Raw genomic sequence first — 115,343 nt, 5'->3', positions numbered from 1 at the left:
CGGATCGATCGGGTAGGTGCCGTTGATGTGCGCATCGTCGTCGGCCCACAGGATGAGCGGCACATCCACCCCGTTCTGCACGTACGTGCGCGCGTCGGGCGGCACGGTGTACACCTCCAGCGAATCCTGCATCAGGTCGGCCGCGGGCACCGCCAGCGTGTCGCTGAACGCATCGCCGATGGTGTCGTAGATGGTGTAGGCCGGCCAGGCCGACTGCGTGATCGAGGTGGACGGGTAGACCCCGAGGTCGAACAGCTCGATGGTCGTGAAGGGGTTCGCCTCGCGCCAGGTGGTGTCCACCCCTACTGTATCGGTGTAGAAATGGAACGTGGTGTCGGCATAGAAGGCCATGTCCGGGGTGGACACCCCGCCCACGGCGATGCGGTACACCACATCGGTGAGCACCACGCCGGGGTCGTCCGGCGCCGCGTTGAGGTGCCGCGTGCGGTCGATGGAGAGATCATCCATCAACGGCAGCTGCTGGATGGCGTTCTCGTAGATGTAGAACGTGTTGTCCGCAGCCCGGAGCAGGGCGCGCTCGTTCTCCGGACGGGCCTGCCCGTTGAGCGGGAAGAGGGCGTCCTGCTGGGCTTCCACAGGGGCCAGGTGGACGAAGGCAGCGAGGAGCCAGACGCCCCGCAGGGCTCGATCACGGTTGCGCATCCGGGGCGTTCGGTTCGTGGGTGGAGGTGTCGGGCAGGTTGCGCCGTGCGCCCAGTCCGGTGGTATCGGCGGTGAGCCAGATGTCGACGAGCCCGCCCATGATGATGCTGCTGTTGGCGCTGGGTGCCGGGGTCTGCCTGAACACTTTCGCCAACGTGGAATCGGCCTTGGTATTGCAGCCTTCGCAGGCCACCACCGCACCCAGGTTCAACGAGGCCATGTTCAGGATCGCGGCCACCTCCGCGTGGGTCCAGCCGATCAGGTCCGGAACAGGGACGCGCCCACCGCCATCGCCGCTGCCCAGCACGAGCACGATGGTGGCGCCCCGCTCGATGCCCGTGCCGGCGATGATCGTGCGGCCTTCATGCAACTGGTCCACCACGCAGTCCACGCACGCGTCCGGCCGGTAGCGCAGCTCGGCCACCTTCAGGCCCACGATCTCGGCCACACTGATCGCCTGCCGCTTGCTGAGGTCCACCAGCGCCGGCATGTCGATCAGCTTGGGCCGGGTGGCGTTGACGATGAGGTAGACGGTGCGGTCGGGCTTCACCCCGGACCCGGCATCGGGGTCCTGGTCCACCACGGCCCCCTTGGGCGCCCCGTCGGTGTGCACCGAGTCCACCACCTCCACGTGCAGGCCCAACGGTCCAACGATGGCCTCGGCCTCGGCGATGGTGAGCCCGGACAGATCGGGCACGTCCACCACCATGCCGTGCCGCGTGTAGTGGCGCACCCAGGACCAGCCGCCCAGCAGGAGCAGTGCGCTGAACAGCACGGGCAGGAGGATCGGGAGGGCGCGGCGCATCACGGACGGCGCGGCCTGCCGGCCGCGCGGAGCGCGGCGAAGATAGACGTTCGCCACCGGGCGGAACGGGCAGCTACCTTCGTCCGCCATGGACCCTCGTCCCCCCATCGCCGTGGTGCGCGGCGGCTATTCCGGCGAATCCGTGATCAGCCATCAGAGCGCCCAGCGCATGCTGTCGGCCATCGACACCACGCGCTTCGACCCGGTCTTCGTCACCATCACCCACGCCGGGTGGAGCTGCGAACGCGCGGACGGTGCGTCCCTGCCCTTCGACCGGGCCGGCTTCCGACTGGACCGGGGGAACGGGCTGGAGCGCTTCGCCGTGGCCCTCATCGCCATCCATGGTCCGCCCGGCGAGGACGGCAAGCTCCAGGGTTACCTGGACATGCTGGGCGTGCCCTACCAGACCGGCGGCGTGCTGCCCATGGCGCTCAGCTTCAGCAAGTACGGCACCACCGCCCTGCTGCGCCAGCTGGGTTTCCGCGTCTCGCCCTCGGTGCTGTGGCACCGCGACCTCGTGGGCGACCGGCCCGAACTGCCCGCGGGCATCGGCTATCCCTGCTTCGTGAAGCCCGACGAGAGCGGCAGCAGCCTCGGCGTCACCAAGGTGAAAGGGCCCGAAGAGCTGCCCGCCGCGCTGTCGACGGCCTTCCGCGAATGCGCCCGGGTGATGGTGGAGGCTGCGGTGAAAGGCCGTGAGCTCACCTGCGGCGTCATCCGGCTCAATGGGCGCGTACAGGCCCTGCCTGTGTGCGAGATCCGCACCCCGCGCGAGTTCTTCGACTACGAGGCCAAGTACCACGCAGCCGACACGGAGGAGCTGGTGCCCGCCCCGCTGAGCCCAGCGGTGACCGCCCTGGTGCAACAGCGTTCCGCCGCCATCTATGCGGCACTCGACCTGCGTGGCATGGTGCGGGTTGACCACTTCTGGAGCGGCGGTGAGGAGGCCGTATCGGACGAGCTGGTGACCATCGAGGTGAACACCACCCCGGGCTTTAGTCAGGCGAGCATTTACCCCAAGATGCTGGAGGTGAGCGGCATGGGCGTGCCAGCGGTGGTGAACGGCCTGCTCGATGAGTGCCTCGCCCGGGGCTAGCGCTCGCGTAAGTGGGCAAGCAGCGCAGCGGTCGCCTGCGCCCTGTGGCTGATCCGGTTCTTCTCCTCTGTGGTCATTTCGGCGAAGCTGCGTTCCTCCCCTTCCGGTGCGAAGAGAGGATCGTAGCCAAATCCGCCGGTACCGCGCGGTGCGACGAGGATGCGGCCTTCGACCACGCCTTGGAACAGGTGCTCACGCCCGTCCTTCAGGAAGGCGATCACTGTACGGAAGCGTGCCGTCCGATCGTTGCGGCCCTCCAAGGAATCGAGCAGTTTGCGCATGTTGGCGCGGGCATCGCGGTCGTCGCCGGCATAGCGTGCACTGTGCACGCCCGGCGCTCCGCGCAAGGCATCCACCTCCAGCCCCGTGTCGTCCGCGATGCAGGGCAGGCCGCAGCGGTCGTGCACCCAGCGGGCCTTCTGCACGGCGTTCGCCTTTAGGGTGTCACCCGTCTCCGGAAGCTCCTCCTCCACGCCCACCTGGTCCGGGCCGACCACGTGGAAGGTCGGAGGAAGCAGGGCCGCCAGCTCGGCCATCTTGCCGGGGTTGCGTGTGCACAGAACAAGCTTCATCCTGCGAAGATGGGCATCACGGAAGCAGGCGCACGGGCCCGGTTACCTTTGGCCGCACCAGCTCACCGCAGTGCCCCTCCGTCGCGCCGTCCATCAGTTCCGTCAGGACCTGCGCCGCATCCGCACCGAGGGCAGCTTCGCCCGGCACTCGTTCCAGGTCTTCTCCGGCAACGCGCTGGCCATGGCCAGTCAGCTGGTGCTGACCCCGCTGCTGGGCCGTATCTACGGACCCGAGGCCTACGGCGTCTACGGCATCTTCATGGCGCTGATGATGAACCTGTCGTACGTGGCGGACATGGGCCTGTCCACGGCATACGTGCTCCCTCGGGATGAGGAGACGTTCCGCGACCTGTTCCGCATCAACCTCATCACGGCCCTGGGCATCTGCGCCCTGACCGCGGTGGCCGCGCTCTTCGCCGAGCAGTTCTACACGCTGGTGCCGAGCTGGAGCGCCCTGGGGGGCTGGGTGCACTTCGTGGGGCCGGCCGCCGTGCTGTACGCGCTCAGCGTCTACTTCACCCAGTGGCTCACGCGCGCCAAGCTCTTCAAGGTGAGCGCCTTCACCGGGGCCACGCTGGACCTGAGCACGCGCCTGTTCAACCTGCTCTACGGCGTGGTGAGCGGCACCCGGGCGCTGGGCCTCATCCTGGGCGATGCGGTGGTGCGCACGGCGATCATCCCGGTCTATGTGCGTCCATTGATGCGCCATGGCATGCGCGAGGTGTTCACGAACTGGTCGTGGCACCGCATGCGCAGCACCCTGCGCGAATACCGCCGCTACCCGCTGATGGTGTTCCCGGAGCGCTGGGTGGCCAGCCTCGGACTGCAGCTGCCGGTGTTCGCCCTCAGCAGCGACCTGGCAGCGGTGGGGCACTTTTCGCTCGGGGCGAACCTGCTGCTGATCCCCCTGCGCCTTTTCGGATTCTCGTTCAGTACGGTGTATATGCAGAAGGCCTCGGAGCTGAGCGACCGCACGGACGAGCTGCGCCGGATCACGCTGGGCCTGTACAAACGGCTCTACGGGGTGGGTATCCTGCCCTTCCTGCTGCTCACCTTCTTCGCCGATGCGGCCTTCGGTCTGCTCTTCGGTGGTCCTTGGCGTGATGCGGGGGCCTTCACCGCGTACATGGGCGGTTTCTTCTTCTTCCGCCTGCTGAGCGACCCCATGGTCTCGCTCTTCAATGTACAGCGCCGCGAGCATGTGAACCTCATGTTCCAGGTGGTGCTCACCGTGGCCCGTGTGGCCGCCATGGTGGCCGTCGGCTCGATGGGCCTGGGTTCGGGGGCCATCATGCTCAGCTACGCGCTGGTGAGCATGGTGGGCTACATGGTGCTGTCCACCCAGCTACTGTCCTCCGTGGGGCTCGCCGGTCTCCGGATCACGTTGAAATACGCCGCCCTGCTCGCCGTGGCGGCGGCGGCGATGGCCGCGTTGCGGTTCGCCGTGCTGGGTAGCTGGTTCCCCCTGTATGGCGGCTGAGGCCCGTGAAGGGCCGCGGCTATCTTTGGCCGCATGGGGCAGTTCGACCCGCGTGCGTATTGGGAGGAGCGTCTGCGCACGAGCACCGGGTTGACCGGCGTGGGCTACCTGGGCCTCGGTGAACCCTTCAACCGCTGGATGTACCGTGTGCGCCAGGCGGTCTTCGCCCGCGTGGCCCGGACCCATCTGCCCGTCACTACCGGCATTCATGTGCTGGACGTCGGCTCGGGCACCGGCCAATACCTGGAGGCCTGGAAGCGGCTCGGTGCCGCCCGCATCGTGGGCAGCGACCTCACCACCACCGCCGTGGAGCGGCTCAGGAACGGGATGCCGGGCGTGCACATGCTGCGAATGGACATCAGCGATGCGGCCGACCTGCCGACGGACCGGTTCGACGCCATCACCTGCATGGATGTCCTGTTCCATGTGGTGGACGACGCCAAGCTGGACCAGGCCCTGGCCAACCTGCGCAGGCTGCTGAGACCCGGTGGTGTGCTTTTCCTCTCGGACATCTTCGTGCATGGCCAGGACCACAAGCAGGAGCACTTCACCACCCGTTCGCTGGCCACCTACACCGCGGCCCTGGAACGCAATGGCCTGCGTGTGGTCCGGCGCCACCCGGTGTTCCATCTGCTGAACCGGCCGTTGGATTCCGATTCACCGCTCCTGCACCGCTGGTGGGGGCTGGTGATGCGCGCCTGCAAGCTGCACCCGCGGGTGGGCGGGGCCCTGGCGGCGGCGGTCTATCCCCTCGAACTGCTCCTCGTCCGCCTGCGCCGCGAAGGGGTCTCGGCGGAGATCATGGTGTGCGTTCCGCAACCCTGAGCCCGCATGCACGTCCTGCACATCGTGGGCTGGTATCCCAACCACCTCAAGCCCTTCGAGACCCCGTTCATCGAACGCCATGTGCGCGCACTGGCCCCCCATTGCACGAACACGGTGTGGCAGCTGGACGTGCGGCAGGGCGAGCGTTGGTCGCTCCACCGCCGCAGCCTGAAGGCCGACCGGACCCTTATCCTCACCACGCCCCTCCGCCGGTGGCTGCTGGTGGAATGGTCGGCCACGGGGCTCATCCTCTGGGCCTGGCTCACGCGCGATCGCCGGCATCGCTACGACGTGATCAACTTCCACATCGCCTATCCGAACTGCGCACGGCTCGGGCTGCTCCGCCGTGTGATGGGCCTTCCCCTGGTGATCACCGAGCACTGGAGCATCTACCGCCTGGGCTTCAAGTCCGGCGCCAAGGGGCTGGACCGCATCCGCCGCATCTTCCACCTCGGCGTGCCGCTGATCACCGTGTCGCGTGCGCTGGCCGACGACATCCTGAACTTCGCCGGACCGCCCCATCCACCGGTGTACGTGGTGGCCAATGCCGTGGACACGGAGCTCTTCGCCCCGGCCGCGGTGGAACGGGAAGCCGGACGCTTCTTCGCCATCGCCACCTGGCGCTACCCCAAGAGGCCCGTGCTGCTGGTGGAGGCCATCGCCCGCCTGAGGGCCCACGGCCGCGATGCCCGGTTGCGCATCGCCGGAGGAGGCGCCGAAATACCGGCCATCCAGGAGGCCATCGCCCGCACCGGGATGCACGAGCATGTGACCCTGATCGGCCAGGCCACACCCGAAGCCGCCGCCGAGGAAATGCGCCGGTCCCATGCCCTGTTGCATGCCAGCGATTATGAGACCTTCTCGGCCGTCTGCGCCGAAGCGCTCTGCTGCGGGACGCCCGTGGTGGCCTCGCATGTCGGCGGCATCCGTGAGTACCTCACCCCGGCGCTGGGGACCGCTGTGATGGAGAACACCGCCGAGGCCTGGTGCGACGCCATGGAGAAGGACTGGGACCGCCTGCTGATGCTGGACCGCGACAGGTTGGCCGCCGCCATCCGGCCCTTGGTGGATGCCCGGCTGGTGGCCGAGCGCTATGCCGCCGTGCTGCGCTCCGCAGCAGGTCCGTCGGACCGGAACGCGACCGAGCGATGAAGGTCCTGTTCATCACGCACCAGTTCCCACCGCTGAACATCGGCGGCTCGCACCGTCCGTTCAAGTTCGTCAAGCACCTGCACCGTTCCGGCATCACCCCGGTGGTGATCACCCCGGAGCCTGCCGCACATCGCGGAGCGTCGCTGGACAAGGAAGTGGCCGGCCTCGACGGGCATGCCGTGGTCATCCGCACGCCGGTGGACCCGCCCACCTGGGCGGACCGGGTCCGCGGCTCGTACTACCTGAACACGCTGGATCCCGAGGGACGGCGCTGGCGCAGGCACCTGCTGGCCGCCGCGGAACAGGCCGCGCGGGACCATGAGCTGAAGGCCGTCATCATCTCCATCCCCCCCTTCAGCACCGGCGCCCTGGGCGTGGAGGTGGCGCACGGCCTGAAACTGCCCTTGCTCGTGGACCTGCGCGATGCCTGGAGCCTCTGGCTGATCACCCCGTACGTAAGCCGCCTGCATTTCCTGTGGCGCCGGGCGCACGAACGGCGCTTGTTGCGCGCGGCGGACGCCATCACCGTCACCTCCCCGCAGACCATCGCCGACCTCCAGGCGCTGCACCCCATGGTCCCGGCCGATCGGTTCCACCTTGTTACGAACGGGTATGACCAGCCACCGCCCGTCGTACCGGACCGCATCCAGCTGCCACCGGCCACACCGCAGCGGCCGTTCACCATCGGCTACGTCGGCAGCTTCTACTACACGCCGTACCAGCGCGACCTGATGTTCAAGCCCTGCTGGCGCAAGAAGCCCTGGCAATGGCTGCAATACGCCCCGCGCCGTGAGGATTGGCGCTACCGGTCGCCATGGGCCTTCTTCGCTGCCCTGAAGGAGCTTCGCCTGCGTAGACCGGACCTCTTCGACCTGCTCCGCGTGGAGTTCATCGGCGATGTGCCACCCTGGCTCATCGACATGGTGAAGGAGCATGGGCTCCAGGACAAGGTGAAGCTGCACGGCCGCGTGGACCACGCCAGCTCCATCCGCTTCCAAGCGGACTGTGATGCCCTGCTGATCACCTCCTCCAAGGTGGTGGGCGGGCGCGACTACAGCATCGCGGGCAAGACCTTCGAGTATGTCGCCCAGGTGAAACCGATGCTGGCCTTCGTGTGCGAAGGTGCCCAACGCGACCTGCTGGAGCGCACCGGGCTCTCCATCGCCTGCCCACCGGACGACCCTGCGGCTGCGGCCGACCGCATCATCGACCTGCTCGAAGGCCGGTGCACGCTCCATCCCGACAAGGCGTTCATCCATGACCTGCACATCGAACGCATCACGGAACGCTTCGCCCAGGTGGTGAAGCGGCTCGCCCATCCATGACCGGCCGCATGACACCGCTCGTCAGCATCGTGATGCCCGCCTACAATACGGAGCGTTACATCGAAGCGGCCGTGCGTTCCGTGCTGGCGCAGACGCTGACGGACTGGGAGCTGATCATCGTGGACGACGGCAGCACGGATGGAACCGCATCCGTGATCGATGCCTTCGACGACCCCCGGATCATCGCCCTGCACAAGCCGAACGGCGGCATTGGCAGCGCGCGCAACAAGGCCCTGGAAGTGGCCAGTGGCACATACCTCTGTTTCCTGGACGCGGACGATGTGATGCCGCGGCGGAGCCTGGAAGCGCGTGTGGCCGAGTTCCTCAAGGATCCCGGACTCGGCATGGTGGACGGCCGGGTGCGGGTGATGGACGCCACGCTGGAGAGTGAGCGTCGCGTGTTCATGCCGCAACGCACGGACGATGCGTTCCATGAACTGATCACCTTCAGCGGCCGCTGCTTCATGGGCCCCAGCTGGATGCTGCGTTGGGACCTGGACAGGAACCTGCGGTTCGAGGAGGGGATCACCCATGCCGAGGACCTGTTCTTCTTCCTCCGCTTCTGCAAGGGCCGACGGTACGGGTTCACGAAGGAGGACATCCTGTTCTACCGCCGGACCGGTCACAGCTCGATGACCACCAACCTCGAAGGAATGGAACGCTCCTTGATCCACATCGGACATGAGCTCCGCCGCCGGGGCCTCGCCTCCTTCCTTGAGCTGACGGTATACACGTTGCGGCGCAAACGGATGATGTTCGGCTCCTTTCGGCAGCGTGGGCGCTATGGGATGGCCCTGAGGGCCCTGCTGCGCTGAACCGTCACTTCACGGCCTCCACATACAGCGACTCGCGGCTACGCACCTCCGAATCGTTGATCAACGCCGGATCCCGACCCTGCTTGTACGCCATCCGCTCCACCTGTCGGAACCCGCTGCGCTCCAGCAACAGCTTCATGGTCTCCAGGTCGTAGATGAAGAGGTGGCCGTGGTTCCGGAACACCCCGTTGATGCACTGCATCATGGTGTCGTAGCCGTCCTCATGCGGCATGCGACGCGCCCCGCCCCCCCTGCGGTCCTTGTAGATGTCGATGAGCATCTCGCCATCGGGCACCACGATCCGCACGCGGCCGCCGGGCTTCAACATCCGGTGGAACTCGCGCAGATTGCGCTCACAGGCCTCCAACGGGATGTGCTCCAGGCAGTGCTCGGTGTAGATGCCTTCGAAGCGTCCGTCGGGGAACGGATAGGTATGCCGCACGATGTCCCAGCACACATCGATGCCGGGGTTCCAGATGTAGTCCAGGTTGACGAACTCCGTGTGCGTATTGGTCCCGCAGCCCACATCGAGGAAACGTTTGCCGGAGGGGATGCGCCGCGCCTGCCATCCGGCGTTGCGGATCAACGCCGAGATGGTGAGCTGGACCTTGTACCGGTCGATGAGCCTGCGGCGGGCGTTGGCCATGCGGATCGGGATTCGTGCGCGGTGGTCGGCCACGGGCCGGTGCGGCGGCCAAAGATAGCCGCACATCGCAGCCGCTCACGGGCGCTGGCGCCCGTGCCGCACGGGGATGATCCGCGCCAGCAGGTCGACCATGTGCCCTGTGTCGCGAAGCCGCATGGCGACGTCCACGCACCGCGCGCGCAACTCGTCCAGCGGCGTGGTGCGAAGGTGGTCCAGGCCGGCCCTGAGCTCCTCGATGCTCACGGCCGGAAGGTCCTTCACCACGATCCCGACCTTTTCGTCCCGGGCGATCCACCAGTCGTCCGCCACCCCTTCAGGGATCAAGATCGGCACGCCCGCGGCCCAGTAAAGCGCGGTCTTCACCGGCGAACGGAAGCGTTGCGAAGGCGTGGGCGGAACGGCGATCACACCCAGGTCCGCGGCGGAGAGGTACGGGCGCAACTCCTCGGGCGCCATGGGGCCCAGTACGGTGGTGCGGGCCTTCACGTCCGACCAGCCCTGCGACCGGCGCAGCGGGGCCGTGTGCTCCTCATGCGTGATGATCAGGTGATGCACCGTGGGATCGGCGGCACAGGCCGTGCGCATGAAGGCCACGTACTCCGCCTCGCTGTAATAGATGCCCTGGAACTTGCCGATGTAGAGCACCACCGTCCGACCGTCGAGCCCCAGCCGCCTGCGCACCTCCGCCCCGGCCGCCTCGTCCCTTGCGTTGGCCGGTACGTCGATGGTGACGCCCTGCAGGTGCATCTCCACCCCGGGCCGAAGGGCCCGCACATGATCCATCACAGCCGTGGCCGGTGCCACCACCACGTCCGCACGGCGCACTTCGAGGTCTTCCGACCAGCGAACCACGCGGTACTTCATGGACCGTTCAGGCCACAGGCCCAGCTCCCGCATGTACTGGCTGTGCGGCTCGAAGTTGACCACCACGAGACGCTGGAAACCGAAGGGCCGCACCAGCGTGGCGTAGGCGCTGGCCATGGACAGGAAGCCCACCACAGTGCGCTCCGCATAGCCGCGCGTGAACCACCACGACCACCAGGCCAGCCGGGCGATGTTCCGGATGCGCTGCAGGAACTGGGCACCCTTCAGGTCATAGCGCAGCGGGCGCCAGGTGATGCGTGCCCGCCGCAACCGCTCGGCCAAGGCGGCATCCAACGAGGTGGGTACGGGCTCCTCGGTCACCAACAGGATGTCGAGGTCGGTGCCGCGTTCCTGCAAACGCAGCGCGTAGTCCAGCATCAGGGTGGACATCAGCGGATCGCGGATGCTCTGGATGCTGACCACCAGCGCGCAGGCCCGGCTCCTCTGCGTGCTCCTCATGCCTGTTGTGGGGTGCGCTTCCGCTTGGCCACTGCTTCCCTGCTGATCAGCCCCTCCGCACCCATTTCGCCCGTGCGGTACTTCTTGAGGTCGAACACCCGGTTGCGCACCTTGGCCCAGATCCGTTCGCGGTTCAGATAGCCGATGATGTACAGGGCGGAGACCATCAAGGGGATCAGCGGGATCTTGAAGCGGACCAGGGCGCCGAAGTTCGGGGTGGAGATGCCGATGGCGAAACCGAAGAGCAGGGTGAACACGAAGCACATCAGCACCACGGGGTTACCGCCGATGCAGCGCAGGAAGAACAGGACCCGTGTGCGCCAGAGCATCAACAGCGTCAGACCGAGCAACCAGAGGTTCTCCAAGGCACTGAGGGCCACCACCACCGAGCGGGCCTCCCACAGGTAAGGACGGAACAGAGCCGCGTTGGTGGCCACCGGGAACTTGGAGAGCAGGCTACCCAGGGTGCCGTCCATGGGGCCCACGTCGAAGTAATTGTTGCCGTACTGCTCGGCGCGCGACATGTCCTCCTGGAGCACCATCACCGTGTCCACCACCTTGTCCAAGGAGAATTTGTCCAGGTTGTCGCCCAACCAACTGAGCACGGTGACCGAGAGGAAGAGCATGGTGGTCAGGGCCAGCGGGAGGAGCACGAAGCGGATCAGGGCGTTCTTCATGCCGGCCACCCGGTTGAACATCAGCCAGATCATCGACACCGGGAAGATGGACATGAAGATGTACGGCTTCATCACCACCAGGATGATGGCGGCCAGCACCATGCCGAAGAAATTACCCACCAGGGACCTTCGCTTGAAGAAGAACTGCACGAAGCAGTGGATCCACCAGCATACCGCGCTCATGGTGAACGTGTCCTTCATGATCCCCGAGCCCCAGAACACCACCGAAGGCATGTACAGGAAAGCCACCGCGAACTTGTCCGTCAGCGAGGGGAACATCGAGGAGAACGTGCGGAAGCACTTCCAGATGCCCACGTACGACATGCTGGCAAGAACGACCGTGGTGATCATATAGCTATTGAACGTCATGATCACCATGGGACTGATCAATCGGATGACGAAATAGGCCCGAGGTTCGAAGAACATCGTGCCGATGGGATAGCCCGTCTCCATGCTGAACCGCGCCAGGTTCTCCGGACTGTTCGGGCCGGTCACGATGTCGAAGTAGGTCATCGGGTCCAGCCAGAACATGTTGCTCATGGCCACTGCGGAATAGAAATACATGATCGTATCCCCCCCGTTGTAGTAATAGAAGTAGATGAGGCTGAAACCCAGCCCGCCGATGATCTTGGCGAAAAACCCCCACAGCAAATGCTTGTACTCCGGGTGCTTCTTGATGGCCATCGTCTTCACCCGCGAGAAGTAGATATAGATCACCACCAGATAGATGGACCCCACCAGGTATTCCCAATAGGCGATGTCGACCTCCCCGTAGTAATAGGTCCAGACCAACGACATGGGCCAAAGGTCGTCAACCGCCAATAGTTGCACCCACCTCATCGTGCGCGACGGTGGGCGACACCGTACTCCCTCTCTCCGGGAGAACGACCTGCTCAGTGATGGTATCCGCTTCCGCGCAGGATCTCCGAGGCGCGGTACAGCTGCTCGGCCAGCACCAACCGCACCAATTGGTGCGTGAAGGTCATGGGGGAGAGTGCAATGACGTGCGTGGCGCGGGACCGCAGGCGATCGTCCACCCCGTACGCGCCGCCGATGACGAAGGCCACCTGGCGCAACCCCTGATCGCGCCATCGCCCCAGACGCGCGGCGAACGCCGTGGAGCTCAGGCCCTCGCCATGTTCGTCGAGCAGCACCACCAGCGTGTCCTTCTCCACGGCCTTCAACAACCGGTCGGTGCCCTCGCGCCGCTTTCGCTCGGGGTCGGTGCCGGGCGGATCGGCCACCACCACCTGGTCCACGGGGAACGAACGCTGAAGGCGGCCCAGCATCTCCTCGAAGGCCTCGGTGACCGGACCCGGCGCGTTGCGCCCCACCATGACCATTCGGATACGCATCCCCAGGGTGTTGACAAGTACGAGGCCCCGAAGATGCCACGCTGGCCCGATGTTTGCGAAATTGGCCCCGACATCCTGAACCGCCGGACATGTTAAAGCACCTTTCCCTGGCCCTCGCGATCGCCCTGCACGCCCTGCCCGGGCTGGCGCAGGACGCTGTGAAGGACCGCGTGGTGGCCGCCCTCGGCACGGGCAATTCCAAGGAGCTGGCCCAGCATTTCATCCCCAACATCGACCTCACCGTCGGAGGCTCGAGCGACGTGTACAGCAAGGCCCAGGCCGAGCAGATCCTGCGGCGCTTCTTCGATGAGAACCCGCCCGTGGGCATGGTGGTCGAGCACCAGGGCCAGAGCAAGCTCGGCGACCAGTACTACATCGGGATCCTGCGCTCGCGCACCGGCCACTTCCGGGTGACCTTCTTCCTGAAGCGCAGCGGCGACCAGCTGCAGGTCAAGCAATTGCGCATCGAGGCGGGCCGTAGCGACCACTGACCGTGCTGCCCCCCGGGACCGAGACCCTCATCACCGCCGCCCTTGCCGAGGACATCGGCGACGGCGACCACACCACCCGCAGCACCATTCCCCCCGGAGCCCGGGGCGGTATGCGCCTGCTGGTGAAGCAGGACGGCGTGCTCGCCGGGGTCGATCTGGCCCGTGCGATCTGCGCCCAGGCCCACCCCGACCTGCACATGCGCCCCCTGCTGGAGGATGGCGCCCACGTGAAGGCCGGCGATGTGGCCTTCACCCTCACCGGACCCGTCCAGGCCCTGCTCACCACCGAACGGGTGCTGCTGAACTTCATGCAGCGGCTCAGCGGCATCGCCACCCTCACCCGGCGCTTCGTGGACGCCCTCGACGGCACCGGCTGCCGCGTGCTGGACACCCGCAAGACCACGCCCACCCTGCGCGCCCTGGAGAAGTGGGCCGTGCGCATCGGGGGGGGCGAGAACCATCGCTTCGGCCTGTACGACATGATCCTGATCAAGGACAACCACGTGGACTTCGCCGGCGGTGTGGGCCGGGCCATCGAGGCCGCGCGTGACCATGTGAAGGCCCTGGCGCTGGACATCCCCATCGAGGTGGAGGCCCGCACCCTGCGCGAAGTGGAGGAGATCCTGGCGCATGGGGGCGCCGACCGCATCATGCTGGACAACTTCGGGCACGACGACCTGCGCCGGGCCGTGGCCCTCATCGGGCGGCGCCATCGCACCGAGGCCTCCGGCGGCATCACCCTGGCCAACGCCCGGGCCACCGCCGAATGCGGCGTCGACTTCATCTCCGTGGGGGCCCTCACCCACAGCGCCACCAGCCTCGACCTGAGCCTCAAAGCCCTCTGACGCGCCATGATGGAGCGCCTCAAGCGGAAGCTCCTGTTCTCCCGCTCCTTCCGGCAGGTGGTGCGCTGGGCCAAACGCGTGCGACTGCCCGGCTTCGACGGCTTCAGCCTGTACGCCATCTCACGCTTCTTCTTCCTGGCCCTGGCCACCGGTCGGCTGGAGACCCGCGCATCAGCCATCGCCTTCAAGCTCTTCGTCGCCTTCTTCCCTGCGGTCATCGTCCTGCTCACCCTCATCCCCTTCATCCCCATCGCCGACTTCCAGGTGAAGCTGCTCGCCACCTTCCAGGAGATGCTCCCGCTGGAGGTCTACCGCTTCATCGAAGGCACCCTGCACGACCTGGTGGTGAAGAAGCACGGCGCCCTGCTCTCGGTGAGCTTCGTGGTGGGGGTGTACCTGGCCAGCAACAGCATCGATGCCATCCTGCACGGCTTCAGCGGCAGCACCAACCTCACCCAATGGCACAGCGCCCTCAAGCAGCGTCTGCTCAGCCTCGGCCTTCTGCTGGCCCTCACCATCCTGGTGGTGATCGCCATCCCCGTGCTCACCTTCAGCAACACGGTGATCGCCTGGCTGGAAACGCACGGCCTGGTCACCGGATGGTTCGAGGTGGCCGGGCTCTTCGCCGCCAAATGGGGCATCAGCACCCTGCTGGTGCTCACCATGATCGCGCTGCTCTACAACGCCGGCGACCCCAGCAGCAAGCGCTTCCACCTGATCACCCCGGGCGCCATCGTGGCCCTGGTCCTCATCCTCGTCCTTTCGCAGGCCCTGGCCTTCATCTTCGGCAACATCACCGATTACAACGCGCTCTACGGCTCCATCGGCGCCATCCTCGCGGTCCAGTTCTGGATCTACCTCAACATGATCGCCCTGCTGGTGGGCTACGAGCTCAACATCAGCATCTCGCGCGCCCGCCACGCCCACACCAGCGAGCTGCGCCCCGTGCGCCGCGCCTGATCGCGATCCGGTACTTTCGGAGCGTGCAGCCCCGCACCCTTCCCCTCGCCCTCGTGCTGCTTCTTGCCGGCCCGGCGTCCGCGCAGCGGTTCGACGCCCTGCATCCGCCCAACACCTACCGCAACGCCGACAACCCGCACTACTGGCGAAACCGCCCACCGCACGAGGCCTACTGGCAGCAGGACGTGCACTACACCCTGCGCGCACGCCTCGACGAGGTGGGCGACCGCATCGAGGGCGAGGGCAGCCTGGTGTACTGGAACAACAGCCCGGACACGCTGCGCCACGTCTTCTTCCACCTCTACCAGAACGCGTACAACGCCGGTTCGCACGCCGACCTGATGGAGAACGGACGCGCGACCCCGGGCGACACCGCGGAGCACGGCACCACCCTGGCCCACCTGCGCGTGGGGGCCGATGACCTGCGCATCGAGATGGACAACACGGTGCTGAAGGCCTGGCTGCCCGAGCCGCTTCCCCCAGGGGGCCGTGTCACCTTCAGCATGGCCTTCACCACCCATTACGGCATGGACGTGCAGCGCCGCATGAAGCTCTTCAACGCCTGGGGCTTCAAGCACTACGACGGTGTGCACTGGTACCCGCGGATCGCCGTGTACGACGCGCACATGGGCTGGGACACGCAGCAGCACCTGGGCAACGAGCTCTACGGCGACTTCGGCACCTTCGACGTGACGCTGGACATGCCCAACGACATGGTGGTGGAGGCCACCGGCTGGCTGCAGAACCGGGACGAGGTGCTGCCCCGCGACCTGCGCGACCGGCTCGATCTGGCCCGCTTCGCCGACAAGCCGTGGAACGAGGCCCCGAGCGTGGTGACGCCCTACGCGCCGGGCCGCCGCAAGCGCTGGCGCTACCACGCGGAGAACGTGCACGACTTCGCCTTCACCGCCGACCCCACCTACCGCATCGGCGAAGCCTGGTGGAACGGCGTGCAATGCATCGCCCTCGCCCAGGAACCGCACGCCGCCGGATGGCAGAACGCCGCCGCCTACACCGCCCGCATCATCGAGACCTTCAGCCGTGACATCGGCCCCTACGTGTACCCCAAGATGGTGGTGGCCGATGCGCGCGATGGCATGGAATACCCCATGCTGACGCTCGACGGCGGGCGCGATCCGGAGTACCGCGGCCTGCTCGTGCACGAGGTGGGCCACAACTGGTTCTACGGCATGGTGGGCAACAACGAGACCTACCGCGCCCTGCTGGACGAGGGCTTCACCCAGTTCCTCACCAGCTGGGGCCTGGAGCACATCGATGGCGACACCCTGGTGGAGGAGGCTCCGAAGGGCCGCTATGTGTCCCGCTTCACCCGGCCGGAGCTCGTGCGCGAATCCGAAGTGTACCGCGGCTACATGCGCGATGCCGTGCGCAATGAGCTGCCGCCCATCGACACGCACAGCGACGGCTTCGCTCCGGTGGAAGGGCGTGGGGGCGGCTACGGCCATGTCTATTTCAAGACGGCCACCATGCTGTACAACCTGCAATACCTGCTCGGCGACAGCGTGTTCCTGGCCGCTCTTCAGCACTACGTCCGGCAGTGGACCCTCTGCCACCCCACCGTGGCCGACATGCGGCAGAGCTTCGTACGCAGCACCGGTGTGGACCTCAACCCCTTCTTCGACGCCTGGCTGACGACGGACAAGCTGGTGGACTATCGCGTGTGCGGGATCACCCGCCGGATGCGCAGCGAAGGGCAGACCATCCGCCTGCGGCGACGTGGCGGCATTTCGATGCCCATCGACCTGCAGGTGACGGCGCGCGATGGAACGGTGCACGACTTCCACATCCCCACCAGCTGGTCTGTGAAGCCGACCACGGCCACCGTGCTGCCGCGCTGGACCAGCTGGGACAAGCTGCGCCGCACTTACGTGGCCCGGGTGGACGTGCCCACCGGCATCGCCGCCGTGCGCATCGATACCAGCCTCCGCCTCGCCGACGCCTACCAGCCGGACAACAGCCTTCCCCGCGCGGTGAGCATCGCCTTCGACCACCATGTGCGCAACCCGCCCGACCGCCACCACTACGAAGCCTTCGGCCGTCCGGACCTGTGGTGGAACGGCTTCGACGGCCTGAAGGTGGGCGCCCACCTCCATGGCAGCTACTTCCGCCAGACGCACCAGCTATGGCTGTCCGCCTGGGTGAACACCGGCCTGGGCCAGTCCCTGCCCGGTGGCGGGGTGGACACGCGCCACGACGCCCTCTCCTATGTGCTGCGCTACAGCACCGGCACCACGCGCCTGCTGAAGGGATCGAGCATCCGCCTGCAGGCCCGCCATCTGGACGGCCTGGAACTGTATGGCGGCGGTGTCAGCTGGACCACGCCCGACGAGCGCACCACGGTGAGCGGCGACCTGCGCTACATGATCCGGCGGGACACCAGCGACCTCACCTACCTCCTCTATCCGGACGAGTGGACGCTGAACGCGCTCTCCGGCCTGCTGGACCTGGCCGTGGACCGCAGCTACCGGGCCGGGCCGCTGCGCGGACGCGCGGAACTTCGCCTGCGGCAGCCCATGGTGGGCTCGGTCGACCAGGGCGCCCATGTCCGCCTGTCCACCCGCAACACTCTGCGGATCGGCGACCTGGACCTGCACCTGCGCGGGATGGCCCAATACGGCAGCGGTTCCAACAACCTCGAGACGGGGCTCTACCTCTCCGGTGCGGCGCCCGAGGAGCTCGTGGAGAACAAGTTCACCCGCAGCATCGGTCCAGTGCCGAACGACTGGGCAGGGTCCTACGGTTCGGAGGTGAACCACTTCCACCACGGCGGCGGCCTCAACCTGCGCGGCTATGCGGGCTACCTGGCCCCCGAGACCACGGCCGACGGCACCCAGGTGCTCACCTATCGGGGCAACACCGGACTGGCCGTCAACGCCGAGCTCGACCTCGATGGGCTGGTCCGGTTCCGCCCCAAGGGCCTGCGTCGCTACCTGCACCTGGACGTCTACATTTTCGGCGATGTGGGCAGCATGGGCTACCGCCGCATCGACGGGGATGCACAGCGGCTGGAGCTCGCCACGCCCCGCGCCGATGCGGGCCTGGGCGCCGCCCTCACCATCAAACGTTGGGGGCCGTTGGTCGACCTGGAGCCGCTCACCCTCCGCTTCGACATGCCCCTGGTGCTTTCCTCCATCCCGGTCGGCGAGTCGGAGCATGTCGCCTTCCGCTACGTGGTGGGCATCGGCCGTACCTTTTGACCCATGCGTGCCCTGCTCCTTTCCGCCCTGCTGGCGGCCACCCTGCCGCTGGCCGCCCAACCACCGCGCCCCGGAACGGACATCACCGGACGCTGGTCGTCCGTCGATGACATCACCGGAAAGCCGCGCAGCGTAGTGGAGATCACTGTACGCCACGGCAAGGCCTATGGCCGCATCGTGGAGCTCTACGACAAGACCAAGATGGAGGCGGTGTGCGACCTCTGCCCGGGTGACCGCAAGGACCAGCGCATCCTGGGCCTGGAGGTGATCCGCGACATGGTGGCCGATGGCGATGAGTGGGACGATGGCACCATCCTGGACCCCGAGAACGGCAAGGAGTACAACTGCAAGCTGTGGGTGGAGGACGGCACCCTGAAGGTGCGCGGCTACATCGCGTTCCTCTATCGCACGCAGACCTGGGTGCGGTCAGCAGGACGTTGAGCGCGGACGTTCATTCGCGTACCAGCCGAGCCGAGCCGACCCGTCCGTCGCCGCTCACGCGCACCGTATAGAGCCCGGCCCGAAGGGCGGCCACGTCCAGTTCCACGCGATCCGCGAAGCGCCGCACATCGGCCTGCACCCGCGCGCCGCGGGCATCGATCAGCTCCACCATCGTGGGTGCCGATGGGCCCGGCCAAAGCAGCGTGGCCGTGGTGGAGGCGGGGTTGGGGCGGATGGAGAGAGCGATCTGCGAGGAGGAGAGGTCGGGGAGGTGGAGCACACATTCGCCATCGCGACGGAGCTTCCGGATCCTCATGTTGTCCCTGTCACCGATGTAGATGCTACACTCCCCGTCAAGGCAGATGTCTTGAGGCAGAGCGAACTCCGCAGACATCAGGGCTCCATCCTGAAACCCGGCATTCCCGCTGCCCGCCAAGGTGACCACATCGCCGGTGATGGCGACCATCCTCAAACGAGGGTTCACCGCATCGAGGACCAGCAACGTGCTGGTATCCAACCAGTCGATGGCCACCGGTGTATTGAACCGGGCGGCACTGCCGGAACCGTCCAGCCATCCCGGGATCCCGTTCCCCGCAACTGGTTCGACCATGCCTGAGGGAGTGAGCTTCTTCACCCGGTGGTTCATCAGGTCGACGAAGTAGATCGTTCCATCCGGGGCGATGCACAGGTCACGTGGGCGGTGCAGTTGCGAGGAGGTGCCCGGCCCGAACGTACTGCCCGGCGTACCGGTACCGGCCACGGTGGTGACCACACCGTTCTTGACCTTTCGGATCTTGTGGCTCTCATAATCGGCCACATAGACCGTCCCAGAGTCATCCACGGCAATGCTCTTCGGTTGGTAGAAGGTCGCCTGGCTCACCGGCCCATCAGCACCACCGGAGATCCCGGAGCCCGCCACGAGCGTGACCTGCCCCAACCCGTCCATCCGCTTGATCTTGTTGTTCAGGTTATCGCAGATGTAGAGGTATCCATCCTTGAAAAAAACCCCGGTGGGCGTATCGAACCTGGCGTTCAACGCCTGACCTAGAATGTCGCCGGACACACCAGGTGTCCCAGCGATGAGCGACACGGAACCATTGCTCAACTTCCGGATGACATGGTTGAAGGCATCCGCGATGTAGATATCCCCGGTCGCGGGGTCATGACAAACGCCATATGGATGATCGAACTGGGCCGTTTGTGCCAATCCATTGACGTATCCCGCGCTGCCGGTACCCGCGGCGGTCAGTACGGAACTGTATTGCGCCTGAAGAGCGGTGCAATCGATCAAGGCGAGCAGCTGGACGAAGCGAAGGAACCTGGTGCACATGACCTGGACATATCTTTGACCAAAGCTAGGAAAGGCGCCGCGCACGCTGTAATCGTCATTCCGGCCACACACCACACAACGGTGACTGGAACACCCAACGACCCGGAGTTCGAACGGAGCACCTGCCTGCTCTGCGGCGCCTCCAGCCCGATCGCGGTCGCGGAACATGGCCAGTTCCATCTGCCGACCCATGTGGTGGTCTGCGAACGCTGCGGATTCAGTTATCTGGACCCCCGCTGGAGCAAGGAACGCTACGCTGCATTCTACGTGCACGAGTATGACACGCTCTACAGGCCGGAGATCGCCGCACAGGATGACCTGCGGACCAGGTTCGTACCTGTCAAGCAGATCATCGAACGGTTGAAGGAACGCCAGCTCCTCAGGGAACCGGAGCGCGTGCTCGATCTCGGTTCCGGCATGGGCCATGCGCTCACTTACCTGCGCGAGAACCAGTGGCCGAACAGCCGGTATGAAGCCATCGAACCCTCCTCAGAATGCATCAAGCATTTGCGGACGAACGGCATCGAGCTGGTCGCATCGGACGTATACAGTAACTGGGAAGAGAGCCGAGAAGGTCGGTACGACCTCATCATCATGCGGCATGTCCTCGAGCATTTCCATGACCCGCTCTCAGTGCTGAGAAAGGTGCGGCAGGCGCTGGCCAAGGACGGTCTTCTGTACCTCGCAGTGCCGGATGCCCTGCATCCCACCAAACCTCTTCATGGACACTTCTTCAGGGTCGTCCACATCAGTTATTTCAGCAAGCATTCCCTGCGGAGCATGTGTGAAGCCGCGGGTCTTGCCATTGAGAGCATCCACGAAGGGGATCAACATGCCCGGAACGAGGTCTTCACCTTCTGTCGACCCGGCCTGGTGCGCGATCTTGTGCCGGACAGCTCGTTGGCCAAGATCCAAGTACAGGTCTACCGACGCATGGGCCGCCCTGATCCCCTGTTCGCGACCAGGCGTGCCTTGGCGCGGATGGCACGAAAGCTCGGCGTGATCCAGTAAACAACGTGGGAATCGTCAAGAGGCAAGGGCTCTCGAACACCCTCCTGGTCTACGCGGGCACGGCGATCGGCTTCCTGAGCCTGGTCGTTGTCCAGCCTCACTTCCTGAGCAAAGAGGAACTCGGGCTCACCCGGTTGATTCTCGCGTTCTCCAGTGTATTCTCGATCCTCTTCTCCCTTGGCATCAGCGCGGTCACCATCCGGTACCTTCCCAAGGCGTTCCATCCGGAAAGCCGTCACAGAGGATTCTTCGGTTTCTTGCTCTCCTACACGCTGGCCGGGATCATCGCCGGCACCTTGGTGCTTCACCTGGCGAAAGGGTTCATTCTCCGATCCTACGTCTCCGGTGCCGAAGTGTTCAATGAGCACTTCAACTATGTTCTCATCCTCACCATCATCCTTGCCTTCGTCCTCGGACTGAACGCGTACTGCATCGCGCTCATGCGCACGGTGATCACCACGGTACTGAACGACATCGTGGTCCGCCTGCTCCTGATCGCCATCATCTTCGTTCGGTACAGCGGGTTCTTCGATCGCGAGTCGTTCCTCCTGGCGTTCTGTGGGATCTATGCCATCCAGGCCCTGGTGTTGTTGCTCGCCATCCATCGTGGCGATAGACCCGGCCTGCAGCCGGACCTGAACTTCTTCCGCGGGTCGATCGGGCTTCGGCCGATCTTCAGGTACGGCCTCATCATCACGCTCACGGCATTGAACTCAGTGACCCTGAAGTATGTGGACACGATGTTCGTGGGCACCATCTCGCTGGAGCTGGTCGCCGTCTACAGCGTGTCGGCGTTCCTTGGGCTGGCGGTCGAGATCCCCCTGAACGCCTTGGAGCGGGTGGCCAATCCAAGCGTCGCCCATGCGCTTGCCCGCGGCGACCTTTCCACGGTCAGGACCATTTACCGGGACTCTGCAAGAGCGCTGCTGCTGATCGGTGGTTGGCTATTCCTCCTGGTGGCGGCGAACGCCGCGGATCTCTTTACCCTGTTGCCCGACGACTACGACCAGGGTGTGATCGTCACGCAGGTCATCGCGCTCGGGGCGCTCATCAACATGGGGACCGGTGTCAATTACCCGATCCTCGCCAATTCGCATCGGTACATCTGGGGGTCCGTATTCCTTGTGGTCCTGCTCGTACTCACCATCGTCGGCAACATCATACTCATCCCAAAGCTCGGGATGCTCGGGGCCGCCATAGCGGGATGCATTGCTTCCGTGGCCTATAATGGGTTGAAGTTCGAGTTCATCCGAAGAGTGTTCGGCATGCAGCCCTTCGATGGATCCACCGCAAAGCTGATCCTGGTCGTCTCCATGGTCTTCGCGATCGGCGTACTCCTTCCCATGCCCGGCGGTGCGGTCCTCTCGATCACCTTCCGCAGCCTGCTCATCACAACCGTCTATATCCTGCTCGTCCTGGGCTTGAGGACTTCCTCGGACCTTTACAGGTACATCCCGGATACCTGGCGCAAGCGCTTGCCATTCCTTCGGACGTCCTAGCGCATGGCCCGCCTCCGCATCTTCCTCACCACCTCGCACATCAGCAGCGTGTTCATGACGCTGCACGCGGCCGCCACGCATCGGTCGGAGGACGTGGACGTGCTGCTCGTGGACGGCGGTGCCCGCCGGCGTGCCGTGATCGAGGCGATCCGATGCACCGCGCGGCTCCATCCTTGGGCCCTGATGCACAGCTGTTCCACCGAACTGGTGGATGACCACGGCCCGGAACCCTCCCTGCTCAAGCGCCTGACGCGCCAATGGAAGGAGGCCCCGATCCTACGGTCCATCTATGGCGTGCTGCTGCGAAGGCACACGCATCGCCGGCACGAGCGCGACGAACGCATGCTTCGGAACCTGCTCGCTCCGCTCGGCACCGGCCACACCGCCGTGGAGCTCCATCTCCACACCCAGAACCACCTCGAGGCACCCCTGCGCTCCCTGTTCCCGGAGGCCCGGCCGGCCTTCTTCGAGCATGGCCTGGGCGATTACCATTATCTGCTGGAGCACGGACGCATGCGCGGCCCGTTCGTCGCCCTCTTCGCGGACCGCTTCGCCTCATTCCTCGAGCGACAGGGGCAGCTTGACCAGGAGGTTCGTCCGATCCTTCTTCCTGCGGACCTCCATGGCCCGATGCTCCGCCTGCTGAAGGAGCTTGACCTCCCCCCCACCCCTGTTCCACCCGATCGCCGGTTGGTGCTCGTGCTGCTGGAGGCCGTCGACATGTACGTGGTCCCGCCTGCCTTCTGGGGGGCGTACATCGATCATGTCCTATCCGCGCTGCCCGACCCTCAAGGCCATCACTTCCTCCTGAAGCCGCACCCGGCAGCGTCACCTGCGTCGTTGGAGGCCACGGTCCGTCGGTGCGCGGAGCTCGGGCTGTCCTTCACCCTGATGACCGACCCGAAGGAGATGGGCATCGCCGCGGAAGTATTGTTCGCCGCCTACGCCGACCGCACCGACCACGTGTTCTGCCTCTTCTCCTCGGCCTGCTTCTACCTGTCCCGGCTCTATCGGTCGCCGCACATCACGTACCACTACTCCACGTCGTGGATGGAGCGGTGGACCGGCCAGGCCCCACCGATGTACAAGCGGCACTTCGCCGCCTTGAAACCCCTCATCGAACAGGTCTTCGCCGAGCGCTGCGTGCCCTACTGATCACAAGGTCCAGCCATCGTCCACCACGATGTTCTGGCCGTTGATGTAGGCGGACAGGTCGCTGAGCAGGAACAGCAGGGTGCCCGTGACGTCCTGGGCGTCCAGCATGCCCTTGGTGAGCGCGTGCGCCCGGTACCGCTCGAGGAAGGCCTCGGGTTGTCCGTCGCGAATACCGCCCGGACTGATGGCGTTGCAGCGGATGCCCATGCCCGCGCAATGGGCAGCGATGTAGCGCGTGAGCATCAGCACGCCGCTCTTGATCACGGCGTACTCCACCGGCATGGTCATGTCCGTGCCGGCGTATACCTCGAAACGCGGGGCCACCACGCCGTAGATGCTGGCCATGTTGACGATGTTGCCGTGGCCCTGCCGGCGGAAGTGGGCGATGAAGCGCTGCGATGCGAGGAAGTAGCCCCCCGCATGCATGCCCACGTTCTCCACGAAGTCCGCATAGGCCACCTCCTCGAACCGCCTTCCGTACGCCGCGTTCCGCGGATAGGCGTTGTTCACCAGCGCATCGATGCGACCGAAGCGCTCCACCGACCCGGCGATGAGGCGGTCCAGCGAGTCCGCATCGGTGATGTTGCATTCGACCCCCGCCACGGCATCGCCATGCGCCGCACGAAGGGCCTCGATGGCCTCCGTGGTGCGCGCGTTCATCACTTCCGCCACCACCACCCGGCCACCCGCGCCCACCACGGCCTCGGTGAACACCCGGCCCAAGCGCCCGGCGCCGCCGGTGATCACCACCACCTTGTCCTCCAGCAGGCCCATGTCAGTTGTGCTTGCGGAAGACGGGTTTCACGGCCGGGCCCACGAGGTGCTTGTCGATGCCGTCGCTCAGTGCGGCGGCGTACACGGCGAGGGCTTTGCGCGCTGCCGTCAGGGTCTGGTCGAGCTCCGCATCGCCGTGCGCTGCTGAAAGCGCCACCCACGGCATCAGCACACCCCCCCGGATCATCTCCTGGCTCCACAGCGTGCGGAAGGGCAGGGAGACCTGTCCTTGGGCATCACGGGTGGTGTAGTAGGGAGAGCAGCCGAAGCCGTGCGCCTCGAACCGGTCCGCCACGCCGGCCTCTGCCGCCAGGGTGTTGAGGCCCTCGATCAACCGACGACCGTACCGCCACAGGTGGCCGGTGATGTCCTCGCTTTGGTAGATCTCCACCGTGCGGTTGAAGGCCCCGAAGGCCGACATCTCCGAACCGTGCGTGGTGCTGATGAGGAAGACGCGTTCGGCGCCGGCTTGGCGGATGCCGCCCAATTCCATGATCTCGCGCCGGCCGATGAGCGCCGCCAGCGCGAACCCGTTGGCCATGCCCTTGCCGAAGGTGGCCAGGTCCGGCTCGATGTCGTACCCCTTCATCGCTCCGTGCAGGTCCCACCGGAAGCCGGTGATCATCTCGTCCAGCACGAAGACGGCACCGTGCTTCGCGCAAAGGGCCTTCACCTGCTGCAGGAAGTTGAGCGAACGCTGTGGGCAGCCCGCGCAGGAACGCTGTTCGAGCAGCCCACCACAGGATGCGGGACACGAGGAGAGCGAGGTGGCCGGCTCCATCAGCACGCAGGCGATGCGGCCGGGATGCTCGGCGAAGAGGCGCTCCACCGAAGCGATGTCGTTGTAGCTGAACTTCAACGTCAGCCGCTTGTGCTCCTCCGGGATCCCGCGGTCCATGGGCGTGCTGCCGATGAACCAGTCGTCGTAGGTGAAGAAGGGCTGCTCGGCCGGGATGGCCACGTGCGTGCGGCCCGTGAAGGCGCGGGCGAGCTTCACCGCGGCGGTGGTGACGATGCTGCCGTTCTTGGCGAACTTCACCATGCCCGCCCAGGGGAAGAGCGACAGCATGCGCTCGGCCGCCTCCAGCTCGGTGAGCGAGGGCCGCGTGAGGTTGTTGCCCTTGCCGATCTCCGCGATGGCCGCGGCGTTCACCCGCTCGTCCGCGTAGCCGAGCGTCACGGCCCGCAAGCCCATGCCGTAGTCCAGGTAGCGCTTCCCCTCCGCATCCCACACGTACGCACCCTTGCCATGGCTCAGGATGGGCGGCGCATTGGACGGGTATTGGTCATCGCCCCGGCTGTAGGTGTGCGCACCTCCGGGGATCGCCGCGTGCAGTCGGTCGCTCCAGTTCATCGGTCGTCGATCGTTCCTTCCTGCCGGGCCTTCATCAGCGCCTCGATGAGGATGAGGTCCACCGCGTCGTCCACCTCGAACGACTTCCACTTCGGCATCGCATGCCCCAGCGTGCGCTCGTGGTAGAAGCTTCGACGATCGCGCAGCGAGGACGATCGCGCGATGTACAGGCTTCCTTCGAAGAAGTAGACGTCATCGATCTCCTGACGGCGCTTGAACACGAAGTGCTCCCCCGCGTAGGGCCGGATGAAACCGATGTCGTCCATGCGGGCGAGGAAAGCGGGATGCCCGCCCTCGGTGCGGCACACGCCCACGACGCTCTCCGCACCGGGCGTGGTCAGCAACAGGTCCATGGCGGCCAGCACGTCGGCGGCGGTGCGTTGAGGTGACGTGGGCTCCAGCATGCACACCAGGTCGATGGGCTCCCCCTCCCGTTCCAGGTGGTCGAGGGCGTGGAGCACGACGTCCATCGACGAGGCCGTGTCGGTGGCCAGTTCAGCGGGACGGATGAACGGCAGCTCGGCACCGGCGCTGCGGGCGGCCTCCGCGATCGCGGCGTCATCGGTGCTCACCACCACTCGGCCCGGCCGGACGCGGGCCGCCTCGAGCGCGGCCGTCACCGACCAGGCGATCAGCGGCCGGCCCAGAAGCGGGCGCACGTTCTTGCCGGGCAACCCCTTGCTGCCGCCGCGCGCCGGGATCAGGTAGAGGACCCTCATGCCTGCGCGTGCAGCTGCCGCGTGTGCTTGATGGCGTGCAGGACCTCCAGCACGTGGTCCTGCTCCGCCCGGGTGATGGTGACACTGCTGGGCAGGCTCAGGCCCGCCTCCGACAGGCGTGTGCTCACCGGGAAGGTCTGCCCAGGCCGCACGTAACGCCCGTACGGCGGCATCACGTGCAGCGGGTGGAACAGCGGCCTGGTCTCGATGCCGTTGCGCGCCATGCGGTCCATCACCTCGTCGCGGCCCAGACCGAAATCGTTGCCGATGAGGCAGCTGTACAGCCAGAACCCGTTCAGCGCCCACGGCTCCTCGGGCGGGGCGCTGATGTCTCCGATGGCCATCAGGCCTTGGGTGTACGCAGCGGCCAGATCACGCTTCGCCTGCACGAACGCCTCCAACCGCTCGAGCTGGGCCACGCCGATCGCCGCCTGGATGTTGGTCATCCGGTAGTTGTAGCCCACCTCGAGGTGCCAGTAGCGGCGCTGCTTGTCCATGCCGTGGTCACGCAGCATCGTGGCCCGCGCGGCCACCGCTTGGTCGCGGAAGAGCGTCATGCCGCCCTCGCCCGTGGTGATGGTCTTGTTGCCGAAGAAGCTGAAGGTGGCCGCATCGCCGAAGCTGCCCACCGGGCGGCCCTTGTACAGGGCACCGAGCGCCTCGGCACAGTCCTCCACCACGAACAGCCCGTGCCTGCGCGCGATGGCCATCAGCTCGTCCATGTGGCACGGATGGCCGTAGAGGTGCACCGGCATGATCGCCTTGGTGCGCGGGGTGATGAGCCGCTCCACCTCGGCGGGGTCGAGCGTCCAGGTGACCGGATGCACGTCGGCGATGACGGGCGTGGCGCCGGCGTGGATGATGGTGTTGATGCTCGCCGCGAAGGTGAGGTCCGGCACGATGACCTCGTCGCCTTCGCCGATGCCGAGGGCCACCAGGGCCAGGTGGATGGCCACCGTGCCGTTGCTCACGGCGAGCGCATGGGGCATGGCGCAGCGCTCCGCGAAGCCGGTCTCGAACCGCTTCACATAGGCGCCCTGCGAGCTGATCCAGCCCGTGCGCAGGCAGTCGGTGACGTAGTTGAGCTCGTTGCCGTCCAGCTGCGGGGCCATCACCTGGATGCGGTGCGTGCGGCGCAGGCTGGCGAAGTCCACGGGCACCCCGCGCTCATCGAGCAAGGGGATGTGCCGCACGGTGCCGTCGAGCCGCGCCTGGATGTCCTCGGCGGGCGCGCCCACCGGCAGCGCGGTGAAGCGGCGCTGCATCACCTCGGCCACCGGCCGGTCCAGCGAGCCACCGGCCAGCAACGAACGCCGGATGTCGCCATCGGTGAGCACGCCGGTGAGCCGGCCCGCGTGGTCCACCGCGAAGCAGATGCCCTGCGCGTTGCGGTCGATCACGGCCAGTGCGTCGCGCACGCTCCGGTCATCGTGGATGAGCAGTTCGGCCAGGGTCTCGTTCATCGGTCCGTGGGGGCACGTTCGGGGAAAAGCAGCCGCTCCATGCGGCGAAGTTCGGAAGGGGGCGTCTTCCGCGTCTCCAGCACATGCACCGCATGGCCGGCGCGGTCCATCAGCGGCAGGAACCAGTAGTCGGCACCGAAGCCCTGGTTGTCGTCGACCTCGCCACCGTTGTCGCTGTGATGCACGCATCGCACCTGCGGCAGCAGCAGCCCGGCCGCCTCCGCCGCATCGGAACCGAGGGTGCGTGCGCTCACCTTCAGGTGCGCGGTGTCCAGCAGCAGGCCCAGGCGGGCGTCCGGCACGTCATCGAGCAGCCGAAGCTGCTCGCCCGCTTCCACGTTCAGCAGGGGGTTGGTGCCGTCGGCGTAGCGGTTCACCGGGGCCAGCACGTTGTTCTCGATCAGCAGGCCGGTGGGCAGATCGCGCGTGCGTGCCAGCACCTGCCGCACCGCCTCGGTGAAGCGCGCCCAATGCAGCGCCCGGTCGATGTGCGCCACCTGCTCCAGTCGTCGGCCGAGCTCGCTGGGACGCGGGTCCACGCAGAAGCCGGCATGCACCGAGAAGAAGGGCGCACCCACCGCATGGCTCAACTGCATGCCCCGCACGCAATGGGCGATGCTGCGGTCGCGGATGCTGTCGTCGGCGCTGCCGAGGTTGAGCACGAAGGGCTCGGCCGGCGCGGGGAAGTAGTTGTGCGCGAAGCGCCGCATCGGCGCGGTGCGGAACAGCTCCTCCATGTCGGGGTGGAACGGCATGCCGCTGCTGAACTCCAACGCCATGAACTCGCGGTCGGCCTCGGCGATCATGGCCTCGGGTGTCAGGCCTGCGAAGGCCAGCGAGCTCATCACCGCCTCACGCTTCGGCATCAGGTCGCAGGTGAGGAAGAGGATGCCCTCGCCGGTCCCGGCGTGCACGAAGCCATAGCGCTCGTAGAGCCGGATGGCCGTGTGGTTGTCGGCATCCACCGAGAGCCTCAGCGCCGTGATGCCCATGCCCTGCGCACTGTCCAGCAGGAGCCGCATCATGCGCGCACCGTGGCCGTGGCCCCAGTGCCTTTCCTGTACCGCAATGCCCAACCACACCACATCGCCTTCGCGATCAAGGTGTCCATAGGCCACCGGTTCCTCCCCCTCCATCCACAGCCAGGTGCAGGCGTGCTGGCGCAGCACGTCCGGGGTGCGCTTCGCGAAATAGCGGAAGCTCCGGAGCGCGTCGCCGGCACCGTCCAGGAAGGCCTGAAGCAGGAGGCCGTCGTCGGCACCGATGCGTCGCTGGCCCATGGCTCAGGGGTGCAGGTGGTCCCAGGTGAGGGCCTCATCCTCGCGCAGGGCCCGGGCCAGGCGGCGCCCCACCACGGCATCGAGGTGCTTCGGGGAGAGACCGTTCGCCGGTCGCTTGAAGCCGAGGTCGGCCTCCGCCAGGACATGGCCCACCGGCAGCTCACACGCGGCCACGAGGCTGCGGCGCATGCCATAGGTGTTGGCGCGCTCGCGTTCGCCGGGCCGCTTGATGCCGTCGCCCAGGCTCAGTTCCACGGCGCGGATGCCCGTCACCAGGTCGCGGAAGGCCGCGGGCTCCAGGCTGCTGCTGTGGTCCGGTCCGGGCATCGTGCGGTCCAGCGTGAAGTGCTTCTCGATCATCTCCGCGCCCAGCGCCACCGCTGCGAAACAGGCATGGTTGTCCGGCACATGGTCGCTGTAGCCCACCCGCACCTTCAGCTCGTCGCGCATGGTGAGCATGGCCCGCAGGTTGACGTCCTCCACGCGCGACGGATAGTCCGTGTTGCACTGCAGGATGACAAGGTCATCGTTGCCCGTGCCGCGGATGGCGTCGACCGCCTCGCGCACCTCTTGTAGGTCCGCCATGCCAGTGCTCACGATCATGCGGCGGCCGTAACGCGCCACCTGCCGCAGGAAGGGCAGTTCCACCACCTGCCCGCTGGCGATCTTGAAGGCGTCGACGTTCAGGGAAGCAAGCAGCTCGGCATCCTCCGGGTTGTAGGGCGTGCTCATGAAGTCGATGCCCACCTGCCGGCAGTGGGCCTGGATGCGCGCGAAGGCGTCGCGGTCGAGCTCCAGCTTGCGCAGCATGTCGAACTGGCTTTCGGCCCGGTCCGTCACCTCCAATTGGTAGTTGGCCTTGGGCGAGCTGGCGGTGACGATGCGCCGGGCCTTGAAGGTCTGGAACTTCACACAGTCCGCTCCGGCGGCCTTGGCCTCGTCCACCAGGCGGAACGCAAGGTCCAGGCTGCCGTTGTGGTTCACGCCGGCCTCGGCGATGATGTAGGTGCGGGCCATCGGGGCCGAAGTTATCCCGCCGGTCGGATGAGCGCGGCGAGCTCGGCGGCGGCCTCGCGGCGTTCGTAGCGCGTGTGCGGTCCGCCCGTGACGCCGTGGTCCGTTCCGGCTCGGACCGCCTCGGCCCGCGCCACGAGCCACGCGGCCATGGCCTCCACCTGCTGTCGCGTGAAGAAGGCGCCGGCGCCGCAGGCGGCCACGATGCGGCCCGCATCCCCGTCCACCGGGCCCAGGCCCAGGATCGGCCGTTGCACGGCGAGGTATTCGAAGAGCTTGCCGGTGAGGATGCGCTCCTCCCCCGGTCCCTCGGGGATCACGAGCAGCAGCACATGCGCGGACGCCATCTCCTCCAGGGCCTTCGCATGCTTCACCGGCTCGTTCCACACACAGCGGTCGAGCACGCCGGCCTGTGCCGCGGCCTCGCGGACCGTTGGTCCCACCTGGCCGATGAAGCGCAGCTCGATCGGCAGCGGCGAGCGCTTCATCGACTCCGCCACCGCGGCGAAGAAGGCCTGCGGCGCGTAGCTGCCCGCCATGGTGCCCACGTAGGTGATGCGCAACCGGTCCTTCGGAAGCGGATGGCGGGCGAGGTTCTTGAGGTCGTCGGCATCGTAGCCGTTGGGGATCACGTGCAGCTTGGCGGCCACGGCAGGTCCGTGGCGCTCCGCGAAGGCCGTGCGCATGGACGGGCCCACCACCACCACCGCGTCCGCCTGTTCGAGCACGGCGGCCTCGTACGCGCTGTCCAGCCGTTGCGCACGCGGCCCCTTCAGCAGCTCGCGGGCGAAATAGATGTCGGTCCAGGGATCGCGCAGGTCGGCGATCCAGCGGAGCTTTGGAAAGCGTTGCTTGAGGCGGAGGCCGATGAGCTGGGCACTGTGCGGCGGGGAGGAGATCACCACGGTGCCGATGCCCTCGCGCTCGACGAGGGGGATGGCGGCCTTCACCGCATGGCGTACCCAGCCCCGGCGCGCGTCGGGGATCATCCAGTTGCCGCGTACCCAGCGCATGGCGCGCTTCAGCAGGCCCTCCTTGCCACCGGAGGCGAAACCTGCGTGCGGCACGGCGCCCCGCCCACCCAGCGCGGCCAGCAGCCGCAGCGGCTCGAACGAGGGCGTGCGCACCACCCGCACATCGGCGGGCACCTCCGCCTCGAGCGAGCGGTCCACCGCGGGGTAGCTCGCCTGCATGGGGTCGACCGTGAGCACGATCGGTCGCACGCCATGCAGCGGCAGATACTTCACGAACTTGAGCCCGCGCTGCACGCCGGCCCCGCCGCTCGGCGGCCAGTAGTAGGTGATGAAGAGAACGGGCGTCATGCGACCGCGGCCCGCGCCTTGCGCCATGCCGCCAGGCCCGCACCGGCCACCGCCAGCAGGATGAGCAGACCGCCGGCCAGGCTGAGCGTGTTGCCCAGGGCGTAGGAACGGCTGGCCACGCGGAACTCCACCACGTGCTCGCCGGCCGGCACGCGCATCGCCCGCAGTACGTAGTCGGCGCGGATATGCTCCACGGGCTGCCCGTCGAGGGTGGCCTGCCAGTCGGGGCCGTACCAGATCTCGCTGAAGACCACCACCCCGCCGTTCGCGCTGCGCACCGTGTAGCGCAGGGCGTTCGCCGCGTAGCTGTCCAGCGTCACCGAGGCCGAGGGGTCGGGCGTGAGGGAGGCATCGCCCAGGGCGGACCGCCAGCGTTCGTCCACCACGGCCACCGTGTCCGGGCCCACTTCGCCCAACGCCATGATCTCCGCATCGGCGTCCTTCACCCAGCGTACCTCGTTCACGAACCAGGCCGGGCCGTAGGCGTTGACGTTGAGCAGCGCAGGGCGTGCGGGGTCGGTGATGAGGTAGCGCGTGTTGAGCATGTTCAGCACGTTCTGCCGGGCCAGCACCGCGTTCACGGAGGTCATGGTGGCGCCTTCGCCGAAGGCCCCGCCGATCGCGGCCATCTCGGGCCCCAGGTGGAACTCGATCAGGTCCTGGTAGCGCTTGAGCTTGGCCCCGTGGTAGCCGCCCACGCTCTTGTGGAAGTAGCTCACGCGGCTGTCGTTGAACGGATTGTTGAAGGTGAGCACGCGGAAGTGGCTGTTGCGGCGAAGCGCGGCGAAGCGGGCGAACAGCTCCTCGTCCTTGCCCACCATGCGGTCGCGGCCCTTGTTGCCCTGCTTGCTCGCCTTGAGGCGGGCGACGGTGGCTTCCGCATCGGCGCGCGCGGCGGCGTTCTCCTCCTGCTGCAGGATGGCCATGTCCGCCGCGGCGGGCTTGAAGGGCAGGGCGTTCGCCGTGGGCTCCTCCCACATGCGGTAGCGGCCGCCGTCCTTGTCGTTGTTCACGAAGCGCTTGTCCACCGCCCACAGGTCGACCAGCACCAGCGCGCCAAGGCCCGCGACCAGCGCCAGTTCGGGCACGCGACCGCGCCCGAACAGGAAAAGCAGCGCGCCACCGGCCGCGATGAAGAAGAGACCGCGCCACGCGTCGGCGGCGACGATGCCCGCGCGATGCTCCTTCAAGGCGTCGACGGCCAGTTGGAGCCGGGCCGCATCACCCGCCTCGGCCTGCGCGCTGAAGCGGGCGCGTTCCGCATCGCTCACCAGGTCGACCACCGCGCCCGGCATCAGCGCCAGCACCAGCATCACCAGCACCAGCACGCCCGCCGGGATCAGGAAGGCGCGCTCGCGCGCGCGGTCCCAGCGCCCTTCCTTCACCAGGCGGTCCAGGTACAGCACGGCGAGCACCGGCGCGGCCAGCTCCACGATCACCAGGATGATGGTGACCGCGCGGAACTTCGCATAGCCGGGCACGTGGTCCAGGAAGAAGTCGGTGAGCGGCATCCAGTTGCGGCCCCAGCTGAGCAGCAGCGTGAGGAGGAGGCCGCTGAACAGGGCGTAGGGCAGCGGATCGCGCCACAGCACCAGCCCGGCGGCCAGATAGGCCAGCACCAACGCGGCGGCCAGCATCGGGGAGGTGATGCCGATCAGGACCGCCGTGAGCGGTACGGCCGCGAGCACCCACCAGCGTGCCGGGCCCTCGGTGCGGGCGAGCAGCAGCAGCAGGAGCAGCACCACCACCGCGCCGAGGTAGACCGGGCCGCTGGTGAAGCTCTGGTCGCCCCAGTAGCTGTTCACGTAGCCGCCCCCGCCGTACACCTCGTTGAGGTAGCGCTTGAGCTCGGGGTCGGAGATGGCCGCCAGCTCCTCGCGCGTGGTGATGAGCGAACCGGAATCACCGCCCTTGGCGCTGGGCACCAGGAGGGTGAGGCTCTCCTGTTTGCCATAGCTCCAGGCGGTCACGTAGTCGCGGTCCAGGCCCTTGGTGCGGATGTCCGCAGCGCTTTCGCCGCCCGGTCCGATGGTGAGCTCGCTCGGTCCGCGGGTGGTGTGGGTGCCATACTCGGCCGTGCCCCAGAGCACACCGGCGTTGGCCATCACGGCCAGCGCCACGGCCACCAGGCCCAGGCCGGCGCGGCCCAGCAGGTCCATCACGCGGCCCTCGCGCACGAAGCGCAGCGCCTCGGCCAGCACGAACAGGAGCAGCACCATGGCCAGGTAATAGGTCACCTGCAGGTGGTTGGCGTGGACCTCGAGCCCCAGGAAGAGCGCCAGCAGGGCCGCGGCCGGCAGCTTCGCCCCGCGGAAGAGCGCCCAGGTGGCGCCCAGCACCAACGGCATGTACCCGATGGCGGTGGCCTTCGTGTTGTGGCCTGCCTCGAAGATGATGATGAAGTACGACGAGAAGGCATAGGCCAGCGCGCCCACCACGGCCACCCCGCGGTCCACGCGCATCAGGCTGAGCAGGATGAACATGCCGATGAGGTAGAGGAAGACGCTGCCGGCGGGATGCGGCAGGAAGCCGTGGAAGAGCCGGTCGACCCACTTGAGGACATCGCCCTTCCACGCCACACTGATCTGGTAGGCGGGCATGCCGCTGAACATGCTTCCGGTCCACAGCGGCTCCTCGCCATCGTGGGCCTCGCGGTGCTCGATGATCTCCTGCGCACCGCCCAGCCAGTTGCGCTGGTCGCCCTGCACCATGCGTTTGCCCTCCAGCAGCGGGCTGAAGTAGGCCAGCGGCAGAGCGATGAACAGCAGCACGGCCAGCCCGGTCGGCAGCCATTTCCTCAGGTCCTTCATCGGTTCAAGGGGTCAGCGGATCTCTTCGTAGTCAGCGTCCTCGATACGGCCGCCGCTGTGTTGTGCGCCTCGGCGATCATCGGCCCGTTCCACACGCACGTCGCCGCGGGAGCGTTCGTCGCGGGCGGCCCAGTGGGTGCCGGGCGGGCGGCCCTGGCGCGCCTGCTGCATGCGCAGCACCAGGCGCAGCGCCAGCCACACCACCACCAGGATCAGGATGATCCGCAGGGTGCCGGTGGCGCTCAACAGCATCAGGCCGGTCATGGCGGCCAAAGATAGCCGGGCGGCCTTGGCCTCCGGGCGCGGTGCCGTACCTTCGCGCCGCCGTTGGTCCGCACGCCCGTTCCGGCGTTCCGTCGCCGATGGCGAACCCCCACCTCCCCATGTCCTCCTTCGATGCGCTGGGCCTCCGGCCCGAGCTCCTGTCCACGTTGCGCACGCTGGGCTTCCACACCCCCACCCCCGTCCAGGAACGCGCCATCCCCCTGCTGCTGAACAGCGACCACGATGTGGTGGTGCTGGCCCAGACGGGCACCGGTAAAACGGCCGCCTTCGGCCTGCCCTTGCTGCAGAACATCGACCCCGCGCTCCGCCGCGTGCAGGCCCTGGTGCTGGCGCCCACGCGCGAACTCTGCGTGCAGATCACGGGCGACCTGGAGCGCTTTGCCGCCGAGCTCAACGGCGTACGCCCCGTGGCCGTCTACGGCGGGGCCAACATCCGCGAGCAGATGCGCGCCATCCAGCGCGGCGCCCACGTGGTGGTGGCCACCCCGGGCCGCCTGCTCGACCTGCTGGGCCGCGAGGCCGTCGACCTGTCCCATGTGTCCACCGTGGTCCTCGATGAGGCCGACGAGATGCTCAACATGGGTTTCCAGGAGGACCTCACCGACATCCTGAGCAACACCCCGGCCGAGAAGCGCACCTGGCTCTTCAGCGCCACCATGGGCAGCGAGGTGCGCCATATCGCCAAGCGGTACATGCGCAACAGCGAGGAGGTGCAGGTGGGCGAACGCAACGTGACGGCCTCCGCCATCCAGCACCAATACTGCGTGGTGCACGCCCGCGACCGTTTCGCCGCCCTCAAGCGCTTCGTGGATGCCGACCCCGACCTCTTCGCCATCGTGTTCTGCCGCACCAAGCATGAGACCCAGGAGCTGGCCACCCAGCTGGTGAAGGAGGGCTACGTGGCCGATGCCATCCACGGCGACCTCAGCCAGGCCCAGCGCGACCACGTGATGGGCCGCTACCGTGCACGCTCGCTGCAGCTCCTCATCGCCACCGATGTCGCCGCGCGCGGCATCGACGTGAACGATGTGACGCACGTGATCCACTACGACCTGCCCGGCGAGGCCGAGAGCTACACTCACCGCAGCGGTCGCACCGCCCGCGCCGGTCGCACCGGAATCTCGCTGAGCATCCTGGGCGTGCGCGATGTGCCCAAGGTGCGTCAGCTCGAGCGCATGCTGAACACGCACTTCACCTATGTGCGGGTGCCCGGTGGGGCCGACATCGGACGGGCCCAGTTGCGTTCCTTCCTGCGCCGCCTGAAAGAGGCCGATGTGGAGCACGAGGCCCTGGCCGACCTGATGGCCGTGGCGCAAGAGGAACTGAAGGACCTGGACCGCGACGCGCTCCTGCAGCGGTTCATGAGCGTCACGTTCGCCCGCATCCTGGACCAGTTCCGCGAGGCGTACGACCTCAACATCGACATGAGCCGCAAGGACCACAGCGCGCGCACCGAGCGGCAGAGCTCACGCGAACGCTTCGCCACCGGCCGGCAGCTCTTCATCAACCTGGGCAGCGCGGACGGCTTCGACAAGGGCCGGATGCTCGGCTACATCTGCGGGGTGAGCGGCATCGGTGGCGAGCACATCGGCCGCATGCTCATCAAGGACGTGTACTCCTTCATCGACATCGAGCCCGCCTGGTTCGATCAGGTCTTCAACGCGTTCAAGGGCGCCGACCACCGGGGCCGCAAGGTGCGTGTGGACGAAGCGCAGGGCGCCCAGGGCGGTGGCGACAAACCCCGCCGCACCGAAGCACCGCGCCAGGGCTACGCTCCGAAGAAGCCCCACCGGGGCTCCAAGCCCTACGCGGCGAAGGGCGGTTCGCGGAAGTGGTGAAGATCACGCGAGCTTCCGCAGGGCGTCACGCCGTCAGCGCACCAGCACCAGAAGGGTCTGTCGGCCGCCGGCACGATCAACGTCCAGCAGGTACAGGCCCGGGGCCCATCCGTGGATGTCGATCGCGGTGCGCGGCACCTCCAGGACACCCTCCCACCGCACGCGTCCGGTGGCGTCGAGCAGGCGTGCAGGCCACGTTCCGGACACACCCGAGACCGTGAGCCGATCGGCCGCCGGCTGAGGCCAGAGCCGCAGTTCCTGCTCCATGGCCGGCTCCACGCCGACCGTGCCGAAGTACACCGGCAGGCTCTGCGATGAGCACCCGTTGGCATCGGTGATGACCACACTGTAGTTGCCGTTGACGGCGGGCATCCAGCTCTGTGCGTCCGCCCCGGGTATCGGCTGGCCATTGAGGTACCATTGATAGCCCACCGCGACCGCGGTGGTGGCGACCTCCGGTCCGTTCAAGGTCACGACCGGTGCCGCGGGTGCCGGGTTCACCTGAAGGGTCACGGTCGTTTCCCCGGTGCACCCGAACACATCCGTGCCGGTCACCGCCCAGGTGAAGGTGCTGGTGGGCCAGGCGAGCACGGAGGCTCCGCTCGTGCCGCTGATGAAGAGGTTGGGGGACCACTGATAAAGCTGTGCACCGGTGGCCACGATGAAGGCGGTATCCCCCAGGCAGATGCTGTTGTTCCCGGCGGAAGCCACCACCAGCGGCAGGGGCTGCACGCTGAGGATCATGAAATCGCTCGCCTGGCAGCCGTTCGCATCGGTCACCAGCACGGTGTAGGAGGTCGTCACGGCGGGGGTCGCCACGGGATCGGCGACCTGGTCATCGTCCAGACCAGTGGGTGGGAACCACTGATAGGTGAGTCCACCGCTCGCCTGCAATTGCGCGCTTGCGCCTGCGCACACGGCCTCGTCCACGCCCGCATTGGCCAGTGGCGGCGGATGGACGGTGATGTATCCCGGACGGACCAGGGTGTCCGGTCCGTTGACCGTGCTCACGATCAACGTGACGTCGAAGGTGCCCGGTGCAGCGTACTGCACCACCGGGTTCTGCAGCGTGCTCGTCGCCGGGGAGCCGCCCGGGAAGCTCCACGCATAGCTCGTCGGGGTATTGATGCTCTCGTCGGTGAACTGCACCGTGGAACCCGGACAGATCCCCGGATCGACGACGCTGAAGTCGGCCTCGTGCGCGGTGTACTCCAGCGTCAGGGCGTTGACGTTGGGGTCGCTGCTGAACGAACAGCCCCAACCGGCCACACAGTTATCCGTGGCCCGCAAGCGTCCGTGGATCTGCCCTCCGCCGAACGCGATCGCCTCACCCAGCACCGCCGCACTGACCACGCTGGATGCGGGCAGGTAGGTGCATTCCGAAACGTTGCCCCCCTGATAGAGCACCTGTTGCCAGCCGCCGGCCGTTTCGAACTCGATCCAGATCTCGTTGCCGCCAAAGCCGGACATCCAGCAGGCAAGCCATTGGCAGCTCAGCGTCCCCGGACCGGTGGTCGGCGGTGTGGCCGTGAAGTCGAACGTCGTCCAGGAATAGACCGACTGCATGAGCGGCAGGGTCTGGGTGTAGGTGACCTGGGCTCCGAGGTCGACCACCAGCCCCAGGCCGGCGAAGAGCAGGGAAGTGCGCATGTGGGTGGATTCCGGACAAAGCTAGGATCCTGACGGAACGACCTACGGTCGCATCCGCGGTCGCACCGCCCGATCGAGCGGGCGCGGCCTCCCACCGATCAACCGACCTTCCTCAGCGCTTCACGTCGGCTGAGCGGCGACATCGGCTGTCGCGCCACGAAAGCCTTCACCGCCGCGGGATCGGTGGCCGCCAGTTCGCGCAGCGACCAGCCGATCGCCTTGCGGATGAAGAAGTCCGGATGCGCCGCGTGCCGTGTGATGTTCGCGAAGAGCAGCGTACGGTCGGTGTCGTCCTTCCACCGGTTCTGGAACAGGATCGCCGTGCGGTTGAGCCAGAGGTCCTTGCTGCCGATCCAGCGCCTGTTCCATGTACCGATCACCTTCGGATGACGCTTCAGGATCACGCCCACCACATGCACGGCGAGCGCATCCACCGTGTCCCACCAGCTCATCGTGGTGATCAGCTCCTCCACCAGCGGAAGGTCTTCGGGCGTCAACCACTTGGCCTGCTTCATCAGCAGGTCCACCGCAGTGTGATGCCACTCCCGCTCGCGCTGTGCGAAGGCCGAACGCACGATGGCCGGCAGCTCCGCGGCCGCAGGTGTTCCGTGCTCAGCCGTGTGGACCTTCAGCAGCGCGCGGCGGTCCGGGGCCTTGATGCCGAAAAAGGGCGCGACGTGCTTCATGTACGCCTCCATGGCCGCGGCGTTGGCGGGGCAGCGGTGCGCCTCGAACAGGTCGCCGAGCGACTTCAGCCAGGGATGCACGGCCGTGCGTCGTTGGCCGCCGCTCATGGCCGGATGATGTGGGCCAGCAGCAGGTCGATCAACGGCTCCACGGCCTCGTGCGACAGCACCCGTGTGCTGCCATGCAGGAAGCCGTCCCGCTCCATCCGCGCCATCTGCTCCAGCAGCGGCGTGTAGAAACCGTTGACGTTCAACAGGCCCATGGGCTTGGCGTGCAGGCCCAGCTGGCGCCAGGTGAGCAGCTCGAAGAGCTCGTCCAGCGTGCCGAAGCCGCCGGGCAGCGCCATCACGGCCTGGCTGCGCTCGTGCATCACCAGCTTGCGCTCGTGCATGTCCTTCACCGTGATGAGCTCGCTGACACGGTCGTGCGCCAGCTCGCGTTCGGTCATGAAGCCCGGGATGACGCCCACCACGCGGCCGCCCGCCGCCATCGCCGCATCGGCCACGGCGCCCATCAGGCCCACGTGGCCGCCGCCGTACACCACGCCAAGGCCGCGACGGGCGAGGCTGGTGCCCACCTGCGCGGCCACGGCCGCGTAGCGCGGATCACGCCCGGAGGAGGCTCCGCAGAAGACCGCGACATGCACCATGCGGCAAAGTAAGCAGCCCGCTCAAGGTCCTGTCCGCACCACCTCACGCACCACGCGGAAGCCCACATCGGGGTAGGCGATGAAGTCCCAGCGGTCCTCCTGCACCCCGAAGGCGGGATGCTGCACCGCATCGCCGAAGGCCACCATCTTGCGCCGCCGGGAGAAGGGATCGCCCTCGGTGCACTGGTAGGCGTATCCGAAACGCTGGCAGGTGAGGCCGCTGTCGTCCTTCGCGTTGAGCAGCCAGCATCCCGGTCCCTCCGGAGCGATGATGCCCTGCTGCCGGGCGAGGAGCCATTCGCCCAGCCAGGGCAGTCGGTAGGAGAAGCCCTTGGATGCATCGCGCTGACCGAGCCACCGGCAATAGGCCGCCGCTTCCACCCAGGTGAGGTTCACCGCCGCGCCGCCCGCATCGCTCTGCCGCGCACCAGCGCTCTTGGCGAAGTGCGCCACGAAGGCCCGGTACTCCTCCACCGCCACCGGTGCGCTGATGGCGAAGGCCTCAACGTCGATCGTGCAGCTGTCGCGGTTGAGCAGCAGCTCGCCCACACGCACCCGGCCCGAAGGCAACGCGGTGAAGGTCTGCGCGTCCAGTGGTTGAACGCCGACCGCCACGAGCAGGAACAAGATGGACCGCATGGGCCGCAAGATCGCAACAGTTCCCGCGCTGTGTTCGGGATCTGTTGATAATGCAGGCTTCGCGCCGGGCGGAGCGATCGGGCAGGCCGGCTAGATTCGAACCTCAAACGGAACCCCATGCGCCTCTCCGTCCTCCTCGCCCCGCTCCTGTTCGCGGCCACCACCAGCGCCCAATGCGTGCAGACGGACCTCGGATTCGACCCCGTCCAGCGGAACACCGGCACCGGCGATGTGGCCTTCCTGACCAACGGGCTGGTGGCGGTCGGTGTACCGATCCACCCGAACGGCAACCGCTCTTCCCGCGGGGTCAACGTGAGCCGCAGCGACCCCGGCGGGGCGATGATCTGGTTCAAGCACCTGCTTCCCACCAACCCGGACATCCGCATGGCGAGCGCACAGGTGGTGGCCACTCCGGACGGGGGCCTGATGGTGGCCGGCGACCTCGATCACGGCTTACCCATGGTCAGGTACCACAACCAGTACATGGTGAAGCTCGACGTGAACGGACTGGTGCAATGGGCGCGCATCTACATGCTGCTGGACACCACCAACAGTCCGGGGGTGGGGTGGGGCAACGACCAATACGGTCATCGTCTGGTGGACATCGTCGCCCTGCAGACCGGGGGATATGCGTGCCAGTTCATGAACGAGCATCAAGTGCATCATGTGACGCTGGATCCGAACGGCATACCGCTTTCCTGCCGCATGTACATCGATCACGGCCTGATCCATCAACACGGGGAGTCCGCGCTACACCCGGACGGCAGCTGGTTCCATGGCTACTTCGGGGACAGTTCGGTATTCTCGATCGGACGTTTCGGTTACTTCCATGTGGATGCGAACGGAACGGTGCAGTACGCACGACATGTCGCGGAGCCGTCCCCCTGGGGCGGCTACATGCATGATGCGCTCCCGTTGGCCAACGGTGATCACTTGCTCTCGGGCAGAAGCGCCACCGGAGAGTTGATGCGGATCGACGCCAGCGGACAGCTGCTCTGGCGACGAGAATTCGGGGAGTCGCCGGAAGCGGCGGTGGAACTACCTGACGGCACCCTGCTCGGCAGGCATGGCTGGTATCTGCTCCAATTCACAGCCGACGGGTACAGCATGAACAGTTGGTGGACGAACAACAACAGCCCCTGGAACGCCCTGGCCGCCGAAGGCGACAGCCTCATCGCGGTCCGTCAACCGGCGGGACAACCGCGATCGGTGGCGCATGTCTCCAGCTCATTCGCCGACCTCACCGCCGGTTGCGGCCTAAGCCCGTTCGGAAGCATCGTGGTGAACACGCTCCCGGCCGCGACGAACACGATCACGATCGACACGGATACGTCTTCGATCAAGACCTGGACACTTTCCCTGAGCGGATTGAACGACACGCTCGATCTGGTGGCCTTCGCTGAGCTGGGCGCGGTACGCCCGGGGTTCGCGACCACGCTCCTGGGCTCAGCCATCAACCTCTCCGGTTCGGCCAGCGCAGGCATCACCGTCACCTGCGAGCTTCCCAGCCTGCTTTCGGTCACCTCCATCCAGCCCGCGCCCACGAGCATCATCGGGAACACGCTCAGCTGGACCCTGCCCGACGGCCTTCAGGCGATGTCGTATTGGTCCTTCCAGGTCGGGGCCACCCTGCCGCCGGATCCCCTGCTGATCGGCACCCAGCTCGGCGCGGTGGTCACCGTGGTGCACGACAGCGCCGAAGTGGACCTGAGCAACAACAGCTCCACTGTGATCCGCACCATCACCGGCAGCTACGACCCCAACGACAAGCTCGTGCGCACCAGCAGCGGGCTCAGCGACACCGAGTACTATCCCGCCGAGGACAGCTGGCTGGACTACACCATCCGCTTCCAGAACACCGGCAACGACACGGCCTTCACCGTCGTGCTCACCGACACGCTGCCCGACCTGTTCTCCGTGGCCAGCTTCACGGTGCTCGGCGCCTCGCATCCCTACACCTACCAGCTCAGCGCACAGGGCGTGCTGCGCGTCACCTTCAGCAACATCCTGCTGCCCGACAGCGGCACCAACATGGCCGCCAGCCAGGGGCTCTTTGCCTTCCGCATCGCGCCGGACCAGGTGCCCGTGGTCGGCACCACCATCACCAATGTGGCCGACATCTTCTTCGACCTCAACCCGCCCATCCGCACGCCCGATGCCACCGTGGTGGTGACGGCGCCCACGGCGGTGGCCGCACTCGCGCCTGCACAGCCCATCAGCGTCTTCCCCAATCCCGCGCGCGACCGCATCGAGGTGCTGCTGCCCGCGGACCTGGAGGTGACGGGCTGGTCCATCGCCGCCGCCGACGGCCGCCTGCTCCGCCACCAAGGCCTGGCGCTCACGCGCGGCCGCCTGTCGGTGCCCCTGCACGGTCTGGCCCCCGGCCTGCACGTGCTCCAGCTCTATTCGGTCGAGGGACGGGTGCGCACCGTGCGCTTCGCCGTGGAGTGAGCCCTGTCCGCCGACCGGCGCCACGGACCCGGGAGCGGAGCGATCCCTCCCGGGTCCGTTCGTCACGCACCGCCCCATGGCCCTGGCGCGTGACCGGATCCGTGGTACTTTCACCCCACAACCCCATCCGTATGCACCACTGCTACGCCACCCTCACCCTCCTGCTCGGTGCGTTGACCGCCGGCGCGCAATACTGCTCCCCCAGCTTCGTGAACGGCTGCTTCAGCTGGCAGAACCAGAGCCTCAGCCTCGGCACCATCAACTGGACGGCCGGCAGTGATTGCAACACCAGCGACTTCACGACCCTCAGCACGACCCTTACGCCCGGTGTGGCCGAACCGATGACCGTGACCAGCGGCAACTGGACCGGCTGCGCCGTGTGGGTGGACCTGGACAACAACGGCGCCTTCGAGGACACCGAGAACCTCTACTACAGCTACGTGGGCGGTTCGCCCAGCTACACGTACAGCTTCTCCATCAGCCTGCCGGCCAACACGCCGCCCGGCAGCTACCGCATGCGCGTGATCGCACCGTGGGGATCGGACGGCTTCCTGGACACCAACACGAACGGGTATGGCCCGTGCGGCAACTTCCAATACGGCAACTTCAACGACTTCACGGTGGTGGTGAGCGGTACCAATGCCATCGGAACCATGACCGGCGGACGCACGGGCCTGTCCGTGTTCCCGAACCCTTGCACCGACCGGATCATGATCGAATGGCCGGAGCAGGAGCCCGGACCACTGACCCTGATCGGCCCGGATGGACGCGCCATCGCCCTCCTTTCCGACGTCAACGGGGCCCCGCTCCGCACGCTCGATGTGTCGGGACTGGCCGCCGGCACCTACGCGATCACCGGCACGGGCCGGTCGGTGCGCTTCAACAAGCAGTAGCCGGTGCGGTCAGTCGCGCGCGATGACCACCGACGTGCGCCACACGACCTGGTCCGCGCTGATGTGCACGGCATAACAGCCGCCGGGAAGCGCGCTCACGTCCACGGTGGTGGATCCGAGCTGCCGCTGATCGAGCACCAGCCTGCCGTTCATGTCGTACATCCGGACGAGGACGTTGCCGTGGATGCCGGTTATCGTGAGGCGGTCGGTCGCCGGAGCGGGATGGATGCCCGGCTCGGCGACGTTCTCCGGCCCTGCGATGCCGATCGTGGAACAGCCGTCCATGAAGATGTTCAAGGGCCAGGTGGTGAGCGGGCGATCGACCCGCAGCATCGGCTTGGCCCCGAGCGCCTCCAAGGGGAACGACAGCGTATCGGGCAGGTGAGCGGTGCGGGTGAGCGCGAGCGACTGCACCTCGCAAGCGGGAAGGCCGTCCGCATCCAGCTTCTTCACCTGGAACGCCTGATGCACATTGTCATCGGTCCGTCGTGTCTCCCCGCAGGCGATCCCTCCGTCTGAGACGGTGATGACGCATCGGCTCAGTTCCTGGTGCCCGCCGGTGTAGATGCTGGAGACCACGGCCCCCGTCGGATCGATCCGGATCAACGGGGTCGACTCATCGAACCCCGATGCGCTCTCCTCCTCCCCCACCAGGAAGCGGTCGCCGTCGGAAAGCAGCACATGGTCGCGGATCCAGAGCTCGCTGCCCGCATCGTCCCGGTAGGCCTGTGCCGCCATCGCACCGCCCAGGCTGTCCATCTCCATGTGGAACGCCCCCCTGTAAAACGTGGAGTCCATGTACACGCCGGACCACGACAGGCGACCGTCCGGGCCGCGCTGCAGGCTGTGCACGGTGAGCGTGGTATCCGGCAGGACCCACACACGGTCCTGCAGCACGGCGCACATCGTGTCCAGGAGCGCGATGCGCGATAGCTCATACTTGGTCGCCGCCGCGACGGCGTAACCGGCACCGGGGATGAGCACCAGGTCCCTGGCCTCGTCCTGACCGGAGTAACCGAAGGCCCGGGCCCAAAGGAGGTTGCCCACCGGGTCGACCTTCATGAGGAAGAGATCGCGCGTGTCCGGATCGCTGCCGCAGGAGCCCAGGACATGCAGCGCACCGCTCGCGTCGCGGCGCAGGCTGCGTGCGATCACCGCCTCATCGGGATCGTAGGCGCGGTAGCGATGGCTCCACACCACGTCACCGGCGGCATCCAGTTTGAAGAGCGACAGGTGCATCCGCTGCGTCGCCGTCTCCAGGACGTGGCCGACCAGGATCACGCCTCCGTCCGCATCGGCCACTCCATCGGTGATGACCTCGGACCATCCGGTGCCCCCGTAATAGGTCAGGCCCCAGGCGAGCGCCCCGCCGGCCGTGAACCGCACGGCGACCTGATCGGAGTTGCCCACCTCCGTGCCGTTGCCGGCGATGACCAGGTCCCCGTTGGTGGCCTCGATCACCGCGTTGACCTGTCCACCGGAATAGCCGTAGTGCACATACGAGGTGAACTGCGGCTGGGCGGCGGCGGCGATGCCGATGCATACCCCCATGAGGGACCGCGCGCAGCACGCGGCGATCGTCGGGCCTCCGTTCATTCGATGATCAAGGTAGTGCAGGCGGTCCATGGCGTGCTGGGGGATCTCCGCTCGCGGGCTCGACATCCGCGGGACGGACCTTACCGCCTTGGCGCCTGCACGCGGATCGCCTCAAGGATCGCAGGGTCCAGCCGCGGCGTCACCGCGGGGTCGAAGGCCCGCTCCACCCCGGGCCACACCTCGGCCTGTGCCTCGGATGGGTAGGCGGACAGCAGGGCGCGGCCACGCTCGATCGCCTCCCGGTCCCATGAACCTCGTCCGTCGAACAATGCCGCCGCGGTGCCCCAGCCGCAGCCCCGGAGGAAGTGCGGCCGTCGATCGGGATCCAGCAGCGACATCATCCGCAGGAGGTCGCCGGGCCGCTCGCCATACTTGCGGCCCAGCACCCAGCCCGTGGCCTCATCGTTCGTACGGGCCGCCACCGGGGTACGGGCCATGTACGCGATGGAGAGCGCCGCACACCCCGTCACCCAGGCCAACGCCACGCCCTTCCACCACCGCCCCATCCTGTGCGCTCCGTCCACCACCAGCAGGGCGAGCAGGGGCAGGATGAAGGGAACGTACCGGTAGTGGATGATCCCGGCGCCATCGGCCCGGATGGTGAACAAGGGCAGCACGGCCATGGCCGCGGTGAACGCGAGCACGAAGGCACCGGCCGCGGCGGCGGCTCGCCCGGAACGCATCAGCGAGACCGCCGTTCCGACGAAGAGCGCGGGAAGCACGCACCACGCGATCGTGCGCACCTCGGGGTCGGTCACGGGGCCCATGGTGAACGAACCCGGTATCACATCCGCCCAGATCGATACGAACCGCACGGGCCAGTCGCGTGGGTCCAGTTCCGATCGTTCCGCACCACGCACCGACAGCGTTGCCCACTGCTCCAGTCCGAATCCCTGGTCGACGGTGAGCCGCACGAGGGCATGGGGAAGGAAGGCCAGGACCGCACCGGCGAGCAGGGCGGCCCAGGCTCGGGGGGAGCGTCCGCGATCCACCATCAGCGACCACGCCATGCAGGCCGGCAGCAGCACCCACACGTCATAGGCCAGGCACGCCAGGCCGCCGATCACCAGACCCGTGCGGAAGGGCCTGGCACCTTCCTTCAGCATCACGGCCACGGCGAACGGCGCGAACGCCATCAAGGCATGCAGCCCGAAGTTCACCGTGGCCCACGGCAGCATCGCCGGAACGGCCAGCACGGTCCACACGCCAAAGACCAGCCCCGTGCGCGGCCCGAACAAGCGGGCGGCCCAGCCGATCTGGAGATACCGGACCAGCGCGTCCACGAGCAAGGCCGCCCAGCTCAGGGGTGGCACCGGCCCCGGGATCACCGCACAGAGCAAGGCGAGCAGCGATAACGGCAGTGACCCGCCTTCGTGCGGATAGTGGATCAGGTGCTTGAACCCGGGCAGACCGTGGCGGGCCACATCGGCCAACGCCAGGTCCCAGGCGGCCTGGTCCGGGGCCAGTTCCCACAGCTGGTGCGACCAACCGAACCACGCGCGCACCAGCGTGCCCACGAGGACGATCCCGATCCGTCCACGTCCGCCCAGGTCACCCGCACCGTTGATCAGCGCTGCGCGCATGCACGAAGATCGATCCCTTCCGGCGATCCGGTCCGCTCCACCGCCGGACGAAGCGGAGAAGGCGGCCCCTGCGGACCGCCTTCTCCACGTTCAGCTCCCGATCCCGCTTACTTCTTCCGATCGAAGCGGTCCAGTTCCATCACCTTCACCCACGCCTTCACGAAGTCCTTCACGAACTTCTGCTGGCCATCGTTCTGGGCGTACACCTCGGCGAGCGCACGCAGTTGCGAGTTGCTGCCGAAGATGAGGTCCACGCGGGTGCCGGTCCACTTCAGTTCTCCGCTCTTGCGGTCGCGGCCCTCGTAAGTGCCGGTGTGACCGTTGCTGAGCGCGGTCCACGTGGTGCCCATGTCGAGCAGGTTCACGAAGAAGTCGTTGGTGAGCTGACCAGGTCGCGCGGTGAACACGCCGTGCTTGCTGCCACCGGAGTTGGCGCCCAGCACGCGCAGGCCGCCCACGAGCACCGTCATCTCCGGCGCGCTCAACGTGAGCAGCTGGGCGCGATCCACGAGCATCTCCTCGGCCGGCACGCTCATCATCTTCTTCTGGTAGTTGCGGAAACCATCGGCCTGGGGCTCCATCACGGCGAAGCTCTCCACATCGGTCTGCTCCTGGCCGGCATCGCCGCGGCCGCTGGTAAAGGGCACGGTGACGTTGTGGCCAGCATCCTTCGCGGCCTTCTCCACCGCAGCGCATCCACCCAGCACGATCAGGTCGGCCATCGACACCTTCTTGCCCGAAGCGTTGAACTCGGACCGGACCTTCTCCAGCGCGCTGAGCACCTTGCTCAATTGCGCGGGATCGTTCACCTCCCAGAACTTCTGCGGGGCGAGGCGCACGCGCGCACCGTTGGCGCCACCGCGCTTGTCGCTGCCGCGGAAGGTGCTGGCGCTGGCCCACGCGGCCGACACCAGCTCGCTCACGCTGAGGCCGCTGGCGAGCACCTTCGTCTTCAGCGCGGTCGCATCGGCATCGCTGAGGGTGGTGCCAGCGGGAACGGGATCCTGCCAGATCAATTCCTCCTTCGGCACTTCACTCCCGAGGTAGAGGCTCTTCGGGCCCATGTCGCGGTGCGTGAGCTTGAACCAGGCGCGGGCGAAGGCATCGGCGAAGGCCTGCGGGTCCTTGTGGAAGCGGCGCGCGATCGGCTCATAGATCGGGTCGAAGCGCAAGGAGAGATCCGCTGTGGTCATCATGGGCGGATGCTTCTTGCTCTTGTTCCCGTCTGCGCCGGGACGGTCCGCGTGCGCATCGGGGATCATATGCTCCGGCTTGCAGTTCACCGCCACCCATTGCCAGGCGCCGGCGGGGCTCTTCATCAGGTCCCAGTCGTAGCCGAAGAGCATGTCGAAGTAGCCGTTGTCCCACTTCGTGGGGTTCGGCTTCCACGCGCCCTCGATGCCGCTGGTGATGGTGTCCACGCCTTTGCCGCTGCCGTGCTTGCTGATCCAGCCGAAGCCTTGGGCCTCGATCGGCGCTGCCTCGGGTTCGGGTCCGACCAGTGCCGCGTCGCCTGCGCCGTGCGCCTTGCCGAAGGTGTGACCGCCGGCCACCAAGGCCACGGTCTCCTCGTCGTTCATGGCCATGCGCTTGAAGGTCTCGCGGACGTCGCGTCCGGAAGCCACCGCGCTGGGCACGCCGTTGGGACCTTCCGGGTTCACGTAGATGAGGCCCATCTGAACCGCAGCGAGCGGGTTCTCCAGGTCGCGCTCACCACTGTAGCGATGGTCGCCCAGCCACTTACGCTCGGCGCCCCAGTAGATGTCCTCCTCGGGCGCCCAGATGTCCTCTCGGCCACCGCCGAAGCCGAAGGTCTTGAAGCCCATGCTCTCCAGCGCGACGTTCCCTGCCAGGATCATCAGGTCGGCCCAGCTGAGGCTGTTGCCGTACTTCTGCTTCACGGGCCACAGCAGGCGCCGCGCCTTGTCGAGGTTGCCGTTGTCGGGCCAGCTGTTCACCGGGGCGAAGCGCTGGTTGCCGGTGCCCGCGCCGCCACGACCGTCGGCCGTACGGTAGGTGCCGGCCACATGCCAGGCCATGCGGATCATGAGGCCGCCGTAATGGCCCCAGTCGGCCGGCCACCAGTCCTTCGAGTCGGTCATGACCTTGGTGAGGTCCGCCTTCACCGCCTTCAGGTCGAGCTTCTTGAACGCCTCGGCGTAGTTGAAGCCTGGATCCATCGGGTTGCTCACCGGCTGGTGCTGGTGCAGGATGCCGAGGTTCAGTGCATTGGGCCACCAGTCGCGGTTGCCGGTGCCGCGGCCTGCGACGGGGAAGCGCTGCGCGCCGTGCATGACAGGGCATTTGCCAGCGCCGCTGGCGGGATGGCCGGCCTCGAGCGTGGCGTGGGGATGATCGTGTGACAGGGGTTGAATGAGTTGGTCCGTTCGTTCGTAATGCGCTCGAAAGGTGGGCGCGACCGTGCGAAGCTACCCTGACGGGCATCATCGACGGTTTCGATAGTTTCGATGCCTGTATCGACAGCATCGAATGACCCTGCAGCAGCTCCATTACATCGTGGCCGTGGCCGACACCGGCCAGTTCAGCAAGGCCGCGCGCCACTGCCACGTCACGCAGCCTACCCTCACCATGATGGTGCGCAAGCTCGAGGACGAGCTGGGCGTCACCATCTTCCAGCGCAAGGCCCAGCCCGCCCGACCCACTGGCGAGGGCGCCGCGTTGATCGACCAGGCACGTGTGGTGCTGCGCGAGGCCGGTCAGCTGAAGGACCTGGTGAAAGAGCTGCGCACGGGCACCACGGGCACCTATCGCATCGGTATCCTGCCCACACTGGCGCCCTACCTGCTGCCCTTGTTCCTGGCGCGCTTCGCGGAGGCGCACCCGGAGGCCCGGCTGGCGATCGATGAGCGCACCACCGGCCGCATCCTGAAGGCGCTGCGCAGCGGCCAGCTCGATATCGGCATCCTCGCCGGCCCGGTTGAAAGCGACGACCTCGAGGCCATCACCCTCTTCCACGAGCCCTTCTTGGCCTACCTGCCCGAGGGCCATGCCCTGCTGAAGCGCAGGCGCATCACCGCGAAGGACCTGCGCAGGGCACCGCTGTGGGTGCTGAGCGAGGGCCATTGCCTGCGCGACCAGGTGCTGCGTGTGTGCCAGCAGCCCAGTGCGGCGGGGCACGACAACATCCACTACAGCACCGGGAGCATCGAAACGCTCAAGCGCATGGTATCGAGCGGCAGCGGCATCACCCTGGTGCCCGAGCTCTCGGTGGGACCGGACGAGAAGAACGTGGGGCGCTTCGAGGCCCCCGAACCCGTGCGCGAGGTGGTGTTGGTGGTGCGCAAACCCTTTGTTCGTCGGAAAGCGCTCAATGCACTGGCGGACGCGATCACCTGTGCCGTGCCACGACGCTTCCGCACCATGGTAAGCGATGTGGTGCCGGTGGGGGTGTGATCGTACGCCACACGGTTCACTTCCGCGACACCGGGATAAGGCCCGCAGTGGAGATCCCCACCCCTGGGCGGCACGATCGGAGATCCTGTCAGAAGGGGGTCCATTGCCCGCTTTCAGGAGCCTTGCGCTTCAACATCGCCGCGCACAGGAGGCTCACAAGCAGGCCCACCGGCAGGATCTCCAGGTACGTGAAGCCGATCTTCACCAACGGGTTCTTGTACAGCTCTCCGAAGACCCGCATCTCCTCCATCTGCGCATCGACCTCCTCCGCCGAAGCACCATCGCGCTCCAGCTTCGACCGGGTGTGCTCCATATAGCTGGCCATGAAGTCCTGCTCCATCGTGGCGCTCATGATCATCCACGAAGCGACGTACAGCGTGGAGGCCACCACGGTGATGGATAGGCCGATGAGGAAAGCCCGACCGAAGGTGATCCCGCCACCGAGGTGCTTGTCCCGGTATGTGCGGACCCCGAAGAAGATGGCGCTGAGGGCGATCACCATCGTGGTGTAGCCGATCAGTTCGCCGTTCTCGAAGTCGTGCTTGCCGTCGCCGAGGGTGATCCACATCATGGCCGAGACGATGACGCCCGCGATGATGCCGTAGGTCAGAATGATCCGTTCCATGCTGTTGTTCGGTTTTCGGCGAAGCACGCCTGTTCCCGGCCCCCGGCCCTCATCCTTCGGTAGGGATCACGGCGCACGAGCGGAGATCCATACCAAGGAATGAGGTCGGCTCAAGGGATGAGCCCCAGGGATTTGGCCTTGTGTACGGCCTCGGTGCGACGCCGCACGTCCAACTTGCCGAAGAGGTTGGAGGTGTGCGACTTCACGGTGGGGAGGGAGATGAACAGGCGGTCGGCGATCTCCTGGTTGGAGCGCCCTTCGGCGATCAACCTCAGCACCTCCAGTTCACGACCGCTCGGGCCGCTGCGGCGGACCCGTTCACCATCCGCCTCCCAGGTCGAAGCGCTCACGCTGGCGCCAGGGGAAGCCGATCCCGACGGTTGCTCGCGGCGGCCCGGGCGTGCGGCCAACATCCGCGCACCCAGCCAGACCCCCAGCGCCGTGCACAGCACCGCCACCACCCCCACGTACACCTCAACACCAAGGTCACGGAGCAGGTAGCGGTACTCCACGTACTTCAGCACGGCCACCAGCAGGGCCATGGCCAGTCCGTAGACCACGACGGTCCCCTTGAACCAACTGCGGTCCATCCGCTCCGCTTCGGGCATGGGCCGAAGTTCGTGATCCCGGCCGTGCCGCGGGAGCAGGCGTCCTTCAGGTACACCTACCCGCTACGCCCTCCCCTGGATCGACCTTCGGCCGATCGCGACCCTGCGCGACGCACCACCCCCACCTCCGGCGCTGCACCTGCCGTGCACCACGGACCGATACCTTCGGTCCAATGCGCATTCCCCTCCTCGGGCTCTCCCTGCTGCCGGGTATCGCCGTCGGCCAGACCCTCGACCAGCAGCTCCAGTCCGTGGCAACGGCGAACGGCCTGGTGGGCATGAGCGTGGTCACCACCTGTGGCACCGCCGTGCAGGACGTGGTGCACACCGGCAAGCGCGACCTCGCGCTCAACCTCGATGTGGACGACAGCACCCGGTACCGCATCGCCAGCATCAGCAAGCTCGTCACTGCCATCGGGCTCATGCGGTTGTGCGAGCAGGGCGCCTTCGGTCTGGATGACGATGTGAGCATCGCACTGGGCTTCACCTTCCGGAACCCCGCTCATCCGTCGGTGCCCATCACCTACCGTATGCTGCTGAGCCACCGTAGCAGCTTCCAGGATGGAACAGGCTATGGCGATTTCCAGAGCGCGACATACGGCACCACGCCCCCTCCACCCATCAGCGAACTGGCCCTGCCCGGGGGCGACTGGTACACGGCCAACATGTGGCGCACCGAGGCGCCTGGCAGCTATTTCGCCTACAGCAACGCGAACTATGGCATCATCGGTACGCTGGTCGAAGCGCTGAGCGGACAGCGGTTCGACCTGTACATGCGGCAACAGGTGCTTCTGCCCCTTGGCATCCATGGCAGTTACAACGTGCAGGACCTGCCCGGCGTCGCCGACCTCGCCGCGCTCTACCGCAACAGCACCCCACAGTCCGACAACTTCGGCGGGGTGATGCCGCCGGCACCCGACCTCAGCCAGTACGTCATCGGCACCAACGGCCTCTTCTTCGCCCCGCAGGGCGGCCTCCGCGTGAGCGCCTTGGAGCTGGCACGCTTCGCGATCCTGCTCGCCAATGAAGGCACGTACGACGGCACCATCCTCCTGCAACCCGCCACCCTGGCCTTGATGCTCGGCGACGAATGGACCTGGGACGGGAGCAACGGCGACAACTACTACGGCCTCTTCCGCTCCTGGGGGCTCGGCGTGCATCGCATCACCGCCCAACCCGGTGGTGATGTGGTCTTCCCACAGACCGCCTTCTTCGGCCATGCCGGTGAAGCCTATGGCCTCATCAGCGACCTGTACGTGGACCTCTCCTCCGGATTCGGTCTCGTGTTCATCACCAACGGCTACACGCCAGGAAATGCCTACCAGTTCGGCACCAACAGCGCCTTCTATGGCGTGGAGGAGGATGTGTACGGGGCTCTGCTGCAGCACGCGCTGCCCCCGTGTACGCTCACCGGCGTCGATGAAGGAGCGGCGGAGCATGACCTGCTGCTGAGCGGTGACCGGATCACCTGGACCGGTCAGGGCAGCGTGTCCATCACGCTGTACGACATGAGCGGGAGGTCGCTGGAGCACTTCACCCTCTCCGCAGGCAGCACACGCATGGTGGCGCCCGGCGCGTACCTCGTGCGCTCCGCCTCGCGTGGTCGCGAGGGTATAAGGGCATGGTTCGCGCAGTAAGCGCCTCAGCCTTCCACGTTCAGCCCGATACAGCTTGCTCCGCAGGGTGCGCTGCAGGCTACCTTCCGGCACCAATTCCCTTCGGACCGATGATCACGCGTCTGCTCACCCCGGCCCTGCTCATCCTGAGCGCATCTCCCCTCATTGCGCAGGAGCCCGCCTCCCATGCCCGCGCTACGATCACGGTGCACGGCCGGTCCGACGTGTCCACCCTGCAGTCCCTCGGCATCTGTCTGGACCACACGCACGTGGACCCGGAAGGCGCGATCCACGGGGACTTCAGCGCGCGCGACCTTGATCTCGCACGCGGGGCCGGCTTCGCGGTGCGTATCGGGATCGATGATGTCAGCGCCTATTACGCGGAACGCGCCGCAACATCCCCCAGCATGCAGCGGTCGTTCGGTGATCCCGGCTGCCCGGGCAGTGTCGCACATCCGGTGCCCGCGCAGTTCACCACCGGCAGCATGGGCGGATTCCTCACCTGGCAGGAGATGCAGGACCAGCTCGACCTCATGGTCGCCCAGCATCCCACCCTCATCTCCCCGAAGGTCAGCATCGGCACCTCGCACGAGGGACGGCCGATCCACGTCCTGCGCATCAGCAACGACCCCAACGTGGATCAGGCCAAGCCCGAGGTGCTCTACGATGCGCTCCACCATGCGCGTGAACCTGAAAGCGCCATGCAGATGCTGTACTTCATGTGGTCCCTGCTGGAGCGGTACGGCACCGACCCGCTGATCACCCACATCGTGGACACGCGTGAGCTCTACTTCGTGCCCTGCGTGAACCCCGATGGCTATGTGTACAACGAGACCACCGACCCCTTCGGCGGGGGCATGTGGCGCAAGAACCGGCGCGACAACGGCGACGGCTCCTTCGGCGTGGACCTCAACCGCAACTACGGCCTGGCCTGGGGCATCGACGACGACGGCTCCTCACCCGACCCCTTCAGCGATGTCTATCGCGGTCCGTCCGCCTTCAGCGAGCCCGAGACGCAGGCGATGCGCGACTTCATCATCGGGCGCCAGTTCGCCACGCAGCACAGCCACCACACGCGCGGTCACTTCCTGCTCTACCCCTGGGGGCACAGCAGCGGCCAGACGCCGGACGGGGACGTGTTCCGGACCTATGCGCAACGCATGACCGTGGATAACGGGTTCCACTTCGGAACCACCCTGGAGGCGCTCTACTATCTGGCCAATGGCAGCGCCACCGACTGGAGCTACGGCGAGCAGCTGGCCAAACCGAAGATCTTCGGTTACGTGCCCGAGACAGGCACCTACGTGGACGGCTTCTGGCCCGCGCCCGACCGCATCGTGCCCCTCGCGCAGGCCAACATGGAACAGAACCTCCTGCTCGCCCTCTTCGCCGGCGCCTATGCCGAAGCGAAGGACGTGAGCCCGCGTGTGGCCGCAGGCAGCACGCCCGATGTCACCTTCACGCTGCAACGCCTCGGCCTGCAGGATGGTCCTTGCACGGTGTCGGTGGAACCGCTGACCAACGTGGTGGCCGTCGGCGCCCCGCAGACCTTCACCGGACTGGATACGCTGGAGACCGTGACCAGCACCATCGGGCTCACGCTCGATCCGCTGCTCACCGACGGCGATGTGTTCAGCTATGTGCTCGTGCTCGATGCCGACGGCCTCCTTCTCCGCGATACGATCGAACGCATCCATGGTGTACCGCTCACCGCCTTCAGCGACGACGCCAGCACGGACGATGCTTGGGCAGGCGGATGGGCCGTGACCAGCGAGGATTGGAGCTCACCGCCCGCCTCGTTCACGGACAGCCCACTGAGCAACCACTTCGATCTGGAGGACAACCCGTGGGGCCTCACCACACCGATCAACCTCACGCTCGCCTCCACCGCCACGTTGGAGTTCATGACGCGCTGGACCCTGCAGAGCGAGCTGGACCATGTGCAGGTGGAGGCCAGCGCCGATGGCGTCTCGTGGACCACCCTGTGCGGCACCTATTCACGGCCGGGATCCGTGACCCAGATCGATGATGAGCCCGTGTACGATGGCAAACGCACCGATTGGACGCGCGAGCGCCTCCTGCTCGACGACTTCGTGGGCGGGCCCCTGCACCTCAACTTCCGCCTGCGCAGTGAGGACAACTTCACCTATGACGGCTTCTACCTCGACGATGTGTCCGTGATCATCACCGGTGCGGTGTGGACCGGGATCGCCGAGAGCACCGTCGCCGGCGCCACCACTCAATGCCATCCGTCACCCGCCACCATGTCCACTTCGGTGCTGTGGTCGCTTCCCGAAGGCTCCACGCAGGCCGTGTGGCGCCTGGAGGATGGGCGCGGGGCCGTGGTGCACGAACGCCCGGTTCAGGGTCGCACGGGCCGCTTCGACCTCGCCACCGCCCAGCTCGCCCCCGGGCTTTACACCTGCAGGCTGATCGCCGGGGCGGGCACCCTGGCGCGGGGCAGGCTTTGTGTGCTGGCCCCATAGGGAGCCAGGCCATCCGTATCCGGGGCCCGCTTATCCCACCGGTCCGCGACTCAGGTATTCGCCCGAGCAGCCTATCTGTTCAGGCGATGTCGTTATCTTCATCGTGCGATCGCTACACACAGGTCGTTCCCATCATGAAGACCCTCTTCGGCGCGCTGCTTGGCTGTTCACTGGCGGTCGCTGGCCGCGCCCAGCCGTTCCAATGGGCGTCCACCTTGGGCGATGCGGGCGTGGACCGCACCGCGAAGCTCGCCACCGACCCCGCCGGCCATGTGTACATCGCAGGCACGTTCACGGGTCGCCTGGACCTTGATCCGGGCCCTGCCGTGCTCGCCGACTCGACCAACGGCGCCACGGATTTCTTCATCCAGAAACTGACCCCCTCCGGCGACCTGGTGTACGGGTTCGCCTTCGGCGGTGTCGCCCAGGAGGTGGCCACCGACATCGCCGCCGATGCGGCGGGCAACGCGTACATCACCGGGTACATCCAGAGCGGCACCGACATGGACCCTGGCCCGGGCAACTACGCCATCTCCCCCGCCGGCATCCTCGATGCTTTCGTCCTGAAGTTGGACCCGACGGGCAACTTCCTCTGGGCGACCACGATCGGCAGCACCACCTTGGAGAACGGCAAGGCCATCGCCTTGGACGCGGCCGCCAACGTTCACCTCGCCGGATATTTCACGGGCACGGTCGACTTCGACCCAGGGCCGGGTTCGGTCCCCCTCACCTCTGCCGGTGGCAACGACATCTTCGTCCTGAAGCTCGACACCGACGGCGCCTTTCTTTGGGCTGCGGCCATGGGCGGACCCGGCATGGACATCGCCGAGGCCATCGCCGTGGACGACCAGGGGAGCGTGCTCACCACAGGCACCTTCGCCCTGGACGCCGACCTCGACCCCGGCGCCGGTGTGGCCACGCTCACGTCGGTCGGCGGCTTGGACGTCTTCGTGTCCAAGCTCGAGGCGAGCGGTGCCTTCGTGTGGGCGAAGGGTTTCGGCGGCCTGTCCGGTGAAGATGCCGGCCGGTCCATCGCCGTCAACAGCGTCGGTGAAGTGCATGTCGCCGGGCAGTTCGCCAACACCGTGGACTTCGACCCCGATGGCGGCATGGACCTGCTGAGCGCCGTGGGCGGCATTGATGCCTTCATCAACACCTTCGATACGAACGGCGCCCACCTGCGCGCGGCGATCATCGGATCCACCGGGGAGGACCGCGGCTACGAGGTGGTGACCGACACGACCGACCAGCTCTTCCTCACCGGCCTGTTCTCCGGCACCGCCGACCTCGATCCCGGCCCGGGCACGGCACCAACACCCTCCTTGGGTGGCACCGATGCGTTCGTCCTCCGGTTGGACCCGACCGGCGCACTGCTGAGCGCGGCGACCATCGGCGGCACCGGTGATGATCGCGGCAACGCCTTCGCGCTGCTACCCGACGCTTCCTTCGTGGTCGGCGGAAGCTTCGCGGACACGGTGGACTTCGACCCTGGCATCGGCGAAGTACTTCGTCCATCCGCCGGATCGGAGGACGCCTTCGTGCTCAAGCTCGGCGACTTCACCACATCGGCCACCGAACAGGGCTCGACACCCCTTCTCCTGCATCCGAATCCCGCGACCGATCACCTCACTGTGCAGCGCACGCAAGGTGCCGCACCGATGCCCTACGCGATCCACGATGCGCTCGGCCGCACGCTCCTGCGCGGCACGCTCACCGCAGCCATCAGCACGCTCGACATCCGCGCCCTGCCCGCGGGCACCTACCTGTTGCGCACCGACGGGATGTCCCGCCAGGTGCTGCGCTTCGCGAAGTGGTGAGGGGGTTGAACGGTTGAGCCTCCGGCGGAGGCTCCGCATGCCACGATCCAGGTTGGGGGTCGACCATGGCTGCTTCGCCCGATCGGACGGCCCACGGCATCCATGGCGCGCTCCCCCTGCACAGGCCGGGACCACTTCAACAGCACAGGCGACCAGGCGCTACGAGCACAACGCCACCCCGCCCCATCCACGGCAACTCGCCGTCGCCTGCCCCCTGCCGATGAACGACAACTGATGTGCGGAGGGGCACCTCCTGCTCTTGGGAAGCGCACCTGTGAGCTTCAGAGCGCGCGCGTTCAATGCGCTGCCCCAAGTCGTGGGCGGATCCAACGAGGAGACCATGCCGGCGAGCACGCCCACACCTGCGCCAAGGAAGGATGGGCCTTGCGCAGAAGATCCAGCGTCCGCATTATGCCCCGATCCGCGCCGTTCCAGCCCCATCGGAACACCATGAGCATCCCCCTGCCCCCCACCGCCATCGCCGCGCTGCTCACCGCCTGCCGCAAGGAGCACGACACGGCCTCGCCGTCACCGGACACGGCACCCCCACCCTTGTCCATCACCGACTTCAGCCAGCTGGACAGCGGCAACTACTGGGGGTACGACCGCCATCGCGTGGATCCCATGGACGTGGCCGACCCGAACTTCCACCGGCGCGACCGCCTGTTCATCGCGGGCGACACCGTGCTCGACGGCCACACCTGGAGCGTGGTGCGCCAGGCCTCGGACGGCGTGGTCTCGAACGCCATCGAATACTGGCGCGATCCCGCCGAATTCCTGCTCGGCCGTTCCGGCGAAGTGCTCTTCTCCTCCGCCAACCTCGGCCAGGTCATCGGGGTGGATTCCATTCCCGCACCAAGCACCGTTGCCATCCGGTACAGCGTGTCCCCTGCGCCCGTGCCGGTGTCCGTCCCCGCCGGCACCTTCCAGTCGTACGTGATGACGGGCACCTGTTACTCCTACGGCGGGTTCCCCGTGATCCCCGCGTGGAAGTACCCGCGTACCCATTGGGTGGAAGGCATCGGCCGCGTGAAGTGGTGCGCCTGCTTCGCGATGGGCACTACCGGCTACCGGTACCAGCTGGTGGACTACCACGTGCAGCGACCGGGGCGCGGCTGTTGAAGCACTCGGAGCACATGCCACCAGGAGGGGGCTCCCTGTTGTCCTCCACGGAACCGCCCCCGCTCAGCCGGGCCGGGCACAGCCGCTGCGTTCGCGCATCAGGTCGTTCATCACACGACGCTTGGTGCGCCGCGTCCAGCCCACCTTGCTCCAAGCCACCACCACAGCGTCCACGCCGGTGTTCTGCCGCTCCTGCTCGGTGAGGGCATACGTCTGAACGCCCGGTCGCTATCCGCGACGCAGCCAGGGCAGGATCCGCTGGAAGAAGTCCGCCTTGCCGATCCGGCGGGCCTGGTTGCCGAAGCGGAAGGCCACGACGGGCCGTGCTTCGGCCAGGGGCCGCGTCACGCCCAGGTCGGCCAGCACCTGCTCTTCACATCGGTTCAGGCCCAAGGCCCCATCGACCCCTAGGCTGTCCAGGCATTGGCCACGGCCGGTCGTGATCAGCAACAGGAGGAGGGCGGTGAAGAGCAGGCGGACCATGAGCGCAGGTCGAAACCAGATCAACGGGGAGGGACGAGGTCGTCAGCTGCCGAATGTCCTTCGTTCGGCAATGACACCTCACCATGGACCCAACAGGGGCCGGGAGGATCGCCGCAGCGGTTCAACGTATGGTTCAAGGTCGCCGCGCCGGGAACAGCGTCCTTCCCTCCTTGCGTTGCACCAAGCCGCGCATGTAAAAGCCGGTCACCTCACTCATGAACTCCTGCTCGCCACCAAGGAGCGAGGCTTCGACCTGTTCAGCGGTGGTCCATTTCTCCAGGAAAACGCGCAGCGGTTCCTTGATCGCAGCCGTGTCGGCGATCACATCGTATTTGTTGCGCATGCCCTCCACCTCCTTCTGCATGCGTGCAGCCGTCTCGGTGGAAGTCGCCTTCCGCAACGACCAGGTGTACTGCGCATCGTGGATCCGCTCCATGTGCTTACCCACCTTCGCGATGGCACGGTCCTGCTTGCTGCCCAGGCAGCCGAGCGGAAAGATGGAAAGCAACAACATCGAGATGCCGGTCATCGTCGATCGGCCAAAGTTCGGAAGGGGTGTGCGCATCATTCGTTCACCAAGCATTGAGATCAACGCACCTCCTCCAACACCGAGATCCCGCTCGATCCATCCCCACTGGTCCATCTCCATGCCTCGTGCAGGCGGATGCGCCCATCGGGGAGAAGCTCCGGCGTTGACCGGCACACACCGGTCATCAGTTCGCCGCGGTCGTTCACCTGGTGGTAGCGCATGTCCAGGCGGCCCTCGGAATCCACCAAGGCGATCAGGTGACCGCTGACGATGCGGCCACCGGAATAGCGGCACGTGACGATACGGCCGGCCTGCTGGTAGTGGAAGACCACTTCGGGGGATACCTCTCCGTTGGCACTGTTGCTCACGGGGAAGAAGCGGCGGTCGTGGTAGTCGATCATGGGGTGTGGGGGAGCGTGTGAAGGTCCGAGATCACAGCGATGTGTACGCCCGAATGGCTACGAGCCACAGGGACGCCCGCCAGAGTGCAGAGGACTGTCATGGCGAAGGTCTGGGCGGACACCCTGGAGTCGTCCGTACCGGGTGACCCTTCACTGCCCTGCACGGTTCCAGCGCTGCGCAAAACGTCCCATCCCGAGGGACACCAACGCCGACAACCCCAAGAACAACAGCATCCACGGCAGCTTCATGCCGCGCGCCAGTTGATCGCGCCCGATCGCGTCACGCATCAGCCCCAGCACAATGATGTGGAACAGGTACAGTTCGTAGCTGTGGCGTCCCATCCAGCGCAATGGCGCGACGGTCATTGCAAGCGACCGCCCGCTCTTCCCCGTGCCCTGCCACCGCGCATTGAACAGGATGATCACAGCCGTGCTCAAGGCGATGCCAGTGAACCCGAACACCTCGTTACCTCCGATGCCGCTCAGGTATAACACAGCCAACACAACGGTCGCTAGCACCGTGATCAGCATCGGCCACGGTCCACGTAGCGCCACTTGCGGTGCCACGAACGCCAGCAGGCAGCCGATCGCGATGGCATCGAAGCAGGCGAGATAGCCGTACAGATAGTCCAGCTCGCGCTCCACATGCATCGAACGATACACCGGCCCTGCGACCACCATGGCCGCACAGGCGAGCAGAAAGGCCCGCCTCGGTAGCAGTGTGGCCACCACCGGGAACAGCAGGTAGAACACCTCCTCCACCGACAGCGACCAGTAGATGTTGAGCGCATAGTTGAAGTAGCCTTCCGACTGCATGAGCACATTATGCCAGAACGTGAGCACCGATCCAATGGCGAGCCACCAGAACCCGGGATCCATCACCTCACCGTGCTGCTTGTTCGCGAACGACGGCCGGCCTGCCGAACCGAGGACAAGGATCATCGCCACAGCTACCAGCAGCGGCGGCACGATGCGTCGGGCGCGACGCTTGTAGAAGGCCAGTCGATCCATCCGCTCCAATGAAGTCCAACGGCCCAAGCTGTTGGTGGTGATCAGGTAGCCCGAGATCACGAAGAACATGGTGACGCCGTAGTTGCCGTTCATGACAACACGCGCCACTCCTTTCGGGGTGAACAGGTCGCCGAGCACGCTGTCCGGCAGGCGATAGGTGAGGGAATAGTGCAGCAACATCACCAACACCACCGCGATGCCGCGCAGCAGGTCGATCGGCGCGTTACGTGGCAGGGTCGAAGCCATCGCGCGAACCTAAACCAAGCGCCCCGTATGCCCGGTGATCGACAGGCCGATGCCCTCTCAACAGCAGCGGACTGACCCGGCGGTGGTCCGGGTGGACACCCTGCGGTGGTCCAGTAGCATCTGACCGCCGTCAGGTCGGCCCAAGCTCCTCCAGGTTCCGGATGCGACCCTTCCCTGCCGCCTCATCCCCGGAACCACCGGATAGTGAGCAAACAGGACCGCCAGATCGGCAAGGTGAGTTAGCGCAGTGGCTGGGGGGCGGCCGCCGGGTCGATCGTTCACGGGCCGAACTTGGGATGTGGCTTGCGGCTCGTGTGCCGCACTTGGTACACGGTGATGACCTCGCCATCGACCGCGAACACCACGCGATAATGCGGAAAGCCTTGAATGCTCGCATAACGGAACGGCTCCTTCCGCACTTGCCGGAACGGACTACTCATCAAGTCCTCAAAGCAGGCGTCCAAAGCGGCGAGGAAGCGATCACCCAAACCGGGTTGCTGTTCCTCGTACCAGTCACAGATCGCTGCGGCATCGTCAAGCGCAACCTGCCGCGCATCGAGCGCGAAGCGTTTCATTTCCGGCCAGCTCGCAATAGGCGCATCGCCTCGTCCTTGGTGTAGGACTTCCCTTCACCGTGCAGGTGTTCTGCGCGCCTGCGCTCCAGCTCCGCCCAGTCCTCATCGCTCATGTCCATGTCCACCTCCGGCACTTCCGCCTCGATGGTCTTGGCGATGCGCTGCAAGGTGGCCTCGTCCCATACCTGCATCAAGCGTTGGATCAGGTCGAGCTTCTTCAGGGCGATGTCCATGGTGAATGAATGTTGACCAAAGTTAGGGCGTGATGGCACGGTTGACATCTGCGACGTGCGGCAGGACCCGGAGAAGATAGCGTGGTGATCACGGCCGCGAGCCGCAGGGTCCCCGCCAAATGCGCGAGAGACCCGGCGGAGGTTGGGGGGACACCCTGCGGTGGCTTCAGGATCACCGGAGAACAACCGCCCAATTGTGCAACAAGCCGTTGCACAATTGGGACCGCCCTCGCCCATTTGTCCAACAGGCTGTTGGACAAATGGAGCCCCGCTATCTCCTCAGCTCTTGCACCGTATCGCAATAGGCGCCTGATCGCCGCCCGGCAGGAGCAAGCTGCCCTCCAGGTTCCGGATGCGACCCTGCCCTGCCACCACATCCCCGGAACCACCGCAAAGCGAGCACTAGGACCGCCAGATCGGCAAGGTGAGTGAGCGCAGTGGCTGGAGGTGAGCCGCATGGGTGAACGGCTACGCACGCTCACTTTGCATACCTTTGGTCATCATGGAATGGCGCACGCGCATCGTCTCCGACAAGGACATCCTGCTGGGCAAGCCGGTGATCAAGGGCACGCGCATCTCCGTGGAACTCGTCCTTGAACTCATGGCCGAGGGCTGGACCGAAGCACATGTGCTGGAGAGCTATCCGAACATCACGGCCGATGACCTGAAAGCGGTGTTCGCCTATCTGCGTGATGGCATGCACCAGGCCATGTACCTGCCCCTGCGCCGCACCGCGTGATGCGCTTCCTGGCCAACGAGAACTTTCCTGACCCGAGCATTCACCTTCTGCGCGCGGCCGGGCACGACGTGAAGAGCGTCCGCACGGATGCACCGGGCATTGCCGACCAGCAGGTGATCGCCATGGCGCAGGCCGAGGACCGCATCATCCTCACGTTTGACTAGGATTACGGCGAATTGATCTTCAAAGGCGGTATCGACTCACCACCGGCCGTACTCTTCCTGCGCTATCGCGGCAAAGATCCCAAGGCGGCCGCTGCGCTGATCCACGATGCGCTCGCTACTAGCACCATTCTCGAAAGGCGCTTCACGGTGATCGAAGAGGATGGTATTCGGCAGCGCAGCTACTGATGGGCTGGACCACTGCCTTCGCGAAGCGCTACGGCAGGCAATGCCGGAGAAGATGGCGTGGTGAGCACGGCTGCGAGCCGCAGGGGCGCCGCCAAAAGTGCGGGAGACCACTGCGGAGGTTTGAGGACACTCTACGGTGGTCTAGGCACATTCCAAGGTACTGCCGGGGCCAGTCACAGTGCCTCCGCCGAAGCCTTGGCGAAGGCGCGAGACTGGCGAACAGACCGGAACGGACTTGCGCAAAGACAGCTTGCAGGTCACAAGTGGCCCGCTCGCCCACGCAATTGCCCGCCCGCGCGGAACACTTGCGACAATGAGGGCGAACACACCCGAAATTCGCACCATGACCAAGCGGACCGCCACCATCGAAGAGAGCGAATTACACCTCTTCGCGAATACCGGCGAGTGGCACGCCTGGCTGACGAAGAACCACGCCAGGAACAGCGGTGTCTGGTTGCGCATCGGCAAGAAGAACAGCGGCCTGGTCACCCTCACGTACGATGAGGCGGTGGAGACCGCGCTCTGCCACGGCTGGATCGACGCCATCCGGAAATCGTACGATGCGGTTTCGTTCGTGCAACACTTCACGCCCCGCAAGGCGCGCAGCATCTGGAGCCAGATCAACCGCGAACGCGTGCTCGCATTGATCGAGGCCGGGGTGATGATGCCCGCCGGGCTCGCAGCCATGGAGGTCGCGAAGGCCAACGGCGAGTGGGACCGCGCGTACAGCCCGGGCTCCACCATCACCGAACCGAAGGACCTGCTGGCCGCGCTGCGCAAGAGCCCACGTGCCAAGGCCTGTTACAAGGAGCTCAATGCCCAGAACCGCTTCGCGATCCTGCACCGCTTGGAGAAGAGCGTGAAGCCGGAGACGCGCACGAAGCGCCTGGCGCAGTTCGTGGCGATGCTGGAGCGCGGGGAACGCCTCCATCCGTGAGCGCAGCGAGGCACAGTTGCCAACGCCCCCCCCGCTACCGGTCCTTCACGCACCGCACCGAGTACCCCTCTGCCTTGTTCATGTAGCCCACGCCCGTGATCATCGTGGGAACACTACGCACGCTCTCATTGTGGATCAAGCGCCCGCACCAAGCATCGCTCACACTTCCTTCATCCGCTGTCCAATACACCGCGGAGCTGTCGGCATGGGTGAACATCCCCTCTGCTGAGCGCTTTCCACTGGGCAGCCCATGAAAGCCACTGCTGTTGTCGATCATCGTGGCAGCGCAGCGCCATTGCCCTTCCGCCCGCAGTCGATACCCGACCGAATCCTCGCCCAGGCAAGTCTCCATCGCCTCCCACTCCACATCCGTGAGCACGTGCCAGCCTTGCGGAGCGAGACCACGCGGATCGTTCACCGCGTACCAGTTGTACAGGCGGCCATACCCGTGATAGGTGGCCGAGTCGTTGTTGTACCAGCACCACGCGCCGGTGGTCAGCTTCACCCACGCCGCAGGATCGGTGACCTGCGGGATGGGATCGCCGTTGCGGTAGGTGGCCACATCCAGGTTGTGGGTCGACCATTCGGCGCCGCAGATCATGGTGGATGCGGACCGCACACCCGCGTTGGCGGGCAGCCGTGCCTCATCGTGCTTTGCGGACGAGCAGGCGACGAACACCAGAACGGGCAGCAAGGTGGTGAGCGGTGTGCGCATCGCTCAAAGCTAGGTCGGGCCGGACAGGCATGAGCAGCGGGCCCAAGTGGCCAGACCGCTTGCTCCACCGCGCTCGGAACACGTGCGCTAAAGATGAACACCCTGCGACCCTCAAGAAGTGCTGAACACCCTTCACGGCTCAAGACAGACTGCCGCCCCCCTCACCGCACCTCCTCCAACACCGAACTCCCGCTCGACCCATCCCCACTGGTCCAGCGCCAGGCCTCGTGCAGGCGGATGCGCCCATCGGGGAGTAGCTCCGGCGTTGACCGGCACACGCCCGTCTTCAGTTTGTCGCGGTCGTTCACTTGGTGGTAGCGCATGTCCAGGCGGCCCTCGGCATCCACCAAGGCGATAAACTGCCCGCTGACGATGCGGCCACCGGAATAGCGGCACGTGACGATACGGCCGGTCTGTTGGTAGTGGAACACCACTTCGGGCGATAACTCGCCATTGGCGCTATTGCTCACGGGCACGAAGCGGCGGTTGAGGTAGTTGATCAGGGGGTGTGGGGGAGCGAGTGGAGGTTTGGCGGACACCCTGTGGTGATCTAGCCCCCATTTTTTTTTCGTAACTATGCCGAGACCCTCTAACGCAGAATCACATGAGTACTATTGCGCCATTCAAGAACATAGTATTTGGAGAGCATAGCGCAGAAATTGAGAAAGTCGAATCGCCAAGTTTGGTTGAGACTGCATACTTTGATGAGAGTGGATATCTAGGCGCTCTGCTCGGATCATCAAAGTTTTTGATTCTGGGGACAAAGGGATCAGGCAAGTCGACGCTCATACAGAAAATCATAAGTACTCAGGCCTACGATAAGCAAATTACTTTTAATGACCTAAATCAGTTTCCATTCTCGAACTTTCAATCAGCTGGTTTCTCTGGTTCAATAGGAAAGGAACAAACCCTACCAAAATCATGGACTTGGATTCTCGTAATTCAACTTCTCTGGTCCCTTTACGAAGACCAAGGAAGAAGTCCCAATTCTGACTATGACAAGTTTATGCAAGGATTACGACAAATTGGCTTTGCCCCCGCAACTAAGTTCGACGACATCGTTCAGCAAACTAGAGACTCGAAATCCATATTACATGGACCAAGCATAGAATTTGATGCATTGTTTGGGGTAAATGCCACAGTTAATACATTCAAGTATGATCGAAATACGAATCAAAATAAGGACATTAATTTCTCAAAGCTTGTAGACTATGCCATGACTATTCTTCTGCAGCAAAAAAGCGAAAACAAACATTACATACTTATTGACGGATTAGACAGAGCACTATTTTCTGAAAAGAATTCTTACGACTCGATATCCGCTCTAGTTAGTGAGTGCAGTCATTTGAATCAGCAATTTCGAGAAGGAAGTAATCCATTCAAAATAATTATAGCTTGTCGTACTGACTTGTTTGACAAACTTCCACTATACAATTCCAACGCAATTCGCAACACCTATTCTCTAGTTCTAGATTGGCATGACGACCATAGAGATATCTATAAGAGTAGGCTCATTAAATTAGCCAACTACAGAGCTGCCGCTACGCTACAAAGTGAAGTCAACATTTTCAACATATATTTTAAAAAAATCATCGAGGTGCAGGGAAGGGAAAGGTTGACGGCGGCATACATTCTCTATCATACGCGCAATACTCCTCGAGATTTAATCATGGCCCTTAAGTTCATTCAGGAAAGTTCGACGGGAGATAATATTCCGATTACTACCAGTGAAATAATCACTGGATTGACCAAATATTCTGAAAATTACTTCGTTCATGAGGTGGAAGATGAACTCAAAGGGCATATATCTGAAACCGACATCGAAAAAACCATACAATCACTGAGGTTTTTTGGAAGAAATCGGTTTCAATCTAAAAAATTTACTGACCAGATGGAGAGCTTGGGAATTACAGAAGAACATGCTACGCATATTCTGAAACTCCTGTTTGATGCGAGTGCTATCGGAAACTTGATAGTAAAGGCTGATGGTCAACTAAGGCCCGTGTCGAGGCACTATAGCAGCAGCGCTCGTCTTGTATTGAGCAGCGATATCATTGTACACCGAGGGCTTTGGAAGGCTTTCGACTATGTATAACCATGCCTATTATTGAGTCGGCGGAGATGTGTTGAGGGTTCAAGCTGCATAACGGACGGTGTCTTTTTGGAAGAAGCTGGCGATGCGATCGGGATCTTGTTGCAAGGATCGCAGGTGTGTTGAAGCGACCTTGTGGAGCTTGCCTTTCTTGCGCGCCGGTGCGCAGGTGGTCACCTCAAGTCGGCGTTGGCGATCTCCACCGGATTCAGTTCGGGGGAGTAGCTGGGCAGGAAGAACAGTTCGATCTCCTGGTCATGTTCCTCGACCCAGTCTTGGACAGGTTGGCTATGGTGGACGCGCAGGCTGTCCACCGCCTTCTCGACCAACTCGATGTGAACCAGGAAGCTGCCCGGCTCGAGCGCCTTGACCTTAATCTCGATTTTCTTCCCGCTGTTCAGGCTACGGTTGACCTCTTGAACGACCGCGGTCGTGTGGATCAAGCTGCTGATCAGCACGTTCGCATCGACCTGATGCTGCTGCCCATCGAACTTGATCTTGAAGTCACTACCGGTTGGCGATGCGGGTGCCATGAATTAACGGCGCTGGGTTGGTTGCGAAAGATAGAACCGTACAAGATGCCAAGGCATAGTGGCACAAGTGGCCCGACCGCTTGCACCGCTGCGCGATTGGAACTCTTGCCACAATGCGGGGCGAGCCGTTGAATGCCGTGACCAGCCGTTAACGATCGCTTGGACAATTCCGTCAACCGTGCAATACCTTCGACATGACGTTCAGGCCAAAGTGTCGGTGCTGATTTCACACCCGCAAGCTCCATGAAACCGTTTAGCCAACCCATCGCTGTTGCAACAATGCTTGCTTCATGCCTAGTCTGCCAGGCTCAGATTCCGGATCACCTCACCAACGAGCAGAAAGAAGGTGCGCATGCCATCGAGAAGGAGCACCAAGCGTACCTTGAAAGTCAAGGTAGGTTAACTAAAGAGCAGAAGGCACAGGCCGATCGCTACAATCGCGAGATTGAGCGAAGGATACCGGCAGGCGAGACCACTGAGTACAGGTACGAAAGACCATCAGCGAACGACTCCCAACCAGTTGAGGCTGGAACACCGAGGACCACCCCGACCGCACAGCCCACAAGGCTCAACATGAACAACCAACATTCTACAAGCCCGCCCCCAAAGCATCTTATTGGGGAAGCATTGGTCTTCGGGGGCTTCTCTGGAAAAGGAAACGACTCATGGGTAGGTCATGCGTATTGGTTCATCGAGCGTTCATGGTCGGATGGCAGCACCACCCGCAGCAACAAGGTCGGAGATTTCCCGAATGGCCGTCGCTTCGACGATTCCAACTCTGCTGTGAATGAGCAGGAGTATTTCCGAAAGGTGATTACCCGTGATGAAGCAAGTCGGATTTGGTCTGTCGCCCGAACCGAGTCAGAGTCGTACGGGTATGTGAGGGAAAATTGCGTCGATCATATAGACCATGTGGCAAGGGCGGTCGGCCTGAGAACACCTGACCGAGCAGCTTGGAAGCTTCCGACGACGTACTTGGATGAATTGAATCGACTTAACTACGAGCAGCACAGAGCACAGCAACGCGCTTTCGCGAAAGCTAGATATAAGCAACTTTGGGAACAGGCACATGAGCGGGAGAAGAAGTTGCTCAACGCGGCAAGTCGTAAGGCAGCGATGACGCAGGCTACTCCTACGAGCAGCCAATGCAGAGCCAACCAGCCGGTGAGGGTAATGCGTGCAGCAAATTTTAAGTGACCATGACAGCAAGAGCTTTGACCTTTGTCTTGCTTTTGGGCCAATCGTATTACGTTTCAGCACAGTCGAAAGTGCCTTTCTTAATTGGACCAACGCGTAGCTTCCAGAACCAAGCGGAGTATTCAAGCACGCCTGAATACTACCCCAGTGACGATCGTTTGGGATTAATCAATCACAGGGACATGAGAGAGGCGGTGGTGGGTGAGGCCTTTGACAAGGCGTGGAACAAGATTGTATCCAGCTATCCCGATGTTTTAGCAGGCTTACTATTGCGTTTAGATCCCAACGAACGCGACCAGGACATATCCCTTAATGATGTCGGTCGCTTCACTCACACAAATGTTATCAACGGGAAGAGACGCTTCTGGCGCAGAATGATCTATTGTTTAGGTGAGAATAATTGCTCGAAGAAGATTGATTTCAAAATATCCATTGAGTACTGCAATGCTCAACGTAAGGCGGACACTTACGCAGAGGTAATACTGAACTCTAAGAAGCGTACTTTCCCGTATGCGGGTAATTTTAACTGGTCAACTAATACCTATACGTGCATTTCGGGACGAACCACAAACAGAAACGATAGTTGCGATAGTACTGGGGGGGCTTGGGTAAATGCGAATCAGGCGGAGCAAGAGATCATAGCTCAAATCCTCATTTACCCCCTTGCATTCAACTCGAGCTATTTCGCAATGCCAACCGAGGCGTTCACGCCCTACGGCGCTTGGTCCCATAGAATTGAGGATACGCTGCTATTCTTGGTTCTCCATGAGATTGGTCATGTAGATTTCTACATCGCCCAAGCAGGTGTCATCCCGTTTGCGAAGCCATCATTCTCTAATCTGGAACTAGATTGCGACAACTTCGCCTCATCAATTCTGAAGTGCGTTGAGTAGTGATACGATTAAGGTGTGCTGTTCATGCCGATGGCCAATGTTTTCAAGAGCAAACTCGCAACGGCGTTCTTTTCGCGTGAGCGGGCGAAGCGGCAGCCCGGCGCAGGAGCGGCTCTGCGGGCGCGTGGAGCGAGGAGGCGACCAACGGAAGCCCCCGCAGCCCCGCGACCGCAAGCCGCGACAAGTCCGGCTACAGCGTAGCACGCGACCCGTGCGTGGGCATGTGCGTGAGTGAGGGACACGCCCTCATCACCTACCTGCTCAAATACATCGACCGTTCCCCATACACCTGCCTAAAGAACGGATCCTTCAGATCCTTGATGAAGTAGATGGCTTCTCCTGTCGACTTCATCTCAGGCCCCAGGCTCTTGTCCACGTTGGGGAACTTATCGAAGCTGAAGACGGGCACCTTGATCGCGTAGCCATCGAGGCGCGGCTTGAACTGGAAGTCCTTGAGCTTGGCGCCGAGCATGACTTTCGTCGCCCAGTTAACGTAAGGTTCGCCGTAGGCCTTGGCGATGAACGGCACGGTGCGGCTGGCGCGGGGGTTGGCCTCGATCACGTACACCACCTCGTCCTTAATGGCGAACTGGATGTTCACCAGGCCCACGGTGTGCAGGGCCAGCGCGATCTTGTGCGTGTGCTCGCGGATCTGCTGGATCACCTTTTCGCTGAGGTCGAAGGGCGGGAGCACCGCGTTGCTGTCGCCGCTATGGATGCCCGCCGGTTCGATGTGCTCCATGATGCCGATGATGCGCACCATTTCGCCGTCGCAGATGGAATCGCTCTCCGCCTCGATGGCGCCGTCGAGGAAGTGATCGATGAGGATCTTGTTGTCGGGCATCAGGCGCAGGATGTCGAGCACCTGGTCCACGAGCTCCTCCTCGTTGATCACGATCTTCATCTTCTGCCCGCCGAGCACGTAGCTGGGGCGCACCAGCAGCGGAAAACCGAGCTCCTTGGCCAGCTTCACGGCCTCCTCGGCGGTGCGCACGGCGCCGAACTTCGGGTACGGGATGTCCAGCTCGCGCAGCAGGCTGCTGAAGCGCTCGCGGTCCTCGGCGATGTCCAGCGCGGCGAAGCTGGTGCCGATGATCCTCACCCCGTACTTCTCCAGCTTCTCGGCGATCTTCAGGGCGGTCTGCCCGCCCAGCTGCACGATGACGCCCTCGGGCTGTTCGTGCTGGATGATGTCGTAGATGTGCTCCCAGAACACGGGCTCGAAGTAGAGCTTGTCGGCCGTGTCGAAGTCGGTGCTCACCGTCTCCGGGTTGCAGTTGATCATGATGGTCTCGTAGCCGAGCTCCTTGGCCGCCAGCACGCCGTGCACGCAGCTGTAGTCGAACTCGATGCCCTGGCCGATGCGGTTGGGGCCGCTGCCGAGCACCACGATCTTCTTCTTGTCCGAACGCACGCTCTCGTTCTCCTCCTCGAAGGTGCTGTAGTAGTACGGCGTCTTCGCGGGGAACTCACCGGCGCAGGTGTCCACCAGTTTGTACACGCGTTTGATGCCGAGCTCGTTCCGCTTCTTGTACACCTGGCTTTCGAGGCAGCCGAGCAGATGCGCCACCTGTCGATCGGCGTAGCCCTTCTGTTTCGCCTCGAAGAGCAGGTCGCGCGGGATGGTGTCGAGCGTGTACTTCTCCACTTCCTTCTCGGTGAGGATCATGTCCTCAATCTGCTTCAGGAACCAGATGTCGATGCGCGTGAGCTCGTGGATCTTGGCGAAGGGGATGCCGAGCTTGATGGCGTCGTACACGTGGAAGAGGCGGCTCCAGCTGGGGTTGGCGAGGCTTTCCAGCAGCACAGCGGCGTCGCGCGTTTCCTTGCCATCGGCGCCCAGTCCGTTACGCTTGATCTCCAAGCTCTGACAGGCCTTCTGCAACGCTTCCTGGAAACTGCGGCCGATGCCCATGGTCTCACCCACGCTTTTCATCTGCACGCCCAGGCGGCGGTCGGCGCCCTCGAACTTGTCGAAGTTCCAGCGCGGCACCTTCACGATCACGTAGTCGAGCGTGGGCTCGAAGAAGGCGCTGGTGCCGGTGATGGGATTCTCCAGCTCATCGAGGCGATACCCGATGGCGAGCTTGCTGGCGATCTTGGCGATGGGGTAGCCCGTGGCTTTGCTGGCAAGCGCGCTGCTGCGGCTCACGCGCGGGTTGATCTCGATGGCGTAGATGTGTTCGTGCTCATCAGGGCTTACCGCGAACTGCACGTTGCAGCCGCCCGCGAAGTCGCCGATGGCGCGCATCATCTTGATGGCCTCGGTGCGCATGCGCTGGTAGGTGCGATCGCTCAGGGTCATCGCAGGAGCTACAGTGATGCTGTCGCCGGTGTGGATGCCCATCGGATCGAAGTTCTCGATGCTGCAGATGATGGTGACGTTGTCGTCCTTGTCCCGCAGCAGCTCCAGCTCGTACTCCTTCCAGCCGAGCAGGGCCTTGTCGATCATCACCTCGTGGATCGGGCTGATCTGCAGGCCGTGCTTCAGCAGCTTGTCGAACTCGGCGGGATCCTTCACGAAGCTGGCGCCCGCACCACCGAGCGTGTAGCTGGCGCGGATCACCAGCGGGAAGCCGAATTCCTGCGCCACCTTCTTGCCTTCGAGGAAGCTGGTGACGGTCTTGCTGGGCGCCATGGGCACGCCGATGCGCTCCATCAGCAGGCGGAACTGCTCGCGGTTCTCGGTGATGTCGATGGCCTTGGTGTCCACGCCGATCATGCGCACGCCGTACTGTTCCCAGATGCCGAGCTTCTCGCACTCGATGGCGAGGTTGAGGGCGGTCTGTCCGCCCATGGTGGGCAGCACGGCGTCGATCTTGTGCTTCTTGAGGATCTCCTCGATGCTCTCGGTGGTGAGGGGCTTGAGGTAGACGTTGTCGGCCGTGACCGGGTCGGTCATGATGGTGGCCGGGTTGCTGTTGATCAGCGTGACCTCGATGCCTTCGTTGCGGAGGGAGCGGGCGGCCTGACTACCGCTGTAGTCGAACTCACAGGCCTGGCCGATGACGATGGGCCCGCTTCCGATGATGAGGACGGACTTGATGCTGGTGTCTCTTGGCATATCCGGTGGGTAACCGGAGCGCGAAAGTACCCAGCGGGGAATGGGGAAACCGGAGAATGTGGAAAATGAGGGGAGATCGTGGAGAAGATGCGCGAGGGTATGGCCGCAGAGGCGCTGAGACGCAGCGGAATATCACCCTGTTTCGAGCCCTCCTTGTAACCGTCAGCCGAAGGACATTGAAGCGTCGGGAGAAACGAAGGCCCTTACTTTGAAGCCATGATGGCCGGAAAGCTCCTGATCCTTGGCGCGCTGATCGTTCCAGCCCCGGTCCTTGCCCAGGACAGCCTGGCGACACGGGCTGCCGAGCTGCACGCGTTGCTGGACAGCGCCGCCACCTTGAACTGGGAGCAAGCATGGCCCGACGAGGGTCCTTCCATCAATACGCGCATCGAACGGAGCCTGGTGAGACTACTATCGACCCCCATGGCCGACAGCACGCTCGATCGGGTTACACGCCACGAGCATCTGGGCCGGACGCGATCGCCGGATGGGCTCCTGTGGGCCTTCCATTGGTTCGAGAACACCGGCGGCAGCTTCCACAGCTACGCCCATGTGTTCCACCTCCGAACCACTACCGGCCGCGGTGTCACCAAGGGCGATGACGATGGCTTTCAGGACGGTCGTGCGCCTTACTCCGAGATCCATCGGCTGCGCACCAGGAGCGGCGAACGGCTCTACCTCGCATTGGGCACCGTGCGCAGTTGCGGGAGTTGCTGCGCCGAGGTGGCCGTGGTCTTCCGCACCACCGGCGATTCGCTCGACCTTGAATACCCGGCCTTCGCAGTGAACGAGGAGCCGGCCTCCCCAGGCTACGGGCTCGACACCCGCTGTGGCGATGTGTTGCAGTGGAACTACAACGCCAGCTCACAACGCATCGAATACGTGTTCCGGCTCGACGACCTGTCACCGGTACCCATTTCGAACGAACAACCCGACGGCATCGTGCGCGGCTCGCTCCAGTTCGACGGCGAACGCTTCATCGAACACCGAGGCTCTGTGGAACCCGATAACTATCCGAAGCCTTGATCGTGGGGCACAGGGGCGGATCGGTCCACTCCGGACGAGTTGGGCCGCAGGGACGCAGAGGACGAAACGCAGGAAGACAATGACAAGGTGGAAGCACATCTTTACCATGGCATTCCGCATTCCGTGCGCCTCAGCGCCTCTGCGGCAAGAACATGACCTCCTCTTTCACCCACGGCCCCCTCTCCATCGCCCACCGGGTGAGCGGCACGGGGCCGGTGCATGTGCTGGCCTTCCACGGCTACGGCGGCTCGGTGCGCGACTTCGACCCGGCGGTGGCGGCCTGGGGGCACCGGGTGACGCTGCACGCCTTCGACCTGTGGTTCCACGGCGGCAGCCGCTTCCCGCCCGGGCGCACGGTGGACCACCCCCTGCGGCCCACCGAATGGCGGGACCTGATGCGGGCCTACCTGGACCAACACGGCATCCAGCGCGCCTGGAACGCCGGCTTCAGCCTGGGTGGCCGCATGGCCCTGAGCCTGCTGGAGCAGCTGCCCGAGCGCAGCAACGGCCTGTTGCTCTTCGCCCCGGACGGCCTGGTGCGCAACCCCTGGTATCGCGCCCTGAGCCGCTACCGGGTGGGCCGGCACCTCTACCATCGCTTCCTGCACCGCCCCGAGGGCTGGTTCCGCGTGGTGGACACCGTGCACCGCACCGGCCTCATCAGCACCAAGTTCCACCAGTTCCTCACCCAGCACACGGACAACCCCGCCAAGCGCCAGCTGGTGCACGACGTGTGGCTGAGCCTGCGGGGCATCGAGCCCGACCTGGGCATGGTGGTTCGGCACCTGCGGACACACGACCTGCACGCCCACCTGCACATGGGCCGATTCGACAAGGTGATCCGCCTGCCCTGGGGCCAGGCCTTCGCGCGGCGCGACCCTGCCCGCATCCACGTGCATGTACACGAGCGCGGCCACCTGGTGATGGCGCCTCCGGTGCTGGAACCCATCCCCCCCGGGCTCGGCTGGGCCTGAAACGGAAAAGGGGGCCGTAGCCCCCTCGTTCCTGAACCGGGGCAGGCCCGGTGTACGGCTTACTTCTTGCCCTTGGCCTCGTCGCTCACGGTGAGCTTCTTGCGGCCGGACTTGCGGCGGCTGGCCAGCACGGCACGGCCTGCGGCAGTGCTCATGCGCTTGCGGAACCCGTGCTTGTTGGCGCGCTTGCGTCGGCTGGGCTGGTACGTGCGTTTCATGGCTACGGGTCGTTCGTTGGGGGCGCAAAAATAGTCCTTCCGGCCGATCCGGCAAGCCCCCTACCGCGGACCGAAGCGCAGGCGGTCCAGACCGAAGGGGGCCACCACCCCCCCTTGCAGCTCCACCAGCAGGCGCCCATCGGCGTCCACCTCCAGCGGCCGGGCCTCGATCAGCGCGCCGTCCAGCTCCATGGGCAGCCAGCGGCCCCGCCCCCAGAGCGCGTCGCGGTAGTCGGCCTCCAGCCCCAGGCGGTGGCCCATGGCCTGCCGCCACCGCAGCTCCAGGCGGTCCAGCAGGCCGGTGAGCAGGGCCTCCTGGTCCACCATGTGCCCGAGCTCCAGCCGCACGCTGGTGGCCAGGGCCCCTTCTACATCGCCGTCGCTGTTCACGTTGAGGCCGATGCCCACCACGGAATGGCGCACCTGCGCCCCCTGCAGTTCGTTCTGGATGAGGATGCCCGCCACCTTGCGCGGGCCCACCAGCACGTCGTTGGGCCACTTGACCATCACATCGGGCACGCCGATGCGCTGCAGGGCATCCCGCACGGCCAGGGCGGCGAATTGCGCCAGCACGAACTGGTGCCCGGCATCGAGCCCATCGGGCCGAAGCACCACGCTGAAGGTGAGGTCGAGCCCGGGCTGGCTGCTCCAGGGACGCTCGCGCTGGCCCCGGCCAAAGGTCTGTTCGCGGGCCAGGATGACGGTGCCGTGCTGCACTTCCGTCAGGTGCAGCAGATCGGCAGCATGCTTGTTGGTGCTGTCGACGGTCGCCAGTTCGATGCGTGCCGACCCGATCATGGTCCCGCTGGGCAAGGCGCCTGCGGCCACGGCGGCGGCAGGGGAACTTGCTACCTTTGAACGACCAAGATACACCGGATGATAAAAGCGCAGGGCGCGGGGAACAGCGCCCGCTTGGTGGAGGCCGTGATCCAGGGCATCCAGGAGGTGAAGGGCAGGGACATCGTGCGCATCGATCTGCGGGGCATGCCGAACCGGGTGTGCGACCAGTTCGTTGTGTGCCACGGCGACTCGGACACGCAGGTGGAGGCCATCGCCGGCTCGGTGGAGAAATTCGCCCGCGAGAAGGTCGGCGAACGCCCCTGGCAGGTGGAGGGCCTCCGCAACGCCGAGTGGGTGCTGCTCGACTTCGTGGACGTGGTGGTGCACATCTTCCACCGCGCCAAGCGTGAACACTACGGCCTGGAGCACCTGTGGGCCGATGCCGCCAGCCAACGCTACGACAACGTGGCCTGACGAACCGACCGAACCGTGGAACAACCCAACACCGAACGCCCCCGGGGCGACAAGGACCGTCCCAAGCGCTCCTTCAACTTCTACTGGATCTACGGCATCATCATCGTGGTGATCCTGTCGATCAACCTCTTCACCATGAGCGGCGGCCTGGTGGAGATCGAACCCACCGAGTACAGCACCTTCGTGGCCGCCGGCGACGTGGACCGCGTGGTGGTGATCAATGACGAGGTGGCCCAGGTGTACATCAAGAAAGACCGGTTGGCCAACCCGCCCCACAAGGACCGCATCCGCGGCAACGTGATGAGCGGCAGCAACGTGGCCGGCCCGCACTACGCGTTCAACATCGGCAGCATCGACGCCTTCCAGGCCGAGCTCAAGAAGGACTACGACGCGCAGAAGGTGCGCTACAGCTTCAAGCACCAGGACAACTGGGGCCGCGAGATCCTGCAGTGGGTGCTCTTCGTGGGCATCATGATCGCCATCTGGATGTTCGTGATGCGCCGCATCGGCGGCGGCGCCGGCCCCGGCGGCCAGATCTTCAACATCGGCAAGAGCCGCGCCCAGCTCTTCGAGGGCGGCAAGAGCACCAACATCACCTTCAACGACGTGGCCGGCCTGGACGAGGCCAAGGAGGAGCTGCAGGAGATCGTGGACTTCCTGAAGAACCCCAAGAAGTACACCGACCTGGGCGCCAAGATCCCCAAGGGCGCGCTGCTGGTGGGCCCCCCGGGCACCGGCAAGACCCTGCTGGCCAAGGCCATCGCCGGCGAGGCCAACGTGCCCTTCTTCAGCCTCAGCGGCTCGGATTTCGTGGAGATGTTCGTGGGCGTGGGCGCCAGCCGCGTGCGCGACCTGTTCAAGCAGGCCAAGGAGAAGGCCCCCGCCATCATCTTCATCGATGAGATCGACGCCATCGGCCGCGCCCGCGGACGAAGCATCAGCATGGGCGCCAACGACGAGCGAGAGAACACCCTCAACCAGCTCCTCACCGAGATGGACGGCTTCGGCACCAACAGCGGGGTGATCCTCATCGGCGCCACCAACCGCGCCGACGTGCTCGACCGCGCCCTGCTGCGCCCCGGCCGCTTCGACCGCCAGATCTTCGTGGACATGCCCGACCTCAACGGGCGTATGGCCATCTTCAAGGTGCACCTCAAGCCCCTGAAGCTGGACACCACCGTGGACGTGGAGTTCCTGGCCAAACAGACCCCGGGCTTCAGCGGCGCCGACATCGCCAACATCTGCAACGAGGCCGCCCTCATCGCCGCCCGCAAGAAGAAGAAGACCATCGACCGCCAGGACTTCCTCGACGCCGTGGACCGCGTCATCGGCGGGCTGGAGAAGAAGAACAAGATCATCACCACCGACGAGAAGAAGGCCATCGCCTACCACGAGGCCGGCCACGCCACCGTGAGCTGGCTCGTGGAGCACGCATCGCCTCTGGTGAAGGTGACGATCGTGCCGCGTGGCCGTTCACTGGGCGCCGCCTGGTACCTGCCCGAGGAGCGCCACCTCACCACCACCGAACAGATGCTCGATGAGATCTGCGCGCCGCACTCGGCGGGCGCGCCGCCGAGGACGTGATGTACGGCAAGGTGAGCACCGGCGCGCTCAGCGATCTGGAGAAGGTGACGAAGCAGGCCTATGCCATGGTCACCATTTATGGCCTTAACGATCGCGTGGGCAACATCAGCTACTACGACAGCAGCGGACAGAGCGAGTACGGCTTCGGCAAGCCCTACAGCGAACGCACCGCCCAGGTGATCGACGAGGAGGTGAGCAAGATCGTGGAAGGCCAGTACCAACGGGCCAAGCGCATCCTCAACGAGAGCAAGGACAAGCTCACCGCCCTGGCGGGGCAGTTGCTGGACAAGGAGGTGATCTTCAAGGAGGACCTGGAGAAGATCTTCGGCCAGCGCCCCTTCGAGCGCCCCGCGCCCCCTGCCGCGAACGGCCACGGCAGCACCGTCCCCGCCGCGGAAGCCCCCTCCGATGCCCCCCCTGCCGCACACCAGCAGGCCTGACGGCCGGCCTCCCGTGTGGACCGTGGTCTTCGCCGCGGCCCTGCGCGCCGAGGCCGAACTGGTGCTCGGCCGACTCGAGGCCGAAGGCATCCCCGCCGTGCTGCTGGACCGGAGCCCCAGCGCCTATCCCCTGATGGGCGAGGTGTGCGTGCTGGTGGACCGCGACCGACTGCTCGAAGCCCTTCACCTGTTGCAGAGCCCCCCGCCGTGAACGAGGTGCTCGTGCGCAGCCTCACCGGGCTGGTCTACATCGGCCTCACCGTCGGCGCCGCCCTCGCCGGCCCCTTCACCACCCTCCTCCTCTTCCTGCCCGTGGCCGTGATCGCCGCCGGCGAACTGCACCGCCTCACCTGGCGCACGGACGACGCTCCGCCCCTGTTCTGGACCCAGGTGCTGGCCGGATGCCTCTTTCTGGTGGTCGCCGTGGCCCCCATCGCCACCGACTGGCGCGCCGGCTTCGTGCTGCTCACCGCCTTCCTGCTCGTGCTCCTCACCATGGGCCTCGCCCTCTTCCGCGGCGGGTCCGCCCCGGTGCAGGAGATCGCGGGCCAGGTGCTGGTACTGGTGTACGTGGCCCTGCCCTTCGGGCTGGTGCCCCTGGTGGTGGCCCGCGGCTGGGAACTGTTCCTGGGCTTCATGGTGCTGCTGTGGACCAGCGATACGGGCGCCTACGTCGTGGGGCGCCTCATCGGACGACACCCCCTCTTCCCGCGCGTATCTCCCAAAAAGACCATCGAGGGCCTCCTGGGCGGGGTGGCCTTCACCCTGCTGGCCGCCTGGATCATCGCCCGCTATTGGACCGCGCTGGACCTCACCGACTGGCTGGTGCTGGCCGTGGTGGTGACGATCACCGGCACCCTGGGCGACCTGCTGGAATCCGCCTTCAAACGTGCCGCCGGGGTGAAGGACTCCGGCACCCTGCTGCCCGGCCATGGCGGACTGCTTGACCGCTTCGACGGCTTCCTGCTCGCCATGCCCGCCACCTGGGTGTACCTGCAGGCCCTCGCCTGAGGGCGGAAAGGCCCCCCTCCTATCTTTGGCCGGCACGCTCCCATGGGCATCCACCGCGAAGGCACCGCCACCCTCCTGCTGGCCACCGCCGTCCTGTGCTTCGCCCTCTATGGGCTGATGCAGTGGACCTCCGCTCCGGCCGCGCTCCGCATCGCCCTCGCCGCGCCGCTGGTGGCCGTATTCCTCATCGTGCTCTGGTTCTTCCGCGTGCCACGGCGCACCGCCACCGTGGACGACGGCGCCATCGTGTCCCCCGCCGACGGTAAGGTGGTGGCCGTCGAGGAGGTGCATGAGCCCGAGCACTTCAACGACCGCCGCCTGCAGGTGAGCATCTTCATGAGCCCGCTGAACGTGCACGTGAACTGGTACCCCGTGGCCGGCACGGTGAGCTACGCGCGCTACCACCCGGGTAAATACCTGGTGGCCTGGCACCCGAAGAGCAGCACCGAGAACGAGCGCAGCACCGTGGTGGTGCGCCACGCGCGCCATGGCGAGGTGCTCTTCCGCCAGATCGCGGGAGCGCTCGCCCGCCGCATCTGCACCTATAGTACCGCCGGCGCGGACGCCGCCCAAGGCCGTGAGTTCGGCTTCATCAAGTTCGGCTCACGCGTGGACCTCTTCCTGCCGCTGGGCTCGAAGGTGCAGGTGGCCTTGGGCGACACCGTGCAGGGCTCCACCACCGTGATCGCCCGCTTCCCCAACGCCTGACCATGCGCTCCCATTCCCTGCTCGTACCGATCCTGTCCGCGACCCTGCTGGCCGCCTGCGGCGATGATGGTCCCGGGCCCGAAGAGCAGGCCCCCGGCACCATGGAACAGCCCGCACAGCCCGCCACGCCAGCGCTCACCCCGCTGCCTGAAGGCGCTTTGCATGTGGACGGAGTGTACCGCGCCAAGCTGGGCGGCGTGGGCTATGTGATGCGCTTCTTCCCGGAGGGCTATGTGATGAACACCGCCGGCATGGCCAAGGATGCGGACGGGTTGAAGAACCTGCTGGTGCCCTCCACCCCCGTCGACGGCAACAGCGCCGTGCACCGGTCGGCGGTGCGGATCAATGGGGACAGCGTGCTGTTCACCACCCACAGCATGAAGGGCGAGATCGACTACCAGGGCCTGCGCCTCGGCACGGACTCGATCCGCTTCCGCAAGTACAGCCACATCAACGGCCGCGACGTCACGGTCACCTACTTCTTCGAGCCCGACGCGCTACCCGCGCAGTAGGCGGTGCAGTTCGGCGAAGTGGGCGAAGCGGTAGGTGGCCTCCGCGTCCGGCTCGGTCCCAGGCTCACCGATGAAGTGCGCCTGATCGAGGCCCGCACCCCGCGCACCGCCCATGTCGTTCCGCGCATCATCGCCCACCATAAGGCTCTCCTCCGCCACGGCCCCGGCCAGGTCGAGCGCCCGGCGGAAGATGCGCGGGTCCGGCTTCGCCGCTCCGGCCTGCTCGCTGGTGAGCACCACGTCGAAATGCCCCGCGATGCCGCTGCTCGCCAGCTTGACCCCCTGCACCTCCTGGAATCCGTTGGTGATGATGTGCAGGGCATGGTCCGTCGCCAGGTCCTCCAATAACGCGCGGACGCCGGCGTGCAACGCGGGTTTCCGCGGACATCGGTCCAGGTAGTCGGTGGCCAGCCGGTGCGCGAGCCGCTCATCGCGCACACCGAACCGGCCGAGGGTGTTGCGGAAGCGCAGCACGCGCAGCACCTCCTTGGGGATGCGCCCCTGCTCGTAGCGGCGCCATAGGCCCGCGTTCACTTCCTCGTAGGCGTCGATGAGCTCGTCGGCCGTGTCGATGCCGCGGTCCGCCAGCTCGAGCTCGGCATGCAGTTCCCGCAAGGTGGCCCGCGAGTTCGTGCGGAAGTCCCACACCGTGTGGTCCAGGTCGAAGAAGATGTGGCGGTAGCGCTTCACGGCAGGGCCTGGGTGATGCCTCCTACCACCCCGGTGAGCGCAGCGGACACGCCGAGGGCCTGCACCACCACGGAGATCAGCAGGGCCGGGACCATGCGGCGGTCGTGGTGGAAGAAGCGCGCGGCCAGGATGCTGCCCACCGGGATGGTGAGCACCAGCGGTGTGAGCGCGGCCACGCCCAGGAAACCGCTGACGTGCTTCACGCGGATGATCCAGCGGTTGCGCCGCGTGAAGATGCGCCGCAGCGCGGCCCCGCGCGCTCGGGCCCTTGCGCGCCCCTTGAGCCAGCGTTCGCGCGACCACTCGGTGAGGCGTTCGCTGAGGCGGTAGAACACCAGCACACCGAGGCAACCGCCGACCGCGGTCCAGAGGAAGGTCTCCAGGAAGCTGAAGCCCAAGCCTGCGCCGAACCCGGCCGCCACCACCATCTTCAGCATGCCCCAGGCCACGATGATCACTATCTGAACCGCCTGGTCCACGATCTACAGCTTGCGGCCGTACGCCAGGTCGCCCGCATCGCCCAGTCCGGGCACGATATAGGCCTGTGCGGTCATCTCCTCATCGATGGCACCGATCCAGATGCGTGTGCCCGAGGGCAGGTGCTTGCGGATGTACTCCACCCCTTCGCTGCTCGCGATCACGGACACCACGTGAAGGGCCTTCGGGCGGCCCAGGCGCAACAGGGCCTTGTACACCAGCAGCATGCTCTGGCCGGTGGCCAGCATGGGATCGCACAGCACCAGCACACGGTCGTCCAGGGTGGGGCTGCTGAGGTACTCCACCTCGATGTCGAAGCCCTCCTCGCCCTTGCGGTGCTTGCGGTAGGCGCTGATGAAGGCGTTGTCCGCCCGGTCGAAGACCGACAGCATGCCCTGATGCAGCGGAAGGCCGGCCCGCAGGATGGTGGCCAGCACGGGCTGCTCCCGCAGCACCGGCACACGCGCCTGGCCCAGCGGCGTGGTCACATCGCGCTCCTCGTAGTCCAGGGTGCGGCTCAGTTCGTAGGCGAACACCATGCCCAGGCGCTCGAGGTTGTGGCGGAAGCGCATCGGATCGCGCTGCACCTCGACGTCCCGCATCTCCGCGAGGTACTGGTTCACCACCGTGCGCTCCTTGCCCAGTTCAACGATCATGCCTGTTCAGGTTGGCCTCGCAGGCTGACGGGGAAGCGCCGCAGCAAGGCGTGTAAATATAGCGTGGTCACCGCGCCGAAGCCCGCGTAGAACCGGGCCAGCGCCGGGTCGCTGCTGCCCGCCAGATCGAGCCAGCGCGCACGTCCGGCGCGCATCTCCAGCACGCGGTCGATCAGCAGGTGCATGGCGTTCAATGTGCGGGCTTCGGGCAGCGCAAGGCCCTTGAGGAAGATGGTGCGGTCGCCGTGGTGCACGAAGCATCCGGCCGCCACAGGACGCCCCGCATGAAGCACCGCCATGCAGCCGCCTTCGCCACGCTGGTCCACCAGCCGCAGCAAGCGCTGCAGCGAGGCCTGTTGCCGCAAGCTCACCTTCCATCCCGGCCATTGGGGCGCCGTGGTCAGAAAGTGCAGGAACGCCTCCGGCCGCATGGCCGTATCGAGCTCCAGGCCGGCCGTCTCCGCGCGCCGCAGGCTGCGGAGGTGATTGTTGCCATACCCCTGGCGGATGGCCGCGATGGGTCGGTCCAACGGCACCCACTGGTCCTGCCGCGTGGTGAATCGCCAACCAGGACCCGCGCCTTCCACGGCCGTGTTCGTGAGGTAGATGTCCGCCAGTCGGAAGCGCATCGGCAGGGCCCTGAGGAACTCGCCGTTCCGAACGGCATCCTGGGTCGGGGCGAACACCCCCAGCTGCTGCAGCGGGAACGGTTGGTACAGGTAGGGAATGCCCCATTTGCGATGATGGGTCAGCGGCATCAGTGCACCGCGCTCCTCATCCCAGAGGGCCTCCCAGCCGGGGCATGCCGCATCGAGGACGGCGCTGCGGGCGTACCACACCGGGCCCTCGCACCGGTCCAGCAGCGCGTCCCACGAGGCCTTGTCGATCCGGCCGTGCCGCAGGTGCGTGATCATGGCCTGGCGTGCTTCACCACGTGATCGAACACCGCGGGCCATCGTGCGAACTCCCGGTGCCCGCTCAGGTAACGATCGTGCCACACGCTCACGAAGGTGCCCTGCACCGCGCGCACCTCGTCGCTCATCGTCCGCATGGCGGCGGTCACACCGTCCGGATCAAGACCGCTCCGCTCGATGAGCGCACTGTCCATCGCCGCAAAGGGCCACAGCATCAGCGAGGTGGGCCGATCCCTCTCCAGATCGTACCAGGGGAACGGTGTGCAGGTGGCCGCCCGGAAACCGGTGCGGTCCGAGAAGCCGAGGCTGTGCTCCTCGATGAATCCCGCAGCCGCCAGGCGACGCAAGGTGTCGGGCAGGCGCCAGCGCAGGAAGTGCTGCCGGCTGAGCAGCGTGCGCGGCTGCAGACGCCGTTCATACATGGAGACCTCGGCCTCCAGCCGACCGGGGTCGGTGCTGGATGCGTACGAGGGATGCAGCCCGATCCGCAGGCCGGTGTCGTGCCGCAGGAACCGATGGAGGCCGGCAGGCCAGCGGTCCGGCTCCACGGCATGGTCATGCGGGCCGTCGCTGCGCAGCAACAGGAACAGGATCGCACCGCTCGTGTCCCGCGCATGCCGCTCCACCCGGTCGAGGCCGCTCAGGTACGGGTCGCGCAGAAGGCCGGTGCGCACCATCCACCGCTCCAGCATGGCCCCCGGTCGGAAGAGCGCGAGGTCCTTCAGCGTGGCGCCCAGCGCTCGCGTCCACGGACGGCCGGCATAGCGCAGCATGTTGTCCACATCCACGGTGAGGATGTGGCGGTAGGTGCGGGTGAGCTCCAGCACAGGCCAGCGCTCCCGCAGGCGATCGCCGAGCTCCAGCAACCAACGATCGATCCAGGGCCTGTCAGCCAGGCCGCTCCGCACGGTGAACAGCGCCTCGGAAGGGATGCGGTCATGCGCATCGCGCGCCGCGCACCGCTGTTCATCCACCAGCGCGAGCAGAAAGAACGCGGCGGCGAACAGGTCGAACGACGCGCCGACCGGGAACAGGACCGGCATGTCATTCACCATGCCCGTGGGCGGGTCGTGTGAAGGCAGCTGGGCCAGCGCGCCGGACCAGGGGACATGGAGGGCGCCGTCGATCGGCACTGTCCCATAGCTCAGACGGGGTCCCGCCGCATCGCGGAACGCGGCCACATCGTTGGTGAGGCGCACCGGCACCCCCAGCAACCGCCCGATCGTGTGTTCCACGATCCAATGGGCGCGCGTCGATGGATGCTCCAGGTGGACGAGCAGCATGGGCGAAGGGCGACGGGCGGGTTCAGCAGAACGTGCGACCGTCGGCACAAAGTAGGGCGTCGGCCAGGTACTTGGTGGCCCAGTTCGGGCAGGCGAACTTCTCGTAGCGGCCCCAGAGCGGATGCGAGCCGGTGAGCGCGCCGCGGCCATCGGGCGGCCCTTCGGCGGTGCATGCCTGCAGGGCCACCAGCAGCCCGCGCATCCGTGCGGCGGCATGAGCGTAAGCGCTGTCCATGCCCGCGCGCGCAAGCCGCTGCCAGGCCACGGCGAGCTGGGCACCACCGGTGGTGATCAAGGCTTCGCTCCCGTTCCACGAACGGTCGTATCGACCACGAAGGACGCCGTGTTGCAGGAAGCGATCGCGCAGGGGCCGCGCCGCGGCCTCGGCCATCTCCGTCCATTGCGGGTCGGCCAGCAGATCGCCGCATTCGGCAAGGCCGTCGATCGTGTAGGCCAGGGTATGGATGATGGGCCGGTCGTTGTGCTTCACCGTGTTGTCCGCCTCGGTGAACCAGCCGTTCGCGGTCTGCCGTCCCTCCACCCAGGCCAGGTTGCGCACGGCCGCCTCCTTCAGCCCCGGCTCACCGGTGGCGCGATGCAGCAGCAGCAACGGGGCATCCACATAGGTGTCGTACACGCGCGCAGCGCCCATGAAGTTATGCCGCGACCAGCAGCCGTCCGCCTCCTGCACGCTGACGATCCAGGCGCCCGCGCGCACGGCCGCGTCCAGGTAGCGCTGTTCCCCGGTGTGCGCGTGCATGGCCAGCATGCCGCGGATCACCTGCGCGGTGTTGAACACCACCGACGGCCGGTGCTCACCGACGCGACCACCCTGCCATCCACCGTCCGGACGCTGCAAAGCGAGCAGGGTATCGGCCGCGCGCACGGCGCGACCGGCAAGGTCCGGTCGTTGCAGCCGATCGCCCGCGGCCAAAAGCGTGGGGATCAGGTAACCCGTGGTCTCCGGGTAGGTGGGTCCCCAGCCATGCACCAGGTGCAGGCTCCCCATGCCGCCGTCGCCACTGTGGTCCTGCGCGCGTCCCACCCAGTCCATCGCGGTGTTCAGCGCATGGCCCACCTGCTCCGCGGAAGGGGCTTCGGCCACGGGCCGCGGACGGGCGTGCGCGCGGATCAGCCTTCGGCCGTCAGCGTGCGCCAGCAGGTGCGTCCAGCACTGAAGGTAGTCGGCAAGGCTTCGAAGCATGGTTCAGCGCTCGCCAAGCAGGATGGAACAGATCCGGCCCGCCGTGTCCCCATCCCCGTACAGGCCGGCCGGTTCGGCAAGCTCTTGCCCGAGGCCCGCCTTCGCCGCAGCGGCGATGCGCCCGGGGTCCGCGTCAGCCAGCACCACCCTTCCGGAGGCCACGAGCTCCACCCATTCGGTGCGGTCGCGGAGCACCACGCAAGGGCGTCGCAGGATGGCAGCCTCTTTCTGCAGCCCTCCGGAATCGGTGAGCACAACGGCCGCGTTCCGGGTGAGCGCCAGCATGTCCAAGGGGCCCTGTGGAGGCACCACGCGCAGTTCCGGGCTCCTGTTCAACCGCTCACGGACCACGGCGTGCGAGGAGCTGTCGAGCAGATGCCGCACACGCGGATGCAGGGGAAGCACCACGGGCAACCCGGTGTCCAGGGCGGCCTGGTGCAGCCCCGCGATGATGCCGGAGAGGCGGTCGGCATCGTCGCTGTTCGCGGCACGGTGCACCGTGGCCAGCAGGTAGCCGCCCGGACCGAGGTCCAGGGTGCGTAGAGCTTGCGACCGCGCTTCGGCCAGCGGCAGTGTACCCAGCACGTGATCGCACAGGATGTCGCCCACCAGGCGCACCACCGGTGCATCGGGTCCGTGGGCCGGACCCGGCGAATCGCGGATGCCCTCTGCGCCCAGGTTCGTCATCGAGGCCTCGGTGGGGCAGAACAGCCAGGTGGAAAGCCGGTCGGCCACGATCCTGTTGAGCTCCTCCGGCATGCTGCGGTCGTGCGCCCGCAGGCCCGCCTCGACGTGGGCCACGGGCACGGCGCACTGGGCCCCGGCCAACGCTCCTGCCAACGTGCTCGTGGTATCGCCGAACACCAGCACGAGGTCAGGGCGACGCTTAGCGATGGCGTCGGCGATGCCCTCCACCATGCGCGCGGTCTGCAAAGGGATGGATGCCGCGCCCACGCCGAGGGTAACGTCCGGGGCGGGCAGCCCGAGCACCTGGAAGAACACGTCGGATAGCGCGGGATCGTAGTGCTGGCCGGTGTGCAGGATGCCCTGACGGAGCCGGCCGTGGTACCGTTCGGCGATGCAGCGCGCCAGCACCGCCGCCTTCACCAGTTGAGGCCTTGCCCCCACCACGGTCAGGATCTCGAGCGGTGCGGCCATGGTCAGAGCGAACCGTTGTCGGCGAAGCTGTAGTAGCCCGTGGAAGTGATGATGAGGTGGTCGTGCACGGCGATGTCCAGCAACCGCCCGCCATCAACGAGCTTGCGGGTGAGGCGGACGTCCTCTTCGCTGGGGATGGCGCGCCCGCTCGGGTGGTTGTGGGCGAGCACCACACCTGCGGCCCGACGGTCGATCGCCTCCCGGAAAATGACCTTCGGGTCGGCCACCGTACCGTGCATCCCGCCCTGGCTCACGCGCACCTTGCCGGTGACGGCGTTGCCCCGATCGAGCAGGATCAGCCAGAACTCCTCGTGCATGAGGTCCGCCATCAGGGGGTGCAGCAGCTCGAACGCCACGGCGCTGGTGGTGATGCGCACCCGTTGCTCGGGGCTGGCATCGCGCCGTCTGCGTCCCAGTTCCAGGGCGGCCGCGATGCCGATGGCCTTGGCCTGCCCAAGCCCCTTGACCTGCACGAGCTGGGCCACGCTCAAGCGGCCGAGCTTGCCCAGGTCGTTGCCGGCCATGACCAGCACCTGCCGGGCCAGGTCGAGCGCACTGGCCTGTACGGTGCCCGACCGGATGAGGATGGCCAGCAGTTCGGCATCGCTCAGCGCGCCGGCACCCTGGCTCAGGAGCCGCTCACGCGGCCGGTCGTCGCTGGCCCATTCACGGATCGTGAGCCGGCCCGGGGAGGAGCTCTGCTGGTCGGCCATGGGTCAAAAAAAAGCAAAGGTCCCCGTTCGGAGGACCTTCACCGGTGCGACGGTGACCGCGCGGGTCACTTCAGTTTGCTCACATGCGTGGCCAGGGAGGACTTCAGGTTGGCCGCCTTGTTCTTGTGGATGACGCTGCGCTTGGCCAGCTTGTCAAGCATCGCGCTCACTTCCGGGAGAAGGGCCGTGGCGGCCTTCTTGTCGGTGGTGCTGCGCAGCGCCCGCACGGCATTGCGCGTGGTCTTGTGCTGGTAGCGGTTGCGCTCGTTGCGGGTCTCGGTCTGACGCACCCGCTTGAGGGCCGACTTATGGTTCGCCATGGCTGTTCAGGCTCTGAAAAGGACGGCAAATATAGTGCTTTCCACCGGTTCCACAAGCCCGCTCCCGCCTCAGTAGGCGTTGGGGTCCTTTCCGAGCATGTTCGTCACGGTCTTCACCACGATCCGCACGTCCAGCCAGAAACTCCAGTTCTCCAGGTACCACACGTCCAGTTCGATGCGGCGCTCCATCAGCTCCGGCGTGCGGGTCTCCCCACGGAGACCGTTCACCTGCGCCCAACCCGTGATGCCCGGGCGCACGAAATGGCGCACCATGTACTTGTCGATGATGTCCCTGTACTGGTCGTTCAGCCGCAGGGGGTGCGGGCGGGGGCCCACCACGCTCATCTGCCCCATCAGCACATTGAAGAACTGGGGCATCTCGTCCAGATTGCTCTTGCGCAGAAAGGCCCCCACGCGGGTCACGCGTGGATCGTTCTTGGTGGCCTGCTTGGTGTCCGCTTCGGCGTTCACGCGCATGGACCGGAACTTCCAGCAGGCGAACTCCTTGTTGTCGCGACCAAGGCGCTGCTGCCGGAAGAACACCGGACCCGGGGACGAAAGCTTCACCAATAGAGCCAGGATGGGGAAAAGCCAGCTGAAGACCAGCAGGATCACCAGGGCGGAGAAGACGATGTCGAAGGTGCGTTTCCAAGCCCGGTTCGCCCGATGGTCCAGCGGCTCGCGCCGAAGCTTGCTCACGGGCACCGACCCGTGGAATTCCAGGTCCGTGGTCTTCACCACCGGGATGAAGCTGTCCACGCTAGGGATCACCCGGAACCGGATGGTGTTGCGCTCACAGAACTCCATGAGGTCCGTGATATCCGCCCGGCGCGTGCCCGGAAGGGCGCAGTACACGATGTCGATGCGGTTCTGGACCGCGAAGGCCTTGGCGGCCTCCACATCACCCAGGCGATGTGCGCCCAAGGGACCCCGCACCTCCTGGTCATTGAACAGGCCGCGGAACCGGTAGCCGCGCACGGTCTGGTCCTGACAGTACTGGAAGATCTCTTCGGCCGCAGGACCCTCGCCCACGATGATGAGGTCCTTCACCGAGGTGAGCGGCTCCAGGGTGAGCACCTTGCTCAGCCCTGATCCCACCTGTTGAAGGGACAACCGCTTGGATCGGAGCAAGGCCGCCAGGTCGCCCATGCCTTCGGGGCGGGCGGTCAGTTTGCCGGGGTCGTTCGCTTCCATGCGCAGGGGCGGGATACCGTCACTCATTGATGGGGGTCACCTGGTCGCTTCCTGGCCGGTCGTAAGGGGAGGTCAAAACTAGACCAGCCACCATCCCCTGTCAAGTTTTGTCGAAGAAATCCTTTGATTCGTCGAAAGCAGTCGCTTCCAGGCAGCGTTGGATGTCGGAACGACGCTCATCCGATGAGCCCCGTTGCTTCCGCCAGCGGAGCGATGCGCCCGGTGCGCTGTCCGAGCATCCGCTGCCAGCCGGCCTTCATCGCGAGGACGAGGAACAGGGTGTTGGTCACCAGGTATCGTTTCCACAGGCGACCGGGCTCGAGCGCCAGCCTGTAGAGCCATTCGAGCGAGAGGTCGCGCATCCACTTCGGCGCCCGCGTGTCCACACCGGCATAGAGGAGGAACGCGCCTCCAAGCCCCAGCATCACCGCGTTCACCGAAGGGCGCATGGCGGCCATCCACCGTTCCTGCTTGGGACAGCCCAGCGATACCATCACGATGTGCGCCCCGCTGGCATTGATCCGGTCCGCATCGGCCTTCATCTCCGCATCGCTCAACGCCCGGAACGGCGGGGCGTGCATGCCGGCGATGCGCAAGGCGGGCAGTTCGCGCCCGGCCCGTTCGCGGATCCTCTTCAACACCTCTTCGCGCCCCCCATAAAGATAGACCGAGAGCCCTTGCTCCGCCGCCCTGTCCAGCAGGGCCGGCATCAGGTCGTTGCCCGCCACTCGGTCCTGCCGCTCACCGCCGATCCATTGCAGGCAGCGCAGCAGGGGCATGCCATCGGCCGTGGCCAGGTCGGCGCTGTTCACCACCGCCGCGAACGCGGGATCGCGGGCCGCCTCCACCGCCATGTGCGCGTTCACACAGCAGACATACGAAGAGCGATGCGCGGCACCGAGCGCCGCGATCATCCGCACATGGTCGTCGAAGCTCCCCAGGGTGATGCCCGCGCCGACCACCTCCCGCTTGGGCAGAGCGCCCGGACTGATCAGGAGCCGCTCAGCCATGGCCCACCACGTTGCGGACCGGATGCGCGATGCGCTCACTGCCGTCGTCGTACCACGCCACCATCGCCTTCACACCCTCCTCCACACTGAACGGCGCGGGGCCGAGCGCCTCGATCGTGCGGTCCATGGGCGTGATGTAGTCACTGGTCATCGACCGGAAGCGGCCGCTGGTGATCGGGAACGGCAACCCCACCCCCTTGAGCACGTCACCGGTGACCGCCAGGGTGCGCACGGCCCACGTGGGGATGTACCGCACGGGACGGCCGGTGAGCGCCTTGGACACCGCCTCCACCCACGTGCGCAGGTCGAAGGGCGGGTCGCCCACATAGAACACACGGCCGTTCATCCGTTCCGCCGGCAGCCGAAGGATGCGGTCGATCTGCCATACCACGTTGCCTACATAGCCGTACGACCGGATCACCTTGCGCCTTGAAGGATGGAAGTAGAGACCCTTCCGCATCACCTTGAACATCACATCGCGGTAGCGCAGGCTCCACGGGCCCCAGATGGTGGTGGGCCGGATGATGGTCCAGGTGCAGGACAGCCGCGCCTCGCGCGTGACCATCTCGGTGAGCCGCTTGGACTCACCATATAGAGTGTACGGCTTGAAATCCAGGTCGTCCTTGGGCTGGTGGCCCGCCTCGCAGACGAACTGCGTGCTGGTGACGATGATGCGCTCCACCGATGGGCAGGCCTTCACCGCGTTCAGCACGCGGCGGGTGCCTTCGTGGTTCTGCACGTAGGCGTTCAGGTCCCGTTGCTCATCGGTATCGGTGCGTGCCGCCAGATGGACCACGTGTGTGGGTCTGAACGTGGCCAGTGCATCGGCGAGCGCCTGTTCATCCATGATGTCGAGCTCCCGCCAGGTCGGCCGCTGCCCTGGGTCCAGTGGTGGGTTCCAGTCCACATTGAGCACCTCCTCCCCCGCATCGAGCAGGAGCTTCACGAGGTTGGTGCCGATGAAGCCGGACCCGCCGGTGACAAGGACTCGCATGGTCGTTCGCACTAGGGACGCAGGCTGAGGAAGGCCTCCTCCATGCGCCGATGGAACCGTTCTAACGTGAATCGCTGTTCAAAGATGCGCCGGCCCGCCTCGCCCATCGTACGACGCAGGTCCGGATCGGCCGACAGCCGGGCCACGCGGTCGGCCACTGCACCGGGGTCCTCCACCGGCACCAGGAAGCCGTTGACACCCTCCTCCACCACCGACGGGATGCCACGCCAGCGAGTGCTCACCACAGGCTTCGCGAACTGCATGGCCTCGGTGAGCACCAATCCGAAGCTCTCCGCCTCGAAGTGCGAGGGGAAACAGAAGATATCGCAACCGGCGAAGTGAGCGAGCTTCTCCGCATCACGCTTCACACCGAGGAACCGTACCCGGTCCGCAAGCCTGTGCAGTGCTACGAAGCGTTCGCATTGCTCCCGGAAGGTCGCATCACCCCACTTGCCCATCAGCTCCAACCGCGCGTTCACCCCCTGGCCACGGAGCAACCTGAAAGCCTCCAGCAGCACCGTCACTCCCTTGCTGGGGATCAGCACCCCGGTGAAGAGCACCACGAGCGGCTCGCCCGGTGCCGCCGTCCGCTCGGCCACCGTGCCGCGCCCGTCCGGCACACCATTGGGCACGACGATCGACCGCCGCGCGCCCAACGCCGCCCCGTCATCGGGGTTCTGCTCCGCCGTGCGGATGGCCAGGTCAGGACGTCCGTAGGCGATGCGGAACAAGGGGCGCAGTGCCCGGGGTAGTTGCGGGGCGAAACCGGATACCCCACTGGCGTGGAAGTGGAACACCGTGAGACGGAACATCCAACGCACAGCGCAAAGCAGGACCAGGTCGCGCAGGACGGGCACCTTGTTGGGTCCGCTGGGCGGATAGTACAGCGCCGGGGTGCGATGCACGATCCGGGCGCGCCACACGGCCAGCACGGTGGTGAAGAGCACCCACAGTTTGCGCGGCTGGAAACGGCCCACGCTTTCCATGTCCTCCGAGAAGGCCATGCGCACGTGATGGAGCACCACCCCCTCGTACCGCCCCTCAAGCATGGCCTGGATCATCACCGCCTGGCCTCCGAACGGTGGCGGGGTCTGGCCCACGACAAGCACATGCAGGGGTCGTCCGGTCATCGGCGGCCAAAGGTATCCGCCCCGGGCGGCCATCGTAAGGCGTTCATCGGCGCTGCATCGGGATCCGTCGAAAGAACCCAACCGGCGCCCCTTCCCCGGGGTTGAAGGGCACGAACGACCGATCATGCGCAACAGAACCCTACACCTCGTTCTCCCTGTGCTGCTGCTGCTGGCCCTCAAGCTTCCAGCGGCCACCTACCACGTATCGCCCGGTGGGAATGACACCAACAGCGGAACGAGCCCGGCCCAGGCCTGGCAGACCATCGCCCGCGTGAACCAGATCGCCGGCCAACTGCAGCCCGGCGACCAGGTGCTCTTCCAACGCGGGGGCGTGTTCCGGGGCAAACTGACGGTCTCGGCCAGCGGCACGGCCGGCAACCGCATCACCATCGGCGCCTATGGCACCGGGGCCGATCCCGTGATCAGCGGCAGCGTGCCGGTGACCGGGTGGACGGTGCACAGCGGCCAGATCTGGCGTGCACCCTTCAGCCAGGCCATGAAGCAGCTGTTCGTGAACGGAGCACTGCAGACCCTGGCACGCTACCCGAACAGTGGCTGGCTACGCAACGATCTGGGAACCGCCACCACCACGCAGGACGCCGCGCTCACCCAACCGGCCGGGTACTGGACCGGCGCCACGATGGTGATGCGCACCACCAACTGGAGCTACGACACCGCGCGCGTGACAGCGCACTCGGGGACCACGCTCACCCACACGAGCACGGGCAACAACATCGGCGACGACCACTGGGGGTATTTCCTGCGCAACAAGCTCAGCGAGCTCGATGCGCCCGGGGAATGGTTCCACGATGTGGTCAACGGACAGCTATACCTGTGGTGCCCCGGCAACGCCGACCCGAACACCCAGCTGGTGGAGGTGAGCGTCACCGACCATGGCATCTCCATAAGCTGGCAGCGCCACCACATCCTCGTGGAGCACATCGCCTTCCGCCACCAGACCGGCGCCAGCCTGCGCCTGAGCGGCACCACCCAGCTGGAGGCCGACCACTGCAGCTTCAGCGACACGTACCAGGCCATCCTGAGCACCGGCGGCGACCAGGACTTCCACCACCTGAACGTGCAGCGCACCTACGCCACCGGGGTGTACCTGATGGACGACAACAGCTCGGTGACGCAGTGCGTGTTCGAGGACGTGGCCCTGCAGCCCGGACTGGGCGAGAACAACTGGGGCTACTTCGGCCTGCGGCTCACGGGCCAGGGCATGGTAGTGACGGACAACCGCTTCGACAACATCGGCTACGTGGGCATGGTGGTGGAGCGCAACGCGCTGGTGGAACGCAACGTGGTGCGCCACGCCCTGGCGATCCTCAACGACGGCGGCGGCATCGCGTTCGACAACGCCGATGGGATGATCATCCGCGACAACATCGTGATGGACATCACCGGGAACCTCGAGAGCTCGGCCCCGAACTTCAGCAACTACGAGCCCATCTGCCATGGCATCTACTTCGGGAACATCAGCATCAAGAACACCCTGGTGCAGCACAACACCGTGGCCAACTGCCTCGGCAGCGGCATCCATGTGGACCACACCATGGTGAGCACGGGCAACCAGATCAAGGACAACATCCTGTTCAACAACACGGTGCAGCTGTCCATCTCCGACTTCAGCAACTCCAACGGCCCCGGTGCAACGGCACCCTACCACATGCCGGCCTTCAACGACGTGTACAGCGGTAACGTGATGTACGCGCTGGCCGAGGACCAGCTCTGCATGCGGCAGTACCACGTGTACTCGGCCAACTGGGTGGACTACGGCACCTTCAACAACAACTACTACTTCAACCCCTACAACGACCGCAGCATCCTGCAGTTCAACACCTTCGCCGGGGTGATGAAGTACTTCAGCCTGGAGCGCTGGCAGGCCGAGCGGGGCGAGGACGCGAACTCGCTGCGCAGCCCCAAGACGATGAGCGCCTTCGCGGTGGCCGATGTGCTGAGCGCGAACCTGGTGCCCAACGGCAACTTCGCCTACGACGTGAACGGATGGAGCGGCTGGCCCAGTCAGGGGCAGACCACGCACGACTATGGCCAGCTGGACAACGGCGCCCTCAAGGTGCACTTCGCGAACAACAACACCTACAACGAGTTCACCCTGAAGCACAACCAGCTCGCCAATGTGCAGAGCGGCCAGTGGTACCGGTTCCGCTTCAGCATCCAGAGCACCATGCAGGGCGAGGTGAAGGCCGGCTTCAAGGGGCTGACGCAGCAGACCGGGCCGCAGATGGTGGCGAGCCGCTTCATTCCCTTCAGCCCGGTGCGTCGCGACGTGACCATGTTCTTCCAAAGCGACCTCACCGACCAGGGCAACTGCACCTTCACCAACCACTACACCGAGAGCACCTACTGGCTGGACAATGTGGAGCTGCATCGTGTGGACGTGACGCCGCTGGACCCGCTGGACCGTCAGCAACTGTTGGTGAACGACCAGCCCACCGCGCAGACCTTCAGCCTCGACGGCTGCTGGAGCGATGTCCAGGGCAACCTGCACAGCGGTTCCATCACGGTGCAGGCCTATCGCTCGATCGTCCTAGTGCGCGAGGAGGACATCCTCTGCGGGTTGAGCACCGGGATCGCCCCGGATGAGCAGATGGGGGCCGATCGGCCGATGGCGTTCCCGAACCCCGTGGAGGCCGGTGGTCTGCTCCACCTCACCGGAACGGGCTCCGCCGACCTCCGGCTCATGGACCTGAGCGGCCGCATGGTCTGGCAGGACCGTGTGAACACCACCTCGCCCCTGCCCGTGCCCTCCACCGTGCGCCCAGGCACATACGTCCTGAGCGTGGACGACGGAAGCACCCGGACCGAACAGAAGCTCATGGTGCGCTAGCGCCATCAACGGCATCCCCGCCATACACCAAGCCCGGCCCCTGGTCCATTGCACCGGGGGTCGGGCGTTCAGGCGGGACGGCGGCGCTGCAGGATGCGCGCCGGATTGCCCACGGCGATGTGCCCGGCGGGGACGTCCTTCACCACCACGGCCCCGGCCCCGATCGCCGCATCATCACCCACGGTGATGGGTCCGATGATGACGGCGTTCGCACCGATGTCCACGCGGTCCCCGAAGCGCGGGCTGGCACTGTAGGTGCCGTCAGGGAGGCGCTTGTTGCCGATGGTCGTGCTGTTGCGCACCGTGCAACCCGCACCGAACACCGTGTGGTCGTTCACCACCAGCGCCTGGCCGTGATCGATGCGGAACCCCGGGCCGATGCGCGTCTTCCAGGGCAGCTCGATGCATAGCACCCACTCGACCAGGAGCCTGTAGAGCAGGAAGTACGGGAGGAACAGGAGGAAGGTGACCGTGCTCTGCCGCAGCAGGTGCGCCGTGCGGAACATCAGCATCACCAGTTGCCCTTTCGGATTACCCCGGTTGGCCGCCCGATCCTGGGCGATGTTCCACATGCTGGCCATGGCGTGCTCAACGACGCCCGCCAAGGTACTGGTTGAGCTTCAGCTTCAGCACTTGGGGGATGTACAGCGTGGTGCGCACCAGCTGGCCGGTGAACACGCCCAACGGGCCCATGCCCACCGAACGGCTCACGCGGGCGCCCTCATGAAGCACCTTCCGCAACGGGATCGTCATGCTGGCGCCGCCCGCAGTGAAGTGGGCCAGCACGCGGGGCAGATACACGAACTGCCGAGGGTCCTCCATCCACGCGCGCAGGGTCCATTGATGGTCACCGCTCACACGAAGCTCCGCATCGAAGGGCCGGCCCGCATAGTAGCTGCGCCGCACGAAGAAGGTGGGGTGGTTCAGCACCATCTCCCAGTGCTTCAGCAGGAATCCGTTCACGCGTGCATGCTTCACCTTGCTGGCCCCGCCCGGGTAGTGGATGAGGATGTCACCATGCACGATGTTGATGTCGTCACGGTCCTTCACGGCCGCCACCACCTGTTCCACCGCATCGGCGGCGTACCAGTCGTCCGCGTTGATCAGGCCCACCCAATCACCGGTGCACAGCGCCACGCCCTTGTTCATGGCATCGTAGATGCCACGGTCCTTCGCGCTCACCCAGTAGGCCAGCCGGTCCTCGTAGCGCCGCAACAGGTCGAGCGTCCCGTCCGTGCTTCCACCATCGACGATGATGTGTTCGATGGCCGGATGGCGCTGTTCAAGGACGCTCTGGATCGTGCGCTCCAGGGTGGCCGCTCCGTTGTACACCACCGTGACGATGCTCACAAGGGGTGTTCCAGGCCGGCCTACGGCCGCGCCCCGGACCCGGCGACCGCCTTCCAGGGGTGCGTTCAGTCCATCCATGCGCCTTCCAATGATCGTGTTCGGCGGGTGATCGCGTCGGGTCGGAGCGCCAGCGGTGCCATCATGCAGAACAGGATCGCATGTCCGATGTCCACGCCGTAGCAAAAGATGTCGATCTGCCAGATGAAGAGGATGTACACCAGCCCGGCGAAGATCGGTGCCTGGTCCGTGCGCAAGAGGTACTCACGGCGGTAGTGCTTGAAGCCCCTCCACAGGATGATGTACAGCAGCACCACACCGAAGACGCCCTGCGCCACCACCACTTCCGTGAAGGTGCTGTGGGAATGGAGGTTGTAGGCGTGCTTCTCGCCCCAGAGCCTGGCCACGAGATCGAGCAGATGCAGCTTGTAGTGCCCCTTGTATCCGTTGCCGAAGAGCAGGCCCGTGCGGTCGCTCCACGCCCATTCCGCCACCGCGTTCCAGATGTAGCTGCGCCCATTGAAGGTGGTCACGTCCTCCTTGCTCACCCGCTGCAGGATCGCCTGGAAGAAGGGCAGGCTGAGCACCTGGTACACCAGCAGGGAGAAGCTCAACAACAACGGCATCGTGAACAGGGAGATGGTGTACAGTCCCCGCGCCACCTTGATGGCCCGCGTAAGAAAGAGGATGGCGAGCAGCAGGAAGATCATCAGGGAGAGCCTGCTGTTGATGCTCACCATCATCGCCATGTTGAGCAGGATGGCGCCGATGACAAGCGCCACCGTCACCGGGCGACGGGACAGGTCGCGCAACTGGAACAGCATCATCAACGTGATCACCGAGAGCACGTGCGCGCCCGTGTAGATGCCGCGGATGAAGGGGAAGTTCGCTCGCCCCTCGAAGCTGTGGCCGAAGGAGCGGATACCGGCGGCGTATCCCAGGATGTTGATGAGAATGAGCAGGCCCAGCGAACGCAGCAGCAGCATCGAGAAGTCGAAGCCATCATCATCCCGATGGTAGAACTGCACCACCACCGCGGCGTGGAAGGGCACCGTGAAGAGCAGGATGGACAGGAGCACGTTGCCCGCGTTGAGCCCCGGTATGCCGCCCCGGAGACCGACCACCATGGACACGGCCAGGGTGACGATGTAGAGCAGGCACAGCCAGTAGGTGCCCGTCAGCATGTAGCGCACACGCTGTCTGTACACCGCATCGATCAGATAGAACACCACGATGGCCAGGAACGGCATGTTGGACACGATCAGGCCCTTGGACAGGCCCTGCTTCATGCCGATGTAACTGCCGAACCCGTAGACGGCGAAGCCGATCAGGAACAACAGGTCGACCAGGTCGCGTTTGCGGATCATCCGGCGTTGGCCTATCGCCCGCCTAACTTAGCCTTGATGGACGAGAGGGCCTTCAGCATGGTCCCATCGGGACCGCCGAGCAGGGCCTTCAACGACCGTTTGAACCGGTAGGACGGCGTGCTGCCGATGAAGCGCCGGAAGTACGCCGTGTCGCGCCGGGCGTCCAGCATCATGAACCGCGGATGCTGCAGCGGGAAGGCGATGTCGCGCGCGGTGTCCTTGTTCCGCGGGTCCGAAAGATCCACCGTGTGCGTACCGTCCGCACCGAACCCGATGTTGCGGATCAGGTTCACCGCCGGAAGGATGTTGAGGCCATGGTTCATCACCCGCGTGATGTCGAGCTGGTAGGACCACGAGTTCATCCGCCCGCAATGCACGTAGTCGAACATGCTGTGCACGTCCTCCTCCTCTCGGCGGTCCAGAAAGAAGGCCTTCAGCAACGGGCTTTGCTTCAAAGCCGGCCATGCCCCCATGTCCACGTCGTAGTGGGACCACGTGCGACGCCAGCTGGCCCAGCCCCAAGGGGCCCCGTATCCGTGCGCACTGTAGTAGTAGGAGCCATCCGTGCCGCCCGGCCAGTCATCCATCAGGTTGTTGCCCATGATCACCCATACGCGCTCATCATGGCGGTAACGCTCCAGCAGCTCCTGGCAGAACCGGAAGAAGGTGGGCACCGGCAGGGTGTCGTCCTCCAGTACGATGCCCTCCGGCTCGTGCTCGAAGAACCAGGCGATCGCGCTGCTCACCCCTTTGCGCAGTCCCAGGTTGCGCTCGTTGAACCGTGTGTGCAGCTCGCAGGGCCAGTCCACTTCGCGGGCCAGCGCACGCACTTCCTCGCACCGCTCCGCCTCCTCAGCGTTCCGAGGCCCGTCACAGGCGAGGTACAGCTTCGTGGGGCGCGCCGCCCGGATGGCGTTGAACACCTGGCGCGTGGGCGCGATCCTGTTGAAGGCGATGAGCAGCACCGGCGCGGTGAGCGGCGGGGTCTGTTGCGGTTCGGGCATCGCGGTCAGTAGATGTTGATGCGGTTGTTGCGGTGGAAGACCCGGTGGTCCGCGAACATGGAGATCGCGTGACGCGCCACGGCGCCCGGTGACACGTGCTCGTCCACGAAGCGGTAGAGGAAGAGCTGCATCACGTCGCGTTGCCGCACCGCCACATCCTGAACGATGTTGCGGTAGCGGTCGTAGGGGAGCACCTCGATGCAGCCGCCGGCCAGCGCCGTTGGCAGCAGCATGTTCGATCCGTGGACGCCGATCACGAACTGGCTCGCCGCATAGGCCCGGCACCAGGCCAGCTCCACCTCCACGCTCATCCGGCGGGTGCGCAGGTCATTCACCCCGTCGCGTTCGGCACCGGCATCCCCAAGGCCCACGAAAGTGGCCTGGGCATCCGGATAGCGCCTGCGGATGCGGCGCAGGGTGGCGCGCGCGAGACGTTCCTGGTCCGCGATGAAGACCGTTCCGAAGATGGCGTGCAGGCCCAGACGACGGAACACCCGGTCCGCGAAGCGCATCATCCGCGACCGATACCAGAGCCGGTCATCTCGCAGAACGAAGGTGATGTGTCGCGGCGCCGTGTCGAACCGTTCCAGGTCGAAGGGTTCCACACCACAGAAACGACGGATGTCGATCGTGCTCTTATCCGGATGGGCATAGCCCTTGCCGAAGTAGACCTCCTCGTACTCGCCCAGGCGCTCCTGCACGAACCGGTCGATGGATGGGTACCAGCCATGGGCCTCGCCCAGCCGAAGGTCCACCTCCCACACCTCCGCGGTGCCCTCGGGCACCATCCACGCGAAGCTCTTCGGCAGGATCAGCACCAGACCGAGGTCCTTGTGCGCGTCCAGGTAGTACTGCGCGTTCCAGAGCTTCAGCAGCACGTGGCCGTACAGGAAATCCAAGGTGTTCAGGATCACCACACGCTTGGCGGGACGAAGCACCCGGCGTTCGACCCGCACCTCCCGGGCCGAGGGGTTCCTGAAGCCCTCCAGCAGTGGGCCCCATACCCAGCCCTCGGCATTCCTGCTGTCGTGGAGCGTTCCGTCCTCCCGTCCGATGGCCACGTCGTGGTCCACCGCGAAGCCCACGGGCAGGTCGTGGAGGAAGGCGTAGCCACAGGCCTTGCAGCGGTAGTCGCCAAGGACATGGACGCCGGGGACGACCACGCCCAGCGCATCGGGAGCCCCAGACCCACAGCGTGGGCAGGAGCGCTCGGCGAAGAGCGTTGGGCGTACGGGTACGAGATGCCGGTCCATGGGCTCAGGTGGCGCGGTGGAACCGCCAGAACGTGGCCATGCCGTGCACCATCCAGCGGAAGTTCACCCGGGTGCGGGTGAACAGCAGGTCCATCAGGAAGATGCTGACGAGGAACGAACCGATCGTGGCCCAGATCGCGCCGATGGACTTGAACGGGGGGATCAGGAAATAGTTGATGGCGATGTTGAGGCCGGCGCCCACCACCGCCGTGAGCAGCGAGTAGCGGAACAACCCCTCGTTGGTGATGAAGCTCGCCTTCGCCACGCCCATGTTGGTGAAGAACAGCCGGATGGCGAAGAGCGACAACAGGGCGCCAGCCGGTTCGAAGGCCTCCCCGTACAGCCACACGATCAGCGGCTTGGCCAGGAAGTACAGGGGCACGGAGGTCACCAGGAACATCAGGAACATCAGTCGGTACTGGTTCAGCAGGCGGTCCGCGTAGAGGGCGGGATCCTGCACTTTCGCCCGGGTGATGGCGGGCGCCAGGCTTTTCTGGACGATCACCGGCAGGAAGCCCATGGCCTCGATCATCTTCAGCGCCACGGAGTATTGGCCCACCTCGGCGTAGGCGGCCTCCTGCCCCATGGTGGAGGCGAGCATGTCACCGATCATCACCTGGTCGATCTTGGCCTGGATGTACAGCGCCACCCCGTACACCAGCATGGGCCAGCTCTCGTTCACCAGATACCTCAAGGTGGAGCGGGAAACGGTCCAGGTCCTCCAGCTCGCTCCGTCGCGTGCCAGGGCCAGGGAATACCCCGCGGCCAGCACGAACGTCTCCAGCACGTAGACCCACGCGAACCAGATCAGCGGGGCCCGGAGGGCGATGAGGGCGAGCTTGAACGCGGCGCTGATCAGCACCTGCGCGAACTGCACCCTGACGGAGCTCTTGGCGTCCACCCGGGCCATGAAGAGGTGTTCGATCACGCTGAAGGGACGGAACAGTTCGGCCCCGGCGATGACCACCACGAGCGTCGCCGTCAGGCCGTCCATCCCCTTGATGAAGGTGGCGGCCAACACCACCACGAGCAGCAGCACGGAGCCCACCAGTTTGATGAAGGCCGCCGTACCCAGCAGCTCGTCGCGCCGTTCCGGACGCTGCACCAGGTCGCGCACGATGATCTGGTCCACACCCATGGCGCTGAGCGCGAAGAACATGCCCACGAAGCCCGTGGCGTAGTTCAACTGACCGAAGAGCGCATCGCCCAGGTAGCGAGCGACGTAGATGCCGGTGACCAGCACCACCACGAGGCGCACCACCTGCTCTCCGAAAAGCCAGGAGGTGTTGCCCAGGTACTTTCTGAACCCTTCGGTGCGCAGCATGCGTCCGGCGGGCCTATTTGGTGTAGTAGCCGTAGCCGTCACCGTAGCCCTCGCCGGCCTTCACATCGTTGAGCAACAGGTCGATCCGGCCCACCTTCTTCTCCACGTACATCTCATTGATGATCCGGAGCGCCTTGCGGTGGGTGCGGTTCTGTCGCACCACGTACAGGGTGACGTCGATGTGGCGGGCCAGGATCACATACTCGCTCACCAGCCCCATCGGCGAGGCGTCAACGATGATCTGATCGTAGCGGCCGCGCAAGTGCTGGAAGAGCTCGGCCATGCGCGGCAACTCCACCAGTTCGAGCGGATTGGGCGGGACGGGGCCGGCGGTGATCACGTCGAGCCCTTCGACGTCGCTTCGGCGGATGATGTCGCTGAGCTGGCACTCGCCGATCAGGTAGTTGCTCAAACCCTGTCCGGCTTTCAGTTCCAAGGTCTCCTCCAGGCGGGGCCGGCGCATGTCGGCGTCGATGATCAGCGTGCGTTGACCGCTCATGGCCATCACGCTCGCGAGGTTCACCGCACAGAACGTCTTGCCCTCACCGCTCGTGCTGGATGTGAAACCGATCACCTGCCGGGCCGCGTTGGCGTTGAGGTACTGCAGGTTGATACGGGCCGTACGGAACGACTCGGCCAGCAGCGACTTGGGCTCGTTGGGCAGCACCCGTTTGCGCTTGCCGCCCGGTATGGTGGCCAGCACAGGTATCGGGCTCACGCGCTTCAGCTCGTCCAGATGCTCGATGCGGTCGTTGAGGAAGTCGCGGATGAGGATGAACCCGAGCGGAAGGAGCAGACCTAGAAGCATGGCCCCGCCGAGCACGGTCTTCTTGTCCGGGGCCACGGGGCCGAAACCGCTCATGCGCGCATCGTCCACCACGCTCTTGTCCACCTGATCGCTCGCGATGGCGATGCCCGCCTCGGCGCGCTTCTCCATCAGGTAGTTGTACAGGTTGTCGCTCAGCTTGAACTTCCGCTCGATGTTCACCAGGCGGCGCTCGTTCTCGGGCAGCTGGTTGAACTGGTAGTTGATGGAGCCCAGGCGCCGGTTCAGTTCCGCGATGCTGATGTCGGCCTGGCTCACCAGACCCTCCGCGGTCTCGATGAGCGAGCTCTTGATGTTCTGGATCTTCCGCTCCATCGCGATGATGGTCGGGTTGCTGCGCACGGTGCTCAGGTTCTGGGCGGCCAGGTCGGCGTAGAGCTGGGTGAGCTGGATCACCAGGTTGTTGAGCACCGGATCGTCGATGCCCGAGCTGGAGGGGGCCGCCACGTTGCGGAAATCCTCCGCACTGCGCAGCTTGCTGAGGATGGTCTGGCAGTACTGCCGCTTCTGCATCACCGCGCTGCGCTCGTCCTCCAATCGTGAACGCTCCTGGAACAACGCATCGCTGGTGGTGCCGGCGCTCATCATGCCGCCGCTGCTGCCCCGGAAGCTCTCCATGCTGCTCTCCACCTGCCGCAGCGAGTCGCTCACCGTGCCGATCTGGTTGTCGATGAAGTTGATCGTCTTGAGACCCTTCTGCTGCTGCTTGTACAGCTCGCCCTCGATGTAGGTCTCCATCAGCTTGTTCAGGTAGTTCCGCTCCTTGCTCACCACCTCGCCCACCACGCTCAGCTGCACGATGTTGCTGTTGTCGCTCGCCGGCTCGGCGAACGTGATGCCCTTATACAGCTTGGTGAGGCCCTCCAGGCTGTTGATGTAGAAGTAGTAGTCGCTCTCGGTATCGTAGCGCCTGTCCTCGGGGAACTCGATATGGAAGCTGAGCTTGTCCCCGACGAACGGCTCACCCACCTTGGCCGTCTGGTCGATGTCCACTTGCTCCATGAACTCGCTCACCACCTCCTGGCGCTTCACGTTATAGAGGCGCACGTTCTTGCCCTCGGCCTTCACGCGATAGGTGCCGGCCGCCAGGTCCACCGACACGTGGATGGGCACGCCCGTGATCTGCAACGAGGCCGTGTCCAGCGTGATCTTGTAAGGTGGATAGTCGTAGCGCTCCTGTTTCAGGAAGCGCCGCTCCTCATAGAAGGAAATGCCGAAATCGAGGCGCTTGAGCGTCTTCTCCACGTTGGACCGGGACGTGAGTATCGCGATGTGGTCCTCGATGTCACCTCCACTGCGCAGGAAGGACATCCCCTTGAGGAACTCGTCCTGCCCGCCCCCGAAACTGTTGCGGCTCTTCTCCCCCATCAGCATGGTGGCGCTCACCAGGAACTGCTTCGGGGTGGTCTTCAGGTAGGCCACCGCTGCGGCCCCGGAAAGCGAGAGGGTGATGAGGAACAACCACCACTTGGCCACCAGCTTGCGGAAGATGGCCCTCAGGTCGATGGTGTCTCCCGTACCGGTCTGTGCGGCCATCAGTTGTTGTTCTGGTTGAGGATGAACACGTTGGCCACCAGGGCCAGGGCGCTGATCGCGCCGAAGAGCACCGACAGCAGCTCCAGGTTCATCCGGCCTGCGCGAGCCTTCAGCGTGGGCACGTACACCACATCGTTCGGCAGCAGGTAGTAGTACTCGCTGGCCAGCACCTCCGTGCCGGACAGGTCCACGTACAGGGCCTGGACGCCGCGGTCGCTCTGGCGCATGAGGGTCACCTTGCTCTTGTCACCATATTCGTTGGGGCCGCCGGCCATCGCCAGCGCGTCCAGGATGGTGATCTGGTTGTTGTAGATGAAGTACATGCCCGGGTTGCGCACATCGCCCAGCACGCTGATGCGGAAGCTCACCAGCTTGAGGATCACGGTGGCGTTGGTGAAGTACTCGTTGATCTTGCGCTGCACCAGGTCCTGCGCCTCGCCCATCGTGAGGCCCTGCACCTTGATGCGGCCCACCGTGGGCAACTGGACCTGTCCGTTCTTGTCCACGGAGAACCCGTTCACGTAAAGCGCCGCATCGTTCACGCCTTGGAATCCGTTCTGGCTTTCCACATTGAAGAAGCGGTGGGTGGCCTCGTCGAGCCCCAGTACACGGATGCTGAGCACATCGTTCACCTGGATCCGGTACTCGAACTTGCGGTTCTCGAACAGCTTGGCCGCACCCGGGGTCAGCGACCCGTCCTGCAAGTAGTTGATGTTGCGACGCCCACCGACGCAGCCCGTCAGCAGCACCAAGGCGGCCAGCAGCCCCCATCCCATCCCCTTGAACTCCTTCATGCGAGTGCGGTCCGCGGACCGCCCTCCGCAGGGACAACGATCCCCGCTCCGGAAGGCAAGTCCTTGACGGACAAGCGCCAAAGATACGTGCGCAACCGTGCCGAGGTTGCGCCCAGCGCGGTGCGGGAGCACCAGACGAGGACCTTGTCCACGTTCAACCGCGAAGGGACCGCCAGTGTGGATCCGTTTCCTGGAGGCTGGACGAGAAAACGCGCTAAGCCGAAGTAGCCCGTAGGAGGCCCCAGCGGTGATCCTCCGGTGGAGGACCACAAGCGTGGCGCCATTCCCCGGAGGGCGGAATGAGAAAACCCGCGCTAAGCCGAAGTAGCCCGTAGGAGGCGCCAGCGGTGATCCTCCGGTGGAGGATCGCAAGCGTGGCGCCATTCCCCCGGAGGGCGGAATGAGAAAACCCGCGCTAAGCCGAAGTAGCCCGTAGGAGGCCCCAGCGGTGATCCTCCGGTGGAGGATCGCAAGCGTGGCGCCATTCCCCGGAGGGCGGAATGAGAAAACCCGCGCTAAGCCGAAGTAGCCCGTAGGAGGCCCCAGCGGTGATCATCTCCGGTGGAGGACCACAAGCGTGGCGCCATTCCCCGGAGGGCGGAATGAGAAACCCGCGCTAAGCCGAAGTAGCCCGTAGGAGGCCCCAGCGGTGATCCTCCGGTGGAGGACCACAAGCGTGGCGCCATTCCCCGGAGGGCGGAATGAGAAAACCCGCGCTAAGCCGAAGTAGCCCGTAGGAGGCGCCAGCGGTGATCCTCCGGTGGAGGATCACAAGCGTGGCGCCATTCCCCGGAGGGCGGAATGAGAAAACCCGCGCTAAGCGCGGGTTTTCGAATGTAGCCCGTAGGGGACTAATTGAACCTTGCTGTCGAGGTTGTCTAGCCCTTGCGCCCAACCGCACGCCTACAGGCTGAACCCTTGCCAATTGAGGCAAGGCGAAACAAGGGGCAATAAGGCACGATAAAGGAAAACCGACAACGGAACCGACAACGGGACCGACAACCGCCCTATATTCGCATCACCAGTTATCGAACCCTTGAACGCACGCACATGGCACGGATCAACCTGAACCTGCGGGATCCCCGCAGCCGCGACGCATCGCCCATTAACATCGTCATCCGCTGGAACGGGCTACGCCTGGTCTATCCCAGCGGCGAACGCATCGCCCCCCGGCACTGGTCCACCAAGGCCCAACGTGCCAAGGCTAGCCTGACCACCTCCCCGGAATTCAACCGCAACCTGTCCGCCATCGTGGACAAGGTCGAAGGCGCCTACCTGCGGTTCCTGAACGACAACGACCAGCGCACCCCATCGGCCGGGGAACTACGGGACCGCCTAGACATCGCCCTAGGTCGCAAGGCGGGCGACGGGCCGCGCACCCTGTTCGCCTTCATCCGTGACTTCATCACCAAGGCACAGGACCGGGTGAACCCCGACACGGGTGCCAGCGCCTTGCTGCGACCACCCTGAAGAAATACACCTCGACCCTTCACCACCTAGAGGCGTTCGCCAAGGCCAAACGGCGCCGGGTTGACTTTGACACGGTGGACCTTGCCTGTTACGATGCGTTCAACGCCTACCTGACCAACGACCAAGGGCTAGCCTTGAACAGCGTCGGCAAGTACATCCAAACGTTGAAAACGTTCCTGCGGGCCGCTGCTGAACAGGGCATCGAAGTGAACCCCGCCTTCCGCAGCCGCAAGTTCCGCACCCGTCCGAACTGACCGACAAGGTCTACCTGACCGAACAGGAACTGAACGACATGTTCCACCTCGACCTGTCCGCGCATCCGCGCCTAGCGCGTGCGCGCGACCTGTTCCTAGTGGGCGCATGGACCGGGCTGCGGTTCGGTGACTTCACCACGATCCGCCCTGAACAGATCACCGGGGACCGCATCCGCGTCCGCACGGCGAAAACGGGCGCTGCGGTTGTCCTGCCCCTTCATCCTTGCGTTCGGGCCATCCTAGGCAAGTACCGCAACGCCTTGCCCCGCGCCATATCGAACCAAAAGATGAACGCCTACCTGCGGGAATTCGCCGCAATGGTCCCCAGCCTACAGGTCGAGGTGAGCGTATCTAGCACGGTCGCCGGTGCGTCGCTACGTGACCAAGGCGAAGGCCGAACTAGTGACCACGCACACGCGCGCCGGTCCTTCGCCACGAACTTCTACCTGAAGGGGGTGCCTACGCGCACGATCGTGGCCATCACCGGCCACCAAACGGAACAGGCGTTCCGCCTTTACATCCGCCTGAACGCAGACGAACACGCGGACATCCTACAGGCGTACATGGACAAGGCCGCACCGTTGGCAATCGTCGCCTAATTCATGCGGCCATGACCAACGAACAACTGACCGCGACGATTACCAATCTTGAACACGCACTGTTAGACGTGTGGGAATGGGAACGCCTGTACAATCTTGGCCGCCTTACGGCCGAAGTGCGTGGAGTAGAAGTCTCCGCCCATTGCGGCAAATGGACAAGGAACGCACAGCCTGTCTAGTGACCAGCTATACAAAGGCGCTGGACACATTGTGACCGACGGCTGCGGGACTTTGAACGCGGGCCTGTGGCCGATGCGCTGCTGGAACGCCTGCTGGAAAACGTTCTGTGGAAAACCGGGAAGGGGTCATTTGGAACCCTGCTAGAACAAATAGATCCGGGTGTGGTCTTTGACTGGAAACCCCTAATTGGCAACTGAAAGTTGGTGACCACGTCGAAGTCGATCCAACGGCGGGCGACTTTAGCGGCAACTGGTCGCACGTGGAAAAGGACCTTGCCTTTTACGGGTCAAAGGTTGCTGCTCACCATTAGGCACTACCTGACCGCAGAGGGGCAACGCGCCGCCACCGCACAACTGAACGCCTCCGATGGAATGAAACGGGCAGCACTACTAGGCTACCTGTTCAACGAACTAGAGAGGCTTAAATACATCACCCCGCCGCAACGTAAGGAGAACGGCGAATTGAAAACGAACTGGGCGGCGGTTGCACGCATCCCTTCACTCCGCGTTTGACATCGGCAAGGAAGGCAGAACCGGTGACCTTAGCAGCCTTGACACAGGTATTCAAAATTGGCGGGGCGGACTATAAGAAAGGGCCGCACCAATTCAAGATCTTACCGCGCACAGGCTAGCCATTCCTGCCTACGTAGGTTCCCCGTAGTAGCGCCCGCCTTTACCGCCCTGAACCTTTGTCGGCCATTAACGGCTAACAAATGGAACAGGTACTATTTACACAGGTCCCGATCGCTGACCTACAGGGCTACATCGCCCAAACGATCCAACGCGAACTATCGGCCATCCTGAAGGCGGACAACCCCGCACCGGATCCCGATGCACTGGTCACCCGTAAAGAGGCCGCGCGCTATCTAGGGCTATCGCTGCCCACGTTGCACGATTACACGCAACGCGGCATCCTGACCGCCTACAGGATAGGTTCGAGGGTGCGCTATCGTCGGGGGGAATTGTTCAACGCGCTCCTGAAGGTTCAGGCGGCAAAATACCAGCCCGCCTAATGGACGCACCAGTTACCGCCCGTCACCACCGCATCACCTTCGACCTCGACCACGATGCCGGTTGGTACATCCGAACGCCTGAACTGGTCCCCTTCGCCAAAGGTGCCGCACCGCCTGAAGGTTGAGCGTGCACAGGTCGAACGGTTCCGCGACCAGGTGCCGACGTTGTCATCACCGGCCCCATGCGCGCCAAACGGCGCACGTTCTATACCGGCCTGCGACCGCTACCTGTCGAGGGTTGGTATATCGGCAACGACGTGGAATTCCCGTGAAGGGCGACAGGGTCCTGTCGTTGGTCCTGTTCCAGTTCAACGCGGACAAGGACCACCTGACCGTGTACTATTTCCCCCGGTACTATCGCGCGGATCATTGCCGACCGTGAACGCTTCGCCGTCGCCTTCATCAACTGGCAGGAACGACAAGGGCCGCGTGACGGCCCCTGTCTACCAGTTATCGCCATGAACGCAGGCCGTAGCCCGTCATGATCGACTATGCGAAGATAGAACTACCTGCCGAGGTTGGGGCGCGGTTGCTGCGGCATCCGGCCCTAGCCTTCATCGGTAAGTTCGACCACGCTACGGGGCCGTCCTAGGTAGTGCGCCTTGCATCGCGGAACACGGGCCACTGGTGGCCATCGGGCGCACCAGCAACGCAGGCGACGCACGCAGGGCGCTACAGTTCATCGTGTCACCGCAGCGGGCGCACGCTGCACGGGTCGTTCCACAAGTACGCGCAAGGCGGGGAATTACGGGCCTTCACCTATCCGCAGTTCCTAGCCGTGGTCGCTGAACTGTGCGACACCTTCGACCTCGACCCCCCACACGTTGCGCCTGCTGCAATTGGAGGCGGGCGCCATGTGGAACCCCGCTGCGGCCCCGCGCACGCTACGCGCGATCGTATGCCACCGCGAAGGCCATCCGTTCACCCCTATGCGTTCCAGCAAGGGCCGGTCGTTGGGCATCGTCATGGAACGCGAACAGTACGCCGTGAAGGTGTACGACAAGGACGGCAATACGGGTTGCCCGGCGAGCTGCTGCGGTTCGAGGTGAAGTTCGGGAAGGCCGCACCGCTGAACCGGTGGGGCATCTTCACCGTGAACGACCTACTGAACTCCGACGCATGGCAGCGGCTACAGGCCCGCGTCATGGACATTACGGGAACTGTTCATCGCTGAACCTTCTATCGAACATCCCTAGCCTAACCACATCGCAGCGCACGTTCGTGGAACTTGCCCGCGCTCCGGGATACTGGCAGGACCTGACCAAGGGGCAAGGCACAAGGCGCGGGCGCGCTATGCCGACATCGTCGCCGGTATGCCGGTCGCGACCCAAAGGCGGTCCCTAGGGGCGTACCCCTGGTCGGCTCCTGAACGACCTGCTGAACATGCCATCACCGACAACGACAAGGGGTGACGTTTTCACCAATATCCCCGCAGGCCATCGGGACCCATCGAGGAACCTTTTCACACTTCAATTAAGGTGGGAAAACGTCCCCTGGACTACCTGCCAACGCAGGGGCGGGAACTACGCCTGTCGAGGTGACCATAACAGCGAAGGAACAACAGCGACCGGATGCCGCCCCGGACGGGGTGCGTCGGTGCCTGTCCTGCGGCCGTGACATCACCGACCAGCGTGCCGGTTCGAGGTTCTGTTCAGAGGCCCGACACGGCAGGGGACGGCAAACGGTGCCGCAACGCTGGCAGCAACCCCGAAACAACCGGCTGCGATGCTGGAACGCATCGAACGCGATCCCGCTGCTGTTCGATCACCTGCCGTTCGTCGCTAACCTTAGGGATCTAGTACGTTTTCGATGAAGACCACGAATCGGGTTCCGTCCCTGTCAGATAGCCCGTTTAGAGGCCGCTGGTCTGTTCGACGGTCGGGATTGTGAAGGCAGTATCGGCGACGGCGACGATCGCCCGCTGCTCATCTTCCGGGCGCAGGGCGCGGGGCATTAAGATCGGGGACATCCGTATCACATCGCCTTGTCCCGTCGAACCTTGGCGGGGCCACCTCCGCTACTTCACCTGCCCGTTCACGCATCGGCGGACGCGCACCTCTACAGGCCGCATCCGCGCCTATCGTATGGCCAATCGCACGGCGTTCCGCCCTGCCATCGGCTACGCGACGCAGCTAACGGGCCGACAGTATCCACCGCCGGTCGTTCGAGCTGGAGGAACAGGCGGACCAACTACGCGAACAGATCACCCCGATGGAGCATCGAGGCGAACCGACGCGCCGGGTGCGCCGGTTGCGGAGCGATGGATGAACGGGCCGCGCGGTATTGGCTACACGCGATCCATACCAACCGCGTGCTCCGGGCGGTCATGGCGTTCAAGGCCGCGACCAGCCCAAAGGACTAGGCTGCTTCCCTGACGTTGGATACCTTCGATGATTGCCACTACTGAACCGCCTGCTGAGGTTCCTTGCGCTGGTCGGTGAACTTCTGTTCACCCATCCATCGCGCTGATCAGGTGGTCTGGAAATGGCGTGACAAGTACCGAGACGAATGAAGATGAACCCCGCCATTCACATCGTCGGCTGCCTCTCGGCCGTCCTTGTTGCCACCAGAACAGCGGCACAGGATCCGAAACGTTACCTCTACGAAATTCCCCTCTGACATAGATAGTACGACGAAGAGGTGTACTTTGAAGAGGTCATCCAGTTCCGAACGCCACGAAGGACGAACTATATAATGCAGAGGGATGGGTTTTGCGGACATATAAAAGCGCTGAACACGTTTTGCAAGATGATGTGATCGACAATTACACTGGAAAAATCGGATGGAAAGGCGTTGGGCAGAATACCGATCAACTATATAGCAAATGGATAGAACTGAAAATCTACTATACGATAATTGTATATCTAGAAGATGGTCGATATAAAATACATGCTGACGAATTTTCCTTCGCGGTTACGGTGGTCCGAATAACCTAACACAACTTGATTATCCCTGTTGAACCATGTAAGGATTGTTGACGATTTTAGTATAAGAAGAATGGGGGCCAGTACCTCTACCGCCAATACAAAGAGGAAACAATAAGGAGGCTGTCGGCGTTCCACGAAGGAAGACCTCCGCAAGGCGATGTTGGCGCCAGAAAGTTCAACAGATGACTGGTGAAGACGCTAGTACCAGTTCAGCGGCGCCCTCGACATTGGACGGGCGCGGGCCTATCTGTGGACGCATGGCGAATACCTGACAGGGGCGATCGCGACGAACAAGCCGGAGCAACTTCTACAGCCACGTGCTAATTCGTGGAGGTTGAGCTATTCGACGAGGCGAGCGGGCATCGCGGCCGTCATCCCCTTTTCCACCACGGAAGCGACCGTTACGACCGCCTGCTGAGGTTCATCGACCTCGACCCACCGCGTACTATAAAGATGGGGCGGTTAGGCCCACGGAACCCCGGCAGGCGGATGCCCGCGACCGGCCGCTGGGCAAGGCCAGCCGGAGGGCGCATTCCCGTGGATATCCGACGTGGGGACAGGGGAGGTGGGTGCCGCAGGAGGTGGTAGCGGACCGGAAAAACCGACAACCTCCGCAACAACGCATGAAAAGACGAACCGCGGCTATCTCCTGTTATTCAGGTCGTTAACCGGGGTCCTTCAACAACCCGTAGGGGAATCGAACCCCTGTTTCATCCGTGAAAGGGACGCGTCCTAACCCCTAGACGAACGGGCCACGATGTCAACCTCCGGGCTGTGGTTTCGAAAGGGGCGGGCAAAGATAAGACACGCCCCGATCCGTGCAGGGTCGGCTAAGGTCGTCCACATCCGCCTGGAAGCGAGACCCAGTCGTTTACCGGTGGTGACTGCGGCCCGGCGTTGATCTCGATAACTCGCTGACGGTCACCTGGTTCACACCTGATCGTACGGCGGGGTCAGCAGGTCGAAGACCAGGCACGCAGATGATGGGTGGAGTAGATCGCCTGTTTCAACACTCCCGGTCCATCCTGTTTCCCGCCAGATCGTTGTCCGAGAAACCCAGCTGGCGTTTCCCTTACGAAGAAGTGGCCGTCCTTGTTGAGGAAGAGCCGGCTCACGAGGTAACCCAGTCCGCTCCCGGTTGCGCTAGAAGGAGTCGCTCGGGAAGTTGTACACGTTGGCGGCCCCAAGTAGCCCCGTTGCTCATCCTCCTCCAGGGTAGCTGGTCTTCCTGAGGCTGTGCCTCTGGTCCAGCCGGAACGCGTTGGTGTGCATGTGGAAGATCGCCGTATCGCCGGCCACCTTGAGCTCGCAGGTCATCTCCTCTTTTGTCCCGGTACTGAACGCTCATCCGTTTATCTCGCTGCGCTTATCTCGTGCTCGAGGGTCATCGGCCCTTCCTGTAAGCACCTCTTCCAGCTCGCGGAACAGGCCCGGATGCGGTGGTAGACATCCTGTTTCATGCCGCTCTTGTGGTGCAGCATGCGCAGGATCAATCTCGCGCGGGCCGGGGGTGGACGGCGCGGGGGCCGGGGTGGCTTTCTTTGGGCTCATCAGTAGGCGCGGGCAAAAACGACCCGGCGTGTGCTGGGCGCCCCGGTGTTCATGCAGGTGCCGGAGATGGTGTCACCGTCAAGAGGATGCAGCGGATGGTGGCCTTGGTCTCCTCCTTCACCCGTTCCTCGGTCTCGGCCGTGCCGTCCCAATGGAGCGAGGATAAAGCCGCCTTCTCAAGATCTTCACCTTGAACTCATCATGGGGTGTTTTTCCACCCCCGGGGTGTACCGCTCGCCATGGCGAGGGGCCTTCTGGTAGAGGTTGTCCTGGATGGCCTCCGGCAGATGCTCCACCTTCTCGGCGATGTCGGTGGCCTGCATCACCTGCTTTTCAAAGGTGTCCTGCGGGCCACCTCACCGAGGCTCCCCGTTCTCCGTGTCACGCGGGCCCCCGGCGACGCCCACCGGGTCCCTTCCCTTAGCTCTGTACTCAGCGAACTTCCAAGCGGGCTTCGTGGTGTCATCGTCGTCCAACTTCGGAAATGCCCTTGCAATTTCGCATCTCCCGCGATCGTCAGGGCCACGAACGTGCTGATCGCGCTCAACTGCTCGGCGTTCTTCGCGATCGGCACGATGACCACTTGGTTGGGCGCGGGCTTCGGAGGAAGCACCAGATCCATGGTCATCGCTGTGGGTCATGATCGATGCGCCCATCAACCGGGTGCTCACGCCTCAGCTGTTATCCCACACATGCTCTGGGCGGTTCTCCTTGTTGGTGAACCCATCGTCCGAAAAACCTTGGCGAAGTTCTGGCCGAGGAAGTGCGAGGTACCCGCTGCAGCGCCTTCCCATCACTGCATCGTGGCCTCAATGCAATGGGTCTCCTCCGCGCCGGCGAGGCGCTCACCGGGAGTCGCTGATGCCCTTGATGGCGACATCAAGTCAGCCACTCCTCGGCGAAGGCGCGTCACCTCAGCATGCGCTCGGTCTCCTCGATGGCCTCCTGTCTGGTGGCATGGGCGGTGTGGCCCTCCTGCCGGAGGACTCGGCCGTGCGCAGGAACAGGCGCGTCCACATATCTCCCAGCGGGACCGCGTTGGCCCATTGGTTGATCGGCAAGGGACGGTCCTGGTGCTCTTGTTGCGGCCGCGTGGTAGGTGTTCAGATGATGGTCTCGCTGGTGGGGCGCGATGAGCTCCTCCTCCAGTTCTCGCTTCGGGGATCCCGCCACCTCACGTGAACGGGATCGCTCTTCAATGCGATAGTGGGTGACCACGGCACTCTCCTTGGCGAAGCCTCCACGTGTGCTGGCCTCCATCCTTGGGTAGCTCTTGGGGATGAAGAGAGAGTAGGCGGTGACGACCCCGGGTCTCCTTGAACATGCGCCATCAGGCCCCGCTGCATCTTCTCCCAGATGGCATAGCCGTGCGGCTTGGTCGCCACCATCCACTTACCTCGCTGTTCACTAGCCGTGTCGGCCTTCAGCACCGGGTCGTTTTTACCATTGTGCGTGGTCGGTCGCACGCTTTGTCAGGATGTCCGCCATGAGGCAGCCGGGTAGTGTATTTTTGATGCAGACGAAGCGGCCAAAAGTACACTACGCAACCGCCCCTGTCGGGCGTTATCCTGCACCATGGACCGACCCTTCAGCCCCTCCCACATTGCAACGACCCTGCTGATCGCTCTTCTGCTGCAGGCCTGCCACGCGCAACAAGAACTACGGCCACGCACGCTGGCGTATGACCGACCCGCGGACGCACCTGTGGCGGTGGCCGCGGCGGTGGAGGAACCCGCGCCCACTGCCGTCGCGGAGCGCCGAAAGAGCGCGGAAGCGGACTATTACAACGCCGCCGAAAGCCAGCGCTACACCGATCCGCAGCTACTACGACGTGACCTACAACGACCCGTATTACCAACTGCGGGCGCTTCGGCTTCAACGGCATGGAGCGCGGGCGTGGGATCACAGGAGGCGATGGCTGGGGCATGGGCACCGGATGGGGGCTCCGGTTGAACGACTGAACACAGCTAGCAGAGCCGCTATAGAAACTCCAAGGACAGGAACAATGGCTGGGGGTTGGAACAGCGGTTGGGGATCGTGCTGGTCCTGTTCCCCATGCGGCAGTGGAACAGTGGCTGGGCAGCCCCTATTATGAATGCGGGGGCAATTGCTGGGGTTGCTACCAACCGATGATCGTCTGGGATGGTACCAGCAGTACCGCAGTGTGGTGGCCCATCGCGGCAACGCATGGGAGGTGGCGGCCGGTCGGCAGTAGCGACCGCGGCCCCGATATACAACCCGTGGACCTGCGTGGACAACCTGAACAGCGGCGCCGCATCTTGCACCGCCCGGTGCGAATCGTGCGGGAGGGACCAGCGCACGCCCCAGGCCCGCCCCGGTCCCATGGACGGGCCCTCCCGCACCGACCCGGCGCAACGGCGGACGCGTGGGAGCCCGGGCTGACGTCCGTCGCGCCCGACCATCGACCCGGCAGCCCTCGCGGGGATGGACCGTGGAACCCGCGGCGGGGTGGCTTCTCCTCACCCGCACCGTCCCGCTCAGGCGGTGGACGCCGCTGAGCCATGATGCCGCATCATCGCACGCGGACCCGGTCCCGCAACGGTTCTTCCTTGCCTTGCTGGGCCGTTCCTGTTAATCACCCTCCCGGCACCGAACGGGGATGACGCGCTGCGCATCGTGTCCCATGCGCCCTGAAGGCGGCCCCGCAGCCTCGGCCTGGGCGGGGCCTTCGGTGCGCTGAGCTTCGATCCGGGCCCTGTGGTCCAACCCGGCGGACATGGCGCTATTCACCACCAGCGAGTTCTCGGCCACCCGGCCCTGGGGTGAACGATGCCCGGGAAGTAACCTGGGCTCCGGCACCTCCACACCGACCAGCGCGTGCACTAAGCAACCTGGCCATGGCCCTACGCCACCAAGGACGAGCCGCTGGAAGGCCCGCAGCTTCGGCGTGGTGTTTGACCGCACGGCCAGCCACCACTGGAGCGCGTGGCGGCACGGCGAGAACTGTTATCCTCCACCCTCCTCCAGCAGTTCGTGAACGAGGCCAACGGCACGCGGTTTCGGCGCGCTTTCCGGCGACTACCCGTTCACGGCGGACCTGGCGTAGCAGACCTTCGCCTATCGGCACCCTCGCGGGCGACCCGGCGGCTTCTCAGATCTCGGCGGAGGTTCGAACCTGAACCCCCCGCCAGGATCACGCCATCAGCACGGCAGGCGCCAACAGCAATGCCTCCTTCTACT

At 65.2% G+C, this 115,343-nt stretch carries 103 protein-coding genes, 1 tRNA gene and 3 pseudogenes (1 of these 107 running past the window's edge); 46 read left to right on the top strand and 61 right to left on the bottom strand.

From position 1 onward, the window contains the following. Positions 1–663 carry the start of a T9SS type A sorting domain-containing protein gene (locus IPJ87_00645; protein ID MBK7940383.1) on the bottom strand. It extends 1,575 nt beyond the left edge of the window, so the window shows 663 of its 2,238 coding nt (coding positions 1–663); its start codon is at positions 661–663; the stop codon falls past the left edge of the window. Beyond that, the gene (locus IPJ87_00640; GenBank protein MBK7940382.1) at positions 650–1,468 is read right to left on the bottom strand and encodes a PASTA domain-containing protein; all 819 of its coding nucleotides are present in this window, start codon (positions 1,466–1,468) and stop codon (positions 650–652) included. Before IPJ87_00640 ends, IPJ87_00645 begins: the two co-directional genes overlap by 14 nt. 88 nt (positions 1,469–1,556) lie before the next feature. On the opposite strand from IPJ87_00640, the gene IPJ87_00635 reads away from it, so the two are divergent. After that, positions 1,557–2,564, top strand: a complete 1,008-nt coding sequence (locus IPJ87_00635) for a D-alanine--D-alanine ligase (GenBank protein ID MBK7940381.1) — start codon at positions 1,557–1,559, stop codon at positions 2,562–2,564. Here the strand turns inward: IPJ87_00635 and rdgB are convergent. Next, a complete protein-coding gene (rdgB, locus tag IPJ87_00630) occupies positions 2,561–3,136 on the bottom strand; it encodes an RdgB/HAM1 family non-canonical purine NTP pyrophosphatase (protein MBK7940380.1) in 576 nt (191 codons plus the stop codon). The genes IPJ87_00635 and rdgB overlap by 4 nt on opposite strands. Before the next feature lie 70 nt (positions 3,137–3,206). On the opposite strand from rdgB, the gene IPJ87_00625 reads away from it, so the two are divergent. The 5 genes from IPJ87_00625 to IPJ87_00605 are packed head-to-tail and all read left to right on the top strand — an operon-like array spanning position 3,207 to position 8,733. After that, positions 3,207–4,616: a lipopolysaccharide biosynthesis protein gene (locus IPJ87_00625; GenBank protein ID MBK7940379.1), complete on the top strand. Its 1,410-nt coding sequence runs from the start codon at positions 3,207–3,209 to the stop codon at positions 4,614–4,616. Positions 4,617–4,649: 33 nt separating this feature from the next. After that, the gene (locus IPJ87_00620) at positions 4,650–5,441 is read left to right on the top strand and encodes a class I SAM-dependent methyltransferase (GenBank protein ID MBK7940378.1); all 792 of its coding nucleotides are present in this window, start codon (positions 4,650–4,652) and stop codon (positions 5,439–5,441) included. 6 nt (positions 5,442–5,447) lie between these two features. Continuing rightward, positions 5,448–6,593, top strand: coding sequence for a glycosyltransferase (locus tag IPJ87_00615; protein MBK7940377.1), 1,146 nt, complete (start codon positions 5,448–5,450; stop codon positions 6,591–6,593). Beyond that, positions 6,590–7,918, top strand: coding sequence for a glycosyltransferase (locus IPJ87_00610; protein MBK7940376.1), 1,329 nt, complete (start codon positions 6,590–6,592; stop codon positions 7,916–7,918). The genes IPJ87_00615 and IPJ87_00610 overlap by 4 nt, the downstream gene beginning before the upstream one ends. Positions 7,919–7,926: 8 nt before the next feature. Then, positions 7,927–8,733, top strand: coding sequence for a glycosyltransferase family 2 protein (locus tag IPJ87_00605; GenBank protein MBK7940375.1), 807 nt, complete (start codon positions 7,927–7,929; stop codon positions 8,731–8,733). 4 nt (positions 8,734–8,737) lie between these two features. Here the strand turns inward: IPJ87_00605 and IPJ87_00600 are convergent, their stop codons facing one another. The 4 genes from IPJ87_00600 to IPJ87_00585 all read right to left on the bottom strand — a co-directional run bounded on the left by IPJ87_00600 (position 8,738) and on the right by IPJ87_00585 (position 12,734). Continuing rightward, on the bottom strand, positions 8,738–9,379 hold the full coding sequence (locus IPJ87_00600; GenBank protein MBK7940374.1) for a methyltransferase domain-containing protein: 642 nt from the start codon (positions 9,377–9,379) through the stop codon (positions 8,738–8,740). Between the two features lie 75 nt (positions 9,380–9,454). After that, complete coding sequence (locus tag IPJ87_00595) at positions 9,455–10,702, bottom strand: hypothetical protein (protein ID MBK7940373.1); 1,248 nt, start codon at positions 10,700–10,702, stop codon at positions 9,455–9,457. Next, positions 10,699–12,177, bottom strand: coding sequence for a hypothetical protein (locus IPJ87_00590; protein MBK7940372.1), 1,479 nt, complete (start codon positions 12,175–12,177; stop codon positions 10,699–10,701). Before IPJ87_00590 ends, IPJ87_00595 begins: the two co-directional genes overlap by 4 nt. Before the next feature lie 95 nt (positions 12,178–12,272). Next, entirely contained in the window at positions 12,273–12,734 is a 462-nt protein-coding gene (locus IPJ87_00585) for a 23S rRNA (pseudouridine(1915)-N(3))-methyltransferase RlmH (GenBank protein ID MBK7940371.1), read from the bottom strand. A gap of 89 nt (positions 12,735–12,823) precedes the next feature. Between IPJ87_00585 and IPJ87_00580 the strand changes: the two genes are divergently transcribed. From IPJ87_00580 to IPJ87_00560, 5 genes are read left to right on the top strand one after another with little or no spacing between them, the layout of a single operon-like run. Beyond that, complete coding sequence (locus IPJ87_00580) at positions 12,824–13,225, top strand: DUF4783 domain-containing protein (GenBank protein MBK7940370.1); 402 nt, start codon at positions 12,824–12,826, stop codon at positions 13,223–13,225. Then, positions 13,222–14,070 carry a carboxylating nicotinate-nucleotide diphosphorylase gene (gene nadC / locus IPJ87_00575; GenBank protein MBK7940369.1) on the top strand — a complete coding sequence of 283 codons (849 nt, stop codon included), beginning with the start codon at positions 13,222–13,224 and terminating at the stop codon, positions 14,068–14,070. The genes IPJ87_00580 and nadC overlap by 4 nt, the downstream gene beginning before the upstream one ends. A 6-nt stretch (positions 14,071–14,076) precedes the next feature. After that, a complete protein-coding gene (locus IPJ87_00570; protein ID MBK7940368.1) occupies positions 14,077–15,030 on the top strand; it encodes a YihY/virulence factor BrkB family protein in 954 nt (317 codons plus the stop codon). 23 nt (positions 15,031–15,053) lie between these two features. Continuing rightward, positions 15,054–18,248, top strand: coding sequence for a M1 family metallopeptidase (locus IPJ87_00565; protein MBK7940367.1), 3,195 nt, complete (start codon positions 15,054–15,056; stop codon positions 18,246–18,248). A 3-nt stretch (positions 18,249–18,251) separates the two neighbouring features. After that, positions 18,252–18,689 carry a DUF2147 domain-containing protein gene (locus IPJ87_00560; protein ID MBK7940366.1) on the top strand — a complete coding sequence of 146 codons (438 nt, stop codon included), beginning with the start codon at positions 18,252–18,254 and terminating at the stop codon, positions 18,687–18,689. A gap of 10 nt (positions 18,690–18,699) precedes the next feature. Here IPJ87_00560 and IPJ87_00555 read toward each other — a convergent pair whose 3' ends face one another. Continuing rightward, a complete protein-coding gene (locus IPJ87_00555) occupies positions 18,700–19,779 on the bottom strand; it encodes a T9SS type A sorting domain-containing protein (protein MBK7940365.1) in 1,080 nt (359 codons plus the stop codon). A 27-nt stretch (positions 19,780–19,806) separates the two neighbouring features. On the opposite strand from IPJ87_00555, the gene IPJ87_00550 reads away from it, so the two are divergent. From IPJ87_00550 to IPJ87_00540, 3 genes are read left to right on the top strand one after another with little or no spacing between them, the layout of a single operon-like run. Continuing rightward, positions 19,807–21,030: a class I SAM-dependent methyltransferase gene (locus IPJ87_00550; protein MBK7940364.1), complete on the top strand. Its 1,224-nt coding sequence runs from the start codon at positions 19,807–19,809 to the stop codon at positions 21,028–21,030. Positions 21,031–21,035: 5 nt separating this feature from the next. Then, entirely contained in the window at positions 21,036–22,529 is a 1,494-nt protein-coding gene (locus tag IPJ87_00545) for a polysaccharide biosynthesis C-terminal domain-containing protein (protein MBK7940363.1), read from the top strand. A gap of 3 nt (positions 22,530–22,532) precedes the next feature. Further along, a complete protein-coding gene (locus tag IPJ87_00540; protein MBK7940362.1) occupies positions 22,533–23,684 on the top strand; it encodes a hypothetical protein in 1,152 nt (383 codons plus the stop codon). Here IPJ87_00540 and IPJ87_00535 read toward each other — a convergent pair whose 3' ends face one another. From IPJ87_00535 to IPJ87_00495, 9 genes are read right to left on the bottom strand one after another with little or no spacing between them, the layout of a single operon-like run. Continuing rightward, positions 23,685–24,458: an SDR family oxidoreductase gene (locus IPJ87_00535; GenBank protein ID MBK7940361.1), complete on the bottom strand. Its 774-nt coding sequence runs from the start codon at positions 24,456–24,458 to the stop codon at positions 23,685–23,687. Between the two features lies 1 nt (position 24,459). Then, complete coding sequence (locus tag IPJ87_00530) at positions 24,460–25,812, bottom strand: glutamate-1-semialdehyde 2,1-aminomutase (protein ID MBK7940360.1); 1,353 nt, start codon at positions 25,810–25,812, stop codon at positions 24,460–24,462. Next, on the bottom strand, positions 25,809–26,531 hold the full coding sequence (locus tag IPJ87_00525) for an acylneuraminate cytidylyltransferase family protein (GenBank protein MBK7940359.1): 723 nt from the start codon (positions 26,529–26,531) through the stop codon (positions 25,809–25,811). The genes IPJ87_00530 and IPJ87_00525 overlap by 4 nt, the downstream gene beginning before the upstream one ends. Continuing rightward, on the bottom strand, positions 26,528–27,994 hold the full coding sequence (locus tag IPJ87_00520) for an aminotransferase class I/II-fold pyridoxal phosphate-dependent enzyme (GenBank protein ID MBK7940358.1): 1,467 nt from the start codon (positions 27,992–27,994) through the stop codon (positions 26,528–26,530). The genes IPJ87_00525 and IPJ87_00520 overlap by 4 nt, the downstream gene beginning before the upstream one ends. Next, positions 27,991–29,274, bottom strand: coding sequence for a GNAT family N-acetyltransferase (locus IPJ87_00515; GenBank protein ID MBK7940357.1), 1,284 nt, complete (start codon positions 29,272–29,274; stop codon positions 27,991–27,993). Before IPJ87_00515 ends, IPJ87_00520 begins: the two co-directional genes overlap by 4 nt. A 3-nt stretch (positions 29,275–29,277) precedes the next feature. Continuing rightward, a complete protein-coding gene (gene neuB, locus IPJ87_00510) occupies positions 29,278–30,291 on the bottom strand; it encodes an N-acetylneuraminate synthase (protein ID MBK7940356.1) in 1,014 nt (337 codons plus the stop codon). Between the two features lie 11 nt (positions 30,292–30,302). Then, positions 30,303–31,610, bottom strand: coding sequence for a glycosyltransferase family 4 protein (locus IPJ87_00505; protein ID MBK7940355.1), 1,308 nt, complete (start codon positions 31,608–31,610; stop codon positions 30,303–30,305). Continuing rightward, positions 31,607–34,420 (bottom strand): hypothetical protein, encoded by a 2,814-nt coding sequence (locus IPJ87_00500; protein MBK7940354.1) that lies wholly within the window; start codon positions 34,418–34,420, stop codon positions 31,607–31,609. The genes IPJ87_00505 and IPJ87_00500 overlap by 4 nt, the downstream gene beginning before the upstream one ends. 12 nt (positions 34,421–34,432) lie before the next feature. After that, positions 34,433–34,684 (bottom strand): hypothetical protein, encoded by a 252-nt coding sequence (locus IPJ87_00495; GenBank protein MBK7940353.1) that lies wholly within the window; start codon positions 34,682–34,684, stop codon positions 34,433–34,435. 119 nt (positions 34,685–34,803) lie between these two features. Here IPJ87_00495 and IPJ87_00490 point away from each other — a divergent pair, with 119 nt between their 5' ends. Continuing rightward, positions 34,804–36,543: a DEAD/DEAH box helicase gene (locus IPJ87_00490; protein MBK7940352.1), complete on the top strand. Its 1,740-nt coding sequence runs from the start codon at positions 34,804–34,806 to the stop codon at positions 36,541–36,543. A 33-nt stretch (positions 36,544–36,576) separates the two neighbouring features. On the opposite strand, the gene IPJ87_00485 is transcribed toward IPJ87_00490, so the two are convergent. The 4 genes from IPJ87_00485 to IPJ87_00470 form a co-directional block, all read right to left on the bottom strand. Next, positions 36,577–38,193: a PKD domain-containing protein gene (locus IPJ87_00485; GenBank protein ID MBK7940351.1), complete on the bottom strand. Its 1,617-nt coding sequence runs from the start codon at positions 38,191–38,193 to the stop codon at positions 36,577–36,579. 98 nt (positions 38,194–38,291) lie between these two features. After that, positions 38,292–38,987, bottom strand: coding sequence for a DNA alkylation repair protein (locus IPJ87_00480; protein MBK7940350.1), 696 nt, complete (start codon positions 38,985–38,987; stop codon positions 38,292–38,294). Continuing rightward, positions 38,984–39,529, bottom strand: coding sequence for a TIGR00730 family Rossman fold protein (locus tag IPJ87_00475; GenBank protein ID MBK7940349.1), 546 nt, complete (start codon positions 39,527–39,529; stop codon positions 38,984–38,986). The genes IPJ87_00480 and IPJ87_00475 overlap by 4 nt, the downstream gene beginning before the upstream one ends. Before the next feature lie 21 nt (positions 39,530–39,550). Next, entirely contained in the window at positions 39,551–40,168 is a 618-nt protein-coding gene (locus tag IPJ87_00470) for an SUMF1/EgtB/PvdO family nonheme iron enzyme (GenBank protein ID MBK7940348.1), read from the bottom strand. Between the two features lie 117 nt (positions 40,169–40,285). Here IPJ87_00470 and IPJ87_00465 point away from each other — a divergent pair, with 117 nt between their 5' ends. Further along, positions 40,286–42,619 carry a hypothetical protein gene (locus tag IPJ87_00465; protein MBK7940347.1) on the top strand — a complete coding sequence of 778 codons (2,334 nt, stop codon included), beginning with the start codon at positions 40,286–40,288 and terminating at the stop codon, positions 42,617–42,619. Positions 42,620–42,750: 131 nt separating this feature from the next. After that, the gene (locus IPJ87_00460) at positions 42,751–43,512 is read left to right on the top strand and encodes a hypothetical protein (GenBank protein MBK7940346.1); all 762 of its coding nucleotides are present in this window, start codon (positions 42,751–42,753) and stop codon (positions 43,510–43,512) included. 9 nt (positions 43,513–43,521) lie between these two features. Here IPJ87_00460 and IPJ87_00455 read toward each other — a convergent pair whose 3' ends face one another. The 3 genes from IPJ87_00455 to katG form a co-directional block, all read right to left on the bottom strand. Next, positions 43,522–45,174, bottom strand: a complete 1,653-nt coding sequence (locus tag IPJ87_00455) for a T9SS type A sorting domain-containing protein (GenBank protein MBK7940345.1) — start codon at positions 45,172–45,174, stop codon at positions 43,522–43,524. A gap of 14 nt (positions 45,175–45,188) precedes the next feature. Continuing rightward, positions 45,189–46,691 carry a hypothetical protein gene (locus IPJ87_00450; protein ID MBK7940344.1) on the bottom strand — a complete coding sequence of 501 codons (1,503 nt, stop codon included), beginning with the start codon at positions 46,689–46,691 and terminating at the stop codon, positions 45,189–45,191. A gap of 107 nt (positions 46,692–46,798) precedes the next feature. Further along, positions 46,799–48,985: a catalase/peroxidase HPI gene (gene katG, locus IPJ87_00445; GenBank protein MBK7940343.1), complete on the bottom strand. Its 2,187-nt coding sequence runs from the start codon at positions 48,983–48,985 to the stop codon at positions 46,799–46,801. Between the two features lie 196 nt (positions 48,986–49,181). On the opposite strand from katG, the gene IPJ87_00440 reads away from it, so the two are divergent. Continuing rightward, a complete protein-coding gene (locus IPJ87_00440; protein MBK7940342.1) occupies positions 49,182–50,105 on the top strand; it encodes a hydrogen peroxide-inducible genes activator in 924 nt (307 codons plus the stop codon). Positions 50,106–50,193: 88 nt separating this feature from the next. On the opposite strand, the gene IPJ87_00435 is transcribed toward IPJ87_00440, so the two are convergent. After that, positions 50,194–50,730 carry a DUF4199 domain-containing protein gene (locus tag IPJ87_00435; GenBank protein MBK7940341.1) on the bottom strand — a complete coding sequence of 179 codons (537 nt, stop codon included), beginning with the start codon at positions 50,728–50,730 and terminating at the stop codon, positions 50,194–50,196. A 110-nt stretch (positions 50,731–50,840) separates the two neighbouring features. Further along, entirely contained in the window at positions 50,841–51,242 is a 402-nt protein-coding gene (locus tag IPJ87_00430) for a response regulator transcription factor (protein ID MBK7940340.1), read from the bottom strand. Between the two features lie 269 nt (positions 51,243–51,511). Here IPJ87_00430 and IPJ87_00425 point away from each other — a divergent pair, with 269 nt between their 5' ends. The 4 genes from IPJ87_00425 (at position 51,512) to IPJ87_00410 (ending at position 58,379) form a co-directional block, all read left to right on the top strand. Continuing rightward, complete coding sequence (locus tag IPJ87_00425) at positions 51,512–52,975, top strand: beta-lactamase family protein (GenBank protein ID MBK7940339.1); 1,464 nt, start codon at positions 51,512–51,514, stop codon at positions 52,973–52,975. A gap of 89 nt (positions 52,976–53,064) precedes the next feature. Next, positions 53,065–55,440, top strand: a complete 2,376-nt coding sequence (locus IPJ87_00420; GenBank protein MBK7940338.1) for an immune inhibitor A — start codon at positions 53,065–53,067, stop codon at positions 55,438–55,440. 134 nt (positions 55,441–55,574) lie between these two features. Then, entirely contained in the window at positions 55,575–57,257 is a 1,683-nt protein-coding gene (locus IPJ87_00415) for a T9SS type A sorting domain-containing protein (protein ID MBK7940337.1), read from the top strand. Positions 57,258–57,707: 450 nt separating this feature from the next. Continuing rightward, positions 57,708–58,379, top strand: coding sequence for a hypothetical protein (locus IPJ87_00410; protein MBK7940336.1), 672 nt, complete (start codon positions 57,708–57,710; stop codon positions 58,377–58,379). A 228-nt stretch (positions 58,380–58,607) separates the two neighbouring features. Here IPJ87_00410 and IPJ87_00405 read toward each other — a convergent pair whose 3' ends face one another. The 6 genes from IPJ87_00405 to IPJ87_00380 form a co-directional block, all read right to left on the bottom strand. Further along, positions 58,608–58,862 (bottom strand): hypothetical protein, encoded by a 255-nt coding sequence (locus IPJ87_00405; protein ID MBK7940335.1) that lies wholly within the window; start codon positions 58,860–58,862, stop codon positions 58,608–58,610. Between the two features lie 133 nt (positions 58,863–58,995). Then, on the bottom strand, positions 58,996–59,511 hold the full coding sequence (locus IPJ87_00400; protein ID MBK7940334.1) for a hypothetical protein: 516 nt from the start codon (positions 59,509–59,511) through the stop codon (positions 58,996–58,998). Then, entirely contained in the window at positions 59,451–59,792 is a 342-nt protein-coding gene (locus IPJ87_00395) for a n-acetylglutamate synthase (GenBank protein ID MBK7940333.1), read from the bottom strand. Before IPJ87_00395 ends, IPJ87_00400 begins: the two co-directional genes overlap by 61 nt. A 150-nt stretch (positions 59,793–59,942) precedes the next feature. Beyond that, positions 59,943–61,049, bottom strand: coding sequence for an acyltransferase (locus IPJ87_00390; protein MBK7940332.1), 1,107 nt, complete (start codon positions 61,047–61,049; stop codon positions 59,943–59,945). Between the two features lie 278 nt (positions 61,050–61,327). Further along, positions 61,328–61,624, bottom strand: coding sequence for a type II toxin-antitoxin system RelE/ParE family toxin (locus tag IPJ87_00385; protein ID MBK7940331.1), 297 nt, complete (start codon positions 61,622–61,624; stop codon positions 61,328–61,330). Beyond that, complete coding sequence (locus IPJ87_00380) at positions 61,621–61,857, bottom strand: hypothetical protein (GenBank protein ID MBK7940330.1); 237 nt, start codon at positions 61,855–61,857, stop codon at positions 61,621–61,623. The genes IPJ87_00385 and IPJ87_00380 overlap by 4 nt, the downstream gene beginning before the upstream one ends. A gap of 502 nt (positions 61,858–62,359) precedes the next feature. Here IPJ87_00380 and IPJ87_00375 point away from each other — a divergent pair. The 4 genes from IPJ87_00375 (at position 62,360) to IPJ87_00360 (ending at position 63,883) form a co-directional block, all read left to right on the top strand. Continuing rightward, positions 62,360–62,596, top strand: a complete 237-nt coding sequence (locus IPJ87_00375) for a DUF433 domain-containing protein (protein MBK7940329.1) — start codon at positions 62,360–62,362, stop codon at positions 62,594–62,596. Next, on the top strand, positions 62,596–62,760 hold the full coding sequence (locus tag IPJ87_00370) for a DUF5615 family PIN-like protein (protein MBK7940328.1): 165 nt from the start codon (positions 62,596–62,598) through the stop codon (positions 62,758–62,760). The genes IPJ87_00375 and IPJ87_00370 overlap by 1 nt, the downstream gene beginning before the upstream one ends. Before the next feature lie 12 nt (positions 62,761–62,772). Continuing rightward, the gene (locus IPJ87_00365; GenBank protein ID MBK7940327.1) at positions 62,773–62,946 is read left to right on the top strand and encodes a hypothetical protein; all 174 of its coding nucleotides are present in this window, start codon (positions 62,773–62,775) and stop codon (positions 62,944–62,946) included. 343 nt (positions 62,947–63,289) lie between these two features. Next, on the top strand, positions 63,290–63,883 hold the full coding sequence (locus tag IPJ87_00360; protein MBK7940326.1) for a YdeI/OmpD-associated family protein: 594 nt from the start codon (positions 63,290–63,292) through the stop codon (positions 63,881–63,883). A 34-nt stretch (positions 63,884–63,917) separates the two neighbouring features. Here IPJ87_00360 and IPJ87_00355 read toward each other — a convergent pair whose 3' ends face one another. Both IPJ87_00355 and IPJ87_00350 read right to left on the bottom strand, forming a co-directional pair. After that, complete coding sequence (locus tag IPJ87_00355; protein ID MBK7940325.1) at positions 63,918–64,598, bottom strand: fibrobacter succinogenes major paralogous domain-containing protein; 681 nt, start codon at positions 64,596–64,598, stop codon at positions 63,918–63,920. 161 nt (positions 64,599–64,759) lie between these two features. Continuing rightward, positions 64,760–65,101, bottom strand: a complete 342-nt coding sequence (locus IPJ87_00350; GenBank protein MBK7940324.1) for a n-acetylglutamate synthase — start codon at positions 65,099–65,101, stop codon at positions 64,760–64,762. 101 nt (positions 65,102–65,202) lie between these two features. On the opposite strand from IPJ87_00350, the gene IPJ87_00345 reads away from it, so the two are divergent. Further along, positions 65,203–66,693 carry a hypothetical protein gene (locus IPJ87_00345; protein MBK7940323.1) on the top strand — a complete coding sequence of 497 codons (1,491 nt, stop codon included), beginning with the start codon at positions 65,203–65,205 and terminating at the stop codon, positions 66,691–66,693. A gap of 170 nt (positions 66,694–66,863) precedes the next feature. Here IPJ87_00345 and IPJ87_00340 read toward each other — a convergent pair whose 3' ends face one another. Further along, the gene (locus tag IPJ87_00340) at positions 66,864–67,223 is read right to left on the bottom strand and encodes a transposase (protein ID MBK7940322.1); all 360 of its coding nucleotides are present in this window, start codon (positions 67,221–67,223) and stop codon (positions 66,864–66,866) included. A 243-nt stretch (positions 67,224–67,466) separates the two neighbouring features. Here IPJ87_00340 and IPJ87_00335 point away from each other — a divergent pair, with 243 nt between their 5' ends. Together IPJ87_00335 and IPJ87_00330 are read left to right on the top strand one after the other, a co-directional pair. Beyond that, positions 67,467–68,420: a hypothetical protein gene (locus IPJ87_00335; GenBank protein MBK7940321.1), complete on the top strand. Its 954-nt coding sequence runs from the start codon at positions 67,467–67,469 to the stop codon at positions 68,418–68,420. Between the two features lie 2 nt (positions 68,421–68,422). Then, the gene (locus IPJ87_00330) at positions 68,423–69,313 is read left to right on the top strand and encodes a hypothetical protein (protein MBK7940320.1); all 891 of its coding nucleotides are present in this window, start codon (positions 68,423–68,425) and stop codon (positions 69,311–69,313) included. A 253-nt stretch (positions 69,314–69,566) separates the two neighbouring features. On the opposite strand, the gene carB is transcribed toward IPJ87_00330, so the two are convergent. Further along, entirely contained in the window at positions 69,567–72,377 is a 2,811-nt protein-coding gene (carB, locus tag IPJ87_00325) for a carbamoyl-phosphate synthase large subunit (protein MBK7940319.1), read from the bottom strand. A 216-nt stretch (positions 72,378–72,593) separates the two neighbouring features. On the opposite strand from carB, the gene IPJ87_00320 reads away from it, so the two are divergent. Further along, on the top strand, positions 72,594–73,403 hold the full coding sequence (locus IPJ87_00320; GenBank protein ID MBK7940318.1) for a hypothetical protein: 810 nt from the start codon (positions 72,594–72,596) through the stop codon (positions 73,401–73,403). Between the two features lie 152 nt (positions 73,404–73,555). Then, a complete protein-coding gene (locus tag IPJ87_00315) occupies positions 73,556–74,377 on the top strand; it encodes an alpha/beta fold hydrolase (GenBank protein MBK7940317.1) in 822 nt (273 codons plus the stop codon). 59 nt (positions 74,378–74,436) lie between these two features. Here IPJ87_00315 and rpmH read toward each other — a convergent pair whose 3' ends face one another. Together rpmH and IPJ87_00305 are read right to left on the bottom strand one after the other, a co-directional pair. Further along, positions 74,437–74,595, bottom strand: a complete 159-nt coding sequence (gene rpmH, locus IPJ87_00310) for a 50S ribosomal protein L34 (protein ID MBK7940316.1) — start codon at positions 74,593–74,595, stop codon at positions 74,437–74,439. A gap of 60 nt (positions 74,596–74,655) precedes the next feature. Then, on the bottom strand, positions 74,656–75,423 hold the full coding sequence (locus IPJ87_00305; GenBank protein MBK7940315.1) for a biotin--[acetyl-CoA-carboxylase] ligase: 768 nt from the start codon (positions 75,421–75,423) through the stop codon (positions 74,656–74,658). A gap of 48 nt (positions 75,424–75,471) precedes the next feature. On the opposite strand from IPJ87_00305, the gene rsfS reads away from it, so the two are divergent. The 6 genes and pseudogenes from rsfS to IPJ87_00275 all read left to right on the top strand — a co-directional run bounded on the left by rsfS (position 75,472) and on the right by IPJ87_00275 (position 80,104). Next, positions 75,472–75,849: a ribosome silencing factor gene (gene rsfS / locus IPJ87_00300; GenBank protein ID MBK7940314.1), complete on the top strand. Its 378-nt coding sequence runs from the start codon at positions 75,472–75,474 to the stop codon at positions 75,847–75,849. A 135-nt stretch (positions 75,850–75,984) separates the two neighbouring features. After that, positions 75,985–77,873, top strand: a pseudogene (gene ftsH / locus IPJ87_00295) (ATP-dependent zinc metalloprotease FtsH). Further along, the gene (locus IPJ87_00290) at positions 77,842–78,084 is read left to right on the top strand and encodes a DUF2007 domain-containing protein (protein ID MBK7940313.1); all 243 of its coding nucleotides are present in this window, start codon (positions 77,842–77,844) and stop codon (positions 78,082–78,084) included. The pseudogene ftsH and the gene IPJ87_00290 overlap by 32 nt, the downstream one beginning before the upstream one ends. After that, positions 78,081–78,884: a phosphatidate cytidylyltransferase gene (locus IPJ87_00285; GenBank protein MBK7940312.1), complete on the top strand. Its 804-nt coding sequence runs from the start codon at positions 78,081–78,083 to the stop codon at positions 78,882–78,884. Before IPJ87_00290 ends, IPJ87_00285 begins: the two co-directional genes overlap by 4 nt. Before the next feature lie 42 nt (positions 78,885–78,926). Beyond that, positions 78,927–79,592 carry a phosphatidylserine decarboxylase family protein gene (locus tag IPJ87_00280; GenBank protein ID MBK7940311.1) on the top strand — a complete coding sequence of 222 codons (666 nt, stop codon included), beginning with the start codon at positions 78,927–78,929 and terminating at the stop codon, positions 79,590–79,592. Positions 79,593–79,594: 2 nt separating this feature from the next. Next, positions 79,595–80,104 carry a hypothetical protein gene (locus IPJ87_00275; protein ID MBK7940310.1) on the top strand — a complete coding sequence of 170 codons (510 nt, stop codon included), beginning with the start codon at positions 79,595–79,597 and terminating at the stop codon, positions 80,102–80,104. On the opposite strand, the gene IPJ87_00270 is transcribed toward IPJ87_00275, so the two are convergent. The 13 genes from IPJ87_00270 to IPJ87_00210 form a co-directional block, all read right to left on the bottom strand. Continuing rightward, positions 80,090–80,794: a noncanonical pyrimidine nucleotidase, YjjG family gene (locus tag IPJ87_00270; GenBank protein ID MBK7940309.1), complete on the bottom strand. Its 705-nt coding sequence runs from the start codon at positions 80,792–80,794 to the stop codon at positions 80,090–80,092. The two genes, IPJ87_00275 and IPJ87_00270, sit on opposite strands and share 15 nt — an antisense overlap. Then, complete coding sequence (locus IPJ87_00265; GenBank protein MBK7940308.1) at positions 80,791–81,273, bottom strand: hypothetical protein; 483 nt, start codon at positions 81,271–81,273, stop codon at positions 80,791–80,793. The genes IPJ87_00270 and IPJ87_00265 overlap by 4 nt, the downstream gene beginning before the upstream one ends. A 3-nt stretch (positions 81,274–81,276) precedes the next feature. Further along, the gene (gene upp, locus IPJ87_00260) at positions 81,277–81,927 is read right to left on the bottom strand and encodes a uracil phosphoribosyltransferase (GenBank protein MBK7940307.1); all 651 of its coding nucleotides are present in this window, start codon (positions 81,925–81,927) and stop codon (positions 81,277–81,279) included. Next, positions 81,924–82,841 (bottom strand): GNAT family N-acetyltransferase, encoded by a 918-nt coding sequence (locus IPJ87_00255; protein ID MBK7940306.1) that lies wholly within the window; start codon positions 82,839–82,841, stop codon positions 81,924–81,926. The genes upp and IPJ87_00255 overlap by 4 nt, the downstream gene beginning before the upstream one ends. Next, a complete protein-coding gene (locus IPJ87_00250; protein MBK7940305.1) occupies positions 82,838–84,124 on the bottom strand; it encodes a hypothetical protein in 1,287 nt (428 codons plus the stop codon). Before IPJ87_00250 ends, IPJ87_00255 begins: the two co-directional genes overlap by 4 nt. Before the next feature lie 22 nt (positions 84,125–84,146). Further along, the gene (locus tag IPJ87_00245) at positions 84,147–85,328 is read right to left on the bottom strand and encodes a terpene cyclase/mutase family protein (protein ID MBK7940304.1); all 1,182 of its coding nucleotides are present in this window, start codon (positions 85,326–85,328) and stop codon (positions 84,147–84,149) included. Positions 85,329–85,331: 3 nt separating this feature from the next. Beyond that, positions 85,332–86,486: a UDP-N-acetylglucosamine 2-epimerase (non-hydrolyzing) gene (wecB, locus tag IPJ87_00240; GenBank protein MBK7940303.1), complete on the bottom strand. Its 1,155-nt coding sequence runs from the start codon at positions 86,484–86,486 to the stop codon at positions 85,332–85,334. A 2-nt stretch (positions 86,487–86,488) separates the two neighbouring features. Continuing rightward, a complete protein-coding gene (gene radC, locus IPJ87_00235) occupies positions 86,489–87,199 on the bottom strand; it encodes a DNA repair protein RadC (protein ID MBK7940302.1) in 711 nt (236 codons plus the stop codon). 65 nt (positions 87,200–87,264) lie between these two features. Next, positions 87,265–87,519 carry a 30S ribosomal protein S20 gene (locus tag IPJ87_00230; protein MBK7940301.1) on the bottom strand — a complete coding sequence of 85 codons (255 nt, stop codon included), beginning with the start codon at positions 87,517–87,519 and terminating at the stop codon, positions 87,265–87,267. A gap of 69 nt (positions 87,520–87,588) precedes the next feature. Next, positions 87,589–88,740, bottom strand: coding sequence for an undecaprenyl-phosphate glucose phosphotransferase (locus IPJ87_00225; GenBank protein MBK7940300.1), 1,152 nt, complete (start codon positions 88,738–88,740; stop codon positions 87,589–87,591). A gap of 149 nt (positions 88,741–88,889) precedes the next feature. Then, entirely contained in the window at positions 88,890–89,723 is an 834-nt protein-coding gene (locus IPJ87_00220; GenBank protein MBK7940299.1) for a WecB/TagA/CpsF family glycosyltransferase, read from the bottom strand. Continuing rightward, a complete protein-coding gene (locus tag IPJ87_00215) occupies positions 89,716–90,717 on the bottom strand; it encodes an NAD(P)-dependent oxidoreductase (GenBank protein MBK7940298.1) in 1,002 nt (333 codons plus the stop codon). Before IPJ87_00215 ends, IPJ87_00220 begins: the two co-directional genes overlap by 8 nt. Before the next feature lie 11 nt (positions 90,718–90,728). After that, positions 90,729–91,847 carry a glycosyltransferase family 4 protein gene (locus tag IPJ87_00210; protein MBK7940297.1) on the bottom strand — a complete coding sequence of 373 codons (1,119 nt, stop codon included), beginning with the start codon at positions 91,845–91,847 and terminating at the stop codon, positions 90,729–90,731. Positions 91,848–91,971: 124 nt separating this feature from the next. Between IPJ87_00210 and IPJ87_00205 the strand changes: the two genes are divergently transcribed. Continuing rightward, entirely contained in the window at positions 91,972–94,698 is a 2,727-nt protein-coding gene (locus IPJ87_00205; GenBank protein ID MBK7940296.1) for a right-handed parallel beta-helix repeat-containing protein, read from the top strand. A gap of 68 nt (positions 94,699–94,766) precedes the next feature. On the opposite strand, the gene IPJ87_00200 is transcribed toward IPJ87_00205, so the two are convergent. The 8 genes from IPJ87_00200 to IPJ87_00165 are packed head-to-tail and all read right to left on the bottom strand — an operon-like array spanning position 94,767 to position 104,149. Next, the gene (locus IPJ87_00200; GenBank protein ID MBK7940295.1) at positions 94,767–95,279 is read right to left on the bottom strand and encodes a serine acetyltransferase; all 513 of its coding nucleotides are present in this window, start codon (positions 95,277–95,279) and stop codon (positions 94,767–94,769) included. Between the two features lie 7 nt (positions 95,280–95,286). Beyond that, positions 95,287–96,126 (bottom strand): glycosyltransferase, encoded by an 840-nt coding sequence (locus tag IPJ87_00195; protein MBK7940294.1) that lies wholly within the window; start codon positions 96,124–96,126, stop codon positions 95,287–95,289. Then, complete coding sequence (locus IPJ87_00190) at positions 96,114–97,412, bottom strand: hypothetical protein (GenBank protein MBK7940293.1); 1,299 nt, start codon at positions 97,410–97,412, stop codon at positions 96,114–96,116. Before IPJ87_00190 ends, IPJ87_00195 begins: the two co-directional genes overlap by 13 nt. Positions 97,413–97,423: 11 nt before the next feature. Continuing rightward, the gene (locus IPJ87_00185) at positions 97,424–98,416 is read right to left on the bottom strand and encodes a nucleotide-diphospho-sugar transferase (protein MBK7940292.1); all 993 of its coding nucleotides are present in this window, start codon (positions 98,414–98,416) and stop codon (positions 97,424–97,426) included. A gap of 5 nt (positions 98,417–98,421) precedes the next feature. After that, positions 98,422–99,669 carry a hypothetical protein gene (locus IPJ87_00180; GenBank protein ID MBK7940291.1) on the bottom strand — a complete coding sequence of 416 codons (1,248 nt, stop codon included), beginning with the start codon at positions 99,667–99,669 and terminating at the stop codon, positions 98,422–98,424. 4 nt (positions 99,670–99,673) lie between these two features. Then, complete coding sequence (locus IPJ87_00175) at positions 99,674–100,993, bottom strand: flippase (GenBank protein ID MBK7940290.1); 1,320 nt, start codon at positions 100,991–100,993, stop codon at positions 99,674–99,676. Positions 100,994–101,006: 13 nt separating this feature from the next. Next, entirely contained in the window at positions 101,007–103,355 is a 2,349-nt protein-coding gene (locus IPJ87_00170) for a polysaccharide biosynthesis tyrosine autokinase (protein MBK7940289.1), read from the bottom strand. Continuing rightward, positions 103,355–104,149 (bottom strand): polysaccharide export protein, encoded by a 795-nt coding sequence (locus tag IPJ87_00165; protein ID MBK7940288.1) that lies wholly within the window; start codon positions 104,147–104,149, stop codon positions 103,355–103,357. Before IPJ87_00165 ends, IPJ87_00170 begins: the two co-directional genes overlap by 1 nt. A gap of 1,050 nt (positions 104,150–105,199) precedes the next feature. On the opposite strand from IPJ87_00165, the gene IPJ87_00160 reads away from it, so the two are divergent. The 7 genes and pseudogenes from IPJ87_00160 to IPJ87_00130 all read left to right on the top strand — a co-directional run bounded on the left by IPJ87_00160 (position 105,200) and on the right by IPJ87_00130 (position 110,600). After that, entirely contained in the window at positions 105,200–105,619 is a 420-nt protein-coding gene (locus IPJ87_00160; GenBank protein MBK7940287.1) for a hypothetical protein, read from the top strand. Beyond that, positions 105,616–105,873 carry a phage integrase SAM-like domain-containing protein gene (locus IPJ87_00155; protein MBK7940286.1) on the top strand — a complete coding sequence of 86 codons (258 nt, stop codon included), beginning with the start codon at positions 105,616–105,618 and terminating at the stop codon, positions 105,871–105,873. Before IPJ87_00160 ends, IPJ87_00155 begins: the two co-directional genes overlap by 4 nt. A gap of 38 nt (positions 105,874–105,911) precedes the next feature. Continuing rightward, the gene (locus IPJ87_00150; GenBank protein ID MBK7940285.1) at positions 105,912–106,472 is read left to right on the top strand and encodes an integrase catalytic domain-containing protein; all 561 of its coding nucleotides are present in this window, start codon (positions 105,912–105,914) and stop codon (positions 106,470–106,472) included. A 383-nt stretch (positions 106,473–106,855) separates the two neighbouring features. Next, positions 106,856–107,164 (top strand): hypothetical protein, encoded by a 309-nt coding sequence (locus tag IPJ87_00145; protein MBK7940284.1) that lies wholly within the window; start codon positions 106,856–106,858, stop codon positions 107,162–107,164. Positions 107,165–107,364: 200 nt separating this feature from the next. Beyond that, positions 107,365–107,664, top strand: a complete 300-nt coding sequence (locus IPJ87_00140; GenBank protein ID MBK7940283.1) for a helix-turn-helix domain-containing protein — start codon at positions 107,365–107,367, stop codon at positions 107,662–107,664. Between the two features lie 824 nt (positions 107,665–108,488). Further along, on the top strand, positions 108,489–108,713 hold the full coding sequence (locus IPJ87_00135) for a hypothetical protein (GenBank protein ID MBK7940282.1): 225 nt from the start codon (positions 108,489–108,491) through the stop codon (positions 108,711–108,713). A gap of 1,611 nt (positions 108,714–110,324) precedes the next feature. Then, positions 110,325–110,600: pseudogene (locus IPJ87_00130) on the top strand (DUF4468 domain-containing protein). A 673-nt stretch (positions 110,601–111,273) separates the two neighbouring features. Here the strand turns inward: IPJ87_00130 and IPJ87_00125 are convergent. Together IPJ87_00125 and IPJ87_00120 are read right to left on the bottom strand one after the other, a co-directional pair. Beyond that, positions 111,274–111,345: transfer RNA gene (locus IPJ87_00125), tRNA-Glu, on the bottom strand. A 796-nt stretch (positions 111,346–112,141) separates the two neighbouring features. Then, positions 112,142–113,630: pseudogene (locus tag IPJ87_00120) on the bottom strand (proline--tRNA ligase). A gap of 87 nt (positions 113,631–113,717) precedes the next feature. On the opposite strand from IPJ87_00120, the gene IPJ87_00115 reads away from it, so the two are divergent. Further along, positions 113,718–114,095 carry a hypothetical protein gene (locus IPJ87_00115; GenBank protein MBK7940281.1) on the top strand — a complete coding sequence of 126 codons (378 nt, stop codon included), beginning with the start codon at positions 113,718–113,720 and terminating at the stop codon, positions 114,093–114,095. Positions 114,096–115,343 lie beyond the last annotated feature (1,248 nt).

Source organism: Flavobacteriales bacterium (assembly GCA_016713875.1).
Lineage (GTDB): Bacteria > Bacteroidota > Bacteroidia > Flavobacteriales_F > PHOS-HE28 > PHOS-HE28.
This window is presented reverse-complemented; position numbering and strand designations above follow the sequence as displayed.

Excerpts from the sequence above, each read along its gene's own strand:
- IPJ87_00220 (MBK7940299.1), bottom strand. The coding sequence starts at position 89,723 with ATGGCTGAGCGGCTCCTGATCAGTCCGGGCGCTCTGCCCAAGCGGGAG.
- IPJ87_00610 (MBK7940376.1), top strand. The coding sequence starts at position 6,590 with ATGAAGGTCCTGTTCATCACGCACCAGTTCCCACCGCTGAACATCGGC.
- IPJ87_00515 (MBK7940357.1), bottom strand. The coding sequence starts at position 29,274 with ATGGGCCAGCGACGCATCGGTGCCGACGACGGCCTCCTGCTTCAGGCC.
- IPJ87_00230 (MBK7940301.1), bottom strand. The coding sequence starts at position 87,519 with ATGGCGAACCATAAGTCGGCCCTCAAGCGGGTGCGTCAGACCGAGACC.
- IPJ87_00340 (MBK7940322.1), bottom strand. The coding sequence starts at position 67,223 with ATGGCACCCGCATCGCCAACCGGTAGTGACTTCAAGATCAAGTTCGAT.
- IPJ87_00380 (MBK7940330.1), bottom strand. The coding sequence starts at position 61,857 with ATGGACATCGCCCTGAAGAAGCTCGACCTGATCCAACGCTTGATGCAG.
- IPJ87_00540 (MBK7940362.1), top strand. The coding sequence starts at position 22,533 with ATGGCCCGCCTCCGCATCTTCCTCACCACCTCGCACATCAGCAGCGTG.
- rpmH (MBK7940316.1), bottom strand. The coding sequence starts at position 74,595 with ATGAAACGCACGTACCAGCCCAGCCGACGCAAGCGCGCCAACAAGCAC.
- IPJ87_00580 (MBK7940370.1), top strand. The coding sequence starts at position 12,824 with ATGTTAAAGCACCTTTCCCTGGCCCTCGCGATCGCCCTGCACGCCCTG.
- IPJ87_00410 (MBK7940336.1), top strand. The coding sequence starts at position 57,708 with ATGAGCATCCCCCTGCCCCCCACCGCCATCGCCGCGCTGCTCACCGCC.
- IPJ87_00415 (MBK7940337.1), top strand. The coding sequence starts at position 55,575 with ATGAAGACCCTCTTCGGCGCGCTGCTTGGCTGTTCACTGGCGGTCGCT.
- IPJ87_00175 (MBK7940290.1), bottom strand. The coding sequence starts at position 100,993 with ATGCTGCGCACCGAAGGGTTCAGAAAGTACCTGGGCAACACCTCCTGG.
- IPJ87_00335 (MBK7940321.1), top strand. The coding sequence starts at position 67,467 with ATGAAACCGTTTAGCCAACCCATCGCTGTTGCAACAATGCTTGCTTCA.
- IPJ87_00425 (MBK7940339.1), top strand. The coding sequence starts at position 51,512 with ATGCGCATTCCCCTCCTCGGGCTCTCCCTGCTGCCGGGTATCGCCGTC.
- IPJ87_00195 (MBK7940294.1), bottom strand. The coding sequence starts at position 96,126 with ATGGATGGACTGAACGCACCCCTGGAAGGCGGTCGCCGGGTCCGGGGC.
- IPJ87_00320 (MBK7940318.1), top strand. The coding sequence starts at position 72,594 with ATGATGGCCGGAAAGCTCCTGATCCTTGGCGCGCTGATCGTTCCAGCC.
- IPJ87_00455 (MBK7940345.1), bottom strand. The coding sequence starts at position 45,174 with ATGTCGAGCCCGCGAGCGGAGATCCCCCAGCACGCCATGGACCGCCTG.
- IPJ87_00330 (MBK7940320.1), top strand. The coding sequence starts at position 68,423 with ATGACAGCAAGAGCTTTGACCTTTGTCTTGCTTTTGGGCCAATCGTAT.
- IPJ87_00405 (MBK7940335.1), bottom strand. The coding sequence starts at position 58,862 with ATGGTCCGCCTGCTCTTCACCGCCCTCCTCCTGTTGCTGATCACGACC.
- IPJ87_00185 (MBK7940292.1), bottom strand. The coding sequence starts at position 98,416 with ATGCCCGAACCGCAACAGACCCCGCCGCTCACCGCGCCGGTGCTGCTC.
- IPJ87_00570 (MBK7940368.1), top strand. The coding sequence starts at position 14,077 with ATGATGGAGCGCCTCAAGCGGAAGCTCCTGTTCTCCCGCTCCTTCCGG.
- neuB (MBK7940356.1), bottom strand. The coding sequence starts at position 30,291 with ATGGCCCGCACCTACATCATCGCCGAGGCCGGCGTGAACCACAACGGC.
- IPJ87_00475 (MBK7940349.1), bottom strand. The coding sequence starts at position 39,529 with ATGGTGCATGTCGCGGTCTTCTGCGGAGCCTCCTCCGGGCGTGATCCG.
- IPJ87_00590 (MBK7940372.1), bottom strand. The coding sequence starts at position 12,177 with ATGTCGTTGGTCTGGACCTATTACTACGGGGAGGTCGACATCGCCTAT.
- IPJ87_00160 (MBK7940287.1), top strand. The coding sequence starts at position 105,200 with ATGGCACGGATCAACCTGAACCTGCGGGATCCCCGCAGCCGCGACGCA.
- carB (MBK7940319.1), bottom strand. The coding sequence starts at position 72,377 with ATGCCAAGAGACACCAGCATCAAGTCCGTCCTCATCATCGGAAGCGGG.
- IPJ87_00250 (MBK7940305.1), bottom strand. The coding sequence starts at position 84,124 with ATGCTGCTCGTCCACCTGGAGCATCCATCGACGCGCGCCCATTGGATC.
- radC (MBK7940302.1), bottom strand. The coding sequence starts at position 87,199 with ATGGCCGACCAGCAGAGCTCCTCCCCGGGCCGGCTCACGATCCGTGAA.
- IPJ87_00395 (MBK7940333.1), bottom strand. The coding sequence starts at position 59,792 with ATGATCGACTACCACGACCGCCGCTTCTTCCCCGTGAGCAACAGTGCC.
- wecB (MBK7940303.1), bottom strand. The coding sequence starts at position 86,486 with ATGGCCGCACCGCTCGAGATCCTGACCGTGGTGGGGGCAAGGCCTCAA.
- IPJ87_00605 (MBK7940375.1), top strand. The coding sequence starts at position 7,927 with ATGACACCGCTCGTCAGCATCGTGATGCCCGCCTACAATACGGAGCGT.
- IPJ87_00465 (MBK7940347.1), top strand. The coding sequence starts at position 40,286 with ATGCGCCTCTCCGTCCTCCTCGCCCCGCTCCTGTTCGCGGCCACCACC.
- IPJ87_00360 (MBK7940326.1), top strand. The coding sequence starts at position 63,290 with ATGACCAAGCGGACCGCCACCATCGAAGAGAGCGAATTACACCTCTTC.
- IPJ87_00375 (MBK7940329.1), top strand. The coding sequence starts at position 62,360 with ATGGAATGGCGCACGCGCATCGTCTCCGACAAGGACATCCTGCTGGGC.
- IPJ87_00385 (MBK7940331.1), bottom strand. The coding sequence starts at position 61,624 with ATGAAACGCTTCGCGCTCGATGCGCGGCAGGTTGCGCTTGACGATGCC.
- IPJ87_00140 (MBK7940283.1), top strand. The coding sequence starts at position 107,365 with ATGGAACAGGTACTATTTACACAGGTCCCGATCGCTGACCTACAGGGC.
- IPJ87_00115 (MBK7940281.1), top strand. The coding sequence starts at position 113,718 with ATGGACCGACCCTTCAGCCCCTCCCACATTGCAACGACCCTGCTGATC.
- IPJ87_00370 (MBK7940328.1), top strand. The coding sequence starts at position 62,596 with ATGCGCTTCCTGGCCAACGAGAACTTTCCTGACCCGAGCATTCACCTT.
- IPJ87_00215 (MBK7940298.1), bottom strand. The coding sequence starts at position 90,717 with ATGCGAGTCCTTGTCACCGGCGGGTCCGGCTTCATCGGCACCAACCTC.
- IPJ87_00400 (MBK7940334.1), bottom strand. The coding sequence starts at position 59,511 with ATGGAGATGGACCAGTGGGGATGGATCGAGCGGGATCTCGGTGTTGGA.
- IPJ87_00355 (MBK7940325.1), bottom strand. The coding sequence starts at position 64,598 with ATGCGCACACCGCTCACCACCTTGCTGCCCGTTCTGGTGTTCGTCGCC.
- IPJ87_00535 (MBK7940361.1), bottom strand. The coding sequence starts at position 24,458 with ATGGGCCTGCTGGAGGACAAGGTGGTGGTGATCACCGGCGGCGCCGGG.
- IPJ87_00275 (MBK7940310.1), top strand. The coding sequence starts at position 79,595 with ATGCGCTCCCATTCCCTGCTCGTACCGATCCTGTCCGCGACCCTGCTG.
- IPJ87_00600 (MBK7940374.1), bottom strand. The coding sequence starts at position 9,379 with ATGGCCAACGCCCGCCGCAGGCTCATCGACCGGTACAAGGTCCAGCTC.
- IPJ87_00485 (MBK7940351.1), bottom strand. The coding sequence starts at position 38,193 with ATGCGCACTTCCCTGCTCTTCGCCGGCCTGGGGCTGGTGGTCGACCTC.
- IPJ87_00620 (MBK7940378.1), top strand. The coding sequence starts at position 4,650 with ATGGGGCAGTTCGACCCGCGTGCGTATTGGGAGGAGCGTCTGCGCACG.
- IPJ87_00315 (MBK7940317.1), top strand. The coding sequence starts at position 73,556 with ATGACCTCCTCTTTCACCCACGGCCCCCTCTCCATCGCCCACCGGGTG.
- IPJ87_00595 (MBK7940373.1), bottom strand. The coding sequence starts at position 10,702 with ATGAGGAGCACGCAGAGGAGCCGGGCCTGCGCGCTGGTGGTCAGCATC.
- IPJ87_00420 (MBK7940338.1), top strand. The coding sequence starts at position 53,065 with ATGATCACGCGTCTGCTCACCCCGGCCCTGCTCATCCTGAGCGCATCT.
- IPJ87_00190 (MBK7940293.1), bottom strand. The coding sequence starts at position 97,412 with ATGATCCGCAAACGCGACCTGGTCGACCTGTTGTTCCTGATCGGCTTC.
- katG (MBK7940343.1), bottom strand. The coding sequence starts at position 48,985 with ATGCACGGCGCGCAGCGCTTCCCCGTCGCAGGCCGCGGCACCGGCAAC.
- IPJ87_00150 (MBK7940285.1), top strand. The coding sequence starts at position 105,912 with ATGTTCCACCTCGACCTGTCCGCGCATCCGCGCCTAGCGCGTGCGCGC.
- upp (MBK7940307.1), bottom strand. The coding sequence starts at position 81,927 with ATGATCGTTGAACTGGGCAAGGAGCGCACGGTGGTGAACCAGTACCTC.
- IPJ87_00170 (MBK7940289.1), bottom strand. The coding sequence starts at position 103,355 with ATGGCCGCACAGACCGGTACGGGAGACACCATCGACCTGAGGGCCATC.
- IPJ87_00560 (MBK7940366.1), top strand. The coding sequence starts at position 18,252 with ATGCGTGCCCTGCTCCTTTCCGCCCTGCTGGCGGCCACCCTGCCGCTG.
- IPJ87_00500 (MBK7940354.1), bottom strand. The coding sequence starts at position 34,420 with ATGAAGGACCTGAGGAAATGGCTGCCGACCGGGCTGGCCGTGCTGCTG.
- IPJ87_00550 (MBK7940364.1), top strand. The coding sequence starts at position 19,807 with ATGGTTGAAGGCATCCGCGATGTAGATATCCCCGGTCGCGGGGTCATG.
- IPJ87_00390 (MBK7940332.1), bottom strand. The coding sequence starts at position 61,049 with ATGGCTTCGACCCTGCCACGTAACGCGCCGATCGACCTGCTGCGCGGC.
- IPJ87_00525 (MBK7940359.1), bottom strand. The coding sequence starts at position 26,531 with ATGAGGGTCCTCTACCTGATCCCGGCGCGCGGCGGCAGCAAGGGGTTG.
- IPJ87_00470 (MBK7940348.1), bottom strand. The coding sequence starts at position 40,168 with ATGCGGTCCATCTTGTTCCTGCTCGTGGCGGTCGGCGTTCAACCACTG.
- IPJ87_00585 (MBK7940371.1), bottom strand. The coding sequence starts at position 12,734 with ATGCGTATCCGAATGGTCATGGTGGGGCGCAACGCGCCGGGTCCGGTC.
- IPJ87_00345 (MBK7940323.1), top strand. The coding sequence starts at position 65,203 with ATGAGTACTATTGCGCCATTCAAGAACATAGTATTTGGAGAGCATAGC.
- IPJ87_00520 (MBK7940358.1), bottom strand. The coding sequence starts at position 27,994 with ATGAACGAGACCCTGGCCGAACTGCTCATCCACGATGACCGGAGCGTG.
- IPJ87_00165 (MBK7940288.1), bottom strand. The coding sequence starts at position 104,149 with ATGAAGGAGTTCAAGGGGATGGGATGGGGGCTGCTGGCCGCCTTGGTG.
- IPJ87_00505 (MBK7940355.1), bottom strand. The coding sequence starts at position 31,610 with ATGACGCCCGTTCTCTTCATCACCTACTACTGGCCGCCGAGCGGCGGG.
- IPJ87_00490 (MBK7940352.1), top strand. The coding sequence starts at position 34,804 with ATGTCCTCCTTCGATGCGCTGGGCCTCCGGCCCGAGCTCCTGTCCACG.
- IPJ87_00180 (MBK7940291.1), bottom strand. The coding sequence starts at position 99,669 with ATGGACCGGCATCTCGTACCCGTACGCCCAACGCTCTTCGCCGAGCGC.
- IPJ87_00205 (MBK7940296.1), top strand. The coding sequence starts at position 91,972 with ATGCGCAACAGAACCCTACACCTCGTTCTCCCTGTGCTGCTGCTGCTG.
- IPJ87_00450 (MBK7940344.1), bottom strand. The coding sequence starts at position 46,691 with ATGCGCGCAGCGCTGATCAACGGTGCGGGTGACCTGGGCGGACGTGGA.
- rdgB (MBK7940380.1), bottom strand. The coding sequence starts at position 3,136 with ATGAAGCTTGTTCTGTGCACACGCAACCCCGGCAAGATGGCCGAGCTG.
- IPJ87_00200 (MBK7940295.1), bottom strand. The coding sequence starts at position 95,279 with ATGGCCAGCATGTGGAACATCGCCCAGGATCGGGCGGCCAACCGGGGT.
- IPJ87_00440 (MBK7940342.1), top strand. The coding sequence starts at position 49,182 with ATGACCCTGCAGCAGCTCCATTACATCGTGGCCGTGGCCGACACCGGC.
- IPJ87_00225 (MBK7940300.1), bottom strand. The coding sequence starts at position 88,740 with ATGAGTGACGGTATCCCGCCCCTGCGCATGGAAGCGAACGACCCCGGC.
- IPJ87_00530 (MBK7940360.1), bottom strand. The coding sequence starts at position 25,812 with ATGAACTGGAGCGACCGACTGCACGCGGCGATCCCCGGAGGTGCGCAC.
- rsfS (MBK7940314.1), top strand. The coding sequence starts at position 75,472 with ATGATAAAAGCGCAGGGCGCGGGGAACAGCGCCCGCTTGGTGGAGGCC.
- IPJ87_00245 (MBK7940304.1), bottom strand. The coding sequence starts at position 85,328 with ATGCTTCGAAGCCTTGCCGACTACCTTCAGTGCTGGACGCACCTGCTG.
- IPJ87_00615 (MBK7940377.1), top strand. The coding sequence starts at position 5,448 with ATGCACGTCCTGCACATCGTGGGCTGGTATCCCAACCACCTCAAGCCC.
- IPJ87_00640 (MBK7940382.1), bottom strand. The coding sequence starts at position 1,468 with ATGCGCCGCGCCCTCCCGATCCTCCTGCCCGTGCTGTTCAGCGCACTG.
- IPJ87_00480 (MBK7940350.1), bottom strand. The coding sequence starts at position 38,987 with ATGAGCGGCGGCCAACGACGCACGGCCGTGCATCCCTGGCTGAAGTCG.
- IPJ87_00255 (MBK7940306.1), bottom strand. The coding sequence starts at position 82,841 with ATGATCACGCACCTGCGGCACGGCCGGATCGACAAGGCCTCGTGGGAC.
- IPJ87_00460 (MBK7940346.1), top strand. The coding sequence starts at position 42,751 with ATGCACCACTGCTACGCCACCCTCACCCTCCTGCTCGGTGCGTTGACC.
- IPJ87_00210 (MBK7940297.1), bottom strand. The coding sequence starts at position 91,847 with ATGACCGGACGACCCCTGCATGTGCTTGTCGTGGGCCAGACCCCGCCA.
- IPJ87_00635 (MBK7940381.1), top strand. The coding sequence starts at position 1,557 with ATGGACCCTCGTCCCCCCATCGCCGTGGTGCGCGGCGGCTATTCCGGC.
- IPJ87_00435 (MBK7940341.1), bottom strand. The coding sequence starts at position 50,730 with ATGGAACGGATCATTCTGACCTACGGCATCATCGCGGGCGTCATCGTC.
- IPJ87_00495 (MBK7940353.1), bottom strand. The coding sequence starts at position 34,684 with ATGACCGGCCTGATGCTGTTGAGCGCCACCGGCACCCTGCGGATCATC.
- IPJ87_00290 (MBK7940313.1), top strand. The coding sequence starts at position 77,842 with ATGCCCCCCCTGCCGCACACCAGCAGGCCTGACGGCCGGCCTCCCGTG.
- IPJ87_00280 (MBK7940311.1), top strand. The coding sequence starts at position 78,927 with ATGGGCATCCACCGCGAAGGCACCGCCACCCTCCTGCTGGCCACCGCC.